This is a genomic window from Croceibacterium aestuarii, from assembly GCF_030657335.1.
Classification (GTDB): Bacteria; Pseudomonadota; Alphaproteobacteria; order Sphingomonadales; family Sphingomonadaceae; genus Croceibacterium_B; species Croceibacterium_B aestuarii.
Map to the genome: position 1 here is coordinate 3,058,367 of NZ_CP131039.1, position 113,628 is coordinate 3,171,994.

Annotated in this window: 99 protein-coding genes and 2 tRNA genes (2 of these 101 only partly in view); 57 read left to right on the top strand and 44 right to left on the bottom strand. The window is 65.5% G+C overall.

Annotated features, from left to right (window positions below; all coding sequences use genetic code 11):
* Together Q7I88_RS15160 and Q7I88_RS15165 are read right to left on the bottom strand one after the other, a co-directional pair.
* Positions 1 to 661: the 5' portion of an amidohydrolase family protein gene (locus tag Q7I88_RS15160; protein WP_305096741.1), read on the bottom strand. Its footprint begins 377 nt before the window's first position; the window shows 661 of its 1,038 coding nt (coding positions 1-661); its start codon is at positions 659 to 661; the stop codon falls past the left edge of the window.
* 98 nt (positions 662 to 759) lie between these two features.
* Positions 760 to 1,635: a hypothetical protein gene (locus tag Q7I88_RS15165; protein ID WP_305096742.1), complete on the bottom strand. Its 876-nt coding sequence runs from the start codon at positions 1,633 to 1,635 to the stop codon at positions 760 to 762.
* A 424-nt stretch (positions 1,636 to 2,059) separates the two neighbouring features.
* Between Q7I88_RS15165 and Q7I88_RS15170 the strand changes: the two genes are divergently transcribed.
* The 7 genes from Q7I88_RS15170 to Q7I88_RS15200 all read left to right on the top strand — a co-directional run bounded on the left by Q7I88_RS15170 (position 2,060) and on the right by Q7I88_RS15200 (position 9,643).
* Positions 2,060 to 2,563, top strand: coding sequence for a hypothetical protein (locus Q7I88_RS15170; protein WP_305096743.1), 504 nt, complete (start codon positions 2,060 to 2,062; stop codon positions 2,561 to 2,563).
* 10 nt (positions 2,564 to 2,573) lie between these two features.
* A complete protein-coding gene (locus Q7I88_RS15175; RefSeq protein WP_305096744.1) occupies positions 2,574 to 3,560 on the top strand; it encodes a helix-turn-helix domain-containing protein in 987 nt (328 codons plus the stop codon).
* Between the two features lie 153 nt (positions 3,561 to 3,713).
* Complete coding sequence (locus Q7I88_RS15180; RefSeq protein WP_305096745.1) at positions 3,714 to 5,558, top strand: PEP-utilizing enzyme; 1,845 nt, start codon at positions 3,714 to 3,716, stop codon at positions 5,556 to 5,558.
* A gap of 4 nt (positions 5,559 to 5,562) precedes the next feature.
* The gene (locus Q7I88_RS15185; protein WP_305096746.1) at positions 5,563 to 6,600 is read left to right on the top strand and encodes a PEP/pyruvate-binding domain-containing protein; all 1,038 of its coding nucleotides are present in this window, start codon (positions 5,563 to 5,565) and stop codon (positions 6,598 to 6,600) included.
* Positions 6,597 to 7,067: an acetyl-CoA carboxylase biotin carboxyl carrier protein gene (accB, locus tag Q7I88_RS15190; protein ID WP_305096747.1), complete on the top strand. Its 471-nt coding sequence runs from the start codon at positions 6,597 to 6,599 to the stop codon at positions 7,065 to 7,067. The genes Q7I88_RS15185 and accB overlap by 4 nt, the downstream gene beginning before the upstream one ends.
* 119 nt (positions 7,068 to 7,186) lie before the next feature.
* Positions 7,187 to 8,647, top strand: coding sequence for a hydroxymethylglutaryl-CoA lyase-like TIM-barrel protein (locus Q7I88_RS15195; RefSeq protein WP_305096748.1), 1,461 nt, complete (start codon positions 7,187 to 7,189; stop codon positions 8,645 to 8,647).
* Between the two features lie 156 nt (positions 8,648 to 8,803).
* A complete protein-coding gene (locus tag Q7I88_RS15200) occupies positions 8,804 to 9,643 on the top strand; it encodes an HAD-IIA family hydrolase (protein WP_305096749.1) in 840 nt (279 codons plus the stop codon).
* Here the strand turns inward: Q7I88_RS15200 and Q7I88_RS15205 are convergent.
* Positions 9,640 to 11,622, bottom strand: coding sequence for a glycoside hydrolase family 3 protein (locus Q7I88_RS15205; RefSeq protein ID WP_305096750.1), 1,983 nt, complete (start codon positions 11,620 to 11,622; stop codon positions 9,640 to 9,642). The genes Q7I88_RS15200 and Q7I88_RS15205 overlap by 4 nt on opposite strands.
* A 190-nt stretch (positions 11,623 to 11,812) precedes the next feature.
* Between Q7I88_RS15205 and Q7I88_RS15210 the strand changes: the two genes are divergently transcribed.
* From Q7I88_RS15210 to Q7I88_RS15230, 5 genes are all read left to right on the top strand, one after another.
* Positions 11,813 to 12,865 (top strand): LacI family DNA-binding transcriptional regulator, encoded by a 1,053-nt coding sequence (locus Q7I88_RS15210; RefSeq protein ID WP_305096751.1) that lies wholly within the window; start codon positions 11,813 to 11,815, stop codon positions 12,863 to 12,865.
* 9 nt (positions 12,866 to 12,874) lie between these two features.
* Positions 12,875 to 14,077, top strand: a complete 1,203-nt coding sequence (locus Q7I88_RS15215) for an MFS transporter (protein ID WP_305096752.1) — start codon at positions 12,875 to 12,877, stop codon at positions 14,075 to 14,077.
* A gap of 158 nt (positions 14,078 to 14,235) precedes the next feature.
* Entirely contained in the window at positions 14,236 to 16,350 is a 2,115-nt protein-coding gene (locus Q7I88_RS15220; RefSeq protein ID WP_305096753.1) for a nuclear transport factor 2 family protein, read from the top strand.
* A gap of 1 nt (position 16,351) precedes the next feature.
* A complete protein-coding gene (locus Q7I88_RS15225) occupies positions 16,352 to 17,077 on the top strand; it encodes a DUF8021 domain-containing protein (RefSeq protein ID WP_305096754.1) in 726 nt (241 codons plus the stop codon).
* Between the two features lie 39 nt (positions 17,078 to 17,116).
* Positions 17,117 to 17,899, top strand: coding sequence for an SDR family oxidoreductase (locus Q7I88_RS15230; RefSeq protein WP_305096755.1), 783 nt, complete (start codon positions 17,117 to 17,119; stop codon positions 17,897 to 17,899).
* 21 nt (positions 17,900 to 17,920) lie between these two features.
* On the opposite strand, the gene Q7I88_RS15235 is transcribed toward Q7I88_RS15230, so the two are convergent.
* The gene (locus Q7I88_RS15235; protein WP_305096756.1) at positions 17,921 to 18,322 is read right to left on the bottom strand and encodes a DUF1330 domain-containing protein; all 402 of its coding nucleotides are present in this window, start codon (positions 18,320 to 18,322) and stop codon (positions 17,921 to 17,923) included.
* Positions 18,323 to 18,334: 12 nt separating this feature from the next.
* Positions 18,335 to 19,234: a helix-turn-helix domain-containing protein gene (locus tag Q7I88_RS15240; protein ID WP_305096757.1), complete on the bottom strand. Its 900-nt coding sequence runs from the start codon at positions 19,232 to 19,234 to the stop codon at positions 18,335 to 18,337.
* Between the two features lie 292 nt (positions 19,235 to 19,526).
* Between Q7I88_RS15240 and Q7I88_RS15245 the strand changes: the two genes are divergently transcribed.
* Positions 19,527 to 20,453 carry a DUF6282 family protein gene (locus Q7I88_RS15245; protein WP_305096758.1) on the top strand — a complete coding sequence of 309 codons (927 nt, stop codon included), beginning with the start codon at positions 19,527 to 19,529 and terminating at the stop codon, positions 20,451 to 20,453.
* A 51-nt stretch (positions 20,454 to 20,504) separates the two neighbouring features.
* Positions 20,505 to 23,036: a TonB-dependent receptor gene (locus tag Q7I88_RS15250; RefSeq protein ID WP_305096759.1), complete on the top strand. Its 2,532-nt coding sequence runs from the start codon at positions 20,505 to 20,507 to the stop codon at positions 23,034 to 23,036.
* 103 nt (positions 23,037 to 23,139) lie between these two features.
* Here the strand turns inward: Q7I88_RS15250 and Q7I88_RS15255 are convergent, their stop codons facing one another.
* From Q7I88_RS15255 to Q7I88_RS15270, 4 genes are all read right to left on the bottom strand, one after another.
* A complete protein-coding gene (locus Q7I88_RS15255; RefSeq protein ID WP_305096760.1) occupies positions 23,140 to 23,703 on the bottom strand; it encodes a gamma carbonic anhydrase family protein in 564 nt (187 codons plus the stop codon).
* A gap of 7 nt (positions 23,704 to 23,710) precedes the next feature.
* The gene (locus Q7I88_RS15260) at positions 23,711 to 24,652 is read right to left on the bottom strand and encodes an amidohydrolase family protein (protein WP_305096761.1); all 942 of its coding nucleotides are present in this window, start codon (positions 24,650 to 24,652) and stop codon (positions 23,711 to 23,713) included.
* 315 nt (positions 24,653 to 24,967) lie between these two features.
* A complete protein-coding gene (locus Q7I88_RS15265; protein WP_305096762.1) occupies positions 24,968 to 25,927 on the bottom strand; it encodes an AraC-like ligand-binding domain-containing protein in 960 nt (319 codons plus the stop codon).
* A 136-nt stretch (positions 25,928 to 26,063) separates the two neighbouring features.
* The gene (locus Q7I88_RS15270; protein ID WP_305096763.1) at positions 26,064 to 27,365 is read right to left on the bottom strand and encodes an MFS transporter; all 1,302 of its coding nucleotides are present in this window, start codon (positions 27,363 to 27,365) and stop codon (positions 26,064 to 26,066) included.
* A 253-nt stretch (positions 27,366 to 27,618) separates the two neighbouring features.
* On the opposite strand from Q7I88_RS15270, the gene Q7I88_RS15275 reads away from it, so the two are divergent.
* The 4 genes from Q7I88_RS15275 to kce are packed head-to-tail and all read left to right on the top strand — an operon-like array spanning position 27,619 to position 31,670.
* Positions 27,619 to 28,773 (top strand): iron-containing alcohol dehydrogenase, encoded by a 1,155-nt coding sequence (locus Q7I88_RS15275; protein ID WP_305096764.1) that lies wholly within the window; start codon positions 27,619 to 27,621, stop codon positions 28,771 to 28,773.
* 34 nt (positions 28,774 to 28,807) lie between these two features.
* Positions 28,808 to 29,266: a nuclear transport factor 2 family protein gene (locus Q7I88_RS15280; RefSeq protein ID WP_305096765.1), complete on the top strand. Its 459-nt coding sequence runs from the start codon at positions 28,808 to 28,810 to the stop codon at positions 29,264 to 29,266.
* Positions 29,263 to 30,723 carry an NAD-dependent succinate-semialdehyde dehydrogenase gene (locus Q7I88_RS15285; RefSeq protein ID WP_305096766.1) on the top strand — a complete coding sequence of 487 codons (1,461 nt, stop codon included), beginning with the start codon at positions 29,263 to 29,265 and terminating at the stop codon, positions 30,721 to 30,723. The genes Q7I88_RS15280 and Q7I88_RS15285 overlap by 4 nt, the downstream gene beginning before the upstream one ends.
* An 11-nt stretch (positions 30,724 to 30,734) precedes the next feature.
* On the top strand, positions 30,735 to 31,670 hold the full coding sequence (kce, locus tag Q7I88_RS15290) for a 3,5-dioxohexanoate:acetyl-CoA acetone transferase (RefSeq protein ID WP_305096767.1): 936 nt from the start codon (positions 30,735 to 30,737) through the stop codon (positions 31,668 to 31,670).
* 83 nt (positions 31,671 to 31,753) lie between these two features.
* On the opposite strand, the gene Q7I88_RS15295 is transcribed toward kce, so the two are convergent.
* From Q7I88_RS15295 to Q7I88_RS15325, 7 genes are all read right to left on the bottom strand, one after another.
* On the bottom strand, positions 31,754 to 32,920 hold the full coding sequence (locus Q7I88_RS15295; protein ID WP_305096768.1) for a sialidase family protein: 1,167 nt from the start codon (positions 32,918 to 32,920) through the stop codon (positions 31,754 to 31,756).
* A gap of 40 nt (positions 32,921 to 32,960) precedes the next feature.
* The gene (locus Q7I88_RS15300) at positions 32,961 to 33,941 is read right to left on the bottom strand and encodes an amidohydrolase family protein (protein WP_305096769.1); all 981 of its coding nucleotides are present in this window, start codon (positions 33,939 to 33,941) and stop codon (positions 32,961 to 32,963) included.
* A 174-nt stretch (positions 33,942 to 34,115) separates the two neighbouring features.
* Positions 34,116 to 35,390, bottom strand: a complete 1,275-nt coding sequence (locus tag Q7I88_RS15305; protein ID WP_305096770.1) for a sialidase family protein — start codon at positions 35,388 to 35,390, stop codon at positions 34,116 to 34,118.
* A 183-nt stretch (positions 35,391 to 35,573) separates the two neighbouring features.
* Positions 35,574 to 36,386, bottom strand: a complete 813-nt coding sequence (locus Q7I88_RS15310) for a dienelactone hydrolase family protein (RefSeq protein WP_305096771.1) — start codon at positions 36,384 to 36,386, stop codon at positions 35,574 to 35,576.
* Between the two features lie 76 nt (positions 36,387 to 36,462).
* On the bottom strand, positions 36,463 to 37,722 hold the full coding sequence (locus Q7I88_RS15315; RefSeq protein ID WP_305096772.1) for a sialidase family protein: 1,260 nt from the start codon (positions 37,720 to 37,722) through the stop codon (positions 36,463 to 36,465).
* Positions 37,723 to 37,872: 150 nt separating this feature from the next.
* Positions 37,873 to 40,563 carry a TonB-dependent receptor gene (locus Q7I88_RS15320; protein ID WP_305096773.1) on the bottom strand — a complete coding sequence of 897 codons (2,691 nt, stop codon included), beginning with the start codon at positions 40,561 to 40,563 and terminating at the stop codon, positions 37,873 to 37,875.
* A gap of 469 nt (positions 40,564 to 41,032) precedes the next feature.
* Positions 41,033 to 42,025 (bottom strand): amidohydrolase family protein, encoded by a 993-nt coding sequence (locus tag Q7I88_RS15325; protein ID WP_305096774.1) that lies wholly within the window; start codon positions 42,023 to 42,025, stop codon positions 41,033 to 41,035.
* Positions 42,026 to 42,410: 385 nt separating this feature from the next.
* Here Q7I88_RS15325 and Q7I88_RS15330 point away from each other — a divergent pair, with 385 nt between their 5' ends.
* Complete coding sequence (locus Q7I88_RS15330) at positions 42,411 to 44,519, top strand: nuclear transport factor 2 family protein (protein WP_305096775.1); 2,109 nt, start codon at positions 42,411 to 42,413, stop codon at positions 44,517 to 44,519.
* A gap of 19 nt (positions 44,520 to 44,538) precedes the next feature.
* Here Q7I88_RS15330 and Q7I88_RS15335 read toward each other — a convergent pair whose 3' ends face one another.
* The 5 genes from Q7I88_RS15335 to Q7I88_RS15355 form a co-directional block, all read right to left on the bottom strand.
* Positions 44,539 to 45,441: a cupin domain-containing protein gene (locus Q7I88_RS15335; protein WP_305096776.1), complete on the bottom strand. Its 903-nt coding sequence runs from the start codon at positions 45,439 to 45,441 to the stop codon at positions 44,539 to 44,541.
* A gap of 185 nt (positions 45,442 to 45,626) precedes the next feature.
* The gene (locus Q7I88_RS15340; protein ID WP_305096777.1) at positions 45,627 to 46,382 is read right to left on the bottom strand and encodes an HpcH/HpaI aldolase family protein; all 756 of its coding nucleotides are present in this window, start codon (positions 46,380 to 46,382) and stop codon (positions 45,627 to 45,629) included.
* Positions 46,383 to 46,384: 2 nt separating this feature from the next.
* A complete protein-coding gene (locus tag Q7I88_RS15345) occupies positions 46,385 to 47,359 on the bottom strand; it encodes an alpha/beta hydrolase (RefSeq protein ID WP_305096778.1) in 975 nt (324 codons plus the stop codon).
* Positions 47,360 to 47,586: 227 nt separating this feature from the next.
* Positions 47,587 to 48,363, bottom strand: a complete 777-nt coding sequence (locus tag Q7I88_RS15350) for an IclR family transcriptional regulator (protein WP_305096779.1) — start codon at positions 48,361 to 48,363, stop codon at positions 47,587 to 47,589.
* A 199-nt stretch (positions 48,364 to 48,562) separates the two neighbouring features.
* Positions 48,563 to 48,654, bottom strand: a tRNA-Ser gene (locus tag Q7I88_RS15355).
* 212 nt (positions 48,655 to 48,866) lie between these two features.
* Here Q7I88_RS15355 and Q7I88_RS15360 point away from each other — a divergent pair.
* The 4 genes from Q7I88_RS15360 to Q7I88_RS15375 all read left to right on the top strand — a co-directional run bounded on the left by Q7I88_RS15360 (position 48,867) and on the right by Q7I88_RS15375 (position 51,924).
* Positions 48,867 to 49,649, top strand: a complete 783-nt coding sequence (locus Q7I88_RS15360; protein WP_305098627.1) for an EipA family protein — start codon at positions 48,867 to 48,869, stop codon at positions 49,647 to 49,649.
* A 78-nt stretch (positions 49,650 to 49,727) separates the two neighbouring features.
* The gene (locus Q7I88_RS15365) at positions 49,728 to 50,906 is read left to right on the top strand and encodes an amino acid aminotransferase (RefSeq protein ID WP_305096780.1); all 1,179 of its coding nucleotides are present in this window, start codon (positions 49,728 to 49,730) and stop codon (positions 50,904 to 50,906) included.
* Between the two features lie 2 nt (positions 50,907 to 50,908).
* Positions 50,909 to 51,454: a GNAT family N-acetyltransferase gene (locus Q7I88_RS15370; protein ID WP_305096781.1), complete on the top strand. Its 546-nt coding sequence runs from the start codon at positions 50,909 to 50,911 to the stop codon at positions 51,452 to 51,454.
* 11 nt (positions 51,455 to 51,465) lie between these two features.
* Positions 51,466 to 51,924, top strand: coding sequence for an RES family NAD+ phosphorylase (locus Q7I88_RS15375; RefSeq protein WP_305096782.1), 459 nt, complete (start codon positions 51,466 to 51,468; stop codon positions 51,922 to 51,924).
* On the opposite strand, the gene Q7I88_RS15380 is transcribed toward Q7I88_RS15375, so the two are convergent.
* Positions 51,892 to 52,458 (bottom strand): sterol desaturase family protein, encoded by a 567-nt coding sequence (locus Q7I88_RS15380; RefSeq protein ID WP_305096783.1) that lies wholly within the window; start codon positions 52,456 to 52,458, stop codon positions 51,892 to 51,894. The genes Q7I88_RS15375 and Q7I88_RS15380 overlap by 33 nt on opposite strands.
* 78 nt (positions 52,459 to 52,536) lie before the next feature.
* Here Q7I88_RS15380 and leuC point away from each other — a divergent pair, with 78 nt between their 5' ends.
* The 7 genes from leuC (at position 52,537) to Q7I88_RS15415 (ending at position 58,859) form a co-directional block, all read left to right on the top strand.
* Entirely contained in the window at positions 52,537 to 53,967 is a 1,431-nt protein-coding gene (gene leuC / locus Q7I88_RS15385) for a 3-isopropylmalate dehydratase large subunit (RefSeq protein ID WP_305096784.1), read from the top strand.
* The gene (locus Q7I88_RS15390) at positions 53,964 to 54,362 is read left to right on the top strand and encodes a GFA family protein (protein ID WP_305096785.1); all 399 of its coding nucleotides are present in this window, start codon (positions 53,964 to 53,966) and stop codon (positions 54,360 to 54,362) included. Before leuC ends, Q7I88_RS15390 begins: the two co-directional genes overlap by 4 nt.
* Positions 54,363 to 54,476: 114 nt before the next feature.
* Complete coding sequence (locus Q7I88_RS15395) at positions 54,477 to 55,019, top strand: hypothetical protein (protein WP_305096786.1); 543 nt, start codon at positions 54,477 to 54,479, stop codon at positions 55,017 to 55,019.
* Positions 55,020 to 55,021: 2 nt separating this feature from the next.
* Entirely contained in the window at positions 55,022 to 55,891 is an 870-nt protein-coding gene (locus tag Q7I88_RS15400) for an SDR family NAD(P)-dependent oxidoreductase (RefSeq protein ID WP_305096787.1), read from the top strand.
* A 138-nt stretch (positions 55,892 to 56,029) separates the two neighbouring features.
* Positions 56,030 to 56,980, top strand: a complete 951-nt coding sequence (locus Q7I88_RS15405) for an SDR family oxidoreductase (protein ID WP_305096788.1) — start codon at positions 56,030 to 56,032, stop codon at positions 56,978 to 56,980.
* Positions 56,981 to 57,043: 63 nt separating this feature from the next.
* Positions 57,044 to 58,384 carry an MFS transporter gene (locus Q7I88_RS15410; RefSeq protein ID WP_305096789.1) on the top strand — a complete coding sequence of 447 codons (1,341 nt, stop codon included), beginning with the start codon at positions 57,044 to 57,046 and terminating at the stop codon, positions 58,382 to 58,384.
* Positions 58,385 to 58,559: 175 nt separating this feature from the next.
* On the top strand, positions 58,560 to 58,859 hold the full coding sequence (locus Q7I88_RS15415) for a hypothetical protein (RefSeq protein ID WP_305096790.1): 300 nt from the start codon (positions 58,560 to 58,562) through the stop codon (positions 58,857 to 58,859).
* Here the strand turns inward: Q7I88_RS15415 and Q7I88_RS15420 are convergent.
* Positions 58,856 to 59,323 (bottom strand): GAF domain-containing protein, encoded by a 468-nt coding sequence (locus Q7I88_RS15420; RefSeq protein WP_305096791.1) that lies wholly within the window; start codon positions 59,321 to 59,323, stop codon positions 58,856 to 58,858. The two genes, Q7I88_RS15415 and Q7I88_RS15420, sit on opposite strands and share 4 nt — an antisense overlap.
* Before the next feature lie 251 nt (positions 59,324 to 59,574).
* Here Q7I88_RS15420 and Q7I88_RS15425 point away from each other — a divergent pair, with 251 nt between their 5' ends.
* Complete coding sequence (locus tag Q7I88_RS15425; protein WP_305096792.1) at positions 59,575 to 60,390, top strand: helix-turn-helix transcriptional regulator; 816 nt, start codon at positions 59,575 to 59,577, stop codon at positions 60,388 to 60,390.
* An 80-nt stretch (positions 60,391 to 60,470) separates the two neighbouring features.
* On the opposite strand, the gene Q7I88_RS15430 is transcribed toward Q7I88_RS15425, so the two are convergent.
* On the bottom strand, positions 60,471 to 61,148 hold the full coding sequence (locus Q7I88_RS15430; protein ID WP_305096793.1) for a GcrA family cell cycle regulator: 678 nt from the start codon (positions 61,146 to 61,148) through the stop codon (positions 60,471 to 60,473).
* Between the two features lie 84 nt (positions 61,149 to 61,232).
* Between Q7I88_RS15430 and Q7I88_RS15435 the strand changes: the two genes are divergently transcribed.
* A complete protein-coding gene (locus tag Q7I88_RS15435; protein WP_439648349.1) occupies positions 61,233 to 62,135 on the top strand; it encodes an ABC transporter permease in 903 nt (300 codons plus the stop codon).
* Positions 62,136 to 62,142: 7 nt separating this feature from the next.
* Here Q7I88_RS15435 and hspQ read toward each other — a convergent pair whose 3' ends face one another.
* Complete coding sequence (gene hspQ / locus Q7I88_RS15440) at positions 62,143 to 62,523, bottom strand: heat shock protein HspQ (protein ID WP_305096794.1); 381 nt, start codon at positions 62,521 to 62,523, stop codon at positions 62,143 to 62,145.
* A 194-nt stretch (positions 62,524 to 62,717) separates the two neighbouring features.
* Here hspQ and Q7I88_RS15445 point away from each other — a divergent pair.
* The 6 genes from Q7I88_RS15445 to Q7I88_RS15470 all read left to right on the top strand — a co-directional run bounded on the left by Q7I88_RS15445 (position 62,718) and on the right by Q7I88_RS15470 (position 66,718).
* Positions 62,718 to 62,807: transfer RNA gene (locus tag Q7I88_RS15445), tRNA-Ser, on the top strand.
* 162 nt (positions 62,808 to 62,969) lie between these two features.
* Positions 62,970 to 63,329 carry an ArsR/SmtB family transcription factor gene (locus Q7I88_RS15450; RefSeq protein WP_305096795.1) on the top strand — a complete coding sequence of 120 codons (360 nt, stop codon included), beginning with the start codon at positions 62,970 to 62,972 and terminating at the stop codon, positions 63,327 to 63,329.
* Positions 63,330 to 63,419: 90 nt separating this feature from the next.
* A complete protein-coding gene (locus tag Q7I88_RS15455) occupies positions 63,420 to 64,832 on the top strand; it encodes a cytochrome ubiquinol oxidase subunit I (protein WP_305096796.1) in 1,413 nt (470 codons plus the stop codon).
* Positions 64,829 to 65,830: a cytochrome d ubiquinol oxidase subunit II gene (gene cydB, locus Q7I88_RS15460; protein ID WP_305096797.1), complete on the top strand. Its 1,002-nt coding sequence runs from the start codon at positions 64,829 to 64,831 to the stop codon at positions 65,828 to 65,830. Before Q7I88_RS15455 ends, cydB begins: the two co-directional genes overlap by 4 nt.
* Positions 65,830 to 65,958 (top strand): DUF2474 domain-containing protein, encoded by a 129-nt coding sequence (locus Q7I88_RS15465; protein WP_305096798.1) that lies wholly within the window; start codon positions 65,830 to 65,832, stop codon positions 65,956 to 65,958. Before cydB ends, Q7I88_RS15465 begins: the two co-directional genes overlap by 1 nt.
* Positions 65,959 to 66,043: 85 nt before the next feature.
* Complete coding sequence (locus Q7I88_RS15470; protein WP_305096799.1) at positions 66,044 to 66,718, top strand: response regulator transcription factor; 675 nt, start codon at positions 66,044 to 66,046, stop codon at positions 66,716 to 66,718.
* 240 nt (positions 66,719 to 66,958) lie between these two features.
* Here the strand turns inward: Q7I88_RS15470 and Q7I88_RS15475 are convergent, their stop codons facing one another.
* On the bottom strand, positions 66,959 to 69,670 hold the full coding sequence (locus Q7I88_RS15475) for a TonB-dependent receptor domain-containing protein (protein WP_305096800.1): 2,712 nt from the start codon (positions 69,668 to 69,670) through the stop codon (positions 66,959 to 66,961).
* 78 nt (positions 69,671 to 69,748) lie between these two features.
* The gene (locus Q7I88_RS15480) at positions 69,749 to 71,377 is read right to left on the bottom strand and encodes a beta-helix domain-containing protein (protein WP_305096801.1); all 1,629 of its coding nucleotides are present in this window, start codon (positions 71,375 to 71,377) and stop codon (positions 69,749 to 69,751) included.
* Positions 71,378 to 71,629: 252 nt separating this feature from the next.
* On the opposite strand from Q7I88_RS15480, the gene Q7I88_RS15485 reads away from it, so the two are divergent.
* The 9 genes from Q7I88_RS15485 (at position 71,630) to virB11 (ending at position 79,791) form a co-directional block, all read left to right on the top strand.
* Positions 71,630 to 71,995 carry a hypothetical protein gene (locus Q7I88_RS15485; RefSeq protein WP_305096802.1) on the top strand — a complete coding sequence of 122 codons (366 nt, stop codon included), beginning with the start codon at positions 71,630 to 71,632 and terminating at the stop codon, positions 71,993 to 71,995.
* 137 nt (positions 71,996 to 72,132) lie between these two features.
* Positions 72,133 to 72,750 (top strand): lytic transglycosylase domain-containing protein, encoded by a 618-nt coding sequence (locus Q7I88_RS15490; protein ID WP_305096803.1) that lies wholly within the window; start codon positions 72,133 to 72,135, stop codon positions 72,748 to 72,750.
* A 1-nt stretch (position 72,751) separates the two neighbouring features.
* Entirely contained in the window at positions 72,752 to 73,048 is a 297-nt protein-coding gene (locus Q7I88_RS15495; protein ID WP_305096804.1) for a TrbC/VirB2 family protein, read from the top strand.
* A gap of 5 nt (positions 73,049 to 73,053) precedes the next feature.
* The gene (locus Q7I88_RS15500) at positions 73,054 to 73,335 is read left to right on the top strand and encodes a VirB3 family type IV secretion system protein (RefSeq protein ID WP_305096805.1); all 282 of its coding nucleotides are present in this window, start codon (positions 73,054 to 73,056) and stop codon (positions 73,333 to 73,335) included.
* A 19-nt stretch (positions 73,336 to 73,354) separates the two neighbouring features.
* Positions 73,355 to 75,778, top strand: a complete 2,424-nt coding sequence (locus Q7I88_RS15505) for a VirB4 family type IV secretion/conjugal transfer ATPase (RefSeq protein ID WP_305096806.1) — start codon at positions 73,355 to 73,357, stop codon at positions 75,776 to 75,778.
* Positions 75,775 to 76,929, top strand: a complete 1,155-nt coding sequence (locus Q7I88_RS15510) for a TrbL/VirB6 family protein (protein ID WP_305096807.1) — start codon at positions 75,775 to 75,777, stop codon at positions 76,927 to 76,929. Before Q7I88_RS15505 ends, Q7I88_RS15510 begins: the two co-directional genes overlap by 4 nt.
* On the top strand, positions 76,926 to 77,702 hold the full coding sequence (locus tag Q7I88_RS15515) for a TrbG/VirB9 family P-type conjugative transfer protein (RefSeq protein WP_305096808.1): 777 nt from the start codon (positions 76,926 to 76,928) through the stop codon (positions 77,700 to 77,702). The genes Q7I88_RS15510 and Q7I88_RS15515 overlap by 4 nt, the downstream gene beginning before the upstream one ends.
* Entirely contained in the window at positions 77,699 to 78,787 is a 1,089-nt protein-coding gene (locus tag Q7I88_RS15520) for a TrbI/VirB10 family protein (RefSeq protein WP_305096809.1), read from the top strand. Before Q7I88_RS15515 ends, Q7I88_RS15520 begins: the two co-directional genes overlap by 4 nt.
* A gap of 8 nt (positions 78,788 to 78,795) precedes the next feature.
* Positions 78,796 to 79,791, top strand: a complete 996-nt coding sequence (gene virB11, locus Q7I88_RS15525; RefSeq protein WP_305096810.1) for a P-type DNA transfer ATPase VirB11 — start codon at positions 78,796 to 78,798, stop codon at positions 79,789 to 79,791.
* Between the two features lie 18 nt (positions 79,792 to 79,809).
* On the opposite strand, the gene Q7I88_RS15530 is transcribed toward virB11, so the two are convergent.
* From Q7I88_RS15530 to Q7I88_RS15560, 7 genes are all read right to left on the bottom strand, one after another.
* Entirely contained in the window at positions 79,810 to 80,073 is a 264-nt protein-coding gene (locus Q7I88_RS15530) for a hypothetical protein (RefSeq protein ID WP_305096811.1), read from the bottom strand.
* Between the two features lie 75 nt (positions 80,074 to 80,148).
* Positions 80,149 to 81,678 (bottom strand): Ppx/GppA family phosphatase, encoded by a 1,530-nt coding sequence (locus tag Q7I88_RS15535; protein ID WP_305096812.1) that lies wholly within the window; start codon positions 81,676 to 81,678, stop codon positions 80,149 to 80,151.
* The gene (locus Q7I88_RS15540; protein WP_305098629.1) at positions 81,675 to 83,852 is read right to left on the bottom strand and encodes an RNA degradosome polyphosphate kinase; all 2,178 of its coding nucleotides are present in this window, start codon (positions 83,850 to 83,852) and stop codon (positions 81,675 to 81,677) included. Before Q7I88_RS15540 ends, Q7I88_RS15535 begins: the two co-directional genes overlap by 4 nt.
* A gap of 61 nt (positions 83,853 to 83,913) precedes the next feature.
* Positions 83,914 to 85,614 (bottom strand): bifunctional metallophosphatase/5'-nucleotidase, encoded by a 1,701-nt coding sequence (locus Q7I88_RS15545; protein WP_305096813.1) that lies wholly within the window; start codon positions 85,612 to 85,614, stop codon positions 83,914 to 83,916.
* A 91-nt stretch (positions 85,615 to 85,705) separates the two neighbouring features.
* Positions 85,706 to 89,161 carry a TonB-dependent receptor gene (locus Q7I88_RS15550; RefSeq protein WP_305096814.1) on the bottom strand — a complete coding sequence of 1,152 codons (3,456 nt, stop codon included), beginning with the start codon at positions 89,159 to 89,161 and terminating at the stop codon, positions 85,706 to 85,708.
* Positions 89,162 to 89,430: 269 nt separating this feature from the next.
* On the bottom strand, positions 89,431 to 90,354 hold the full coding sequence (locus Q7I88_RS15555; protein ID WP_305096815.1) for an isopenicillin N synthase family dioxygenase: 924 nt from the start codon (positions 90,352 to 90,354) through the stop codon (positions 89,431 to 89,433).
* 11 nt (positions 90,355 to 90,365) lie between these two features.
* Positions 90,366 to 91,682 carry a NupC/NupG family nucleoside CNT transporter gene (locus tag Q7I88_RS15560; RefSeq protein ID WP_305096816.1) on the bottom strand — a complete coding sequence of 439 codons (1,317 nt, stop codon included), beginning with the start codon at positions 91,680 to 91,682 and terminating at the stop codon, positions 90,366 to 90,368.
* 119 nt (positions 91,683 to 91,801) lie between these two features.
* Between Q7I88_RS15560 and Q7I88_RS15565 the strand changes: the two genes are divergently transcribed.
* Positions 91,802 to 92,476, top strand: coding sequence for a queuosine precursor transporter (locus Q7I88_RS15565; protein WP_305096817.1), 675 nt, complete (start codon positions 91,802 to 91,804; stop codon positions 92,474 to 92,476).
* Here the strand turns inward: Q7I88_RS15565 and Q7I88_RS15570 are convergent.
* The 9 genes from Q7I88_RS15570 to Q7I88_RS15610 form a co-directional block, all read right to left on the bottom strand.
* Entirely contained in the window at positions 92,466 to 93,488 is a 1,023-nt protein-coding gene (locus Q7I88_RS15570; protein ID WP_305096818.1) for an SMP-30/gluconolactonase/LRE family protein, read from the bottom strand. The genes Q7I88_RS15565 and Q7I88_RS15570 overlap by 11 nt on opposite strands.
* A 12-nt stretch (positions 93,489 to 93,500) precedes the next feature.
* Positions 93,501 to 94,295, bottom strand: coding sequence for a hypothetical protein (locus tag Q7I88_RS15575; protein WP_305096819.1), 795 nt, complete (start codon positions 94,293 to 94,295; stop codon positions 93,501 to 93,503).
* Positions 94,296 to 94,306: 11 nt separating this feature from the next.
* On the bottom strand, positions 94,307 to 95,077 hold the full coding sequence (locus tag Q7I88_RS15580) for a hypothetical protein (protein ID WP_305096820.1): 771 nt from the start codon (positions 95,075 to 95,077) through the stop codon (positions 94,307 to 94,309).
* Entirely contained in the window at positions 95,074 to 95,448 is a 375-nt protein-coding gene (locus Q7I88_RS15585; RefSeq protein WP_305096821.1) for a DUF6152 family protein, read from the bottom strand. Before Q7I88_RS15585 ends, Q7I88_RS15580 begins: the two co-directional genes overlap by 4 nt.
* Positions 95,449 to 95,573: 125 nt before the next feature.
* Positions 95,574 to 97,682 (bottom strand): PQQ-dependent dehydrogenase, methanol/ethanol family, encoded by a 2,109-nt coding sequence (locus tag Q7I88_RS15590; RefSeq protein WP_305096822.1) that lies wholly within the window; start codon positions 97,680 to 97,682, stop codon positions 95,574 to 95,576.
* Between the two features lie 5 nt (positions 97,683 to 97,687).
* The gene (locus Q7I88_RS15595) at positions 97,688 to 98,449 is read right to left on the bottom strand and encodes a nuclear transport factor 2 family protein (RefSeq protein WP_305096823.1); all 762 of its coding nucleotides are present in this window, start codon (positions 98,447 to 98,449) and stop codon (positions 97,688 to 97,690) included.
* Between the two features lie 98 nt (positions 98,450 to 98,547).
* Positions 98,548 to 99,219, bottom strand: coding sequence for a nuclear transport factor 2 family protein (locus Q7I88_RS15600; RefSeq protein ID WP_305096824.1), 672 nt, complete (start codon positions 99,217 to 99,219; stop codon positions 98,548 to 98,550).
* A gap of 53 nt (positions 99,220 to 99,272) precedes the next feature.
* Positions 99,273 to 99,977, bottom strand: a complete 705-nt coding sequence (locus tag Q7I88_RS15605) for a nuclear transport factor 2 family protein (protein WP_305096825.1) — start codon at positions 99,975 to 99,977, stop codon at positions 99,273 to 99,275.
* Positions 99,974 to 100,903: an SMP-30/gluconolactonase/LRE family protein gene (locus Q7I88_RS15610; RefSeq protein WP_305096826.1), complete on the bottom strand. Its 930-nt coding sequence runs from the start codon at positions 100,901 to 100,903 to the stop codon at positions 99,974 to 99,976. The genes Q7I88_RS15605 and Q7I88_RS15610 overlap by 4 nt, the downstream gene beginning before the upstream one ends.
* A gap of 327 nt (positions 100,904 to 101,230) precedes the next feature.
* Here Q7I88_RS15610 and Q7I88_RS15615 point away from each other — a divergent pair, with 327 nt between their 5' ends.
* Positions 101,231 to 103,240: a PQQ-dependent dehydrogenase, methanol/ethanol family gene (locus Q7I88_RS15615; protein ID WP_305096827.1), complete on the top strand. Its 2,010-nt coding sequence runs from the start codon at positions 101,231 to 101,233 to the stop codon at positions 103,238 to 103,240.
* A gap of 112 nt (positions 103,241 to 103,352) precedes the next feature.
* Positions 103,353 to 105,125, top strand: a complete 1,773-nt coding sequence (locus Q7I88_RS15620; protein WP_305096828.1) for a DUF8021 domain-containing protein — start codon at positions 103,353 to 103,355, stop codon at positions 105,123 to 105,125.
* A 1-nt stretch (position 105,126) separates the two neighbouring features.
* Here Q7I88_RS15620 and Q7I88_RS15625 read toward each other — a convergent pair whose 3' ends face one another.
* The gene (locus Q7I88_RS15625; RefSeq protein WP_305096829.1) at positions 105,127 to 105,984 is read right to left on the bottom strand and encodes a diacylglycerol/lipid kinase family protein; all 858 of its coding nucleotides are present in this window, start codon (positions 105,982 to 105,984) and stop codon (positions 105,127 to 105,129) included.
* A 111-nt stretch (positions 105,985 to 106,095) separates the two neighbouring features.
* Here Q7I88_RS15625 and Q7I88_RS15630 point away from each other — a divergent pair, with 111 nt between their 5' ends.
* From Q7I88_RS15630 to Q7I88_RS15660, 7 genes are all read left to right on the top strand, one after another.
* On the top strand, positions 106,096 to 108,168 hold the full coding sequence (locus Q7I88_RS15630; RefSeq protein ID WP_305096830.1) for a chemotaxis protein CheA: 2,073 nt from the start codon (positions 106,096 to 106,098) through the stop codon (positions 108,166 to 108,168).
* Between the two features lie 3 nt (positions 108,169 to 108,171).
* On the top strand, positions 108,172 to 108,621 hold the full coding sequence (locus Q7I88_RS15635) for a chemotaxis protein CheW (protein ID WP_305096831.1): 450 nt from the start codon (positions 108,172 to 108,174) through the stop codon (positions 108,619 to 108,621).
* Positions 108,622 to 108,677: 56 nt separating this feature from the next.
* Positions 108,678 to 109,043, top strand: a complete 366-nt coding sequence (locus Q7I88_RS15640) for a response regulator (protein WP_305096832.1) — start codon at positions 108,678 to 108,680, stop codon at positions 109,041 to 109,043.
* 10 nt (positions 109,044 to 109,053) lie between these two features.
* Entirely contained in the window at positions 109,054 to 110,160 is a 1,107-nt protein-coding gene (cheB, locus tag Q7I88_RS15645) for a chemotaxis-specific protein-glutamate methyltransferase CheB (protein WP_305096833.1), read from the top strand.
* Positions 110,157 to 111,014 carry a CheR family methyltransferase gene (locus tag Q7I88_RS15650; protein WP_305096834.1) on the top strand — a complete coding sequence of 286 codons (858 nt, stop codon included), beginning with the start codon at positions 110,157 to 110,159 and terminating at the stop codon, positions 111,012 to 111,014. Before cheB ends, Q7I88_RS15650 begins: the two co-directional genes overlap by 4 nt.
* Before the next feature lie 82 nt (positions 111,015 to 111,096).
* Positions 111,097 to 112,614 (top strand): putative bifunctional diguanylate cyclase/phosphodiesterase, encoded by a 1,518-nt coding sequence (locus Q7I88_RS15655; protein WP_305096835.1) that lies wholly within the window; start codon positions 111,097 to 111,099, stop codon positions 112,612 to 112,614.
* Positions 112,592 to 113,628 carry the 5' portion of a methyl-accepting chemotaxis protein gene (locus tag Q7I88_RS15660; RefSeq protein ID WP_305096836.1) on the top strand. It continues 304 nt past the right edge of the window, so the window shows 1,037 of its 1,341 coding nt (coding positions 1-1,037); the start codon lies at positions 112,592 to 112,594; its stop codon lies off the right edge, out of view. Before Q7I88_RS15655 ends, Q7I88_RS15660 begins: the two co-directional genes overlap by 23 nt.

Consider the following 113,628-nt stretch of genomic DNA (forward strand, 5'->3'; position numbering starts at 1 on the left):
CGCCTGCCATCATCCGCACTGCATGGGTGCCGACTTCCATGCCGTAGCCCCACATCGCCGAGTCCATGCCGTAGTCCTGCAGCGGACCCTTGAAGCCATAGGACGCGGCGCGCGGGTGGATGTAGATGCAGCGGCCCAGCGCCTCGGCGGCTTCCAGGATCGGCCAGAACTTCGGATCGTCGAGGTACTCGTCGTAGGTGTGGCTGTTGATCATGAAGCCGTTGAGCCCGAGCTCGTTTACCGCCCGCTCCATCTCCCTGGCCGCACGCTTGGGGCTGTGCGGGGCGAAGCTGGCGAGACCGGCGAAGCGAGTCGGGTACTTGCGGCACAGGGCGGCGAGCCGGTCGTTCGCAACGATCGCCAGCTCCATTGCGGTATCGGCATCGAACATCTGCACGCCGGGAGCCGTGAGCGCCATCAGGTGCATGTCGACGCCCAGCTCGTCCATTTGCCTGAGCCGGGCCTGCTCGGCGTCGAGCAACCCGTCGAGGAAGTTGACCCCGGCATACTGCGCGCCGCCGCCTTCCTGGTCGTAGATGCCCTTGACCAGCAGCTTGTCGAGGCTCTGCGAAGGGCCGTTGGAGACTTTCTTGAGCTCGGCGGCGACCTCGGGAATCGTCCAGGCTTCCTCAGTGGCGATCAGGCGGACTTTTCCGGACATCGACGCTCTCTCCGTGCTTTTTGACTTCGTCCCAAAGCTAGCCAGCCCCGCGCGCCGAGACCAGCGCCGATTGCGCCTGGCCCCCCGGAGCACGCGCGTCAATTCGAATCGATCTGGATGAAACTGGCTACCGGCCGCCCATTGGCGTCGAGCGCTGCGCTGTAGATGTCTCTGACCACAGACGCGCAAATTCTCTCTCGCCAGCCATCGTCGACATAGCCGGCTTGGACGACACATTGAGTTGGCTTGCCGTCGGCGTCGATCATCAGCCGAACGGGGACCATCATGCCGTCGCGGGAAACTATCTCGGTGGCCTTTTTGCGGCGGCGCTCGGCCCACCCGGGAAAATCGCTGGTAGGCTCGGGGGTGAGGATTTTCCGGCCTTCCCCGGCCGCGACGATCTGTACCGGGCGCGATAGCGATCGGTGGGCGACCGGATCGAAACCCCAGCTGGCGACCAGATCATCGATACAGCGATGCATGGCTGCGAACGGAGCTGCCATGCTTCCCGTTTCAAGCCTGATGGGCTGGAAGTTGCGAAAATCCAGTGTGACCGATTCCACGCTGCCTTCGAACGCCTCGACGGTCTGTCCTGCCATGGGCCGGAATCCAAGTCTGAACGATACTGCGCTCTTCCCCTCGAATGTGCCCGCTCGCAGGAGGAAGCGCTCGCGCTCGCCCGGATCGGGTGAATAGCCCACCCTAAGCTCGGTGATCGGCACGGCGCGCGATACCGGGACCAGCCCACCAACCAACGTCACCCGGTAGTTGAAGCTTGGCCCGTAGGCGTCGATCTCCAACCGGATTGCATCTTCGCCATCGCCGAACTGCCGGATAAGGCTGCAGCGCTCGTCGGCAAAATCGAGCCTCCATTGCGACGTTGGTTGGAGGACGAGCGGCATCTGGTCGACAGCGCTTGCCGGACTGGCTGCCAAAAGCACGACGATCAACGCGGCAAACGCGGATCGTTTCATGACATTCTCCCTCAGGTTGGGAGAAGATAACCCAACATATTCGTCAGACAAACACCATTGGTTTATATGATCATAGACGTGAAGCCGTCTTATTCGTAATGTGATAGCGAGCCGAGCCAGAGCACGAAGTCGGGACCATTACTGGCTGGTCGCAATCACCTCGCGTGTCCGAACAGCGTCCTCGAGCGATTTCACCCCAACGATGACGTAAGCGATCCGGCAATCCATGCTCACGCTCCCTTCGTCCGGGAAGTACGGCAGCGCGACTCGACGCGCTATTGCGAGAACGGCAACTTATATCGCGGACGCGCCAAATGGTGCGTAGGCGGTGCCGGCGACGGGAACCTTTCGCCGGCGCCCCGCGCGGATTTGTCGCGGAGGGTCTCTTCCGGTATCGATGGACCGGGACATGAGGAGGGAGCAGATGAAGTTACGCTACATTTCTGCCGCGTTGGCGGTGATTTCCACAGCGGCGGCGGGTCAGGTGCCGGGCTGGAACTATTACGAGCCCGGCGACGGCACAATCCAGGCCGTCGTGGTGGCGGCAGACGGCGCGCAGTTCATCCTCAAGTGCGACAAGCCGGGCAAGCGCGAGGTCGTCGGGATCGTGGCCAACACCGCCCAGCTTGCCCGCCCATTGCCCGACGGACAATTTGAAACTCAGCCAGTCGCCGTGCGTTTAGACGGCGGCGCGCCGTACGACGATCGCTGGCGCTTCAATGACCGCTTCGCGATGGCGCTCAACAAGGGCAACGAACGCTCGCTCGACCGGTTGCTTATCAAGCTGGTCGACGCAGACACGATGGAGCTGCGCCTCAAGCCGAGCAAGCAGCCCATGACGGTCCTGACCTTCGATCACCTCGCCGGGGCGCGCGAAGCGATCGAGCGGGTCTTCAACAGTTGCAAGGACGAGGTGCCTTTCGATTGAGCGGGAGCGAATGGCCAGGCCTCTCCCGTCACCCGAAGACTCCAGTTGGAGCAGCGCCGGACTCGGCAAGCGTGAGGCGCTGCGCGAATGGCGCGATTGGGCGGCGAGCACGATCGCGCCGATCGAGGTGCAGGTGTTCGACCAGGACAGCTTCGCCGCGCGCTGGGTCAGCCACGGCATCGGCCAGCTGCGCCTGCTCCACCTCCACGCCCCCGCGCAGCGGGTGACGCACACCGGCGCCGACGGGACAAGCGGCCGCGCCGCCCCATCGATACAGCTGGTCTACGCCCGGCGCGGCAGCCTCAGGACGCAGATGGCCGGCAAACGCTTCACCGTCGAGCCAGGGCAGTTCGTGCTGCTCGACAACACCCGCTTCTACCAGATGGAGATGGACGGCGAGCACGAAGCGGTCGACCTGATGATGCCGCAAGGCTGGCTCGAGAAGTACCTGCCCGATCCCGAGGAGCTGCTGGCCCGCCCGTTCGACAGTTCGCGTGGCTGGGGCGCCCCGCTCGGGGCGTTGCTCGAGGCCATGCTCGGCAACCTCGACGAGGCGCCCCTGCCGCGCTCGCTCATCGCCGAACAGGTCGGGCATCTGCTTGGCCTCGCCACGGGCTTCCCCGACCCGCCCGCCAGCTCACGTGCGGGCAGCCGACACCGCGGCCAGCTGGCGCGTGAAATCCTGCGCCGGATCGAAAGCGATTACGCCGAGCCGAACCTCTCGCCCGAGGCGGTGGCCGACAAGCTTGGCATATCGAAGCGCTACTTGCAGACGCTGCTCGCGGGCAGCGGGACCAGCTTCGTGCAAGAACTCAACGCCACCCGGCTCGATCGGGCGAGCGACCTGCTGGCCGATCCGCGGGCCGCCGGCCTGCCGGTATCCGAAATCGCCTGGCGCTGCGGCTTCCTCGACGCCGGCTATTTCACCCGCCTGTTTCGCAAGCGTTTCGGCATTACCCCGCGCGCCTGGCGCGCCGGCCACGCGCCGCAGAGCTGACGAAGAACAAGACAAAACAACCCGCGCATTTGTCCTGTTCGACTTGCGCACGAATCCTTGCGGGCGCGCCCCGCATGGGCTTACTCTCAGCTTCGAGGAAACCCTGACAGACGCCGATACGGCGCGCGGGCCCCATCTGAGAGGTTGCCGACCATGAGCCAAGACAAGTCCTTCCCCCTGCCCAGCTCGATCAAGGTCGTGCCCGGGACAGAGGCCGCGCAGGCCGCATACCCATACTACACCCAGTTCGTGCCCGAAGACGACGAGAAGTTCTGGTTCTACAACTCGATGCACTTTCCCGAACCGATGCATCACTTCGACATGATCACGGCGGAAGCGGCCTATGTCGCGCTGGGCGCGTTCAACACCCGGGTCCACGTGCTGCCGACCGCCAAGGGCATCGACCACCGGGTCATCAACGGCCGCGTCTACATCGGCGGCATCGCGGTGACCGACCCGGACGAGATCGAGGAACGGGTCGGCGAGTTCCAGAACCGTGCGTTCTACTACTACGAGAACTGGGAGGACCTCTACGCCCAGTGGAAAGACAAGATGAAGGCGCTGATCGCCGACGCGCAGGCGTTGCCGACCCCCTCGCTGCCCAAGTACGAACCGCTCGAGACGACCCACACCGGCAAGGGCATCGCCGCCAACCACGCGCTGCTCGACATCTACCAGAAGCAGATCGAAGGGTACCACCGGATGTGGCACCACCACTTCGAGTTCCTGCTGCTCGGCTACGGCGCGTACATGACCTTCTTCGATTTCTGCAAGAAGGCCTTCCCGGAGATAAGCGACCAGGCGATCAGCCGCATGGTCGCAGGGATGGAAGCCGAAATCTTCCGGCCCGACGAAGAAGTGAAGCGCCTCGCCCGCCGCGCAGTCGAGCTGGGCGTCGACGCGCATTTCATCGACGATGCCGACATCGACAAGGTCCTCGCCGATCTCGACGAACTGGGCGAGAAAGGACGGTCCTGGCTGGCGGAGCTCGAGACCAGCCGCAACCCGTGGTTCAACGTCAGCAGTGGCGACGGGTTCTACCATTACCATCGCAGCTGGAACGACGACCTTAGCCTGCCGTTCGCGGCCTTCCCGGGTTATATTGAGAAGATCAAGGCGGGCGTGGACCTCGAACGCCCGACGGCGCAGCTGATCGAGGAGCGTGAGCAGCTCGTCGCCGATTACCGCGAGCTGCTCGACACCGACGAGGACAAGGCGACCTACGACCAGCTGATCGGCCTCGCTCACCGCGTGTTCCCTTATGTCGAGGGGCACAAGTTCTACTGCGAGCACTGGTACACCAACCTGTTCTTCAACAAGATTCGCGAATTCGGCGCCCTGCTGGCCGAACACGGATTCTTCGGCCCCGAGGGCAAGGAAGACGACGTGTTCCACCTCAACCAGTACGAGCTGGAAAGCGCGATCATCGACCTGATGCTCGCTTGGGGCATCGGCGGGACCCCGCGCGGCCCCGCCCACTGGCCGGCGCTCGTCGCCCAGCGCAAGGCGGCGATCGAGGAATGGGGCAAGCACGGCTGCCCCCCGGCGCTCGGCAACGTGCCCGACGCGATCGACGATCCGGCGATCGTCATGCTGTGGGGCATCACCCGCGAAAACCTCGATGCCTGGCTCGAGGACGAAACCGAGAATGAAAAGGAGCTCAAGGGCTTCGCGGCGTGCTCGGGCGTGGTCGAAGGCACGGCACGGGTGGTCAAATCGGTCGCCGAAATGGGCCGCATCCAGCAGGGCGATATCCTGGTTTGCCAGGTCACCAACCCGACGTGGTCGCCGATTTTCCAGAAGATCGGCGCGGCCGTGTCCGACATAGGCGGTTCCATGAGCCACATGGCCATCGTCGCGCGCGAATACGGCCTGCCCGCCGTAGTCGGCACCGGCAAGGCGACAACGCTGATCAAGGACGGCCAGCGGATCCGCGTCGACGGTGGCCGCGGGACCGTGACCATCCTCGACGACGAACCGGTGCTGGAGGACGCGTGATCCGATGAGCGATGCGGTTGCCTGGTTCAGGGACGTCGGCATTGTCGACCGCCCGACGGTGGGCGGCAAGGGCGGCTCGCTCGGTGAGCTGACCCAGTTCGGGATCGCGGTACCGCCCGGGTTTGTCGTCACCACATCGGCGTTCGAGACTTTCCTCGAAGCGCTCGAGGCACGCGAACCGGTTCGCGCCAAGGTCGAGGCGCTCGACCCCAATGACATGGGGGCGGCCACGAAATTGTCGGAGGAACTGCGCCGCCGGGTAGTCGAGGAACCACTGCCGGCGGAGGTCGAGACGGCCATTCTCGCGGCGCATGGCGAACTCGGCGCCGGCGCGGTCGCCGTCCGCTCGAGCGCCACCACCGAAGATGCCGAGGACGCCAGCTTCGCCGGCCTGCAGGACACCTTCCTGTGGGTGCTGAGCGGCACAGACATGGTGCAGAAGGTGCGCGAGTGCTGGGGCAGCCTCTATTCAGTCGAAAGCATGACCTATCGCCGCAAGCAGGACTTCCCCGAAAGCAATGTCGCGATGGCGGTGGTCGTCCAGAGCATGGTCGATGCGCGCTGCGCCGGAGTGATGTTCACCCGCTCGCCGACCAGCGGCGACAAGTCGGTCATCACCATCGAGGGTGCGCCGGGCCTCGGCTCGGCGGTGGTCTCGGGCGAGGTCACCCCGGACCGCTGGGTTATGGGAAAGATTACCGGCGAGATCAGCGTGCGCGACATCTCCGACAAGCACGCCAAGCAGGTCATGGCCGAAGGCGGCGGCATCAGGGAAGTCGAGCTGGCGGGCGATGAACGCACCAAGCCGTGCCTGTCCGACGACGAGTTGCAGCAATTGCGCGAAGTGGGCCGCCGGATCGAGCGCCATTACGGCAAGCCGCAGGACATCGAGTGGGCCTTCGACAAGGACGGCAAGCTGATGATGCTGCAGAGCCGCCCCGAGACTGTGTGGGCGATGAAGGATGCATCGCGTCCGGTCGCCGAGCCGCAGGCCAACCCGCTCGCTCACGTCATGGGCATTTTCGGCGGGGGCAAGCGTTGAGCCTGACCGCTGCCGACATCGCCGAGATCGCCCGGCTGCTCGACGAATCTAAGTTCTCCAGCCTCAATCTCGAGATGGGCGGCTTCAAGCTGCGCATCCGCCGCGATGGCGGTGGCTGGGCCGGAGAACCTGCGTCGTTCGAGGAAACGCCTGAGCCCGAGCCCGCCCCCGCTCCCGAAGCGCCGGCTCCGGCCCTGTCGCAGGAAGCCGGCGCGGCCAGGGCCGGCGAGGTCGACGTACCGGCCCCGCTGCTCGGCAACTTCTATTCCTCGCCGCGCCCCGGCGACCCGCCGTTCGTCGAAGTCGGCGACACGGTCAACGAGGACACGACTATCGCCATCATCGAGGTGATGAAGCTGATGAACCCGATCCGGGCCGGGGTCTCCGGTACCGTCGTGGCGGTGCTCGCCGAAAACGGCAGCGCGGTCGAGGAAGGCCAGCCGCTTATCCGAGTGAAGGTGGGTTAGGATGAGCGCGAGGCGCCTCTCCACGTTCGTTCTGAGCCTGTCGAAGGGCGAGCCGGCTCAGCGGTTGCGCAGACGTGCTTCGACAAGCTCAGCACGAACGGTACTTGTGAGCGTGCATCGTGGCTGAGCTCCAGATCGTCGAAACTAGCTTGCGCGATGGCAACCAGTGCCTGTGGGGCGCGCTGGGCATCGATACCGCCAAGACGCTTACCATAGCTCCGGTGATGGAGCGCGCCGGCTATCGCGCGATCGACTTCACCACCAGCACGCACATGGGTGTGGCCGTCCGCTATAAGCAAGAGGACCCGTGGGAGCGGATTCGCGCCATGGCGCAGATCTGCAGGAACACACCCTTGCAGTTTCTCTCGACGGGCTTCCGCTTCATCGCCTGGGAGACCGCGAGCCCCGAGTTCATGGAATTGGCCTTTCGCACGCTGGCGGGCAATGGCATCCGCCGCTTCGCGCTGGCCGATCCCAACAACGATGCGGCATCGAACGTCGAGGTTGCAAAGCTGGTAAAGCGCGCGGGCGGCGAACAGGTCGTCGGCGCGCTGGTCTTCACGCTCAGCCCGATCCACGACGATGCGCATTATGCAGAGGCGGCGCGAATCATGGCGGCCAGCCCCGACATCGGATCGCTCTATATCAAGGACCCGGGCGGGCTGCTGTCGGCCAAGCGCGCGAGCACGCTGATCCCGGCAATCATGGCCGAAATCGGCGACAAGCCGCTCGAACTGCACAACCACTGCACCACCGGCCTCGCCGAGCCGGCCTGCCTCGAGGCCGCCGACCTCGGCGTGGCGGCGGTGCAGTGCGCCAGCGGCGGCGCCGCCGACGGGACCAGCAACCCGCCGATCACCCGGATGATCGCCAACCTCAAGGCGATGGGCCATAGTGTCGACATCGACGAGGAGGCCGCTCGCGAGGTGGCCGAATATTTTACCGCGCTAGCGGAAGCGGAAGGTCTGCCGATGGGCCGTCCGATGCACTTCGATGCGGCCTACCTGCGCCATCAGCTGCCCGGCGGCATGGTCGGCACGATGCGCCGCCATCTCGCCGACCACGGCGTGCCCGAGCTGGAAAGCAAGGTGATCGACGAGATGGGGCGCGTACGCGAGGAGCTCGGCTGGCCGATCGTGATGACCCCGTTCGCCCAGATGCTGCAAACCCAGGCCATGCTCAACGTCACCGGCAAGGAGCGCTACGGCGTGATCCCCGACGAGATCATCCGCTATGCGCTCGGCAGGTTCGGCCGGCCCAACGTGCCCATCGCTGACGAGGTGATGGACCGGATCATGGCCAATCCGCGCACCAAGGAGCTCGAGGCCGAACCCGGCATGGCCGAACTTTCGGACCTCAGGAAACGGATCGGCAGCAATCTTTCCGACGAGGAATTCCTGCTGCGCGCGACGATGCCGGCGAACCTCGTCGATGCGATGCGGAAAGCCGGCCCGGCGCCGCGCGAATACGATCCCTCAACCGTGGCGGTGATGAACCTCATGCGCGACGTCCTCAAGCGCTCCGATATCGACGGAATTGCAATCGAGAAGGACGAGTTCAAACTGGAACTCGAAGCGTGAACCGTTCAGGCCGATTTTTCCCGTCAACGTGACCCTGAACTTTTTCCAGGGTCTATTTCTCCACCCGCACCGTCGTTGCGGAGCGAAGGATGGATGCTGAAACAAGTTCAGCATGACGGGTAAAGGGAAGGCACCTCCCAGAAAGCGAGCATATCCTTGAATTCCAACCGCTCCCCTGTCCCGCCCAAGGGCTTCATGTTCGACCTCGACGGCACGCTGATCCTCAGCGACCGCAAGCTCGGCGGATATACCGTCATCCCGGGCGCCGCAGAAACGCTCGCCGCCCTCGACGAGCGCGGCGTCCCGTGGATCGCGATGACCAACGGCAGCGCCTATCCGGCATCGGTTCAAGGCCCGAAGCTGCGCGCCGTCGGTCTGCCGATCCCCGACGAGCGTCTCTTCACGCCAAATTCGGTCGCCGCCCGAGCCACGGTGGAGCGTGGCTACGAGCGCGTTCTCGTTCTCGGCACATCGGGGGTGTCCGATGCGCTCGAACAGCTTGGCGTGCCATGCGTCGATCCCGCATCGGCCGATGCGCATTCGGCGGATGCGGTTTACGTGGCCTGGCATCCCGACTGCACGATGACCGATATCCACCTGGCCTGCGAGCGGGTACTCGAGGGAGCCGCCTTCCTGACGGCCTCCGACATCCCCTATTTCGCGGCACGGGACGGCCGCGCATTCGGATACAGCTGCGCGATCAACGGCGCAGTCGCGCGGATTACCGGAAGAGAGCCAGAGGCTTGCGGCAAACCCTCGGCGCTCGCGCTGCGTCTGGTTGCCGAACAGCTAGGCGTGGCGGAAAACGAGGTTGGCGTCGTGGGTGACGATGCCAAGGCAGAAATCGAGATGGCGCATTACGGCGGGGCCACCGGAATCGCCGTCACCAGCGGCTCGACCTCCCGCGATGAGTGGGAAGCCCAGACGGCTGACCGCAAGCCGGACCTGATCCTCGAGAATGTGGCCGACCTGCTGACGACCGGCTGGCTCGACTAGCGCACGATTCCGGCGCCGCGCGGGTAGAGCGGGTTCTTGCTGTCGTCAGGCGCCGCCGGGTCCTGCGCCTCGACCGCCGCCATCGAACGCGGGAGTTCGAATGGCAGGCGCCCCTTGGCGGTCGCCTTGCCGGTCAGCACGTCGAGCACCGCAGCGTCGCTCGCCCCGAAGTTGCCGAGGATCACGTCGGTGAGCGGCTCGACGCTGGTCAGCACCGCCGGGCGGTCGAGGAAGATCGCCAGCACCGTGGGAACATGTGCCTCGGCCTGCAGCAGTGCCTCGTAGGCTTCGTCGCCGGGCCGGAAGTCGAGCCGGCCCTCATGGTAAAGCCGGCCGAAGAAGTGATAGGGGTGCAGCAACTCCGAGGGCGTTTGTGCGCGGACGATGGCGACATCCGCCTGCGCCGGGTCGCCGACAACCGTCAGACCCGCGGCGCGAGCGGCGGCGGCGTCCATCCCGGAGAGCCAGACCCTTGCGCCGGGCTTGAGCGGCAGCACGCCCTTGTCCTTGAGGAGGACCTGCGCCTCGCGCTGGGTCCGCGCGGCGAGCGCAAAGTCCTCCGGAGTCCCCGCGGCGGCCTGCGCCCTGGCTGGATCGACATAGGGGTTCTCGAACAGCCCGAGGCGGAATTTGGGCAGCAGCACGCGGATGACCGATACATCGAGCCGGGCCTCGGACACTTCGCCCCCGACCACCGCGGCCAGCAACGGCCCCACATCGTCGGTCCCGCCGAACTGGTCGAGCCCGGCGGCAAGGCCCTTCACATAGCGTTGTCGCACCGTCAGGTCCTCGACGCCCCAGGCTGTAGAGATGTCCTGCGGGCGCTGCGGGGCTGCCGCAGTGGGCGCGCGGCAGCGCTCGTTGCAGTCGCGGGTAATCGCCCAGTCGGACAGCACGATGCCGTTGTAGCCGAACGTGCCGCGCAGCAGTCCGCCCAGCAGCTGCTCGCTGAAGCCCGGCCCCACTGGTTCGAGCGGCTGCCCGTCGAGCGTGGTGTCGGCCATGATCGGATAGGCCGGCATGACACCCGCGGTCTTCGCCGCCAATGCGCCGCGGAACGCTTCGATATGCAGGGGAAGGAATTTCCCCGGCCGGGCGAGACGGCCGTACCAGTTGTGCGCATCGAACCCCTCGGGCTCCGCGCCGTATCCGACCCAGTGCTTGACCACCGTCATCACCCCGTCGCGGGCAAGCCCGTCGTCACCGCCCTGGAAGCCGGCGACATAGGCCGCGCCGAGCCGGCTGGTGAGCGCGGCGTTGCTGCCGAATGTGCCGCTACCGCGAGCCCAGCGCGGCTCGGTCGCGAGATCGAGCTGCGGGGAGAGCGCCATGTGAATGCCCAGCGCACGGTACTCGCGCGCGGCGATGCGCCCGAAGCGGCGGACGAGCTCGGCGTCGCCTAGCGCGCCGAAGCCGAGCAGTTCGGCCCACTGGGTATTGCCCTTGGCCTCTGCCGAAGCGCCGAGCACGAACTGAAAATGATTGCGCGGATCGGTGCTCACGGTGACGGGGATGCCGAGCCGCGATCCTTCGCCCAGCTCCTGGACCGCGTTGTTCTGCGCCGCGAGGCCCGCGGGCGGGAGCGAGAGGCGGGTGATGAAGCTGGTGATGTGCTTGTCGTTAACGAGCGCGCCGAGCGCCTTCATGTCGTATGCCGCCGCCGCGCCGAGCTCGCCCTCCAGCCCCGGCAAGGTCGCGTGCATCAGCGTGCCGACCTTTTCCGCCACGGTCATGCGCGAGGCGAGATCGCGGGCCCGCGCCTGATCGTCGAGGCGCCAGTCCTCGTAGGGATCGAGTCGGCCGTTGGCGTCGAGATCGCGGAACCGAAATCCGTCGATGCGCAGTACGGGCTTAACCCGCGCCTCGATCGCGGGCTGCGGCGCCTGTGCGCCGACATTGGGTACGCATCCTTGCGTTAGAATGGCCGCAAGAGCCGCGCAGCCAAAGGCGGCGGACGAAACCCGGGTCTGCATGGTCATCGGCCTTTCCGGGAAGCACAATGACGCATGCCCCTGAGGAATCAACAGCGCTTCTTTCCGCGTGAGGTCGATGGCCCAGGCGCATCCTTTGACACTGTGAACGTTATCAAATACGAAAATTCCCAACGACGGAAAAGCGGATTGCATCCAGCGCCAGCAGAGATGCTTCCTTGGGAGGGCAACCACGTGAATGGCTAGGCGCAGGCAGGCTGTAACGATCAAGCATGTCGCTGCCGATGCGGGCGTGTCGTTGCAGACGGTCAGCCGCGTCATCAACGACGAGCCCAACGTCCGCCCGGAAATGAAGCAGCGGGTGCAGGCCTCGATCGACAAGCTCGGCTACGTCCCCTCGATCGCCGCGCAGCGAATGAGCGGCTCGCGCTCGTACCTGATCCTCGCCCTCAACGATCGCGAGCGAACCGTCGCCGACTGGCGCGCGCGCGCGGGCACCGATTGGGTCGACCAGATGCTTCTTGGCGGCATGCTCAAGTGCGCCGAGCACGGGTATCGCCTTCTCATAGAGCTGGTCGATACCCACAACGACCACGTCGAGCGCGAGCTGTCCGCGGCGCTGGCCGCGTTGCGGCCCGATGGCGTGATCCTGACGCAGCCGCATTCGGAAAACCCCCTGATCATCGGATTGCTCTCCAAACAGGGCATTCCGTTCGTGCGCATCGGCTCGCGCGGCAGCGGTGCGGGCATCGTGGTGCAGATGGACGACGAGCGGTCGGCGCGGCTCGCCACCGACCACCTGCTCGGCCGCGGTCACGAGCGGATCGGACTGATCGCCGGGCCGGAAGAGTACGGCGTGAGCGGCTGGCGCATCGACGGCTGGCGCGCGGCGATGGCCGAAGCGGGCGTCACGACCGCGGGCCTTCTGGCGCGAGGCGACTTCACCTTCGCGTCGGGCGAGAAGGCGGCGCGCGACCTGCTTGGCTCTCCCCGCCGCCCCACCGCCATCATCGCCAGCAACGACCAGATGGCCCTGGCCACGCTCAAAGTCGCGCGCGAACTCGGCCTTGACGTGCCCCGCGATCTTTCACTCATCAGCTTCGACAACACTCCGACGATACGCTTCACCCAACCCGGGCTGACCGCAATCGACCAGCCGATCGCCGAGACCGTATCGAAGGCCGTCGAACTGATCATCGCCGCGCAGCGGGGCGAGGACTTGCCCGAACAGCCCGTGATCGTGTCCGGCAGCCTCGTGGAACGCGGCTCGGTCTCGGCGCCAGCGGGGTGATCCGGCCCGATGCCCGCTGACCTGGCGACGCGAAACCAGTCGACCCGCTTCCTGCTGCTCTATGCCCTGGCGTGGGCCGGGGGCTCGGTTTCCTACGTTCCGTTCCTGTCCATCCTGTTGCCGGTTCGGGTCAGTGCGGTGGCCCCCGGGGCCAGCGTCGAGTGGCTGGCGCAGATCGCCTTCGTGGGCGCCGTGGCGGCCAGCCTCGGCAATATCGGTTTCGGATGGCTGAGCGACAAGACGGGCAGCCGCAGGGGACTGATCGTCGCCGGGGTGGCGATTTCCAGCACGCTGCTGGTGACCATGCCGATCACCCCGGACTATGGCCGGCTGCTGCTGCACATCGTCGCGTGGCAGCTGTCGCTCAACCTCATGCTCGCCCCGCTCGCCGCCTGGGCGGGGGACTGCATCCCGCACCATCAGAAGGGGGTCCTGGGCGGCCTGATCGCCTTCGCCCCGGCCATCGGCGCGATGTCGGGAGCCCTCGTGACCATGCCGGGTCTGGCGAGCGGCGACGGCAGGCTGTGGCTGGTCGCCGTCCTTGTCCCGCTGTGCGTGCTGCCGGCGGTGCTGATGGGCAAACCGCGTCCGTTCCCCGACCTGTTGCACAGCGGCGCCGCGGCCGTGCCGCTGCACCAAAAGCTCGCCCACCTCCTGCACTCCGCGGTCGGCAGAATGTGGATCGCGCGATTGCTGATCCAGATCGCCGAATCCGCACTGTTCGCCTATCTCTACGTCTGGCTGCGAACGCTCGACGAAAGTGTCGGCGACAACGACACAGCGCGCCTGTTCAGCATCGTTCTCGCCGGATCGGTTCCCATCGCGTTCCTTGCCGGGTACTGGTCGGATCGAAGCGGCCGCCCGGCCCGGCCGCTGGTCGTCGGGACGGCGCTCTCGGCCACCGGCCTGGTGGTCATGGGCCTTGCCGGTTCGGTGCCGGTCGCAGTCGCCGGATATTGCATCTTCGGACTAACCTCGACCGCGTTCCTTTCGCTCCATTCTGCGCAAACGCTTCGTTTCCTCTCGCGGCCGGAGCACCGAGGCCGCGATCTCGGGCTTTTCAACCTGACCAATACCGTGCCTTCGCTGGTCATGCCGTGGCTGGCCCTGGCCCTGGTACCAGTCTTCGGCTTCGGCGCGCTGTTCTTCCTTCTGGCCGGCTTCGCCGCCGCCTCGAGCATGCTGCTGCTTTCGCTATCGCGGCATGCCTGAAGGACGTTCCCACAAACCGATCGCGATCCGCTTGCCGGCGTCCTTTTGACTGAAGTGGCTCAATCATCGCCATTTCAGTGCCCCGCGCAGAGGTTCGCCCTTGCCTCTCACCGGACCGCCACACATGCTGCGCGCCAAACGCCTTGGGAGCGATCGAGATGCCTCGGATTAGCAACCTCCGCCTCGCCGCGGTTCTTTTCGTCGTCCTGACGCCGTGTGCGCCAATCCAGGCCCAGGCGCCAACACCCGCCCAGCTCGACGCAACGGCGCGCGATGTGACCCGGCTTGAATCGCTGCGAGCGGTCAAGGACTTGCAACGCAGCTACGCGCAATACGCCCAGTTCGGCCTGTGGAACGACATGGCCGACCTGTTTTCGCCGCACGGCAAGATCGTTTGGGGGGACGAGGTCGTCGAGGGCCGCAGCGCGATTGCCAGGTGGATCGCCGCCCATGGCGGGCCGGCGTCCGATCCGGGCGCGCTCAACACCGAACTGATCGACGATCCGCTGGTGAACCTGTCGGTCGATGGCCAGTCGGCCAAGGGACGCTGGCGCGGCCTCGCCTTGCGCGGCGACGGCAAGGGCCGTGCATGGATGGAAGGCGGACTGTACGAAAACGAATACGTGCTCGAAGGCGGTCGCTGGAAGATCGCCACCCTGCACTACTACCCGCAATACGAAGGCGATTACCGAACTGGCTGGAGCAATGTCGGGCAGAAGAGCCTGCCGATCATCCCGTATCACTTTAGGGTAGACGAGACCGGCATTCCGGTACCCAACCCGCAAGGTCCGCCGCCGGCCAGCGGCGCCACAGTCATGGCGCTGTCGAACCGCGTTGCGAACCTCAATGACCAGGACGACATCCGCAACCTGCAGAACGCCTACGGCTACTACGTCGATATGCGCATGTGGGACGACGTGACCGACCTGTTCGCCGCGGACGGGATGATCGATATCGGCGGCAAGGTGTACAAGGGCAAGGCCGGGGTCCGCGAGGCGATGCAACAGATGGGGCCGCAAGGTCTCAGCCACGGCATCCTGAACGACCACCTGCCGTTCGACACCCTGGTAAGCGTCATGCCGGGCGGCCTCGAGGCCTTCACCCGCGGTACCGAATTGGCCATGATCGGCGACGCCGACGCCGGCACGTCGAGTTGGCAGGTGAACGTATTCCGCAACCGGTTCGTACGCGAGGATGGACTGTGGAAGATTCGCGAGATGCGGATCACACCGGTGATGGACGCCGATCACGGCACAGGCTGGGGCACCGGCGGCAGGCTGGGGGCCGTCAGGCCGCCCATGCCGGCGTGGCTGGGGCCCAATCCGGCCACGGGCAAGCCGGTCGCAACCGCCGGTTTCAAACTTGCGGACACGAAGGCGCTCAGCGGCCCCGCGCCCGAGGGTTCGCGTCCCGAGACTACCGACCTGTCGGACGTGCAGCGCCGGCTGCTGCGCTCGCTGGCATGGGACGGAACAGAGAACGTCTCGTCCGCCTACGGCAATTGCCTCGACGACTTCCAGTGGCCGTGCATGTCGGGGATCTTCGCGGAAAAGGGCAACAAGCAATCGCCGTTCGCGGGCTACTACTTCGGCCGCGACCGGATCGCGGGCGCCGCGACGGCGATGTACGGCAAGACGCCCGATCCTTCGACCGTGATGCGCGAAAGACTGGCGGTCCACTGGCGCATCGCGCCTGTGATCAACGTTTCGCACGACGGCCGTTCGGCGCTTCTCAGGACTTATCTCTTCCACCCGAACACCGGAAAATACGATGCATCGAGCGGCGAGCCCAACAAGCCCGGCTCGATCCAGACCGGGATGTATCCCAACGATCAGGTCGTGCTGGAAGACGGCATCTGGCGGCTGTGGACGCTGACCATCGACGAGCCTTACATGATGATGCCCGACTGGCAGGGCGGCTGGTCGGCAGCCAAGCCGCCCGCTCCCGGTGGCGGGATGCGCGCCAGCCCCTTGCTGCAACGCTATCCGCCCGACCTCCTGCTGACCGATCTGGGCCGACGCGAAGAAGGGTTTGCTGGGGGCACCGGCACCAAGATCGACTGGCCTGGCATCCTCCCGATGTGGTTCCACTATCGCAACCCGGTGAGCGGCCGGGAGCCGCCGCATTACTGGCCCGACTGTGTTCCCTGCGAAATCAGGCCGGAGGTCCGATTGACCAGCAACGGTTACCAGATGCCGCCAACCGGCCCCTCGGTCGACGGTGTGGAACTGACCCTTCCGGATCCGGCCGATGCACCGAAGGCGGTAAAGTAGAATGGGCCCGCACCACCTGGTCCGGCGCCTGAGCATCGCGCTGATCGCCGCGCTGGCCCTCGCCTCGACCCAGGCCAGCGCCGCTGACTGCGATCGCGCCTGCCTGTCGGGCATGCTGACACGCTATATCGACGCCCTCGTGGCGCACGATCCCTCGGCGCTCCCGCTGACAGCGAACGCGCGCTTTACCGAGGATTCGCACGAACTCCGGCTGGGCGAAGGACTGTGGCAGACCGTCACGCGCAAGGGCGACTTCCGGCACGACTACCTCGACACCTCGAAGCATGTGGCAGCGGCGCATGTCGAGCTATTCGAAGGCGCCGTTCCGGTGCTCTATTCGGTGCTGCTGCACATGGACGGCGAGCAGATTGCCGGCATCGAAACGCTGGTCCAGCGCGTCACGCCCGATTCCCGCTTCCAGCCGACCGAACTCGGCGCACCGATCCGGGGCATGAACGATCCTGTCCCTCCCGGAGAAAAGCAATCGCGCGCCGCGCTGATCGCCACCGCGCTGACTTATGCCGATGGCCTTCGGGTCGGCAATTTCACCGACGCTGGAACGGCGTTCGCCGAGCAAGCCTATCGGGTGGAGAACGGGGTGATCACCGCGTACGAAGCCTTCAAGATCTGGGGCGGGCAGATTCGCGCGATTAACGCCTTCTTTGCGACCCTGCCAATTTCGACCCCTCGTGCCTGGCCCTCTGCCGACCCCTTGCCGCAGCGCTGAATACCGGCGCTGAACCCGCCGATTTGACTGGAAACCCGGATGAATATGCTCGACCCGCTTTTTTCGCTGACCGGCAAGATTGCTCTCGTTACCGGCGGCGGCCGGGGTATCGGCGCGATGATCGCCCGCGGGCTCGTCGGGCGGGGTGTGAGAACGTATATCACCGGGCGCGACCCGGGCCAGATCGACGCGTTCGCGCAAGAGCTGGCCGGTCCGGGCGGTGAGTGCATCGGCCTGGCGGCCGAACTCAGCGACCAAAGCGGCCCCGGGAAGCTCGCGGAGCAACTCGCCGAACGAGAGGAACGTCTTCACATACTGGTCAACAACGCGGGCGCGAACGCAGCCGGCAGCCTGGCCGCCATGACGGTGGAGGACTGGGACCTGGTCATGAACGTCAATGTTCGGGCGGCGTTCTTCCTCACCCAGCAATTGCTGCCGCAACTCCGGGCAGCGGCAAACGACGACGACCCTGCCCGGGTTATCAACGTCGGCTCGATCGGCGGGCTGCACATTCCCAATTGGGAGGCGCATGCCTACAACACTTCGAAGGCCGCGATCCATCACCTGACCCGGTCGCTATGCAAGGCGCTGGGCAGGGACCGCGTCACCGTCAACGCCATCGCGCCAGGGCCATTTCCGTCCGGACTGACCGACACGAGTTCCGATGCGGTGAAGAACAGCATTGCGACACACGTCCCGCTTGGCCGCCCGGGGACCGCCGAAGATGCCGAAGGCGCGGTGGTATTTCTCGCCTCGCGCGCCGGCGCTTATGTCAATGGAACGACCATTCCGCTCGACGGCGGCTATATCGCCGCACTCTGAGGGGAAAAAGAGACGGGCCGTTCACGGCTTGCTGGCCCTGGCATCCGCCGTACCCTCGATAATGAACAGCCGGCTGTCCGCCGAGGATTGCCGAAGCGGCGCTATCGCCTCGTACTCAGGCGAATATTCGAACACCTTGGCCTGTGCCAGGCTCGCAAATTCGATGATCATCACACGCTCGGCCGGCGGCGTGCCTTCGACGGCCACGGTCGTTCCGCCCCGGGTCAGGAATGTGCCGCCGTATTTCTGGATGATCGGGAAAGCGGCGGCGGCATATCGCCGATAGGCGGCGAGATCCTTCACCGTAATCTCGGCTACGACATAGGCCTTCGGCGGGGGCAGTGCAGCGGACGAAAGTGCGCCGGCGGCACAGGCTGCCAGCGCGGCGGCGCCCACGAGCGCGACGAAAGGCTTCGCATGCATCGATCGATCCCTTTAGGTCGCGGCTTCAAGAAACATCGGCGCAGCGGTTCGAGGCCCACTTCGCAGGCTGCCGATTGGCGCGGGTTGCGGGGCGAACGGTTCTGGTGAGGGACCCTCCAGCTGCGCCGAAATCTCCCGGGCCAAGCCGGTGAGCCCGGGTACATAGCGCTCCGCCGCCTGGCGCGGCGTCATGGCCGCAGAAATCCAGGTGAATCCCAAGGTGGCGAGAACGCTTCCGTTCTCGAAAACCGGCACCGCAATCGTCGACGAGCGCGGGTTGCACAACGGGTCTCGAAAGGCGTAGCCGCACTCGCGAACCCGAGCGATCATCGCGGAGACCGCTTCATCGTCCATCGGCGGCTCAACGCCCGATTGCTGGTTGCGTCGCAGGATCGACAGCAGAATTTCCTGCTCGTGGCGAGCGCTGTGGGCAAGATAAGCGCGCCCCATAGCGTGCGACAGCAGGCTCAGGCGTCGTTCGAGCGCGGCGTGTTCGAGCGACATCGCGGTGAACCTGATGGTGCAGGCGCGCACCACCATGGCATCGAGGTCGAACAGGGCCAGCGACAGCGGCCACCCCTCGCGCCGGGTGAATTCGATCATTGGGATTTCGGCCACCTCGACGATCCGCGGTTCATGATGAAAGCCGCTGGAAAGCGACTTGACGCTGCCGAGCAGCCGGTAGGCCCCGTACGTCGAAGACCGGGTGGCCAGGCCTTTCGCCTCGAGCGTACGCAAAAGCCGCACGAGCGAAGGCTTCGGCAAGCCGGTGTCGCAATGTAGGTCGTGGAGTGTCGAAAACGGACGCCGGTTGAGCGCCCGCAGGACATCGATCGCCCGTTCGACCGAGCGAATGCTGCCTCCCTTTTCGCTGTGAGTTTGCCGCTCCACTCCGACGTCCTCGAATCCCATTGAGTCGGCTCCGGAATCCTTGCTGTGCCTTGCACCTTCGAAAGCTCGGGCCGGTCGTTCCTTGCAATTCACCATAGGAAGTTTCCGCACAGCGGAATGGCCCAAAACGGCTCGCTGATCTGACCGAAAAGGATCGGTCGCGTTTGCCCGCCGGCTCCCGCCCAAAGCCCAGGCCCAACCCGCTGCGACGACGAGGATTTCGCCACGCGAAAAGCTGCGAAATCAGCCTTTCAGGCCGCCTCCGCCGGCCATAGACGTCGCCGCCACAAACACAGAACGGTGCGGAGCGGAGATGGTTGAGGGTAGCGCAGCGCTGACGGGCGGAGGCGACGTCGAAGCACGCGTGAACGCCTTGTTGGTGGGCGCGATCGACATGCACTGCCACAGCGGTCCTTCGGTCATGCCGCGGATGATCGATCACATCGAGGCGCTGCAAGAGGCGTCCGAAGCCGGAATGCGAGCGCTGCTGTTCAAGGACCATTTCTACTCGGCGACGCCCGTCACCGAGCTTCTCACTGCGCACTTCGGGCACCTGAAAGTCACGATGTTCTCCGGCGTGCCGCTCAACGACACGTCGGGTGGTCTCAATCCCTACGCGGTCGACCATGGCCTCAAGCTGGGAGCAAGGCTGGTCTGGATGCCGACGTTTTCGGCCGCCAACCACATCCGCCACAACCGCCACGGCCACTTGCTGCCGACCAGCCAGCCGATGAAGCGGCCGAAGATGCTCACCGTCGTGGACGAAGACGGGCGGATCAAAGACGAGGTCAAGGAAATCCTCGACCAGATCGCCGAGTTCGACGCGGTCCTGTCCGCCGGCCATCTGCACATCTCGGAAATCTGGCCACTGTTCGAAGAAGCCAAGTCCCGCGGCGTGGATCGGCGCCTCGTCCAGCATCCGACTTACACCATCGATGCGACATACGCGGATATCCGCGAACTGACCGATGGCGGCGCCTACATCGAGCATTCGCTTTGCATGTTCATCCCGGAATCGCGCTTCAACTACTATCCGAGCGACGAGCTGCGCGACGTCATCGACGCGGGGGGCACCGAGCGGACGATCCTCGGCTCGGATCTCGGTCAGATCGACAATCCGACTCCGGTCAGCGGCTTTCGTTCGGTCATCCGCCTGTGCATCGAGCTCGGCTTCGACGACGCGCAAATACGCCGCCTGGTCGGCGGCAACGCGGCTAGCCTTCTCGGACTGCCGTCATGAGCCGGTCGTCGCTCGAGAGAAATCAGAACATTCGAATGGGAGTTGCTTAAGATGAGGAAAATTGGGCAGAATCGCGTTTCCGTGCTGGCGCTCGCCGCGGCAGCCGCGGTGGCCACGCCGGCTCTGGCGCAGGATGCCGGAACGGGTGACGCGGCAAAGAACGCTACGGCGTCTCAGGATTCCGGGGGCATCGCCGACATCGTCGTGACCGCTACGCGCCAGTCCACCAATATGCAGGACACCCCGATCGCCATCACGGCGGTAACGGCCGAGGCCCTCGAGGAACGCGGCCTCAAGTCGGTTGCGGATCTCACTGCGGTGGTGCCGAACGCGGAATTCCGCCGCACTCACGGTGCCTTCGGTCCCGGAGTTTCGGCCTCGATCCGCGGCATCGGCGCAAGCGACACCAACATCGGTAACGATCCGGTGGTCGCCTACTACGTCGACGACATTTACTATCCGACGCTGCTGGGTTCCAACTTCGACTTGCTCGACATCGATCACGTCGAGGTCCTGCGCGGACCGCAGGGGACGCTGTTCGGGCGCAACTCGCTGGCAGGTGCGGTCAATATCGTCTCGAAGCAGCCGCGTTTCGACGAACGGTCCGGATATATCCAGATGACGGTCGGCAGCTATCATCGCACCGACGTTCGCGCGGGCTTCAACATCCCACTGGGCGAGAACCTCGCGCTGATGGCCTCGGGCGTTTACAAGAAGCGCCAGGGATACCAGCGCGTGCTCGACTTCGCCTGCGAGATGAACCGGCGCGGCACGCCCGGGTTGATCGGCGACATCCCGCCCTACGACCTCGCGAAGACCAGCAACCCCAAATTCTCACCCAAAGACTGCGTCATCGGCCATCTCGGCGGCGAGGACGTGCAAGCCGTGCGCGGCAGCCTCGCCTGGGAGCCGGCCAGCAACGTCAGACTGACGGTGACCGGCGAATACATTCGCGATACGTCGGAGAACCCTGCCGACACCACACTATCGCTGAATCCGGCGCTCAACACTCCGAACGAGAACGCCTCGTTCGCCTACTACAACGCCGCATACGATTCGCGCTTCATCACCGGCGACCCGTATTCGACCTACGAGACATACAACGATCCGATCGGCGCCGGTACGGTCATCCCAGGGCACAGCTATTACAACGGCATGTCGACCCACGGCGGCCATACGCTCGACCCCAGGGGCAACCTGACCAACTGGGGGTTCTCGGCAAAGCTGGTGGTCGGGCTCACCGACACGATCGACCTGACCGCCATCGCCGGATACCGCTCGCTCGACGAGACGCACGTCTACCAGAAGGACGGCACACCGCTTCAGACCGAGATGACCACCAACGTCGTCACCAATGACTATTTCACCGGGGAGCTACGTCTTTCGGGCAAGTCCGACTGGATCGATTGGGTCGTCGGCGCCTTCTACTTCGATGCCAGCGGGTTCCAGCACGCCGTCATCGACCAGCCGCGTACGGGCCTCATCCGCTATCTGAACAACAGCTTCGATCCGCTCAGCAAGGCGGTATACGCCAACGCGACGATCCGCCCGTTCGACAACGGCCTCAGCTTCACTGGCGGTCTGCGCTATTCGGACGACAAGAAGGTGGTTTCGCTTTCGAACCTGGTCGAAACCACGCCGAATCCCGGCGACATCGAATTCGCGGTCACGCCGCAGGCGAAAGTCGTGAGCTGGAAAGCGGGCGTGAACTACGAGGTCAGCTCGGACGTCCTGCTCTATGCATCGGCGGCGACGGGCTACACTCTACCGGGCTTCAACCCGCGGCCGCAGCAGCCCAGCCAGATCGCCCAGTTCGACGGCAACGAAGACATTGCCTACGAACTCGGTGCCAAGCTCGACCTGTTCGACCGGCGGCTGCGCCTCAATCTCGCAGGTTTCTATACCGACTTCAACAAGCGCCCGCAGGCGCTGGGCGGGCAGGAAATCCTGCTCGACGCCAACGGCAATCCCACGTCCGGCAACAGTGTCGTCATTCCGCTTCCCAATGGCCCCGACGGCTCGACCACCTGCCGGGCGCGCACCGCCGATGAAATCGCCAACAACGTGACCGGCTATTCGTGCATCATCCGCAATTACTACATAAACACGCCGGCCACGATCTGGGGCTTCGAAGCAGAAATGACCGCCGAACCGGTCGACGGGCTTCTGATCAACGGCGCGCTCGGCTATCACAAGTTCAGTTCGCCGGACATCGACAGCAGGGCGATCAACCCGCGCCAGGCCGAGCCGTTCTGGAGCGCCAACGCCGGGATCCAGTACCTCATCGAAGGCGCGCCGCTCGGCGGGACGATCACCCCGCGCGTGGACTGGAGCTACCAAGGCAGCACGGCGCCCAGCACGCGGACGACCAACTGGAACCAGCCGGGCTATTCGCTGGTCAACGCGCGGTTGACTTATGCCCTGCCCGACGATGGCTTCACCATCGCGGCGGGGGTGACGAACCTGTTCGACAAGATCCACTACGACAACTTCTTCATCCTGCAGGACTTCGGCCAATCGAACGTCCAGGGGCAGCCGGCCGCGCCGCGGCAGTGGTACCTGCAATTCGAGAAGAAGTTCTGAGCCTCCCGAGCGGCAGGCGACCGGGTCCGAAGGCCGATGGCTTTCGGACCCAATTCATTTCGGAAGCGATTTATGGTCGGGGCGAAGGCGCCCGCAACGGCAACTATTGTTCGAGGCCGGCCTCGATCAGGGACGCGCGGTGGCGACGGGCATTGTCGACGTAATGCTGCGTCTGCTTTGCCATGCCCGCGAGTTCTTCGTGACGGAGTTCGCGCCGGAATACCGCCGGCCGACCCGCCCATAGCTGCGCTGCGGGGATAGCCTTGCCCGGCGTGAGCATGGCCCCGGCGGCCAGCATGGCCCCGCTTCCCAGCCGGCTCGCATCCATGACGATGGCGCCCATGCCCACGAACGCGCGATCCTCGACAACGCAGCCGTGCAGGATGGCCATGTGGCCCACCAGGACATCGTCGCCGATTACCGTCGGAAGGCCTTCGGCGCCCGGCCGCGGACCTTCGACGTGCACGATGGTACCGTCCTGCAGGTTCGAGCGTGCGCCGATGACGATGCTGTTGATGTCGCCGCGCAGAACGCAATTGTACCAGATGCTGGCTTCGGGTCCGATCTCGACGTCGCCGATGATCCGGGCACCAGGAGCGACAAACGCGCTCGCGTGGATGCGCGGAGTCTTGCCATCGAACGGGAGGATAGTGAGGCGACCGCTCATCGCCAAATCACGCGGCTGCGGTCGTCACACTGTCGAGGCGATAGATGCGCGCCGCGTTGTCGTGCAGAAACTTGCAGCTCTCGACTTCCGACAGCTCGCCGGCCGCTTCGCGCGCCATGGCGACCTTGGTGGCGTAATCCCACAACATGCTCTGCCCTACGTCCGAGCCCCAGACGAGTCGGTCTGGACCAAACACGTCCACCATCCGGCGGATTAGCCCCGCCGCGGGAACCCCGGCCTTTACCAGCCGCTCCATGTTGATCTCGGTGATTTTGAAATAGACGTTCGGCACGTCGGCGAAGATCGCGATGGTCCCCTCGATGCCATAGTCCGGCGGCGGCGGCATGGTCACGGTTTCACCTGCCTGCTCACGCAGGGCGACCTCGTACTGTGACATGCCATAGGGCATTGCGCCGTGGTCGAGGATGATCGCCAGCTCCGGGAACTTGCCCGCGATTAGCTTGATCAGCGGGAGGACATAGGACAGCTGGTTGTCGAACACGATGATCGTCATCGGCGTGCCCAGCTCGGCGCATGCCTGCCATATTTTCATGGCCGTGGGCGAACTCATCCATCCGGTGTCAAGGATCCAGGGGCGACTGTTGGCCATGCGGAACCCGGCGACGCCGTCGTTCCGCACCATCCGGCGATAGGTGTCCGGCGTTGCCGGGTCCTGCGTATCCAGGATCACTATCGGATGAAACCTGCCGGGGAACCGGCGTGCCGAATCGAGGATGTAGCTGTTGTCGTAGCCGTAGACGTGGCCGCGCTGGACCAGGCAGGCATGGTCGACACCGTGCAGGTCCATCAGGGCCAACAGGGCTTCGGCCGTCACCGTGAAGGCCGGCCGCTCCGGAACCGGGAGGTCAGGTGTGAACGGGCGGGCGCGATAGGTTTCCCAATCGTCGGCTATCAGATGAGCGTGCGTGTCGAGTAGATTGGCCGACATGCCTCCACTGTTCCTCCCATTCCAGGGCGTTTCCGCCCCGGCTCCAAACCGACATACTCGCACACCGGTCCAAGGCGTTACTCGGTCAACGAGCGGGTCCCCCGGAGGCAATATTCGAACCAGCGATCATGGCCCTGAGCCCGATTACGGTGTCCGAGAGTACAATGACTTGCCTGCCAAGGCCGGATAACTTGCCTGCCGGCCACGCCGTAATTGCGCCTCCGGACAGCGGCCGGAATCCCGCGAATCCGAGCCGCCCAATAGAGATCACACTGTGTCGAACCCCGCCTCGACAGACGGGGTGTTAGGCGTCGCCTAGGCCGCTTTGGCCAGCCGCATGCGGCGGTATTCGCGCGGCGGCATGCCGTACTTCTCATGGAAGGTGCGCGTGAAATGGGCGGCGCTGTTGAACCCCCAGGAAAAAGCGATCTCGGTCAGCGTGTGCACACCCCATGACGGATTGGCCATCTGACGAGCGCACTCCTCGAGCCGACGGCGCAGGATGTAGGCGCTCATCTTCTCGCCGCCCGGCGCGAACACGGTCCGCAGATAGCGCGGGGAAATCCTCAGTCCCGCGGAGATCGAGGCCGGCGAGAGCTCGGGATCGCGCAAGTTGTCCTCGATGAACTGGATCACGTCCTTGCGCCGCTGCCAGGCGATGGCAGAGGCTTCTTCGACCGTTTCGACGCCGATTGTGTAGGACATCGCGATCATCTCGAGCAGGTAGCGTGCGACCCGATCCTCGTATCCGCCATCGATTTCTCCGCCGATGCCGCTGCTCAGTTCCCGCACCATCGCCGCGGCCGCGCTGGTCACGCCGGTTGCCCGGCCCAGCCGCCGACCGCAGAATTGCTCGGGAGTGGGCAGATAGGTCCGCAAGACTTCACCCGGCACGCGAACCATCACCGTGACCGAGTGGTCGTCCGTCAAAAAGTAATGCGGCAGCCCGGTATCGCAGAGCACGAAATCGCCGGCCTCGAGCTGGGACTCGCGGCCGTTGTGACAGAACGTGCTCGCGCCCTCTGCCTGAAGCAGGAAATTGAAGAGCCGAGGGGAATTGCGGGCGATGTGAATGTGTTTGCGCTCGACGCTGCAGCGATCGAGCGACAGCCGCGCGAGCTTCACGGGACCGAACTGTCCGATCCTCAGCTCCGCGTCGAACCTGTTGGTGTCGCCCGGCGTGAACTCGCACTGACTCATCTTGGTCGCATAGATTTCACCCCAGGCAGCCGCGCGACCAGCCACGGGCATCCCCTGCGTCGACAATAGTTCCATGCTCTCTGCTCTCCCGAGATCCCGTTCTGCGCCGGGTATCCATCGCTCTCCCAATGGAGGAAAGTTCGCATGCTAATAGGCGGGAGTCAAGTTTTTCGAAACAGTGTTTCGTTTTTGAGCGGGGGCGTGGTTCCCCTCAACCCGCTGGCGGAACGGCTCGCTCCGGCTGAGGCCGGAATGCGGGATCGCCCAAGCCCTCCAGTTCCTTGCCCACGGTTTCAGGCAGCAGGATTGTCGCGATGACGAGGATTGCAACCCCCGAGATGGCCAGGACCAGCATTGCCAGGCTCAGCGTCATCGACATCGCCACCAGCGGCACGGCCATGATGAACAGGGCGCTTCCCGCCCGTCCGAAATTGTAGGCGAAAGCCTGCCCCGTGCCGCGCAATTCCGTCGGGAACAGCTCGGTGAAGTACGGTCCGAAGCTGGCGTACATGCCGAACTGGAAAAAGCCATAGACGAAGCCGGCAAGGCCGAGAGCATAGACCGAGCTGCCGAGCGGGGCGAACAGGTAGATCGTCGCGGTGATTACGAAGCCCGCGCCGAACAGGCGGAAGACGTTACGCCGGCCCATCGCGTCGCTGACATAGGCGTTGCTCAGGAAGCCGAAGAAGCCACCCGCGCTGTTGAACATGACCAGCACGCCGGCAGTGGCGATGGGCAAGCCGCGTTCGAGGTTGAGAAACGAAGTGACGTAATTGCTGATCGAATAGGCCGCGCCCTGCACGCCGAGCGAAAGGATCGAAGCGAGAATGGTGATCTTGAGGACCGAAGGTCTGAAGATGGCCGCCATGCTCAGGCGCGTGCCGTTCTCCTTGGCCTGCGCCGCAGCCTTCTTGTAGACCTCGGAATCGTCCGATCCCCGGCGGACGAAGAAGATCAGCGCGGCCGGCAGGATCCCGCTCCAGAAGACGATGCGCCAGCCGATGTCGGGATCGAACGCGGCCGCCACCGGGCCGGCGAGCAATGCGGCGAGTGCCGAGCCGATCGCCGCGCCGCTGTGCACGGTGCCGAGCGCCTTGCCGCGGTCCTTGGGCATGATGACTTCACCCAGCAGCACCGCCCCGACCGCCCATTCGGCGCCGAAGCCGAGGCCCTGCAACGTCCGCGCGACCAGCAGTTGCTGGTAGTCCTGAGCGAAACCGCTGATGAAGGAAAAGACCGAGAACCACAGGATCGTCAGCTGCAGGATCCGCGCGCGGCCATAGCGATCGCACAGCCAGCCGCCGATCCAGCCTCCCAGGGCCGCCGCAAAATAGTTGACGCTGGCGATGAATCCCGCCTGCGCCAGCGTCATCCCGAGCGCGGCGACGAGCACCGGGATGAGGTAGGAATAGACCACCCCGTCGGCCATATCCATCGCCCAGCCGGCACTGCAGGTCCAGAAGATGCGGCGGGTTTTCTTGTCCGCGTCGCGGTACCAGGTGAACATCGCCATATGCGCTTGAAACCTCTCCGACTTAAGCCGTCCTCTGCCCCTCGACTGGGCGGGAATTCTTCCAGACGAAGCGCGCAGACAAGCGCGGCCCGTCCACGGTCCTTCGCCGCAAGCTAGGCTTTGGGCAAGCGACGGCTTGACCGGCGCGGCGCGGCGAGTTGCCGCGGCGGCCAAACGCGCGCAACCGTTCGAGCCGCCTGGGGCAAGACGGCAGACCGGTCTTGCGGGGAATGGAACCGACGAGGAGCGAGGCGTGGCAGATCCCCAGAAATTGATGTTGCACAACGTCCGGACTGTCCGGCTGGGCCAGGGCGTGGCCGACGACTGCGCTGCGGACCTGACGGCCGCGGGCTGTCTCCGGACTCTGCTCATTACCGGCGCGCCGATCCGCGCTCTGTGCAACGGACCGGTGCGCGCGCTGGAGGCAGCCGGCTGCGCGGTTGAGGTCCTCGAGGCGAGCGAGGGCGAACCCACGCTGGCCGACCTCGCCGCCGCGCTCGACGTTGCGCGTCGTTTCGAGGCCGACGGGGTCATTGGCCTCGGCGGCGGCAGCGCGATGGATGTGGCCAAGCTCGTCGCGGCCCTGATAGACGGCGAACAGGACTTCGCGGAAGTCGTCGGCACCGATCTCTTAAATCCGCGGAAAGTGCCGCTCGCATGCATTCCGACAACCGCCGGAACCGGCAGCGAGGTAACCCCGATCGCGATCGTCGAGGATACCGGGGCGCAGCTGAAGAAGGGCGTCGTCAGCCCGCACCTGGTGCCTGATTTCGCGTACCTGGACCCCGAGTTGACGCGGTCGATGCCGCGCGGAGTGACCGCAGCGACGGGCATCGACGCGCTGACCCACTGCATCGAATCCTACGCCAACCGGTTCGCGCATCCGGTGGTCGACCAGTGGGCGCTCGAGGGCATCCGTCTGGTGGGGCGCTATCTTGAGCGCGCCTGCGCCGATGGCGGAGACATGGAGGCGCGCGCCGGGATGCTGCGCGCGAGCCATCTGGGCGGACAGTGCCTGGGGCCGGTCAACACCGCCGCGGTGCATGCCCTCGCCTACCCGCTTGGCGGCGAGTTCCACATCGCCCACGGCGTCGCCAATTCGCTGCTGTTGCCGCACGTTTTGCGCTTCAATCTCGAAGCCGCGCCCGGCCGCTATGCGGATATTGCGGAAGCTCTGGGGACCGGACGCCGGGCCGACGACACCGCGACCGCCCTCGCCGGGGTCGAGCGGATCGAGCGGTTATCCGAAGCGGTCGGCATCGAGCGGCATCTCGCGGCATTCGGCATCAGCCACAACGTGATCCCGCACATGGCCGCCGCGGCGATGACCGTGCAGCGACTGCTCGTACGCAATCCGCGCGAAGTGACCGAGGCCGATGCCCAGGCGATCTACCAGGCCGCGCTTTGACAAGACACCGTTTTACCAGGAGAAACAATCGCCCATGGCCGACGCAGACCTGCTCCAGCTAAATGCCGAACTGGCGCTTCAGCTGGCCGATTACTGGCACGAGATCGACTTCAACGGGGGCCGCGAGGCTTCCGGTTATTACACCGAAGACGCGGAGTTCCATGGCCAGTTCGCCAGCTATATCGGCGTGGCCAAGATCCAGCAGTTCTACGACTGGCGCCGCGACCGCGGCGACCGTCTGTCGGTGCACAGCTTCACCAACTTTCGCGCCCGCTTCACCGGCGCCGACAGCGCCGAGGCGACCAACTTCCTGTTCCTATACGCTCGCGACGGGGTCAGGCCGCAGCCGAGTCATGAGCCGGTGACGATCAGTCTGGCGACGGACCGCTACGTGCGGCGCGACGGGCGCTGGCTGTGCACCTATCGCCGCTTCGAACACCTGTTCGAAAGCGATGTTCCGGTCACCAACCCCAAGCTGGACGAGGACAAGTGAGCAACAGGCAACGCGGCGCGCTCGACAACACCGACCTGCTGATTGCGAAGAACCTGATCGGCGGCAAATGGATCGGCGGCAATCGCGCGCCGATAGCGGTCGACGATCCCTTCACGCTCGACGATTTCGCCGAAGTCCCCAACCTGGGCGAGGACGAGGCCAGGCAAGCGGTCGCGGCGGCCGCAGAGGCCTTCCCGGCCTGGGCGGCGAAGACCGCCCGCGAACGCGGCGCAATCCTGCGCAGGTGGTTCGAGCTGCTGGTGGCCAATCGCGACGACATCGCCCGGCTGATCACCCGCGAGAACGGCAAGACCTTCACGGAGGCGCAGGGCGAATTCGACTACGGCGCCGGGTTCATGGAATTCTACGCCGACGAAGCGACCCGCGCGCTGGGCGAGACGATCCCCGCCCCCGTGCCCGGCCGGCGGCTCTACGCCGAGCGCGAGCCGATTGGGGTCGCCGCGGCGATCACCCCGTGGAACTTCCCGCTCGCGATGCTCACGCGCAAGGTCGGCCCGGCGCTGGCGGCCGGCTGCACGATGATCGCCAAGCCCGCCAGCGCGACGCCGCTGACCGCGCTGGCCTTCGCTCGGCTGGGCGAAGAAGCGGGCGTACCCGCCGGCGTGTTCAACATCCTCACGGGCTCGGCACGCGAGATCGGCGGGGTGCTCACCGCATCGCCGATCGTGCGCAAGCTTTCCTTCACCGGGTCGACCGAAATCGGCGTCCAGCTCTACCGCGAATCCGCCGCGACGATGAAGAAGCTCGGGCTCGAGCTCGGCGGCAACGCCCCCTTGCTGGTGTTCGACGATGCCGATCTCGAGGTCGCGGTCGAGGCGGCGATGGTCGCCAAGTTCAGGAACGGCGGGCAAAGCTGCATCGCCGCCAACCGCATCTATGTGCAGGACGGCATCCGCGACCGGTTCGTGGAGGCCTTCGGCGCGAGGGTTTCCGGCATGAAGGCGGGCGACGGGTTCGACCCTGCCAGCGACATCGGCCCCCTGATCGACGATGCCGGCAAGGCCAAGGTCGCCGAGCACCGCGATGACGCGTTGGAGCGCGGCGCGAGGCTGGTCGCCGGAGGAACCGAGGCAGCCGGGCGCCTGTTCGCCCCCACCCTGCTCGCCGATGTCCCTGCCGATGCCCAGCTGGCCCACGAAGAGACCTTCGGCCCGCTTGCCGGGGTGATCGGCTTCGCGACGGTTGAAGAGGCCCTGCGTCTGGCCAACGCAACCGAATTCGGCCTCGCCGCCTACATGTGCAGCGAGGACCCGAAGACCATCGCGAGGGTTTCGCGCGGTCTCGAAAGCGGCATGGTCGGAATCAACACCGGGCTGATCTCGACCCCGCACGCCCCGTTCGGCGGCGTGAAGATGAGCGGTCTCGGCAAGGAAGGGTCGCACCACGGGCTCGCCGAATACCTGAGCATCAAATATCTCTGCAAGGCAGGGCTCTAGGGAGCGACGCGATGCGCAAATCCAGCAAGGTCATCATCACCTGCGCACCGACGGGATCGATCCACACCCCGTCGATGTCCCCGCACCTGCCGGTCACGCCGGACCAGATCGCCGAAGCGGCGCTGGGTGCGGCCGAGGCCGGCGCGGCGGTGCTGCACCTCCACGCGCGCAATCCCGCCGACGGCAGCCCGAGCCCACGCGGGGAAGACTTCATGGCCTTCCTCCCGCGCATCAAGCAGAGCACCGATGCGGTGATCAATATTTCGACCGGCGGCAGCGCAACGATGTCGCTCGATGCCCGGCTCGAAGGCGCGCATGCTGCGCAGCCCGAGGTGTGCAGCCTGAACATGGGGCCGCTGATCTTCGACTTCTCCGCCGCCGGGAAACGCGTCGAGACCTGGCAGCACGAATGGGAGCGCGAGTACGTCGAGAGCAGCCGCGGCCGCATCATGTACAACGATAACGCTTTCATCGAGCTGATCATGGTCGAGGTCGGCCACGCTTACGGCACCCGGTTCGAGTTCGAGTGCTACGACGTCGGCCACCTCTATACCCTCGCCCATTTCGCCGACCGCGGCCTGGTCGAGCCGCCCTTCCTGATCCAGGCGGTGATCGGCATCCTCGGCGGCATCGGGCCCGACCCGCGCAACCTGGCGCACATGGTCACCATCGCCGACAGCCTCTTCGGCGACGACTATTTCCTCTCGGCCTTCGCCGCCGGCCGCCACCAGATGGACTTCTGTACCCAGTCGGTGCTGCTCGGCGGCCACGCCCGGGTCGGGCTGGAAGACAGCCTGTTCATCGGCAAGGGACAGCTCGCGGCGAGCAACGCCGAACAGGTCACGCGCATCCGCCAGATCGTCGAAGCGCTCGGCCGCGAAGTGGCCACCCCGGCCGAGGCGCGGGAGATGCTCGGCCTCAAGGGCGGCGACCGGGTAGGCTTTTGACGACCGCATAAGATCACGGCCGGGCTCCGCGAGGATACCCGGTCTATCAGGAGGTGGCGGAATCCGGTTTCCCGAACCAAGGGTTAGTCGATCGTGAAAATGCTACGCTGGACGTGCCGTACCCCGCCGTTGGCCTGGATCGGATCGTCCTTGCTGTTGAAGTAGTACAGCGTCCCTACCGTGTTGCCGCCAACCAGCCATGAGTTGGGATAGCCGAGGTCCCAGCTGCCGCCATCGTCGCGCACGATTATTTCCGGCCCCCAGGTCTTGCCGCCGTCCTCGCTCACCGTCGCGCGGATGCCCGATGGCATCAGGCGATAGCCGTAGATCGAGACGATCCGGCCGTCCGGCATGATCACGAGGTTTCCAGGTGCGCCGTAATCGTTGACTCGACTGAGGAAGCCCCAAGTCTCGCCGCCGTCGTCGGAATGGAACACTTCGGACCACATGACCCCGGTGGGATCGCGCTGACAACGAGTGATGCACAGGATACGGCCGTTGGGCAGCAAGTAACCGCGCGGGTAGAACCAGCGGTGGCCGACGAAAGCCACCGACGGGTCTTCGTAATTGCCGTCGGTGTTGCCGAACGGGTCTTCGTACGGCGTCACGTAGGACATGAAGTGGAATTCACGCCCCTGGTTGGTGCTGCCGTAGACCAGCGGATGGCGATGGGTGTTGTCCTTGTCGACCGCAAACATGAACACCAGCAAGCGACCGTCGGGACGGACCAGCGTCGACTGAATCCCGGTCATCGAAGGGATGCCTTCGAGCGGGACGAGGATTGTCGGACCCCAGGTCTTGCCGCCGTCGCGCGACAGACGTGCGGTGCCCTGCGTGCCCGAAGTCGCAAATCCGCCCAAGCTGCCGCTCGAAACCAGCACGTTCTTGTCGAGATAGTTGACCGGTTCGGCAAACTTCGTCGGCATCTCTTCGCGCTTCATCCCGCGCCCTTCGCCGCCGGGGCCGGCCATCATGTCGTATTGCGGCCCTACCCAGGTCAGCCCGCGGTCGTTTGAACGCATCGTGACCGTCCGCGGATTGCTGCTGTTGGCGCCGAGAACGTCGTGCCGGATCTTCGAGCCGTCGTCGTAGACCACGTTGCGGGTGGCGAAATTGGCGATCAGCGTGCCCGCCCCGTTTTCCCAGAACCCACTGGTGAAGGGCCAAGAGCAGAATTCGTCGTCGCGGCGATAGACCACGGCGTGATCGACCTGTTTCGGGCGCCGGGGTGGTGCGAATACTATCGGCACGGGAGGGCTCCTGCGAAAGGCGTGACGGCGGATTTAGCGGCTAGCTGCTTCCGCGGCCGCCCGGCACGAATATCCGGTTGGCCGTATCGTGGAATAACGATTTCTGTTGTGCTTCGCCGAGGCCCGAAGCGGAATCGAGTGCGTACTGGACCCAGCCGAACATGCTACCGGGCGTGTTACCCACGTCGCTGCCCCAAACCATCTTGTCGGCGCTGAAGGTCTTGACCATGTATTCGAGGAAAGGTTTGGGATCGACGGCCTGTTGGTGGAACTGTTCGATCAGCAGCGTGGTGTACTTGTAATAGACGTTGGGGATCTGCGCGAGCGCAATGTGCTGAGGTGTGAGGCCTTGAGTCGCCGGCAACGCCTTGGGCTGCGGGAAGCCGATGTGATCGAGCACAATGTTCACGTTGGGATATCGCTTCGCGAACTCCCCGACGGTCGCCATGGTGGGCGCCATGTTGCCGCCGATCGGCATGAGCACGACCACCAGCCCGAGCGCGTTCGCGGCTTCCCAATTCTTTGCGGCGGCGTCGCTCAGGAAATTAAATGTGCCGGCCTTATCGGGCGTGCCAGTCCAGCGAACGCCGGCAATCCTGTTCTCCCGGGCGAACTTCGCCAGCTGCGCCGGTCCCTCGCCTGACACCGGGTCAGTAATCACCACCGGGATAATGCGGTCGGGATGTTCCCTGGCAATGTCGAGCAGGTAGCTGTTATCAGTCTGGTAGGTGCTGTTGTACTGCACCCCGCAGCCTTTCTCGATTCCGCACTCGTCCCAGAACGCGAAGATCTCCTTTGGTGTCTGGGGATAGCGCATGGCCTTGGCCACCATCACTTCCGGACCGTAACGGCTGCGTGTGGCGTGGAAGGGGTATTTGTCGACGTCGTTGGTGTAGAAATGCGCGTGCGTGTCGAACAGCTTGAACGATGGGTTGATGACATGCGCGAAGGCGGCCTTCGGCAGCAAGACCATCCCGGTTGCGGCGATACCCGACCCGATGAGCGTACGGCGGTCAATCATGCTGAAACCTCTCCCAAAGATCATTTTTCGGCCCCCTCCGAACGGATTGGCCGCAAGATTCCTCCACCTTCGTATCCCACGTTGAACTCGGCAACTTGATTGCATCGGCGCTGCAAACGTACCGAGCGGTGAGCGCGCAAGATCACCATGCCCTCGAGCGCAGCCGCCGCTCAGTCAGTCGATCGAGAAGAAGCTTCGGGCGATGAACCGCACGCCGCCGGCGCCCCAAGGCGGCCAGGCTTCGGTCTTGACCTGTATCGGGTCATCCTTGGTGTTGTAGTAATACACAACGCCGACCCTTCCCGGAGAGACCTCCCAGGCGCGCGGGTACCCAATATCCCAGCTGCCGGCATCATTTCGAACGATAATCTCCGGGCTCCAGCTCCTTCCGCCGTCCTTGCTGACGACGGCGCGTATGCCCGGCGGGTCCATCCGGCGGCCGTAGACAAGCACCAGACGGCCATCGCTCATGAGGACCGGTGCGCTCGGTGCGCCGAAGTCGGTCGCACGCGAGAGAAACCGCCAGGTGCCGCCGCCATCGTCGCTCGAGTAGATTTCGGTCCACTGCGCAGCCGACCAGTCGCGATCACGCCGCAGGACACACAGCAACCGCCCATCGGGCAGCGCGACGCCGCGTGGATACATGAAGGGCGGGCCGCCGTTGCGATCCGGGGCGATGGAGGCCAGGAAATGGAAGTCGGTCCCGTCTTCCGTGCTGCAGTAAACAAGTGGACCATTCGAGCCCGGCGCGCCCTGGAAGCCGGCGGTGCTTCCGGTCATGAACAGGAGACAGCGGCCGTCTGCGCGGATTGTCGCTGAATCGTACGCGGCAAGCGAGGCCAAGTTGTCCATCGGCAGCATAGCGGAGCGCGACCAGGTGCTGCCGGCGTCCTTGGATATCCGAATGAACGAATGCCGTTCCGGCGCTTCGGTCACGGTCTTGAGGTCCTCGTAGAAGTCCCTCACCAGCGGATCGTTCTGCATGTAGAGGTAATTGAAATTGGTCACGAGCACGTTCGGGTCGGTGAAATCGACTGGCCCTACCTCGCTGAGCGGCCCCGGCCGGCCATCGATGCCGATCCGCGGCACCATCACGTCGTTGTTCGGCCGGTGCGGCTCGACACTCGTGACCTCCCAGGTCCGGCCGTTGTCGTGCGAGCGGACGGTCGCCCCCCGGCGCCCCCCCGGACTGTTGGTGACCAGGAACGTGTGATTGAGCAGGTCGGGATGGCCCGCGGCGGCGGCGGCATAATCGACTGTCGCCAGCGAGAAATTGCAGATGAGCCCCTTCCCCGGCGTTTCCCAAAAGCCGCGCGTATAGGGGTGGCTCGCGAACTCGTGCACGTTGCGATAGACGACCGCGTTGTCGATGTCCTTCGCCCAGCGCGCGGGCCCGAACTTGCGGATCAGCGGCGCGGCCTGTGCGCGAACCGCGGTGGACAGCAGCACCAGGCCTGCCGCGGAACCGCCCACTAGGGCACGACGTCGTGAAATTCCCGAAGCCGGACTCGCGGCAGTGACCTCGTTACGCGGGCTATGGTTGAACACTTTCATTGCCTCCCGTGGAATTCTTCGACCTGCCGCCGTTGGTGGGCAACCTGAGGCCGCCATTCCGCCCCGAACGATTTGCCATCACTTCAAGGACGACCGCAGCAACGCCAGCATCGCGGCCCAGGCCTGGTCGGCGGACGCGGCATCGTATGCCGGATTGTCGCTCACGCCGAAGCCGTGGTTGCCAGCGGCTACCACGACGGTGCCCTTGAGCCCGGCGTCGGCAAAGGCCTTTTCCAGGTCGGTCTTGTCGCCCGGCTCGCGCTCGAAGGCATTCTTACCCATCACGACATAGTAAGCCGCCTTGCTCTGGTTGACGAAGAGATGCGGGCTGTTGGGGCGAGCAGTTGCGACCGCGAGCGGGTGAATCGCCGCAACCGCCCCGATCCGGCCCGGCACTGCGCGGGCGGCGATGAAGGCATAGGCGGCGCCGATGTCGTAGCCGACCACGCCCAACTTGGCAGACTTGTCGACCTGCGGAACGCCGTCGAGGTAAGCGACATAGGCCTTCGAATCCTCGATCACTGCAGCGTCAGTCGCCGCCCCGCGCCATTGCTTGCTGCGGGTAGGATAATCGAGAGTGCTCGCGGCCGTGCCGTCGAGCGCAACGCTGCGGTAAAATGCGTTCGGGACTAAAACCACATATCCGTCACCGGCGAGCTTGCGGCCGAGATCGGCGATCGCGGGCCGCAGGCCGCCGAGATCGCTGAACAGGATGACGCCGGGGGCTCTTCCCTTCGCCGGGGTGAATAGCAAGGCGTCGGCCGCGCCCTCGGCCGTCGTGACAGTGACGTGCCGTTCGCCCGCGGCTGCACTTCCGGCAGGGACCGTGGCGCAGGCGGCGACCATCATCCCGAACATAGCCGTTAGCGCGGCGAATGCCCGTCGCGTCATTGTTCCTCTTAGTCCCACCATGACCGTGTTCACTTTCATGTTTGCAAGTTCGCCAAGGCGGCAACCCGTCTGTCGGTCAGTCGATCGAGAAGATGCTGCGTTGCACGTGCCGCACGCCGCCGTTGACCTGAATTTTGTCGTCCTTGCTGTTGAAATAGTAGATTGTGCAGATCCGGCCGTCGTCCATTTCCCAGGCATTGGGATAGCCGAGATCCCAGCTTCCGCCGTCATCGCGGACGATCAGTTCGGGGCCCCACGTCGCGCCATCGTCCTCGCTTACCTTGGCGCGGATGCCCGACGGCATCAGGCGATAGCCGTAGACCATGACCAGCCGCCCATCCTTCTTCACGACAAGGCTGCCTGGTGCGCCGAAGTCGTTGACGCGCGATAGGAACGACCAGGTGCGGCCGCCGTCGTCGCTCTTGTAGACCTCGGTCCACATGACGCCCTCCGGGCCGCGCTGGCTGCGCAGGACGCAGAGCATCCGTCCGTTGGGCAGCAAATAGCCGCGGGGATAGAACCAGTGCTGGCCCGCGAACGCGAGCGGCGGCTTCCAGTCGCCGGCAGTGTTTCCGAACGTGTCAACCTTGGGAGTCACGAACGACAGGAAGTGGAAATCGAGTCCGCGAGGAGGCAGTGCGAACACGCAAGGGTGACGATCGAAGCCGTTGATCACCTCGATAAGCCAGATTAGCGCCGTGCCGTCCGGCCGGATCAGAACGGAGTTCATGCCCGAAGCCGAATGCAACCCGTCGAGCGGAACTTCGAACGGCGGGCTCCAGGTGTGCCCGCGGTCCTTCGAAACCCGCACATTCGTCTTCGAGGTGGGCGCCGCGAAAGCCGTCGCATTGTTGGCGATGAGAACGTTTTCGTCGAGATAGTCGATTGGCTGCAGATCGCCCAGGTTCTTGGCATTGGCCATGCTCTTATCGATCCGCCCGAAGATGTTATTCTCCGGCCCGGTCCAGGTGCGGCCATAGTCCTTTGAGCGGAACGATAGCATCTTGGTGACGCCGCCTTGGCTGCCCAGCTTGTTGTGGGCGATCGCCTGCGCATTGGGATAAGTAGTAGTCGTGGAGCGGATCTGTTGGAGAATCTCACCGTCACCCATGTTCCAGTAGCCCATCACGTGAGGCCAACCGGCGAACTCATCGTCTTTGCGATAAACGACTTTGTGCTCGACGCCGACGAGCCTGCGCGGTGCGGCGTATATCTCGATCGGGCCGCCCCGCCCGCCGGCCCGGGCTGATGATGCGAATATCATCAAACTCACGGCGGCGCCGCCCATCAGCGAAGTGCGGCGCGTGATGCGAGCGATCGGGAAATTGCTAGCCATGTGCACACTCGACTTTCCGCTTGTCGCTCCGCTGGGCCCCCCCGAAACTATTCCCGGCATTCCCCCAGTTTATGACTATCCACCGCCTGGGCGAGGAGTTGGAGCCTGGCCCCACCACGCCCCGGGAGGGGCGCGATGGGGCCGTAGCCATCAGAAGCGCTTACTGAAGCTGAGATACCAGGAGCGCGGCTCACCCGGCTGACCGAGGTCTACTGAGAGCCCGAGGCGGGTGAAGATGGTCCGCTGGATGAAGTACTGCTTGTCAAAGAGGTTGGTGACGCCAGCCGCAACCTCGTATTCGTCCCGGTCATTTTCGTATGTAAGACGGGCATTGAAAACCGAATGAGCGGGCTCGTCGAACTCAGGGTAGTTGGTGCTATAGGCGATCTTACCCGTCCAGAACCAGTCGAGACGCGGGGTTAAGGTACCGGTAAGGGCCGGGACTTCGAACTTGTACTGGACACCTCCGTTCAGCGTCCAGTCCGGGAAGGTAAGAGGGCGGCCGAGAGTCCCGCCTCGATCGGTGTAGCCGACGGAGAAGTTGGCCACGAGATAATCGATCGGCTCGAGCGTCGCCTCGAGTTCGAAGCCCTTGATCGGATCTCCTCCCGAGACCGGATAGTTCCACGAACGGCCGATGCACTCGATACCGACGGAGGTGCCGTTCGGCGCGCCGTCGGTTGCGGCGTTGTAAGGCCGGCAGTTGGTGAACTTGCCCTCCCATGCCGTATCCGCCGGGCCATCCGGAATAAGAGTTTCCAGGCCGGGTTTGATGACCAGCGCCGTCGAACTCGGATCGTAGCGCGGCTCGCGTCCGCTAAAGGAGCCGTTGCGCATGGAATACGCCATCCAGAACGCATCACCGTTCAAACGCAACCGGCGGTCGAACAAGTCGGCCTTGAAGCCGATCTCGTAGCTCGTCAGCGCAGTCGGATACTGTTGCTCGATCTGACCAGCCTGGAAAATGCGGGTATTGAACCCCGGAAGACGATAGCCGGTCGATGCCGAGCCGTAGACCATGATCTTGTCGGTGATTTTGTAATCCGCGCCGAGCTTCCAGTCCCATCGGGTGTTCTTGATGGGCAACTGGAAATAGGTGCTGCTGCTTGACGGCGTAAAGACAGTTGATCCTGGCGCGGAAGCATCGAACTGCGCGGTGTAATCGACGAATTTTTTGTCGGTTGAGCGCCGAATGCCGCCGTTAAAGCTCAGGCCCTCGGCGAAGCCGAAGAGCTCATATGGTCGGAGGGTGACGTTGAGATAGCCGGCTTTGGCCTTTGGATAATAGAACACGTCGTGGAACTGTTGCGTGCCGGCGGCTGTATTTTGCGGTTGCCCTCGCTCGGTGGCCTTGCCGTCATAATAGAACAGGCCGGCAGTCCAGTCGACCCAGCCGTGCTGGCCGGTAAGGCGGAGTTCTCCGGTCCAATAGTGCATGTCGTCTTCGTGGTAGATATAAGCGTCCACCAACGGCGTACCATCGTAGTTTGCGCCGAACTGAGTGCTAATCCGGCGCATTCCGACGATCGCCAGCGCCTCGATTTCGTCGGTAATCCCGACCCGAAGCTTGCCGTTTAGGCCCCAGTTCTCCACGGGAACGCGGCGACCCCAGCAGTTGCCGCCGCGGAAAATTGAGCCGTTGTAATAGCCATTGCCGGGGATCGTATATCCGTTCGGAAGCGGATCGCAGTTTGTCTCGTAAGTAGAGTAAATGCTATCGGTTAGGAAGCGTTGATCGAAGCGGAAAGGCGTTCCCGGAACGGAGTAGTGGTCGAACAGTGTGATGAGGTTTTTGTTCACCCCTGGGCCGGAATCGACGATGACGCCGGTGTAGTCTCCATAGGGCGCACCACGTGAATCGAGCCCGCGCAGGTGACCCGCCGTCAGCTGCATGTTGATGTCGGTGACCTTATCCGCCGCGCCTTCGTTATTGGCGTACGAATAGTCTCCCGACACGTTGAGCTCGATGTTGCTCGCCGGTTCCCAGCGCATTGTGGCCCGCGCCGCGCGGACATCCTCTCCGCCAGCGTGATCCATCACGCAGCTCTTAGGCTGCTGCACACCGCCGGCAAAGCTGGTTTTCGAGCTCGCATAGGGGAAGGTGCCCGCCAGCTCCGGAGTGCCATTCAGGTGCATCTGGCAGCTGAAATCGAGTATCTTCATGTAACCCTGCTGCCGCTTGGACACCATCGACAGGTTGACCGCCAGGTTCTCGGAAATGGGTAGATTGACACCGGCGCGAAGGTCGAGGCGGTTTCGCGATCCTACTTTCATGTCGACGTAGGCCGACAGGTCGTCGAAGCTGGCCTTCTTCGACACCATGTTGACCGCACCCGATATTGCGTTGCGTCCGAACAGCGTTCCCTGCGGACCGCGCAGCACCTCGACGTGATCGAGATCGAGCAGATCGAAGTTCGAGCCGAAGACGAATGGGTAGTAAATGTCGTCGATGTAGTAGGCGACCGCGGGCTCTTGCGAGAATTGCGTATCGACAAGACCGATGCCGCGAATTGTCACGGAAACGCCCGCACCGTAAATGGCACCGGATTTCTGGAACGTCGCGTTGGGAACAATCGAACCCAGATCGGCGAAGGTCTTGACCTGGCGGTCTTCAAGCGCGTCAGCGGTCACCGCGGTAATTGCGATCGGCACGTCTTGGACGTTTGTAACGACCTTGGTCGCCGTGACCAGGATTTCCCCGTTAGCGCGTTCGGACGGGGCTGCCTTTTCGCTCTGCGATGCGGCCGCGTCCTCTTTCGCATTTTGATCCTGCGCGGACGCGGGCTGCGCGATAACAAGAGCAAGAACTGAGCACGTGGCGAATGCCAGGACCTTTTTCATGGTTATCCTACCCCCAAGGTTCATATTGAATTGCCAAGCTGGGTATGACCGGGCCGAATGCGCGGCTTGACTGCTTAGGCCCAAGAACTTGTTTTATTTTCGCGCGGTCATTCGGCTTTGAATCACAACAACGATCCGGCGCTACGAAGGCCAATGGGGCCTATAAGGGATTGTATTGCAGTGTTAATTTTCTGCATGCCCGCTGCTGCTGAAGAAAATCGTCTTCGAGTGATCCGTGGGTCGCGGCGGCCGAGAAAAGCTTCCGAGCCGCAGGGATCAGATTCCAAAGTTGTCGAGACGCGCCGGTGCTCGCAATGGATCAACACGGCTCACCAATCCGGCGTTTTTTTCGCGTTCAGTGCGGCACGAGGGTCAGCAAACGAACTACTAGGGCTGAGGGCTTGCTTCGAATTGTCGAGCTCACTCGAAGGGGAAGCTCGGCGAGCAAAGCTTCCATGCGGTCTTCGTCTTAATAGAGCTTGCGCGTACCGCCCGGCACGAAGCACCGGAAAGGTGTATCGAAGAAGAACGCCTTGCGGTCGGCGTACGTCCAGTGTGCGGTGGCGTCGATTGCCTGTTGAAGCATCGCGTAATGCTCATCCATCGTCCCTGGCGTATTGCCCATGTCGGACCCCCACATCATGCGATCGGCTCCGTAGAGGTCCTTCACATAATCGAAGAACTCCTCGAGCTTGACCCCGGCGGGCTCGAGCTGGTTCTTAATGTGAAAGCTGGTCAGCTTCCAATAGAGGTTGCGGTGCGGCCTGACCGCCAAGTGGTTCGGTGTAAGACCGAAGGTGGACGGCGAACTCTTGGGAGTCGGATAGCCCAGGTGATCGAGCTCGATCCTCACATTGGGATAGCGGATCGCGAACTCATGGACTCGACCCATAGCGCGGTTCAGATCGCCGCCGACAAGCATCAGGACGGCAACGATACCCAGCTCGTCGATCGCATTCCAGGCCGGCAGGGCGGCATCCGTGAAGAACTCGAATTCGCCGTTGATCGGTGAACCAAAAAGCCGAACCCCGGCAATGCTGTTCTCCTTCGCCATCTTGCGTAGCCTGTCGGGAGTCGTCGGGTCCGTCCCGTGAAGAATCACCACCGGAAGGACGCGGCCCGGGTCGGATTTGCATACATCGAGCAAGTAGCTGTTATCGGTGTTGTAGACGGTGTTGTACTGCACGCCACACCCCATCAGGATACCGGCGTTGTCCCAGTACTTGGTGACGACGTCGTGTGTCATGGGGGTGTTTAAGACCTTTTCCTTCGCCGCTGGTGAAATGTCCGGCTTCGTCGGGTAATGTGCAATGTCATTGGTGTAAAAGTGCGCGTGGGTGTCGAAGATCGGAAAGGGCGCCTTCACCTTTGCCGATTGCGCCCGCGCCGAGAATGGCATGGCAGCGAGGGTAGAGAGGGCGATGGCCCCTTTCACCAACGAGCGGCGGTCAACCATGGCCATTCTTTCTCCACCGATTGTGCCGGTTGAACGACCGGTACCGGAATTCATTTCTTGTCGGTGGAGACTGCACCTTTTTTGCAGCTTCCGAAATGACCAAAAGGGCTCCATTTCTTGAAGCGTATCGCACCGAAGAGCACGATTTCGCGCCGTGTGGTCGCTCACCCACGTCGGCCAAGTGGCCTTCGCAATTTGCGCCGTATCCTTGACTGAGATGGCGCAAATTGTTGCCGTTCGGTGCGAGGCGCGGCGGATGCTTGCCTCCCTCGAAGTCCCCCATCATGCTCGGGCGCCGGTTCGATCGACGATAACTGGCAGAAGGCGGAAGCTCACGGCCCGGCGCTGATCCGCATTTTCGCCGCCGAACCGGGGGTCGGAGGAGAAGGCCATGCCAAGAATAAGCACGATCGCCCTAGGGGCCGCGATCCTCGTGTCGGCGGTTCCGGCCCATGCGGATCGCCCGCTCGACGAGCTGGCGCGGCAAGTCGAGCGCGCCGAGGGGCTGCGGGCGGCCAAGGAGCTGCAGCGCGATTACGCGCAATATGCACAGGCGGGACTGTGGGACGAGATCGGCGCGCTGTTCGCGGCAGACGGCAAATTCATCTTCGAAGCGCCGAACGGCCCGGTCGAGGCGCACAGCGGTCCGGCGGCGATCGCCCAGTTCCTGCGCGACCGCTATGGCGGAGGGCACGACGGGCTTACCGCACCCGACCTGTCGACCATGCTGATCGAAAATCCCGTCGCCAACCTCGCGGCCGACGGCAAGAGCAGCAAGGTCCGCTGGGACGTGTTGGTATTCTACGGCCATGGCGATGCGGCAATGATCGAGGGCGGGATCTTCGAAAACGACTACACGCTCGATCGCGGGACGTGGAAGATCCGCACCGCGCACTATTATCCGCAATACAGCGGCCCTTACGACAAGGGCTGGACCAATTGGGGCGGCGGCGATCTGCCCATCGTCCCCCATCACTTCGATGTGCGGACTTCCGGCATCCCCATCCCCCCCGCAGTCGGCGCAGCCCCGCGCACCCGGGCGAGCCTGGCGCAGTTGCAGACGCGGATCGACCGCCTGAACGACGAGGATCGCATCCGCAGTCTGCAGTCTGCCTACGGTTTCTACCAGGACCGCAAGATGTGGGACGACGTGGTCGACCTGTTCGCCGACGATGGCGTGGTCGAGATCGGCGGCCAGGGCATTTGGCATGGCAAGGCTGGAGTGCGGCGCTGGCTGCAGACGATGGGCCCCGTCGGCCTGAGCCACGGCCAGCTGAACGACCGGGTCCAGTTCGACACCACGGTGAAGATCGCCCCGGGCGGCAACGAGGCCTGGGCACGGGGCATCGAGCTTGGCATGCTCGGCGAGGCCGATCAGGTGAAGGGCTGGTGGGAAGTCGCCGTCTTCGCCAACCGCTACGTCCGCGAGAACGGCGTGTGGAAGCTGCGCGAGCTGCGCCGCTTCCCGCTGATGAAGACCGACGTGTTCGAGGGCTGGGGGAAGAGCCGCATCGTCGATCCGGCGCCGGCCGGCAAGCTCGGGCCCGACGCCCCGCTGCCGGCCGCGGAGCAAGCCCCCGCCGACCTGGCGCTGCCGGCGTTCCTCTCGCCCAACCCGGTGACAGGACGGGCGGTCACCGCCGCTGGAAGCGCCCGGCTGGTCGCCATCCGTCCGCTGACCGGCGCCATCGCTGCCGTCTCGCCAAAGCCCGCCACGCTGGCGGAAGCCCGTCGCCGTCTCGCCCGCTCGACGGCCTGGGACGGCATCCAGAACGTCTCCTCGGCCTATGGCTACTTCCTCGACGATTCGATGCCCCAGGGGTTCGGCGGGGTCATCGCCGCCAAGGGCTTCAAGATGTCGCCCTTCTCCGGCTTCTACATCACGCGCGAGCGAGTGCTGAAAGCGCGCGTCAGCGGCGAGCCGCCGACGACCCGGCCGGGTATTTCCTACCATTGGCTCGTCCAGCCGGTGGTGCAGATTTCCGACGACGGACGATCCGCCAAGGGCCGCTTCCGCCTGTTTCAGCCGAGGACCGGCAAGGACGTCGGCAAGGCGGGCGCGTTCTACGGCGCCTCGTTCTGGGGCGGCATGTATCACGACCGCTACGTCCTCGAGGACGGCGTCTGGCGGATCTGGGAGCTGACCCTCGACGAGCCCTATATCACCCCGGTCGCCTGGACCGACGGCGTCTGGGCCAAGTCCAAGGACCCCGACCCGAACCTGCCCAAGCGGACCTTCAAAGGCGGCAACTTCCCCCCGGACGTACCGCTTACCGAGCTCGGAAAGCGCGAAGAGCATTTCGCCGGAGGGCCTGGCAAGACCCTTCAGTGGCCTTCGATCATGCCGATGTGGTTCAGCTACACCAACCCGGTGACCGGCCGCGTGCCCGAACTCTATCAGCCGGGCTGCGTGCCCTGCTCCGTCCGGCCCGATCTGGCGCTCGACAAGAACGGCTATCAGGAGCCGCCGGACGCGCCGCAGGCGAACACGGCGCCCTGACAGGCGGGACGGGAGCCGGTTACTTGCGCGGGTAGTCGGCTGCGTTGAGCACCCAGCCGGGCATGTCGGAAAAGTCTTCGCGCGGCGGCGAGAAGATATCGACCAGCACGTTGCTATGGCTATCCGACGGCGCCGAGGTGTGGATCACCTTGGGCGGGATCACGCAGACCGAAGGCGAAGCGCAGCGTTCGTGCTCGTCGTCGCGCCAATCGTGCTGATTGGCAGTCCACGGCCAGCGCAGATGGTGCATGTACCAGCCCTCGAGCGCCAGCGAGCATTGCTCGAAGTCGTCGTGATGGTGCGGCGAGAGCTTGGTCACGTCGCGCGGCCCTTGCGCGGGAAAGACATTGACCATGAAGGTGGTGCACCGAAAAATCTTGCCGAACCGCCCCTCCTGGTCGGGCACGTCGAGGCTGTAGCTGCGGATCTTCCAGCCGCCGACCGGATCGGGCCACGGCTCGAACGCCGGGACTTGCGGGTGCGGACCGGCGTAGCGATCGCCGTTGTCGGCTTTGGCGGCGATATCGGCATTCTGCGTGGTTATCAGCCGCACGATCCGTCCGCCCGTCCTGCAGGTCACGCGGCTGTCGCCCGGCGGTATCATGGTGATGGTATAGCCGGGCACTTCGGCGGTCTCGCCGTTCGCCTCGACCGTCGCCGCCATGTCCGCTTCGTGCAGCAGCAGGACATATTCGTCGAGCTGGCCTCGGCGTTCGAACACCGCGCCAGGCTCGACTTCGGAATAGCAAACGACGAAGTTCTGTCCGCGGGTGTACCAGTTGCGCTGGCCGTCCCCGGTTTCCTTTGGCGGTTCGGCATAGAATCGGCCGTAACTCGAGGCGGCGAAAGCGGAGGGCGGCCCGCCGTCCGCCGCTGCGGTTGATAGGCGAGAGCGTGGATCGTCGGCTTCGTACATGGTCATTCCTCCTGGTCGCGCGCGCCGCAAGCCGGGGCGAGACAGGCGGGGCAGCGTTGAAACGTTCCCCGACGTGCCCCCACATCGTCCCGGCGCTAGGTCTGCGAACGAGGCCGGGCAACCCGATTTCGCCTCGCGCGCCGCAAGGGAAAAAAACGGGCTCCGCCAAGGGCAAGTCGAACCGCTGCCGCTCAGGGCTGCAGGGCGGCGGCGGCCGCCTCGGCGACGGCCTTGCCAAACATGGTGGTGTCATTGCTGAGCATAACCAGCGAAAATCCCATGTCGAGATGCGCGCGCGCCTCCTGGGGGGTGCCGACAGCCACCCCCGAAAGGACGCCCGCATCCCGTGTCGCCGCTAATACGCTGGCGGTGAGCGTCTTGACCGCGGGATCGCTCGGCGGTTTCCCGCTCGACAGGAACAAGTCGCCGTGACCGATGAAGATCCCGCCGACGTCCTCCAGCGCAGCAAAGTCCGCCGCGCGCTCGAGCGAAGCCCAGTCTTCGAGCTGGAGCATCCGCAGCGCCGCATTCCCACGCTCGATGTAATCGCTCGTCGGCGCGAGGCCCCAGCGGCCGGCGCGCGACGTCGCACCCAGGCCCCGCTCGCCCTGCGGTGCGAAGACCATCCGCCGCGTGATCGCCGCGGCCGTAGCGAGATCGTCGATCCGCGGCACGAGCAGCCCGTCGGCCCCGCCGTCGAGCAGCGGCTGGATCGTCGTCCCCAGGTGGTCGGGCAGGCGCACCAGCGCGACCATGCCCATCGCCTGCGCACAGAACACAAGCTCGACCGCCCGGTCGAGCGAATGCGGTGCATGTTCCATGTCGACGACGATGAAATCGAACCCGGCATGGCCGAGCAGCTGCACGGTTTCGAAAGACGGGATCTTGACCCAGGTGCCGAGCAGTCCCCGCCCCTTCGCCTTCACTTTGCCGGCGACGCTCGACACGGTCAGAACCCGTTCTTCTCGAGCCAGGCGAACAGCAGTTTGGCCACTTCATCGTTGTTCATGTCGGCGAACGGGATGTGCGAGTTGCCGTGCAGACCGGCGTCGGTCAACCGCATGATCTCGACGTGGCCGCCGCGATCGTTGACCGCCTTGGCGAACTTCTGGCTGAGCGCAAAGAAATTGGCCCAACCCGGTGAATCGTCGATGTGGTCACCCCAGACGAGCTGGATCGGAATCTGGGTCAGCCGCGCGAATTCGGCTTCTGACACGTAGACCGGCCCGAACGGCCCCTCCTTGATCTTGGGCTCCATCGTGTCGGGGAAGACGTAGCCGGGGTTCTCGTAGGCGACGATGCCCTTCACGTTGTTGCTCTTGAGCCTGGTCAAAAGCGCGCGGAAGCCTCCGGCCGAATTCGTCAGCAGCACCGCCGGGCCGATCCGGTCCATCGCCTTGCCGGCGGCATCGGTCTCGAGCTGGGCGTTGGCGACCTTGTCGAACTCGTCGTAGCGCGCACGGTTGGCTTGTTCGAGCGCGTCGGGATCGCCGGTCGGGAATTGCTCGCCGGGATAGAACTGGCCGAACTTGGGACCGAAGCGCCAGGCGCCGAAGTTGCCCTGGTCGCGCCCGACCTGCGCCTTGTATGTATAGTCCTCGCAGCCCCAGTTGGCGCGGCCGACGCGCGGACCGTCCCAGACGTATGTCGGATATCCGGCGCGCAGCAGCTTCATCTGGTAGCCTTCGCCCCCGTCCCAGCGGCGCTGCCAGACGGCTGCGCTCGAGCTGTGCCACAGGAACAGCGCGGTCGGCTTGGCCTTCACCGGGATTTCGAATTCGACGTGACCGTGGTCGCACGAAAGCGTCGATTTGCCGGGCTCGCCGATCACCTTGCCGCCGGCCTCGAACGAACCCTGGCGGGCAATCGCCACCGCTCCATTGGGAAGCGCCGCACCCCCGGCTGTAGTGCACCCGGCAGTCATGGCAATCCCTGCCGACAACAGCGCTCGCCAGATAAAGACCCGGCTCCGGGTCAGCCTATTCTCATGCATGGTTTTGCAGTCCTTTCCGACTTGCGGCTTACCTGAGCGAAAGCGCTGCGGGCGGTCTTGCCCCAAAGGGCTGTATGTCCTTCTCACGCGCCCCGATCGGCGCCCCCCTGGGCAAGCTTCTCGAACGCAAGGAGCGTGAGGAACGGCCATCCGCGTCCTCAGAGCGCCAGCCTGGCCGAAATCTCTGCGGCCGCTTCGCGCATCGCCGTGATGAGCCCGGCCGGTGGATCGGGGGGAATGAACTGGATCGAATCCATCGCCGAGACCATTGCCACCAGGTCGCCCCTATGATCGTAGACCGGAGAGCTGACGGCGTTGATCCCAAGCACGACCTGTTGCGGGGCATCGGCCCAGCCGCGCGCCGCGACTGTGGCCAGCTCCTGCCGCAAGTCTGCGGGATCGGTGATGGTATACTGGGTGAAGCGGACCAGCTTTCCGGCCGGCAGCGTGCCCTGCTTCTTCAGCCGGTCGGCGAGGATCAGCTTGCCCGCGGCGGTGGAGTGCAGCGGCAGCGGCTCGCCCAGCTTGACGGTAATGCCGACCAGCGCCTTGCCCGGCAGGCTTTCGACGATCGACGCGCTGTCCCCATAGACCAGCGACAGGTTGAACGAATGATCGAACTCTTCGTGCAGGCCCTGCATCACCGGCCGCGCGAGCTCGATCACGCCGTCTTCCGCCGACTGACCGATCACCCGTGCCAGCGCCAGCAGCTTGGGTCCGCGCGCATAGCGGTCGCTGCCGTCGCGCTGCACCGCGTAGCCCATCGCTAGCAGCGTCCGCAGGTGGCGATAGGCGCGCGGCTTGGTCATGTCGGTTTCGCGGGCGATCTCGGTCACGCCCACTTCGTCGCGGCTGGCGAGCAACTCGAGGATGCGTACCGCCACCCGCGCAGTCTGCACACCTTCGTCGGCTTTGGCTGGCTTTGCTATCGACATCACCCCCACGGCATGTGCGCCTTCTCGCGCACTGATCCAGTTCCTCGATGGCGCAGCGGCGCCCCGCACCGAACACAGACAGCGCAGTACGCTACGCTGCGAAACAGTGTTTCAAAAACGAGAGCATGTAAAGGCAGACACGCTGCGCAAGGGCGCGGGCCTCAATTCCCCCACATGAACAAATCAAGGGCGAAATTGGTGGCGGAGACGGAGGGATTCGAACCCTCGATACCCGTTACCAGGTATGGTTCCTTAGCAGGGAACTGGTTTCAGCCACTCACCCACGTCTCCGGACCCTAGCGGCGAAGGGGGGCCTATAGCGAGGGGTCTTGCGGGCTTCAAGGGCGCTGCCGGCGCCCAGGCAAAATACCTGTTCGGCCGCGATCGGGACTCGGTTCGCCGCAAAACCGATTCGCCTTGCCGCGCGTTCATTGCCGCTTCAGCGCGGGTGGCTTCTTCTTTGCCGCGAAAACGTCCGCCTGGACGGGATGGGAATGCAAATGATGACGATTATCGCCGCCTCACGCCGCTGCCTTCTGGCCGCCAGCCTCGCGCTTGCCGCATTCGGCACGGCCCCTGCCGCCGCCCAGTCGATCGAGCAGGTCGATCCCAACGACTACGCCGCCATCGACGCCGACCTCGATCAGCCGCAGGACACGCCGAGCCCTGCCGAGCCCGCGCGCGACCTGCCGCCCGAAGCCGATCCTGCCATTCAGCCCGCCCCGGCCGAGCCGGGCACCTCTGTGACGGGCTATGCCGCATCGCAGCCCGTGTCCGCGCCGTCCCCCGCTTCGGCGACGTCGGAGACCTACCACGAAGACGACCTGATCGGCGCAGCCGAGGGCGTGTTCGGCAAGGGCGCCGAAGGCGTCGCGCGAATGATCGAGGACCTGCTCAAGAAGCAAGGCGAACCCAACGGCTATATCGTCGGCCGCGAAGCCGGCGCGGCGGTCGGCCTCGGCGTGCGGTACGGTTCGGGCACGCTCTATCACAAGATCGAGGGCCAGATGCCGGTTTACTGGACCGGCCCCTCGCTCGGTTTCGACCTCGGCGCCAACGCCTCCAACACCTTCGTGCTGGTCTACAACCTCTACGACACCGACGAGCTGTACGAGCGCTATCCGGCCGGCGAAGGCGACGCCTATCTGGTGGGCGGGCTGACCGCGAGCTATCTCAGGAAGGGCGACGTCGTGCTGATCCCGATCCGCATGGGTGCGGGCGTGCGGCTGGGAATCAACGCCGGTTACATGAAGTTCTCGAGAAAGCAGCGCTGGCTGCCTTTCTGAGGACACAGCAAAACTAGCGTCGCAAAACCCGCCTTCGCGCTTGCGAAGAGCAGTCGCCGGCGGCAAAGCGGCGCCGCCATGCTCGACAGACTCGACCAACAGCCGCCCGACGCGCTCCTCGCGCTGATCAAGCTCCACGACGCCGACCCCCGGCCCGACAAGATCGACCTCGGCGTGGGCGTCTATCGCACCGGCCAGGGCGAGACCCCGGTGTTCGGCGCGATCAAGGCGGCAGAGCGCAAGCTGGTCGACGAGCAGCCGTCGAAATCCTATCTCGGGCCGGAAGGCGACATGGGCTTCGTCCATGCGCTGATGCCCTATATCTTTGACGGGACCGATCCTTCGCTCGGCGGCCGGATCGAGGGAATGCAGACCCCCGGCGGCACCGGCGCCGTGCGCCTGGCGCTGGCCCTGGCCAAGGCTTGCGGCGTCACGCGCATCCTCATGGGCGTGCCGAGCTGGCCCAACCACGCGCAGATCGTCAAGGACCTCGGCCTCGAACTGGTGACCTTCGCCCATTCCACCGCCGACGGCGCCGCCGACCTCGATGCGCTCAAGGCGGCGCTGGCCGACGCGCGCGAGGGCGATGCGGTGCTGCTGCACGGCTGCTGCCACAACCCGACCGGGATCGACTACACCCCCGGGCAATGGGACGAGATCGCAACGCTGCTCGCTGACAGCCCCGCCCTCCCGGTTCTCGACCTCGCCTACCAGGGCCTCGGCCACGGAATGGACGAGGACGCCTACGGCGTGCGCCGGGTCATTTCCGCAGTGCCGGAAGCGCTCGTCGCCTACAGCTGCGACAAGAACTTCGGGCTCTACCGCGACCGCGTGGGCGCGCTCTACGCGATGACGCAGGACGCCGAGAGCCTGAACCGCGTGCTGTCGAACGGCCACGCGCTGGCCCGCGCCGCTTGGTCGATGCCCCCCGACCACGGCGCCGCCGCAGTGCGCCTGATCCTCGAAGACGAGACGCTCACCGCCCAGTGGCAGGACGAGCTCGACCAAATGCGCACCCGCATACGCCAGGTCCGCGACCGGCTCGGCGCCGCCGGCAAAGTCGGCTCGGTCGACCTGGGCCCGCTGGCGCAGCAGAACGGCATGTTCGCCGTGCTCCCGCTCGACAAGGATCAAATCGCCGAGCTGCGCAGCGAGCATGGCATCTACATGGCCGGATCGGGCCGCATCAACGTCGCCGGGCTGACGATGGACAACATCGACAAGTTCGTTTCCGCCGTGCGCGCGGTGGCCAGCTGACGATGGACCGGCAGCCGGTCCTCGAAGGGGAGCGGCTCTTGCTCAGGCCGCTGGTCCCGAGCGACTGGGACGCGCTCTATGCCGTCGCCAGCGATCCACAGATCTGGGCGGGTCATCCGATGCACGACCGCTGGCAGGAACCGGTGTTCCGCGCCTTCTTCGCCGATGCGCTCGACAAGGGCGGGGCGCTCGCGGTGATCGAGAAGGGCACTGGCGAAATGGTCGGCTCGAGCCGCTTCCAGGGCTACGATCCGGCGGGCGGCGGCACGGTCGAAATCGGCTGGACCTTCCTCGCCCGCCGTCTGTGGGGCAGCGGGGCCAATGCCGAAATGAAGCGGCTGATGCTCAAACACGCCCTGAAATGCGTCGACGTCGTCACCTTTCGCGTCGTCGAGGACAACGTCATCAGCCGCAAGGCGATGGAGCACATCGGCGGGCGCCTGACCGACCGGATCGACATGACCGACACGCCGAACGGCCCGGTCGCCCACGTCATCTACGAGATTTCCCGCCAGGACTTTGCCCAAGGGCCCCTGGCGGCGGCATGACGCGGGAGGGGATGACCCGCGTCGTCCCTCTCGCGCCATTCAGCGGACCGGTCTGGCGCATCCTGCCCGCGGCGCAGGCCGACTGTCCCCAGGCTGCGGCGAAGGCCCCCGAAGGCCGGTTTCACCACTCGGGCCAGCTCGCCGCCTATGCCTCGCTGAGCGCGGAGGGCGCGAGCGTCGCCGTCCGGCGCTATCTCTCCGACGGAGCCCAACGGGTCCTTGTCCCGATGTGGCTGGAAGCGGCCGCGGTGGCCGACATCCGCGGCAATGCTGCGGCCTCGATCGTATGGCAGGATCTGCATGCAGCCGGCGCCCCCTCCCCCACGTGGGAGTTTTCCGATGCCGCACGACTCGCGGGGGCGCAGGCGATGCTCTATTCGTCCCGCTCGCGACCGGACTTGTCGCACGTCGTCGTCTTCGCGACCGAGTGCTTGCGCCTAGCCGGCCCGATCTCCGAGATTTCGTCCTGACGGCACGAGCTCGGCAGCACCGGGCACGCTATCCCGCAGCCGCGTCTGCCCCGTTGCCGCCTGGCGCTTGAGGTCAGCCTTGAGCGCCGCCGGATCGCGCACGAAGACGAAGCCGAAGCTGACCCCGCCCTCGCGGCTGACGGTGGCGTGGTGCAGCTTGTGCGCCTGCACCAGCCGCCGCGCATAGCCACGCTTGGGCACCCAGCGGAAATAGCGCTGGTGGACGAGACCGTCGTGCACCAGCGTGTAGATCACGCCGTAGAACAGCACGCCAAGACCGATCCATGTGCCCGGCCACCAGGCGCCCGCCCCCATCACCAGCGGGCTGCCGATGGCGAAGAACGCAATCGAAACGGCGGCACCGACAAGGCCGAACAGGTCGTTCTTCTCCAGCAGCTTGTCGTGCGGTTCGTGGTGGTCGCGGTGCCAGCCCCAGCCGAAACCGTGCATCACGTACTTGTGGCTGCTCCACGCGACCGCCTCCATCGCCAAAGCGGTGGCGAGGACGATCAGGACGGGGGCGAGCCAGGACATGCTCGCTAAATAAGGGCTTTGGCCGCGCAAAGACAGCCCCCGCTTGCCTTGCCACGGCAGGGGGGCCATTTCTTGCCCATGTCAAGCCGCCCCCGCACCTTGTACGAAAAGATCTGGGACGCCCACGTCATCGAGACGCGTGACGACGGCACCTGCCTCATCTTCATCGACCGCCACCTCGTCCACGAAGTGACCAGCCCGCAGGCCTTCGAAGGGCTCAGGATGAACGGCCGCAAGGTCCGCCGGCCCGAGCTGACGCTCGCCGTGCCCGACCACAACCTGCCGACCACCGCGCGGATCGACGCCGAGGGCAACCGCGTGCCGATCGCCGACCCGGAAAGCCGCGGCCAGCTCGAAGCGCTCGAACGCAACGCGCCGGCCTTCGGGGTGCGTTACTTCGGCGCCACGGCCAGGGAACAGGGCATCGTCCACGTCGTCGGACCCGAGCAGGGTTTCTCGCTGCCGGGCACGACCATCGTCTGCGGCGACAGCCACACCGCCGCGCACGGCGGCATGGGCGCGCTCGCCTTCGGGATCGGCACGAGCGAGGTCGAGCACGTGCTGGCGACGCAGACGCTGCTGCTGCGCAAGTCCAAGACCATGCAGGTCGTGGTCGAGGGCGAGCTCGGCCCGGGCATCACCTCGAAAGACCTGATCCTGCACATCATCGGCACGATCGGCACCGCCGGCGGCACCGGCCACGTGATCGAATACCGCGGCAAGGTGTTCGAGGAGATGAGCATCGAGAGCCGCCTGACGGTGTGCAACATGTCCATCGAGGGTGGCGCCCGCGCCGGCCTGATCGCGCCCGACGAGACGACCTTCGCTTACCTCAAGGGCCGCCCGCTGGCGCCGAAGGCCGAGGAATGGGACGCGGCCGTCGCCTACTGGCGCACGCTGCATTCCGACGAGGGCGCGGAATTCGACAAGACCGTCACGATCAACGCTGCAGAGGTCGAGCCGACCGTGACCTGGGGCACCAGCCCGGAGGACACCGTCGCCATCGGCGGCGTCGTGCCCGACCCGGCAAGCTTCGCCGACGCCGGCAAGCAGCAGGCGGCCCGGGCCAGCCTCGCCTACATGGACCTCAAGCCCGGCCAGCGGATGGACGAGGTCGAGGTGCAGAACGTATTCATCGGTTCGTGCACCAATAGCCGGATCGAGGACCTGCGCGCCGCCGCCGAAGTGCTCAAGGGGCGCAAGAAGGCTTCGGGCGTGAAGTGGGCCATCGTCGTGCCCGGGTCGGGCCTGGTGAAGGCGCAGGCCGAGGCCGAGGGGCTCGACAAGGTTTTCATCGAGGCCGGGCTCGAGTGGCGCGAGCCGGGCTGTTCGGCCTGTCTCGGCATGAACCCCGACAAGGTTCCGGCGGGCGAACGCTGCGCCTCGACCAGCAACCGCAATTTCGTCGGCCGCCAGGGCCCGGGCGCACGCACCCACCTCGTCAGCCCGGCGATGGCGGCGGCGGCGGCGGTCACCGGCAGGCTAACCGACGTCAGGGAGCTTGCGTGAAAGGCTTCTGCCTGTGCGGCGCGGTGACCGTCACCGTGCCGGGCAGGCCCGAATACATGAACTCGTGCGACTGCACTGCGTGCTTCAAGCTCGGCTCGCTGACCGGCTACTATCCTCCCGACGACGTGACCATCGAGGGCGAGACCGAAACCTTCGTCCGCTCCGACATCCCGGCCTGGATCAGGTTCGTCTTCTGCCCCAGGTGCAGCGCCAACGTCGGCTGGACATCGATCGAACCGCTCGACCGGATGGGCGTGAGCATGCGCCTGTTCGATCCCGCCGAGCTGGTCGGCGTGCCGATCCGCTTCCCCAACGGCCGCGATGCAACCGCCGACGGCGACTGGCCGCCGCCGCGGCGCGATGAAGTACCGTTCACGCGCGAGGGGCCGTTTTAGAGCCAGTCAGGCGCGACCAATCAACCTCGGTCGTGGCAGGCAGTGGAGTGGATGGCCGCGCCCGCCGCCGAAAACCTATGTCCTACACGCGCCAAACCTGCTTCATCCTGCCGGATGACCCGCAGCACCCCGCAAACCCCGCCGCCGCGCCGCCGAGTGCCGGCCTTCGTCCCCGTCCCATTGCGCGCCCGGCGCGACGGCTGGACGCCCCTCAGGCAGGCCGAGTTTCTCGGGCATTTGGCGGAGACCCGCTCGGTCGCCGAGGCGGCGCGGCGGGTGAACATGGCACGGGAAACCGCTTATCGGCTGCGCAAGCTGCCCGGAGCGGAGAGCTTCAACGCGGCGTGGGACGCGGCGATGGGGCTGCGCGAAAGCCGGACGATCTCTTCGCGGAAGGTCACAGGCTACGAGTTGTGGCACCGCGCTTATCACGGCACGCTCAAGCCCATCGTGCGCGGCGGGCGCTACATCGGAACACGCGTTAAAACAGATACTTGCGCCTTGCTGCGGGTGATCGAAAGTCCCTACCTTGCCGCACCCGACCCCGCCGTAAGGTCACGGAAAAACTTTGCCGATCCGTGGTCCATGTCCGCCTGGCCCGACGAATCGTTTACCTCGTCCGCCGCCTCTGCCAGACATAGTCAAGAAGAGGAGTAGCGATGCCGATAACCAGTTTCGAAGGAAAGATCGCCTTCATCACCGGCGGCGCCAGCGGAATCGGCCTCGGCATCGCCAAGGTGCTGGTCGAGCGCGGCGCGCAGGTCGTGCTGGCCGACCTCAGGCAAGACCACATCGACGATGCGCTGGCCGAATTCGCCGGCGGCGGGCGCTCCAATGCGGTCAGCGCGCTGCAGCTCGACGTGACGAGCCGCGAGAAGTACCGCGAGGCGGCGCAGAAGATGCTCGACGATTTCGGCGGCATCGACATCCTGGTCAACAACGCCGGCGTCGGGCCGGAAGGCCCCATCCTCGAGGCAACCTACGCCGACTACGACTTCGGTTTCGGGGTCAACGTCGGAGGGGTGATCAACGGCTTCGTCGAGTTCCTGCCACAGATGATCGCGCACGGCCGCGGCGGGCATATCGTCTCGACCGCGAGCCTTGCCGCCGAAGTCGTCATGCCGAGCCACATGGCGATCTACGCCGCCAGCAAGGCCGCCGTGTGCCATTACTGCGAGAGCGTGAAGGCGGAGCTGGCGACCAAGGACATCGGGGTCTCGATCCTGCTGCCCGGCCCGGTGAAGAGCAGGATCCACGAGACCCAGCAGAACCGCCCCGAGCACCTGCGCGCTGGCAGCGGCTATGTCGCCAGCGAGGCCAAGCTGCAGCGCCGGATCGTCGGCGACAACTGGATGGAGCCGGAGGACGCCGGGCGACTGGTGGCCGACGGCATCCTCGCCAACCAGACCTACATCGTCACCCACGGCTTCTACAAGGATGCCATGCGGGCACGCTGCGAAGCGGTCCTGGGCGCGACACCGGACACGAAGGAAGAAGCGCCCGACTTCGGGCAGTTCAGGGATGAATAGTCCTCCCCGGCACGGGGAGGGAAACCATGTGAAACATGGTGGAGGGGGACTGCCCCATGCGCCGCGCCAGGAGGAGAATCCCCTCCCCCACGCCGCTGCGCGTCGCGGTCCCCCTCCCCATTCTGGGGAGGAATTCCAATGCAGGATCTGACGGGCAAAGTCGCCTTCATCACCGGCGGTGCCAGCGGCATCGGCCTTGGCATGGCGCGCGCGTTTCTCGACGAGGGGATGAAGGTCAGCCTTGCCGACTGGAGCGACGATCACATCGCCAAGGCGAAGGAACAGCTCGCCGGCAACAACGCGGTGCATTTCGTCAAGGCCAACGTGGCCGATCGCGACAGCTTACGCGCCGCTGTCGATGAGACGCTCGAGGCGTTCGGCAAGATCCACGTGCTGTGCAACAACGCCGGGGTTAACGGCGGCGGCACCGCGGCAAGCCCCGACTTCGACGATTTCGACCGGGCGATGGCGGTCAACCTCGGCGGGGTGGTCAACGGCACCAAGATCGTCGTGCCGATCATCCGCGAACAGGGCGAAGGCGGCCACGTGGTCAACACCAGCTCGATGGCCGGCGTCGTCCCCCTGCCCGGCCTCGCCGCCTATTCGACCGCCAAGTACGCCGTGCGCGGCTTTTCCGAAAGCCTGCGCATCCAGCTCGCCGAGAAGGGTATCGGCGTCTCGTGCCTATTCCCCGGCGCAACCCGCACCGCGCTCGTGCCGCTGCCCGAGGACGATCCCGAGCACATCAAGGAAGAAGGCGCACCGCAGTTCCTGAAGGACCTGTGGGACGCGATGCGCGCGGCGATCGATCCCTACGACACCGGCAAGGCAGTGGTCGAGGCGATCAAGGAGAACCGCTTCTACATCTTCACCAACAACGAATTCCTCGAAGAGGTGAAGGAGCGCCACCGCGAGATCGAGACCGCCTTCCCGCAGGAAAAGGCGCCACCCGGACGGCTCAAATTCGAAGGCATGCGCTGGGAGATGACCCGCAACCTGATGGCCCCCGGAAACCGTCCCGTACCGACCGAGAACAAGGAGGACATGGCGCTCGACCTCGGCTCGAAGTCACCCGCCGGCGGACAATGATTGCAAGTCGCTGGTCTTTTTGAGTCCGGCAAGCAATGATGGCGACGGGATAGGGAGAATCCGATGGCCACCACCTTCAGCGCAGCGATCTCGCGCCAGCAGCTCAAGACTTTTTCGATCCTGACGTTCGCGATCTGCATGCTGGTGCTCGTCGCCGACGGGATGGACGCGCAGCTGCTCGGCATTGTCGCGCCGGTGGTGATCGACGAGTTCGGTGTCGACCGCGGAACCTTCGGCATCGCCATGAGCTCGGCGCTGGTCGGCTTCGGGCTTGGCTCGTGGGGCGGCGGCTGGCTGGGCGACATGGTCGGGCGGCGCTGGTCGCTGGCCCTCGCCTCACTGGTCTTCGCGCTCGGCACGGTGGGCGCGAGCACGTCCGACGACGTCTGGATCATGGCGGCCTGGCGGCTGGTCAGCGGGCTCGGGTTCGGCTCTGCCTATGCCAACGCCATCGCGCTCGCAGGCGAGTGGTTACCCGACAAATGGCGCTCGGTCGGGGTCACCACCCTCTCGGTCGGCACACCCGCCGGGGGCCTCGTGGTCGCCTCGCTCGCCCCGACGCTGCTCGACGCCTACGGCTGGCGCGGAACCTTCGTCGCGGTGGGTATCGCAACGCTGATCGTCGTGGTGCTGATCGTCGCCATCTTGCGCGACAGCCCCTCGTTCCTGCTCGCGCGGGGCAAACCCGATGCCGCCCGAATCGCGGCGCGAAAGGTCCTCGACCAGGATGTCGAGTTCGTGACCGAACGACACATGACCGACACCGAGGCCGGCGCGATCGGCGTGCTCGATGCCAGCAACTTCCGCCTCAACCTGGGGATCGGTATCGCCTTTGCGGCGGCCACGATGGTTGCCTACGGAATGCTCAACTGGGGCACGACCTTCCTCACCGCCAAGGGCATGACGCTCGATGCCGCCTCCTACACCGTGGCGGTCGGCGGGATCACCTCGATGATCGCCTCGATCGCCGTCGGCCTGGTGATCCAGCGGCTCGGCTCGCGCCGGGTCGTCGCCGCGCTGAGCGGCAGCCTGTTCGTCACTCTGGTGGTCTTCACGGTCGTTCTCGAAAGGCTCTCCGGGCCCCCCAGCGCCTCCGAGCAAACGCTGGTTATCGTGCTCTACGGTCTTTCGGCTGCACTGTTCAGCGGCGCCATCGCCAGCTTCTACGCGCTGATGACTCACGGCTATCCCGCCTCGTGTCGCTCGGCCGGGATCGGTTTCGGCATCTTCGTCGGCCGGGTCGGCGCGATAGCCGCCACCGGGCTCGGGGGCTGGCTGATCGACCTGGGGGGCGGCAGTCTGCTGCCCTTCTTCGCCGTGCTTTGCGTCGGCGCCCTGCTGATATCGGCCGCGGCCATCATCAACGACCGCCACGTACCGCCGGCGGTCGCCGCAAAGGAATAGGAATCCGGCGGACCGGACCTCGCAAGGGCGGCGCCTCGGACGGGTCCAGCGCTGCAGCGGATCGGCCGTCGAGCCGATCTGAAACTAGTATTCGCGCCGCCCCAAAATTAGGATTTTGTTAACCATTTTACCTGACGTTGCTGTTTGCGCAGCAGAGCGCGGGATTTTCTTAGCAATGGACGAGCTGGGGCAAGTTGCCGGTGTGTCGGCCAGGCAGGTCGAACACGTGGCCCGCCGGTTGTTGAACAGCTGGCCGGACACCGTCGACCTGCGCCCGTCGGACCTGGAAATGGACGAGATCCACCGCGCTTTCCTGCAACTGATGACAGGGCTCCAGGACCGCGGCTGGATGATGTACGAAGCGCTTCTTGTGGGCGCCGGCCCAGAGCCGCGGGTGCTGGACGCTGTGCTCACTGCCAAGGGCCGGGTCGCGCTCGGCGGGCTCGACCGATCGCCGTCCGGCGCGGCAGGCTAGATTGGCCTGGCGCGCTGACCGGCGGGCTCTGCCGGCGGCTCGATAACGTCCCGCACCAGCCGCGCGAAGAGCTTCAGGGTTTCCAGCGCGTCGTCTCCCAGCTCGCGCTCGCGAGCGTCAAGGGCCGCCAGGGTTCCATATACCGCACCGTCGCTGGTCCGCAGCGGAACTCCGGCATAGAATGGGAGCCCTAGATCGCCGGCGGCGACGGGATCCGCCAAAAGGTGCGCGTCGTCGCCAGCGACCGCAGCGCCGGGCCAGACGCCGTCGTCGGGGCCGGCCACCGCTGCCATCCGCTCCGCGCCCGGGCGCTGCTCGCCGGGAATGCTGATGACCGCGGCCTGACAGCCCATGGCGCGGCGAACCAGCTCGGCGAGCGTCCCGAGAGCACGGGCGCGCCGCGCCGCAGGCGATTCCGGGGCCGCCAGAGTCGCGGTCTTCTCGGCTTGGTTGTCCCGGCTCACTTTGCTCGGCGTCCATCTATTTGCTTGGCCAAGTCTGGCCTCGGTGCCGCGGATATATCTGCGAGCGGTTAACGGAGCTTTTACATAGATTCGCGCGGCGCGCATGTCCCGCAGCTGCGTGACAGGCAATTCCTCGGCCGCTCTCGTAAGAAAGTCACCGCACCTCCCGCCGGGCGCGTTCGAGCGCGTTTGCCGGCGCGAGGGCTTGCGTGCCCGGCGTAGGAGTGGCACGAGTTCCGAAACGACAGAGAATGCAGGGTTTTTCGCCCGGAGTCCGGGCGTCGGGCCGGAAGTACGCCATGTCGGAGAAGCAGCAAGATTTCAGTAGCCTGCTGAGCAAGATCGCTACGTCGCAGGATGTTGCGGCTCTGCGCGACGCCACTGTCGCCGTGGTTTCCTATCTCGGCATCGCCAAGGGCTATTTCGTGACTCCGCCCAAAGCCGACCCGCGCGCCGGCCGGATTGTCGTCACTCTGGACCTTCCCGCTACCTGGACCCGCCATTATCGCGGCTGTCTGTACAGTTTCGATCCCGTGCCGGCCCTGGCGATGGCACGTGCGGGACCGTTCGTCTGGCCCGAGGATATCGATCCGGACGTGTGGAGCGAGCGCGATCGACGCTTTCTAAAACTGGCAGGCCGCTATGGTCTCGGCCGCGGCATTGGCACCGTGTGCTATGGGCCCCACGGTCGCTGCGGGTTCCTGGGGCTGATCCTCGCACCGGACGCGCCGCGGCCCGACGAGCAGGTACTGTTGCGGATCAATTCGATGGGCCAAATCGCGTTCCAGCACTATTGCAGCCTGGTCAGGAGCGACGACTCCGTCGTCGCGCTTTCGCGGCGCGAACTCGAAGTTTTGCAGCTGATGAGTATCGGCAAGAGCAACGGCGTGATCGCCGAGGTCCTGTCGATCGCCCCCTCGTCGGTCGATGTCTACGTTCGGCGCATCTTCGCCAAGCTGGGCGTGTCAGACCGCACCACCGCCTCGACCAAGGCCCTTGCCCTCGGGCTCATCGTCTCGTGGGACCACCAACGCCTGATGCGCGAGGCAGCCGCGCGGCGGCTCTAGGCGCGGTGCGCCCATAACGCTGCTGCGGCGGGACCGAGACCATCGAAGAGTGCGGGAATCTCGGTCCGGACAAAAGAGCCTTAGCGGACGCGCGGGCCACCGAAAGGCAGCGGCGGCGGGGGACGCCGGGCGCCACGCGGCAGCTGCGCCTGATAGGCCCGGCCGCAATGCTCAACGCAATAGGGGAACCCGGGGTTCACCTTCACGCCGCAGAAATGAAAGTCGGCCTCGCCGGGGTGACCCATGGGCCAGCGGCAAACGCGGTCGTTGAGATCGAGCAGACTGGTCTTGTCGGCGATCTCGGGGCTCGGCTTCGCCGGCACGAGCCGGCGGGGCGGAGCCGGCGGGATCGGCGCCTGCTGGTCTCCGGGCCCCTGGCGCAGGAAGCCGCCGGGGCCGACGGAAACGATCTTCGGCATGCCCTGCGACGGGTTGGGGACCGGCTGGCTCGGGCTCGCCACGGCCGGGGAATCGCCGGATTCGGGCGCGGGCCGTGGCGCAGGAGCCGGGGCGGCCGCTGGCGCCTTCGGCCGCGGCTTGGCGGCGACCTTGGCCTGTGCTGCGGCCTTGCCCGCCTTCGGGGCCGGCTTCTCGTTGGGCTTGACCGGCGAGGGACGCGACTTGAGGCCGAGGCGGTGCGCCTTGCCGATGACCGCGTTGCGCGACACACCGCCCAGCTCGTCGGCTATCTGGCTGGCGGTCGCCCCGCCCTCCCACATCTTGGTCAGCTTGGCGATGCGTTCGTCAGTCCAGCTCATCGTACGTCGTTACCTTTTTCAAATTCGTGTCGCGCAGCCGCGTTGCGCTTGCCAGCACGCGGCGCTGCCGATAGTCGGCGCCCCATGGCCGATCAAGCCCAACCCGTCGTGACTGCCGCTGCCGAACCGCGTTCCGGCCCGGCGCAGACCAACGAGAAGATGCGGAAGCGGTTTCCGCCCAAGGGGCAGCCCGTGATCCATGGTTTCAACCGGATCGGGCTGTGGAGTCTATATATGAAGGAGGTGCGCCGGTTTCTCAAGGTGCACACCCAGACGATTTGGGCGCCGGCGGTCACAACCCTGCTGTTCCTGGTCATTTTCACCGTCGCCATGGGGCGCGGCAACCGCCTGGTGCTCGGCGTGCCTTTCGCCACCTTCGTCGCTCCGGGCCTGATCATGATGGGCATGATGCAGAACGCTTTCGCCAACTCGAGCTTCTCGCTGCTCGCCGGCAAGATCCAGGGCACGATCATCGACCTCTTGATGCCGCCGCTGTCGAATGCCGAGCTCATGATCGGCATTGTCGGCGCCGCGATCACGCGCGCCTTCATGGTCGGCGGCGCGCTGGCCCTGGCGATGTGGCTCTGGCCGGGCGTGCACATGCAGGCGGCTCACCCGTGGGCGATTGCCTGGTTCGCGCTGATGGGCGCAACGTTCCTTTCGCTGCTCGGCCTCGTCGCCAGCTTGTGGGCCGAAAAGTTCGACCACAACGCAGCGGTGACCAACTTCGTGGTCGCTCCGCTCTCGCTGCTGTCGGGCACGTTCTACGTCATCAGCAACCTCTCGCCGCTGTTTCAGGCGATCAGCCGGGCCAATCCGTTCTTCTACATCATTTCGGGCTTTCGCTTCGGCTTCCTCGGCCAGAGCGACATCGGCAACACCAATCACGCGGTGATCGGCGCCGCGCTGGGCCTAGGGGTGCTCAATCTGGCGTTCGGCTGGGGCGCCTATCGCCTGCTCAAGAGCGGCTGGAAGCTGAAGAGCTGACCGCGCCCTAGTGCGTGAGGCTGCGGCGCAGGCGGTAACGCCCGTCCGCAAAGTCTTCGAACAGCTCGTGCACGCTGGGGTGATCGACCGGCCCGCCCTCGCTGTCGCCGAGCAGGTTCTGCTGGCTGACGTAGGCGACGTAGGAACTGTCCTCGTTTTCGGCGAGCAGGTGGTAGAACGGCTGGTCGCGGCGCGGGCGCATGTCCTGCGGGATCGCCTCGTACCAGTCCTCGCTGTTGGCGAAGACCGGGTCGATGTCGAACACCACGCCGCGAAAATCGTACAGGCGATGCTTGACGATGTCACCGATACCGAAGCGGGCGTGCGAGGCGGCCGGAGCGTCGATGCGACGCCCTGCCTGCGGAGAATAGAACTGCGATCGGTCCATGAGACAGGGAATATAGAATGCCGCAGGTGCTAAACAAGCGCTGTCTCCCGGCTCATGCCCGGATATCTGGGCCGGCGACCGCCTGAAGTCCCGCGGAAAAAATGCTCGGAGCGGGCTTGGCAACCACGCACCCTTCGGCTAACCGCCGCGCTTTCCGGTCGACCAGGCGCCCCGATGCGCCGGAATCACCCCGCGGAGAGGTGGCAGAGAGGTCGAATGCGCCGCACTCGAAATGCGGTTTACGGGCAACCGTAACGTGGGTTCGAATCCCACCCTCTCCGCCATTTTCCCTCGATCAGCAGTGCGGCGGCCGAAGCCGTCCTGGGGCGCGGCACGGATTGCATAGCGTCGGCGCAGCCCCATATTGATCGGGCGAATGAACGCTTACGCCGCGTTTACCAAGCAAGTCTTTGCATTTGCGCTCGAAATCGGATTAGGGTGTCGCCATGAATTCGAACGCTGCCCCCGAAGCGCCCGCCCCCCTCGACGTGGTGTCGGAAGGCGACATTGCAGTCCTGCGCGAAAGCGCGCATCGGGCGTCCGGCCTTCTCAAGCAGCTGGCCAACGAACAGCGTTTGCTGATCATGTGCAAGCTGCTCGAAGGCGAGTGCTCGGTTTCCTTCCTCGCCGAACATATCGGCCTGGCGCAATCGGCGACTTCGCAGCACCTGGCTAAGTTGCGGGAATCCGGCCTTCTGGCGACCCGGCGCGATGCCCAGAGCATATATTACCGGATTGGCGACGAACACGCGGTCCGCGTGCTCAAGACCTTGTGCGAGATTTACGCCCCGCCCCCCACTGAGTGAAAGGCGAAGGCGCCGGTGTTGCACGTTCTGCAATATCCAATGACCACAAAACACTTGGGTCCGACCGCGTCGAAGGCCTAGAAAGCAGGGATGGGTTCCCTTCTCGACCCCCTATTCCTGGCAAGGGCGCAATTCGCGTTCACGGTCAGCTTTCACTTCATCTTCCCGTCCTTCTCGATCGGGCTGGCAAGCTTCCTGATGGTTCTCGAGGGCCTGTGGCTGAAAACCGGCAAGGCGCTCTACCTCGATCTGTTCCGCTTCTGGCTCAAGATCTTCGCCGTGGTCTTCGCCATGGGCGTCGTCTCGGGCATCGTCATGAGCTACCAGTTCGGCACCAACTGGGCGGTGTTTTCGGACAAGGCCGGTCCGGTGATCGGGCCGCTGATGGCCTACGAGGTGCTGACCGCCTTCTTCCTCGAGGCCGGCTTCCTCGGCGTGATGCTGTTCGGCATGAGCAAGGTCGGCAAGGGCCTGCACTTCGCCGCCACCTGCATGGTTGCGCTGGGCACCTTCGTCTCGGCGTTCTGGATCCTCTCGGTCAACTCCTGGATGCAGACCCCGACCGGCTTCGAGATGGGCGCCAATGGCCAGTTCCTGCCCGGCCCAAGCTGGTGGGCGATCGTGTTCAACCCGAGTTTTCCCTACCGACTCGTCCACACCGTGCTCGCCGCCTACCTGACCACCGCCTTCGCGGTCGGGGGGGTCGGGGCCTGGCACCTGCTCAGGGACCGCACCAACGCCCACGCCCGCACGATGTTCTCCATGGCGATGTGGATGGCCGCTCTGGTCACGCCGCTGCAGATACTCGCCGGCGACCAGCACGGCCTCAACACGCTCGCGCACCAGCCGGCCAAGATCATGGCGATGGAAGGGCATTACCAGAGCCACCCCGACGGTGCGCCGCTGATCCTGTTCGGCATTCCCGACAGCAAGGAGCAGACGGTGCACTTCGCGCTCGAGGTCCCCAAGGCCTCTTCGCTGATCCTCAAGCACGATCCCAATGCCCCGCTGGCCGGGCTGGACACCGTGCCGCGCGAGGATCAGCCGCCGATCGGCGTGGTCTTCTGGTCTTTCCGCGTGATGGTCGGGATAGGGTTCGCCATGCTCGGGCTCGGCCTGTGGAGCATTGTCGCGCGCTGGCGCGGCAAGCTCTATGACTGGTCGCCGCTGCACCGCACCGCGCTGCTGCTGTCGCCTGCGGGCTTCGTGGCCGTGATCGCCGGGTGGGTGACCACCGAGGTCGGGCGCCAGCCGTGGACCATCTACGGCCTGCTCAGAACCGCCGATTCCGCCAGCCCGCTCGGAGCGCCGGCGGTCGGCGCCTCGCTGCTCGCCTTCATCGTCATTTACTTCGCGGTGTTCGGCGTCGGCATCTGGTACCTGCTGCGCCTGGCGGCTCAGCCCCCGCACAGCGGCGAAGCCGGCCCCGCTCAGCAGCCGCCCGCGCCCATCCGCACCGCCGGCATCGTTCCGGGCCCGGCCGAGATGAAGGACGGATCATGAGCATCGACCTGACCGTGATCTGGGCCTTCATCATCGCCTTCGCGGTGTTCGCCTACGTGGTGATGGACGGCTTCGACCTCGGCATCGGCATCCTCTTTCCGACGGTCACGGTGGGGCATGGCCGCAACCGGGCGATGAATGCGATCGCGCCGGTCTGGGACGGCAACGAGACCTGGCTGGTGCTCGGCGGGGGCGGGCTTCTCGCCGCGTTCCCGCTCGCTTACGCGGTGGTTCTGCCGGCGACCTACCCGCTGATCGTCGCCATGCTGCTGGGCCTCGTATTCCGCGGCGTAGCGTTCGAATTCCGCTGGCGCGATCCCGGCCACCGGCCCTTCTGGGACATGGCCTTCTTCGGCGGGTCGCTGGTCGCGGCGATGGCCCAGGGCATGATCCTCGGTGCGCTGCTGCAGGGGATCAAGGTTGCGAACCGCGCCTACGCCGGCAGCTGGTGGGACTGGCTGACGCCCTATACTCTTCTGACCGGGCTCGGGACCGTTGCCGGTTACGCGTTGCTCGGCGCCTGCTGGATGATCTGGAAGCTAGCGGGCGACGTGCAGGAGCACGCCTATCGCCTGGCCACGCGCGCTGCCGCGGCGACGCTCGCGCTGATGGCCGCGGTCTCGGCCTACAATCTCGTGCTGCTCGATCAGTACCGCGCGCGCTGGCTGGAAATGCCCAATTTGTTGTTCGCCAGTCAGGTGCCGCTGCTCACGGCGATCGTCGCCTTCGCGCTGTTTTGGTCGCTGAAGAAGCGCAAGGAACTCGCACCCTTCCTCCTCGCGCTGGCGCTGTTCCTGCTCGGCATGGCCGGCCTGGGGGTGACGATCTGGCCCAACGTCGTGCCTCCCGGCATCTCGATCTGGGACGCCGCCGCCCCGCCTCGCAGCCAAGTCTTCATGCTCGTCGGCGTCGCCGTGACGCTGCCCTTGATCATCGGCTATACCGGCTGGGCCTATTGGGTCTTCCGCGGCAAGGTCGGTAGCGAAGGATACCACTGATGGCTGCGGGCGCGGAATCGCAGAGGCCGCTGTGGCGGCGGCTGGCCTGGATGGCGGCGATCTGGGCGGCCAGCGTGGCGGTGCTCGGGGCCGTTGCCTGGCTTCTCAGGCTGGTCCTCGCGCCCTAGTTTGGCCTGACAAAGAAAACCTCCAAGGAGTCACAAACAAGTCATATCGGCACCGCACAAGGCCCCGAGATAGGGGCTGACCGGCATGAACCTCGTCTTGATTTTCGGAACCTCCGAGGAGGTCGAATCCTTCGAGGACTTCGAACTCAACGATTCTAAATTCGTCTTCAAGTACCTGCCGCCCGAGGGGCCGTCGACGCTGATCGAGGGAGCCTGCTGGATCTTCGTCGACTGGATGTTGCCCGAACTTTCGGGCCTGGAAATGTGCCACCGGCTGCGCGCGGACCCGCGGACCAAGGACGCGCACATCACGATGGTTCTCGAGCTCGAAGACGCCGAGGATCGCCGCCGCGCGCTGCGCGCCGGGGCGGACGACTACATGCTCCAGCCGGCCAGCCGGCAAGCGATGCTCGACCGGATTCTCGCCCACAATCCGGTCGCCGGCTTTCGCGCCGCCCCAGAGGTGATCGAAGCCGGCAAGTTGAAGATCATGCCGGCTGCCGAGCGCGCCTGCTGGGGCGACCAACTGCTGACCTTGAGTCCCAATGAATTCCGCCTGTTGCGCTTCATCGCCGAAAACCCCAACCGGGTGCTGTCGCGCAAGGAGCTTATATCGGCACTCGGCAAGTCGGGCGACCCCGATTACCTGCGCACCGTCGACGTCTGGATCAAGCGCCTGCGCTCCGCATTGCGCAAGGCCGGCGCGGGGCAGATTCTGCGCACGGTGACCAACAAGGGCTACGTGCTCGACATCATCTGAATTGGCGCCAATCGGACAAATACGCCGATCTACCGCAGACGCTTCGTGCTCGAACGGGTCGAACACCCGCCTGCCCTGATCCGGCTTTCACCGCCCTGCGAAGGTTCGTGGCGCGCTCCGCTGTCGCGCCGGTCCGGCTAGACGCGGCGGGACTGCGCGGGAAAGGAAAATCCTGCCCATGGGCAACGTCAGGTCAGTCGACCTGCTGCGATCTTCGGCCCCTTCCCGCGCGTCATTGCCTCAAAGAGTCGCCGACAGGGTCAGGCCGTAGGTCCGCCCGACGTCGTAGGTGTTGACCTCGAGCCGATTTGCCCCCGATTGCTGGTACTCGACATGCGCGGTGCCGAGGATGTTGCGCACTTCGCCTTTCACCTCGAAGGCGTGCCCGCCGAGGGTGAAGCCCTCGCGCAGAACGAAGTCCAGCTGTACGCCGGGCTTCTCGTAGATATCTGGCTGCGGCGGCGTCCCGATCAGCCCGCGGCTGATGACCCGCTTGCTGGCGTAGCTGATGAGGAACGTCTGCTGCGAGAGCCGATCTTCGTTTTCCAGCCCGAGTTGCAGGTTGGCGACGTGATCGGACTGCCCGGTCAGCGGCACGCCGTCGGTGAAGTAGTCCGTCGCGATCGTCGAGGAAGCGCCGTAGAACTGCACCGTGTCGTTGGCGCCGACCTTCAGCTTCGATTTGGTGTAGGTATAATTTCCGGCGATCAGAAAACGCCGGAAGCCGCTGCCGATGTCGCCGACGTCGAAGTACTTCTGCAGGTCGATCTCGCCGCCATACAGTTCCGCCTTGGGCGCATTCGCGTAGGAGGTGAGGAAGTCGAGCCCGGTGACGAAGGCCTCGATGGGATGATCGATCCGCTTGTAGAAGCCGGCCACCGAGGCTCTCTCGTCGCGCCCGAAGTAGGCCTCGAAGCGGGCTTCGCCGTTGTAGAGCTGGCTGTCCGTCAGCAGCGGGTTGCCGCGGTAGGCACGGCTGGTTTCCGGATCGTAGTACGGCTGGTTGATGAGTTCGCGGAACTGCGGACGGGCGATCGTCTTCGAGGCGCTGAGACGCACCTGCATGCCGGGCTGGATCTCGTAAGTGAGTGTCGCCGCCGGTAGCCAGTAAGTGCGCTTGAGCGAGGTCGTCGCGGCGCTCGACCCTGGAACGGTGAACACCTGCACCGGCGAAACGGTTTCGGTCGCGTCCTCGTAACGCACGCCAATGTCGAGGTTGAGCGCATCGGTCAGCTGCAGGTCGGCCTTGCCGTAACCGGCCCAGTTGTCGAGCTCCGCGGCGAACGAGGGATTGCCCTCGTCGGTCTCGATCATCGTCACGCCAATCGGCGTGGTCGGACCGTTGCCGGTGGGGGTGGCGGTCAGCGCATTGATCAACAGGTCGGGCCGCAGCAACCCGATGGCGGAAATCACGTTGGCATCGCCGAGATAGGTATTCGGCGCCAGGAACAGGAAGTCGCGGCGCGTGCTGATGCGCTTCGTGTTGGCATAAGCCCCGCCGACCGTGACTTTGTAACCCGTGGCAATTTCGTAGGACAGGTCGAGCCCGCCCGACCACAGATCCTCGTTGAGATCGGAGAAGGTCGCCCCGCCGTCGCCCCCGTTGCCGTTGTTGAGCCGGTTGACGAAATACTGACCGAACGGATCGACCGTGCCGTTGCTACGAACGTATTCGAAGAACAGTTCGTAGGGCGCCTTGCGCTTGGAATTGGCATAACCGCCGCGTGCGTCGATCTCGAGGTCGGGCGTGAGCTTGAACTCCCCGACCAGTTGGCTGTCGAACAGCTGCCGTTCGTACCAGCCGGTGCGCTGCTGGAGGAAGTCGGCCGCGCTCTGGTGACGCTGTCCGAGCCCGATCCGTGCCTGCTTGTCGGTGTCGTGGATATAGAGGTTGGTCCAGCGAATCTTGCTGTCGGCGAATTCGTAGCCGAGCCCAAACAGACCGTTGGCGACGATTCGGTTGTCGGTCACGGTCGTCCTGAAGTCGGTCTCCAGCTGATCGAGCTGCGCGTTGAGCGACGATTGCTGCAACGGCTGCCGGGTGGACCACTTGTTGCTGTATCCGCCGCCGGCAATCACACCCAACGTGCCGGTGCCGAGGTCGAAGCTGGTGCCGGCGGAAAAGCTGCCGGAGAAATTCGCCGGAATGTGGTCGAAGTGCTGCACCACCGAATTGCGCCCGGTAACGATTTCCCGCGCGATCTGGGTCGTGTCGACCGTGCCGGAGCTCATCCGCTCGCCGCTGGCGAAAAACGCCGCCAGCGCGGGGGGCGTATCGCGGTTGCCGTTGTCGTATCCCGTCCAGTCGGTGCTGCTGCCATAGTAGGTCAGCCCGGCGTGTCCGGTCGTGATCGTGTCGAGCGACGTGCCCGCGCTGATGGTGAGGAAGGTTTCGTCGGGTGTCGCCTTTGTCGTGAGGTTGATCACGCCGCCGCCGAATTCGCCCGGGAAGTTCACCGAATAGCTCTTCTGGACCAGCGACGAGGCAATGACGCCGGTTGGAAAGAGGTCGAGCGGAACGACGCGCTTGAGCGGTTCAGGGCTCGGCAGGGGGGAGCCGTTGAGCAGTGCGAGCGAATAGCGATCGCCGAGGCCGCGGACGTAGACGAAGCCGTTGCCGACCACGCTGAGGCCGGTGACCCGGCCCAGCGCCCCGGCGATGTCACCTTCGCCGGTCCGGGCGATTTCGGTGGCCGAGAGGACCGAGACGACCTGGTTCGAAGCCTGCTCGACATTGCGCGTGGCGTGTCCGGTAACGATGATCTCGCCGCCGCCGGGAACGGAGACTTCGACCGATTGCTGACCTGCGTCGTCGGGCTCGGAATTCGCAGTCGCGTCTCCCGGCGTCTCGGTCGCATCTGGCGACGTGGTGTCCTGCGCGAACGCGACGCTTGGCGCGGTGAGTGCGGATGTGAGCAGCAAAGCGCCTGCCAGACGCAACATGGTGGACATCGGAATTCCCTCATTAAACGATGCGTGGACGGGGGCAGCCAGTGTCCGGCTGCCCCCGCGAACGTGCCGGGCGGCCGATCAGGTGGTCGGCAGCGAGGTACAGGCCGAACCGCCGCCGAGCGGCGCGTACGAGCTGTTGCAGGTCCATCCGGAGTACCAGGACGTGTTGCCGCTGTAGGCGGCGCCGATGTGGGTCGGGGTCGTGAAGAACGTCGACAGCGGGGCGAAGTTGTAGGTCGCCGCGTCGGTGACCGCGACCCCGTCCTCGTTCGCGCCGTTCACGAACAGCGAGGTAAGGGTGGAGGTCAGGCTGTCGTTATTGTTGTTCGAGCCCGATCCGAACGCCGTCGCAACGTTGGCCGCAGTAAAGCTGCCGGTGCCGATGTATTTCGTCGAATTGCAGGTCAGCACGACCGAAAAGGCCTTAAGCGTTGCCGGCGTCGTGCCCGAACCGTTCATGCGGATGCATTCGTTGTTCGGGGCGTAGATCACGCCGTCGACCAGCGTGGTGTCGGAATTGCCGCGGAACATGGTTGCAGCGAGGTCGCCGGAACCGTCGTTCTGCGCACTCGCCTGCGGCTGGACGGCGGTGAAGTTCGCCACCACAAGGCGCGTGCGGGGGGTGTCGTCCTCCTTGCCGTTGCTGTCGATTTCCATGAACGTGTCGCCCTGGCCAGGACGCTGCAGCAGCAACGCGTGCTGGACCCGCAGCCGCGCGCCGGCGTCGACGTCGAGGCTGTCGTCGTCCGCACCGGTGACGATGTAGTGCGACATGCCGAGGTCGCCGCCGAAGGTCTCGCTGCCGTCGTCCGAGCTGTTGTGCGACTGGAGGTAATCGATCACCGTGCCGCTGCCTACGCCTTCGTTGGTGAGCGACTGGAGTTCCTTGTCCGCGCTGAGCACGAAGCCCGAATAGCGAATCTGGACGTACTTGATGACGCCCGAATTGTCGTTGTCGTCGTTACCGCCGAAGATCGCCTTGTCGACCGCGCCTTCGGTGTCGCGCTCGCAGGTGCCGGAGGCAACCGAACCATAGTTGCAGTCGGTGATCTTGCCCCGGCCAAGCAGGACGACACCGCCCCACTGACCGATCGAGTTGTCCGAGTTGAGGCCGCCCACGTTGTCCTTGCTGGTGAAGACGATCGGGGCCGTCGCCGTGCCTTCGGCCATGATCTTGTTGCCGCGATTGACCGCGAGCCACGACTGCCCGGTGTTGCCGAACAGGATCACGCCCGGCGCTATCGTCAGCGTAACATTGGTGTCCTTGGTCAGCGGCGTCGAGCAGCCGACGGTGGTCGAGGTGTATGGGGCGCCCGTGGTCGGAGCGCTGAAGCCGCCGTCGCAGCCGACGTCGACGCGGCCGTTCAGCGAATAGAGCAGCCCGGCAACCTTCGGTAGCGTGGAGGAAACCTTCATGGTGCGCGGAAGTTCGCAGACGCGGTAGGTGCCGGTCGGGCCGCTGATCGTGCCCTTATCGGTCAGACCCTGCGGATCGGCGATCGTCGGGCAGGTGCCGGCCGGAGTCACCGTGGCCGGACCTGTCGGAGTGGGGGTGGGCGAAGGCGTAGGCGTGCTGATGTTCACGGTGACGCCGGACGAATTCCCCGGGGAAGCGACGTCGTCGGGCCCACAGGCGGAAAGCGCGAGCAGGCTGCAGCCGAGTACGAGCGAGCGGTTGAAGTATTTCACAGCAGAAAGTCCCCTCATGGCGTGAGAATCGAAGGCGGCAGAAATGACCGTCTCGACTCGCCGCTAGGGCCGCGAGGTGACAGGAATCTTGCAAGATTTCCGTTTTGCTACAGTTCCCTAATTATGTTCGAGATGTGACAGTTGTGACATCGCGCCGCGAATGTTCGGCCGAATGTTACAGTTCGGTGACAATATTTCATTTTTGTTGCGGTCGGGGTGCGAGCGAGCCAGACAGGATGACAAGAACCAGAAATTTTGGGAGATTATCAAATGCCGATTGCCATGATCCTGGCCTCTGCACTGGTCGTCCAGGCCCCCGCCACCAACGAGAACGTCGTCGAAGTGGCGTATCCGGAGATGCGCGCTGGCCGTTCAGCGGCCGCCATCGACAAGATCCAGCACGCCGACGCGCGCAACGCGGACCATCCCGCACGCCTTATCAACCTGGGCATAGCCTACGCGCGCGAAGGAAATACCGACCGGGCGCGAGCCATGTTCGAGGCCGCAGCCAGCACCGACCGCTATCGTCTGGAAACGGCGAGCGGCAGTTGGGTGGATTCGCGCACGCTCGCGCGCGAGGCGCTTGCCATGCTCGACAGAGGAGCCTTCGACTCGCCGCGCTTCGCCTCGCGCTAGAACCAAAAACCGGAATTGATCGGGCGGGCGCCCGTGCCTCGGCACGGTCGCCCGCACTCGCATGCGCAGCTCTGCCGCGCTGTCTCCGTCTTGTCATCAGAAGGTCTTAGCAGCGTCCGGCGGAGGGCAATTTGCCAGTGCGTCGATTCGTTGTTCCATTATCCTTTCTGGTCGCCGCTGCGCCGACGCTGGCGCATGCCGACGTTCTCGAGATCGGTAGCTCGGGCGCGGCGTGGATTTCGGGCGGCCCGACCGCGGAAATTGCGCCAACGGACGCCGCCCATGCAAGCCTTCCTGACGTTACCGGCCTCGACGTACCCGAAGAGGCGGTTGCCTCGCCGCTCGACAGCAGCGCCGCCCTGCCCCCGAAGTATCGAGTCGCCGTGCGGCAGCTCGCCGCCCGCTTCGACCTCAGCCCGGCGCTGATCGAAGCGCTCGTCTGGCAGGAGAGCCGCTGGCACGAAGCGGCGCAGTCGCCGGTCGGCGCGCGCGGCCTCGCCCAGCTCATGCCCGCGACCGCGCGCGAGATGGGCGTCGATGCCGACGATCCGCTCGCCAACCTCGAGGGCGGCGCGCGTTACCTGCGCCAGCAGCTCGACCGCTTCGGCGGCGATATCGAAAAGGCGCTCGCCGCCTACAACGCCGGGCCCGGCCGCGTCGAGCGGGCCGGCGGCGTCCCCCGCATTCGCGAAACCCAGACGTACGTAGCTGCCATCATGGGGCGGCTGTCGGACCATTCCCGGAGTGATAACTGAGATGCGTACCATTTCCAGCCTTGTCGCCGCCCTGGCGCTCCTCCTCCCGGCCGCAGCCCAAGCGCGGTCGACCGATCCGCAAGGTTCGGGCCCGATCGTCAACGCGCTCACATGGATGCAGGGCACTCTGCTCGGCAACGTCGCCACGGCGGTCGCGGTCATGGCCGTCGCAGCTGTCGGCTTCATGATGTTAACCGGCCGGCTCAACTGGCGCTTCGGTGCGACGGTGATCGTCGGTTGCTTCGTGCTGTTCGGCGCCGCCTCGATCGTGTCCGGCATCCAGACCGCGGCGGGCTGAGGCACATGGAACTCGTCCGCCACCCGGTCCACCGCGCGCTCACACGGCCGCAGATGTTCGCCGGGGTGACCTACAACTTCTTCATCATCAACGCCGCGGTCACGACCGAGCTGTTCCTGATCACGGGCAGCTTCCTGGCCCTGATCGGCGCGCTGGCGATGCACCTGGTGGGCTATTTTGCCTGCCTGCGCGAACCGCGCGTGTTCGACCTGTGGATCACCAAGGTCAGCAAGTGCCCGCGCGTCAAGAACTGGCAGCGCTGGGGCTGCAACAGCTACGCCGCCTAACGCGGAAAAGGACCGTGAAATGAGCAAACCGTGGCTCGGAGCCGCCGCCTGGAGCAAGAAGGAAGCCCGCGCTGGCGACCGCCTTCCGTACCTGCGCCTGGTCGATGCCAACACCGTGCTGCTGCGCGATGGTTCGCTGATGACCGCGCTGCAGGTTCCCGGGCTGCTGTTCGAAACCGAAGACACGATGGCGCTCAACGCCCATGCCGCCACGCGCGAGGTCATGCTGCGCTCGACCCTCGATGCGCGCTTCGTGCTCTATCACCACGTCGTCCGCCGCCGGGTGAGCGTCTCGCTCGAAGCCAGCTTCGACGATCCGCTATCGGCGCATATCGACCAGCGCTGGCGCGACAAGCTCGACTCCGGCTCGCTGTTCGTTAACGACCAGTTCCTGACCCTCGTACGCCGTCCGGCGCGCGGCAAGGCGGGGTTGGCCGAAAAGGCCGCGCGCATGTGGCGCCGCAAGGGGCGCGAGGAACTCGAGGCCGATCCGCGCGAACTGCGCTCGCTCAAGGCCGCGGCCCAGGCGCTGACCGCCTCGCTCGGCGATTACGGCGCGCAGGTGCTGGGCGACTACACGGGGCCGAGCGGCGCGACCAACAACGAAGTCCTCGAGCTGCTGAGCGCGCTCTACAACGGCGAGATGCGCCCGGTGCGGCGCCCGTCGGACGAGACCGACATCGGCCAGATGCTGCCGTATCGCCGCGCCAGCTTCGGTCTCGACGCGATGGAGCTGCGCGGCTCGGGCGGGTCGGATTTCGCCGCCATCCTCAGCCTCAAGGACTATCCCGAGGCAACCAGCCCGGGCCTGCTCGACGCGCTGCTGCGGCTGCCGTGCGAAATGGTCGTCTCCGAAAGCTTTGCCCCGTACGACCGCCAGGTCGCTCGCGAACGCATCGACCTTTCGCTGCGCCGCCTGCGCTCGGCCGACGAGGAAGCGGTCGCCGAACGCGGCGACATGGCCTCGGCTCGTGACGCACTGGGTTCCGGCTCGGTTGTTTTCGGCGACCATCACCTGACCGTGCTCGTGCGCGAGCGCAGCCTCGACCGGCTCGACGACGCCGCCGCCGCCTGCTCTGCCGCGCTGGCCGACACCGGCGCCATTGCCGTGCGCGAGGACACCAACTTCGAACCGGCGTTCTGGGGCCAGTTTCCCGGCAATGAGCAATACCTCGTGCGCCGGGCGATGATTTCGAGCGCCAACATGGCAAGCTTCGGATCGCTCCACGGTTTCGCGCTCGGCAGGGCCGAGGGCAATCACTGGGGCGATGCGGTGACGCTGCTCGAAACCACCAGCGCCACGCCCTTCTTTTTCAATTTTCATCACGGCGACCTGGGCAACTTTTCGGTCATCGGTCCATCGGGCTCGGGCAAGACCGTGGTGATGAATTTCCTCGCCGCGCAGGCGCAGAAATTCAGCCCTCGTACGATCCTTTTCGACAAGGATCGCGGCGCCGAACTGTTCGTTCGGGGCATCGGCGGGCGCTACGACCGGATCCACGCCGGCGAACCTGCCGGCTTCAACCCGCTCGCGCTGCCCGACAACGCCACCAACCGCGCCTTCCTGCGCGACTGGTTCGCGGTACTCCTCAAGGCCGAGGGGCCGGAAGAGTTCTCGACAATCGCTGCTGCGGTCGATGCCGCCTATGCCAACGATGCCGGGCTGCGCCGTCTGCGCCATTTCCGCGAGCTGCTGTCCGGCTCGCGCCGCCCCCAGGCCGGCGATCTCGCCGACCGCCTCGGTCCCTGGATCGAAAACGGCGAGCACGCCTGGCTGTTCGACAACGTGGCCGACCGACTCGACCTCTCGGCACGGGTGCTGGGGTTCGACATGACCGCGCTCCTCGACAGTCCGCGCCTGCGTACCCCGGTGATGATGTACCTGTTCCACCGGATCGAGGAGCGGCTCGACGGCGAGCCGACGATGATCCTGGTCGACGAGGGCTGGAAGGCGCTCGACGACGAGGTCTTCGCCGCGCGCATTCGCGACTGGCTCAAGACCTTGCGCAAGCGCAACGCGCTGGTCGGCTTCGCCACCCAGTCCGCGCGCGACGCGCTCGACAGCCGCATCGCCACCGCGCTGGTCGAGCAGACCGCGACGATGATCTTCATGCCCAACGCCAAGGCCCGCGCAGAGGACTATTGCGACGGCTTTGGTCTCACCGAACACGAACTGGCGCTGATCCGCAGCCTGCCGGCGCACAGCCGGGCCTTCCTCGTGCGCCAGCCCGACGCCTCGGTAGTCGTCAGGCTCGATCTGTCGGGGGCACCCGAAGTCCTGACTATCCTTTCCGGCCGCGAATCGACCGTGCGCCGTCTCGATCTGCTGCGCGAAGCGGTCGGCGACGAGCCCGCGGCCTGGTATCCCCCACTCACCGGCCGCGCCTGGCCCGGCGAGCCGCAGGAAGACGAAGACGAATTCTCGATGGCGGCCGCCGAATGAGCGCCGCAGCTTGCCAGCAAGCGGTCGAGCAGGTCGGCAGCGGCATCGCCGCCAGCCTGCAGGGCGTGGACTGCGCCGCCAGCGGCATGGCGCAAGCGGCCTTTTCGCGCCTGTTCGGCACTGGCGGATCGCTGGTCCCGGCGCTGACCATCCTGCTGACGCTCTACGTCGCGCTGTTCGCCTTTGCACTGATCACCGGCCGCAGCCGCGTCGGCGTGTCCTCGCTCACCCCGCGTATCGTCACGCTGGGTCTCGTCCTGACCTTTGCGACCAGCTGGATCGCTTACCAGAGCGTCGTCTGGAACCTCGCCACCGGCGCTCCGAACGAGATCGCCGCGCTTCTCACCGGCACGCCGGGCAATGCGACGATGGTCTTCGCGCAGAACATCGACGTGGTGTTCCAAGCCCTGATCGAAGCTTCGGGTGAAGGTTCGCCGGATTCGGCCTTCTCGCCGCCTGGACTGCTGTGGCTCGGCGGCACCCTGTTCCTGCTCGCCACGGTGGGGCTGCTGGCAACGACCCGCATCGCTCTCGCCATCCTCCTCGCCATCGGGCCCGTCTTCGTGGTCTTCGCACTCTTTCCCGGCACCCGCGGCCTGTTCGTCGGCTGGCTCAAGGGGGTGGTGATGCTGGCGCTTGCCCCGCTGTTCGCGGTCCTCGGCGGATCGCTGATGCTCGAACTCTCGGTCCCGGTCCTCTCGGCGCTTGTCGCGACGCCCGGGCAGATCGACGCCCAGGCGGCCATGGCCTTTTTCATGATCGCCGCGGTCCACACCGCGCTGATGGTCATGACGCTCAAGGTTGCCGGGACGATGGTCGCCGGCTGGAACGTCTTCGGCATGGCCGGAAGCACTCGCCAAGAAAGCACTTCGTCGACCGGTGCGGTGGACCGCGCGATGCCCGCGTATGCTCCTCAGCCGACCGGGTTCGCGGTGGATCAGGCGCGCGGCGCTTCGCCTTCGCGCGAGATTCGCCTCGCGGCCCCGGCGCCGCTCGCCGCCAACGATGCCGGCGCAGTCGGCAACCGCCGTGAGGTCGGCATTTCCGCCGCCACCGGGCAACCCGCGGGCACCAGTTCGATTTCGCGCGTGGCCGGTGTCGGAAGCCGCTTTCGCAGCCCGCCCGCGCGCAAGACGGAGAAAATGAAATGAGCCGCCTGTTGCCCGCTATCGCCGCCGTTGCCCTCGTCGGGCTGGCCGCGCCGCTGCATGCCGAGGACCCGCGTCTCGTCAGTCGGCTCTTCGACGAGACCCAGGTCGTTCGGGTCGAGGGCAAGGCCAACGTTCAGACGACCATCAAGTTCGGCGACGACGAACTGATCGAAAACGTCGCCGTCGGCGATTCGCAGGCCTGGCAGGTCACCCCGAACAAGCGCGCCAATCTGCTGTTCGTCAAACCGCTCGCCGACCGCGCCGCGACCAACATGACCGTCATCACCAACGAACACACCTACCTGTTCGACCTGGTGGCGAACCCCAGGAACGAAAGCCCCCTTTACGTCCTTTCGTTCACCTATCCGCAAACGGTCGCCCCCGCACCCAAACGCCTTGCCCCGGCCGAAGGACCCAACGCGGTCGAACTGGCTGCCGCCCACGAGCCGCAATCGATCGTCGACCCCGCCGAACTCAACTTCGCCTGGAACAAGAGCGGTGACAGAAACCTGCTGCCGGCGCGCATTTATGACGACGGCTCCGCGACGTTTCTTGCCTGGCCCGCCGGCGATCCCGTCCCGGCGATCCTGATCAAGGACAAGGCCGGCACCGAAGGCCCGGTCAACTATGCCGTTCGCGGCGACGTCATCGTCATCGAAGGCGTGCCCGAGGAGCTGATTCTGCGCTCGGGCAAGGACATGGCGATACTGCAGAACAATGGCCCAGCCCGGCCTTCCCCGGCGCTGGCCCGGCTCGATGAGGTCAAGCAATGAAATTGGCGATGCGACTGGCGGACAGATCCGCCCTCAAGGCCGAGAACGACCGCGACCCGCGCGAGGGCGAGAGCGCCGAGGTCATCGACCTTGCCAGCCGAACGGCCTATCCTACCGTCACCCAGCGCAAGGGCAAATCCGATGCCATGGGCATGGTGGCCGGCGTGGCGATCGTCGCTGTGCTCGGCATGGCGACTCTGTGGGGCATGAACTCGGCCCGGATCGAAGACCAGCGGCCGCAACCCGCACGCCAGGCCTCCCCCGCCGTGCTGCCCGCTGCCGCTCCCCAACAGCCGGCAACGGACGTCGTGCCCGCCCCCGCCCCTGCTCAGCTGGCCGATCCGGCCCCGGCGCCGGTACTGGCGAACCCGCCCGCGACCGCAGTCGGCCCGGCGGCCAATCCCTACAACACGCCCACGGTCGTGTTCGATGCAAGCTCCCTGCCGCCACCTGCCCCCGGCGCCGAGGGCGGTCCTGCCACCGGCAACGCTGCCAACGATTTCGCGAGCAAGATCGGCGGCGTCGGCGGAGCGCCGGCCCAAGCACGCAGCGATGTCGATCCCAAGACCACCGTAACGCAGGGAACGATGATCCCGGCGATTCTCGAAACCGCGATCAACACCGACGTACCTGGCTTCGCCCGCGCTGTGGTCAGCCAGGACGTGCGCAGTTTCGACGGCAGCCGCGTCCTTGTGCCGCGCTCGAGCCGCTTGATCGGACAATACCAGTCGGGCCTGCAGGGCGGCCAGAAGCGTGCCTACGTCATCTGGACGCGGCTGATCCGGCCCGACGGCGTCTCGGTCAACCTCGCCTCACCGGCCACCGGGTTCGACGGTTCGACCGGCCTCGAAGGCAAGGTCAACAGCCACTTCTTCAAGCGGTTCGGCTCCTCGATTCTGCTTTCGGTGATTGGCGGGCTCGCCACCGGCGGGGCGTCGGTGGTGCTTGGCGGCGGAAGCAACGCGGCGAGTACGGCGCTGCAGCAGGACGGCCAGATCGCCCCTACGGTGCGAGTGCGACAGGGCGAGCCGATCCGCGTGTTCACCGCACGCGACCTCGATTTCAGCCGCGTGCCGCGCATCTGAGGCGGGTCATGACAGCAGAAGTCCACCGACTGGAAACGACCGAAGGCGCGATGGCCGGCAGCGCCTATCTCGACGCCTATCTGGCGCCGTTCCGCCAATGGCTCGGCCGCGATAGCGTGACGGAAATCCTGGTCAATCGCCCGGCCGAAGTCTGGATCGAGGACAGCAATGCCCCGGGGATGCAGCGCATCGAGGCGCCGGCAATCGACGACAAGCTGATCCAGCGTCTGGCCGAGCAGGTTGCGCGCGTCAGCCACCAGGGCATCAACCGCGAGCATCCCCTGCTCGGCGCGACGCTGCCCGATGGCGCCCGCATTCAGTTCTGCGGCCCCCCGGCCACCCGGCGGCACTGGTCCATGGCTATCCGCCGGCACCGCCGTCTGGATCTGCCGCTCGATGCTTACGACACCGGTCCGCTGGCGCCCTACGTCGAACCCGAGCTGCCCGATCCTGCCGCCCACCCTGTTGCCTTCCTGCGGGGCGCGATCGCGGCACGCAAGACGATCCTGATTTCCGGCGGCACGAGCACCGGCAAAACCACGTTCCTGAACGCGATGCTGGGCGAAATTCCGGCCGGCGAGCGCGTCGTGCTGGTCGAAGACACCCCCGAGTTGCGACTCCCCGGCGCCAACGGCGTCGGTCTCGTCGCAGTCAAGGGCGAGCTCGGCGAAGCCAAGATTACGGCCAACGAATTGCTTCAGGCCGCGCTGAGGCTGCGGCCCGATCGCATCGTTCTGGGCGAATTGCGCGGCGCCGAAAGCGTCAGCTTCCTGCGAGCGATCAACACCGGCCACCCCGGCAGCTTCTCGACCATACACGCGAACAGTTTGCGCGGCGCGCTCGAGCAGCTCTCGCTCATGGTCATGCAGACCGGCATCGGCCTGAGCCGCGCGGACACGATCGAATACGCCTCTTCGGTGATCGACGTAATCGTGCAGCTCGGGCGCAGCGAAGGTCGCCGAACGATCACCGCGATTGCCCGCACCGCCGAGTTGCTCGGCTGATGACCCGCTAAAGGACGCTCAGCCCTTCTTTTTCTTCTTCTTGGCCTGTCCCGGGATCTTGGCGAGCTTGCCGCTGCGCGCCGTCTTGCCTTTTTTCGCCGACTTCTTCTTGGCCTTGGCTAACACGGCTTCGGCCAGACGCACGACTTCTCCCACCCGCGGGCGGATCGAGCGATCGAGCACGGCTTGTGCAAGCTGGACTTCGGTCATCGTCGAAGTGTCCGGTCGCGCTCCGACCGCAGCCGCGGCGTCCGTTTCAATTTGCCCGTCGGGTTCCGCCATTATCAATCCCTGCCGCCAATCTGGCGCGCGGTATCGCCCGAGGCCGGTCGGACGGTAAAGGCAATGCGCCACTCGTCACATCAGTGTCAAATTCGCCCTCATCGGCAAGCGCTTGTCGACCCGGATTTCTGCGCTCATGCCGAGCCACCCGGCGAGTGTTTCGAGATCGACACGAACCGCTTCGCCGAGCAATTCGACCCCGGCAGCGTCGAGATCGAGCACCAGCGTCTCGCTTTCGACCGACAGCGAACTGCTCGCCAGAGATATGCGCGAACCTCCACCGAGACGTCGACAGAGCCTGATCGCAAGGCCCCAGCCGAGCGCTTCATGCAGGAGCCTTTCGTCCGCCAGCGCGAGCAGCTCCGACGGCAGCGCCGGCTTGTCGCAGGCACCGACGAGCGCCGCCGCCAACCGTGCGCGGCCCGGCATGTCGATACCAATCCAGCGCTTCTCCAATGCCCAGTCGAGTGCATGGCGAAGGCGGATGTTAGGTTCCAGCCTTGCGGCAGCCTGCGCGAGCAGGGTCGCTGCCAGCCGCAACCGCTCGCTCTTTGCGCCGTCGCCATTGGCTACCGGCGCGGTCCACCCGGCAATCATTGCCGCGCGCGAGATCGAGGCGCCGTGCGGCGCGGTGAAGTGGGCCACTCCTGCCAGCAGCGGGTCCTGCCGCCGAGCCAGCGCGGGGAGGCGCTGGTAGAGAATTCCTTCGCGCAGGCCCCAGGAGGAGAACACGAGTTCGGTGGGTGCCAGTTCCACCAACATCACGCGCATCAGCGCGGCGGCGTCGGGCAAGGCCACTGCGCGCAGGCTCGAAATTCCGCTTACCTCGCGCAGACTTTCTGGATCTGTGCGAACCAGCCTCTTGGCGATGCGGTCGGCTTCCTCGACCGGAAGCTGCAGGCCATGCGGATCGGTCAGCGGGTGCCCGCTCTTGAGCATCGCGTACTTGGCGAAAGCGCGCCAGGTTCCGCCAACCATGTATAGCGGACCCGGATGCGCCGCTGCCCAGCCGGCTTTGGCAAATGCCCGGTGGACCGTGCGCTTGAACGATGCCGAACCCTTCTTGCGGAGCGATCCGAGGCGCAGGGTGCCGATCGACAGGCTCTGGCCGTCATGATCCTGGCCGTTTTCGACCGAAATGAGTTCGAGGCTGCCGCCACCGAGGTCGGCGACGACGCCGTGCGCATGGGGAAAAGCGGCAATGACACCGGTGGCGGAGGCGCGCGCCTCTTCGTCGCCGCTCAGCAGCCTGACATCGAGCCCGAGCTTGCGCACATTCTCGAGGAACCTTTCGCCGTTTTTGGCATCGCGCACCGCGGCGGTAGCGACTACGTCGACTTGCTGCACGCCGAGATCTGTGACCAGCGCACGAAAGCGCCGCAGCCCGGCGAGCGCGAGCTCGGCCGCCTTGTCCGGAATCAGCCCGCTCTCGCCGATGTCGCGTCCCAGCTTGGCCACGACTTTCTCGTTGAGGAACGTGTTCGGGGCCCGCGGCGGGCCGCAATAGATGACCAGACGTACAGTGTTGGAACCGATATCGATGACCGCCCGGTCAGGGCGGGCTCCGTCGGCGTCGAGCGAACCCGAAGGCCACGGGGAGCTCACAGCGCGCGCCCCCGCTTGAGGGTCAGTGTCGGAACGCTGGCGTCATCGAGCGCGGTGCCGCGGCCGGACAGGCTGGGATTGTTCATGAAATAGGCATGAAGGTTGAAGCCCGGTTCTCCCGCTGCGGGCTGAATGCGGCAATAGCTCCCGTCGGGCAGCAGCCGCCAGCTTTGCTCGTTGTCGAGCAGGTTGGCGAGCAGGACCTGGTTGAGCACCTGATCGTGCACCGTGCGGTTGCGCAGCGGGACCAGAGCCTCGACCCGCCGGTCGAGATTGCGCGACATCGCGTCTGCGGAGGAAATGAACAACTTTGCGCGTGCGCTCGGCAGGTTGTAGCCGTTGGCGAAGGCCCAGATGCGGCTGTGCTCGAGAAAGCGGCCGATGATCGACTTGACCCGGATGTTGTCCGACAGCCCCGGCACGCCAGGGCGCAAGCAGCAATTGCCGCGGATCACCAAATCGATCTGCACGCCCGCCTGGCTGGCGAGATAGAGCCGGTCGATTATCCCTTTTTCGGTGATCGCGTTGAGCTTGGCCCAGATGGCCGCAGGGCGCCCGCCTAGTGCGTTCTCGGTCTCGCGGTCGATCAGTTCGTAAAGGCGCTCGCGCAGGTCGATGGGCGAAATGGCGATCAGTTCGGTGTGCGGCGGCTCGACATACCCGGTGACGAAATTGAACAGGCGCGCGGCATCTCTTCCCAGGCGCGGATCGGCAGTGAAGAAGCTGAGATCGGTATAAATCTTGGTGGTCACCGGGTGGTAGTTGCCGGTGCCGAAGTGGCAATATGTGCGATAGCCGCCGCGATCGCCGATGTCTTCCTCGCGCCGAACGACCATCGAGACCTTGGCATGCGTCTTCCAGTCGACGAAGCCATAGATCACCTGGATTCCGGCGCGTTCGAGCTGGGCCGCCCAGTGCAGGTTCTGTTCCTCGTCGAAGCGGGCCTTAAGCTCGACGACGGCAGTCACCGACTTGCCCGCGTCGGCAGCCTCGATCAGCGCATTGATGACCGGCGATTGGTTGCCCGCGCGATAGAGCGTCTGCTTGATCGAAACCACCGCCGGGTCGGCGGCGGCCTGGCGCAGGAAATCGACGACCACCTCGAAACTCTCGTAGGGGTGATGGATGACGATGTCTTTGGCCCGGATCGCGGCGAAGCAATCTCCGTCGTGTTCCAGAACCCGCTCGGGATAGCGCGGCGTGTAGGGGGCGAACTTGAGATCGGGCCGTTCGAGCGCGTCGACAATTCCCGACAAGCCGCCAATGCCGAGCATTCCTTCGGTCTTGGTGATCAGCGCCTCTTCGAGGCCGAGTTGTTCGCGCAGCAAGGCCTCGGCGACCCGGTCGAAGTCGCCATCGAGTTCGAGCAGGATCACTCGGCCGCGCCGACGGCGCTGTATTGCAGTGCGGAAGTAGCGGACGAGGTCTTCGGCTTCTTCCTCGATCTCGATGTCGCTGTCGCGCAGCACCCGGAACACGCCGCTGCCTTCGACCCTGAAGCCGGGAAACATCAGGTGGGCATGGCGGCAGATGACGCTCTCGAGCGGGATGAATGTCTGCTCCTCGCCGGGCAGGCGAACAAAGCGTGGCATCCCCGGCGGGACCAGCACCATTTCGACCAGCGAGGCGTTGTCCGCCTTGCGCGTCAGCTTGAACAGCACGCCCATGCCCATGTTGGCGACGAACGGGAACGGATGCGCCGGATCGATCGCCTGCGGGGTCAGGACGCGGCTGATCTGGTCTTCGAAATACTTGCGTAGATCGCGCCGGGCGTCGGCCTTGAGCGCGGTGCCGTCGGTGATCTGGACTCCTTCCGCGGCGAGCTTCCGGCGCAGGTCTGCCAGGATGTCCTGCTGGCCGGCCTCGAGATCGCGGACGCGTCGGCGGATCTCGACGAGTTGCTGCGACGGGGCCTGGCCATCGATCGAGAACGCCTCGATTCCGCGCTGGACCTGGCCGAGAAGGCCGGCAACGCGGATCATCAGGAACTCGTCCAGGTTGCTGCCCGAAATCGACAGGAAGCGGAGCCGTTCGAGCAGGGGATAATTGGGATTGCGGGCTTCGGCGAGAACCCGCTCGTTGAAGGCCAGCCAGCTCAATTCGCGATTGAAATAGCGATCGGCGGAGCGAGCGGCTGCTCCGCCGGATTGGTCCCGGCCCTTGGGGTTGCTCATTTCCATCGCGTGACGGTTCTGGGCTTCGCCGAGATATGTGACAAGTCGATTACAAGGCCCGCTAGGGGGTGAGGTTTTCTACGCGCGCATCGCGCGGTGCGTTGGGGCCGTCGGCGAGGTAGGCGGCAAGCGCATCGAGGTCGCTGACTCCACCGGCAACCGGCTTGGCCCGGGCGAGAAAGTCGAATCCGTCGCCGCCGCCGGAAATGAAACTGTTGGCCGCCACGCGGTACTTCTCCTCCGGGTCGATCGGCCTGCCGTCCAGTGTCGCGCTGACGAGGCGCGAGCCCGCCGGGCGCGAAACGTCGAAGGCGTAGTGCAGGTTGCCCGAGGGGATCAGCAGGGCCTTCTGCGGCTCGATATCGCTTCGCGCCAGCGCGGTCTCGAGCCCACGGACCAGGTCGGCCCCGCTCAGTTCGAGCACCCCCAGCGTGTTGCCGAACGGCTGCAAGGCAAAGATCTGACCATAGGTTACCGCCCCGTCGGGCCCAGGTTCGAAGGCCGTGCGGACGCCGCCACGGTTCATCAGCGCGAATTGCGCACCGCCTTGCGCCGGGTCCTTCGCGGCCGCGTACTGGGCATCGGCCACGAGGTAGTCGATCGGGCGGTAGAAGGCCCCGGGGGGCGGCGTCAGCGAGCCTTGGATCGTGCCGACCACGCGCCCCGCCTCCGAGGCGCTGCTGGCGACGTAACGCTGGACGATGGCGGCAACGTCGGCCTGCTCGCCGGCTGCGCCGTCTATCGGCACGTTCCGCGCGCTCATCGCGAGGATCGTGTCGCTGGCGGGATCGACCGATAGCTCGATGTCGGTGACGAAGTAGCCGTATTTGCCGGCGGAAGTGACGAGCCGTTTGCTGCCATCGCTGGCCGGGATTTCACAAGCATAGGCCTTGTGCGTGTGGCCGGAGACGACGAGCCTGATCTGCGGGTCGAGCCGACCGAGCAGCGGCAGAAGCGCACCGTCGAGGTCGGGGCAGCCGGTTTCGTTGTAGATCGGGGCAGGGTCGAGACCCTGGTGAATCAGCAGGACTATCGCATCCACGCCCTGCCCGCGCAGCCGGGCGGCCTCGGCGTTGGCCGTGTCGGCCTCGTCGGCGAAGCGATAACCTTTCGTCCCGGCGGGCGATACGAGCAACTCCGTGCCCTTGAGGGTCATGCCGATGAAGCCGATTTTCACGTCGCCGACCTGGCGGACGCTCGAGGCCGGGAAGATCGGTGTGCGGGCATCGTCGAGCACGTTGGCGGCAAGATAGGTGAAGCGCGCGCCCTCGAAGGGCTTGTCGATCTGACACGGCTTGAGCCTGCCGACGGGCGCACCGCCGTTGCAGCCGCCTTGCTGCATACGCTTGAGCTCGGCCGTGCCCTTGTCGAACTCGTGGTTGCCCACAGCGGCGACGGCCAGCCCCATGCGGTTGAGCGCCATGATCGAGGGCTCGTCGAGATAGAGCGCCGATGACAACTGGCTCGCACCGATCAGGTCACCCGCAGCCACCGTGATCGTCGCCGGATGGCCTGAGCGCAGGGCCTGGAGTCCGGCGCCCAGGCGTGCGGCCCCACCGAGCGAGTCCGTCGTAAGCTGACCGGCAGCAGTGCGGTATTCCTCCGAGCCGGGCGGTACCTCGAGGCTGCCGTGGAAATCGTTGAACGCGAGAATCTGGACTTGCTCGGGCGGAGCGGCCGTGGGCAGCGTGGCGCAGCCTGCAAGCGCGAGGACCGCAGCGAGCAGCCCGCCCCTGCGCAGAGCCGACAACAATACACCCATGCAACCCTCCCGCAATTCTCGCGAGAAAGGGGACAGCAGCACCTTGCGGTACCACTATCCCCTCTCGAAAACTCACAGCATTCGCTGCGTATTAGAAGTCGTAGCTGACGCCAACCTTAAGCCGCCAGACCGACGAGGTGACGTTGATGAACTGATCGCCCTCGAATGTGTCGCGCGGCGATGTCGTCCCAAAGTTGTAGCCGACGATGTAGCGTCCGGCGCTGTCGATGCCCTTGGCCTCGATGTTGAGGTCCTGGTAACCGGTGTAGCTACGCCGGTGCTGGATGTTCCAGCTGCTGTCGAGGAGGTTCAGGAAGTTGTCCATCGAGGCGAACAGTTTGAGCTTGTCGCGCTTGACCCCGAACAGGCTCATCGGTCCCGGGATTTCCTGCGAGAACGACAGGTCCATGTCGAAGTACCAGTCGTTGGTGCAGGTGTTTCGCGCGATCGTCTTGCCGGCATAGTCCTTGGCGCACTTGAAGGTGCTGGTGAAGTCATAGAGCGCCGCGACAGCCGCCGGGTCCGAGCTCGGCGAGAGGTTCGGATCGTTGATCCCGGTCGGGATGTAGAGCAGCGCGTTGCCGCTTCCCGAAGCGCCGTCGTTGAACACGCCATAGCTATCCGCCCAGGTCAGGCTGTAGGGCCGACCGGACCGGGCTACGAAGGTCATGTTGAGACGAGTCTTCAGGTCGTCGAAGAATTCCTCGGCGAAGCTGGCGTTGAACGTTACGTTGTTCGTGCTGGCGTAGACCGAGCGCGCCGCGGCGATATCCTGCCGGTCGAACGCGGCGACGGTGTCGTAGTTGGAGGTCGCGGTGGAATTGCCCAGCGTCCGCCGGTCCTGCGCGTCGGTATAGGCATAGCCCAGCGACATGAAGACCGATCCACCGTCGGTGAAGAGGCCGCCCTGGAATTGCTTAGACAGGAAGATCGAGGCGACCTGGGTGTTGTAGCCCTTGGAATTGGTCAGCATGATCTCGTCGTCGCGGCCGATCCGGTTGAAGCAGGCCGCCGTCACGTTGTCCCACTTGATCGGGTAGGTGCTGACAAGCGTTGCGTTGCAACCCGCTGCGTCGGGGTCGGTCGGGTCGATGGCGGCGTAGATCGGACGCCCGTCGATGGTATAGCCGCCGAGGCCCTTGGTGATGTTGGGGGTCTGCGACAGGTCGACCACGTTGAACGGGTCGATGTAGTGGCTGTAGATGTAGTCGAGGTTGAGGTGCCAGCCGCTGAAGAAGCCGCTCGGCGCGAAGTCGAGGTCGGATTCGAAGCCCACGTTGGCGCGAAGCACCTTGGCCCATTCGATGTCCGGATCGATCGACTGGGTGTCGGCAAGACCCGCAGCGCCCTGCGCTTGGCCTGCGGTTACGATGCAGCCGGGTATGCCGCCGAACGAACCGCCCGAGAGGACGTTGATCGGGCCGGCCGGACAGCCCGGGTCGGACGTCGCACCTTGACCATAGGCCTGGCCGTTGTTTTGGAACGCATTGCCGAACCACACCAGCGGATCGCCGCCGGTGAACATGCCGAGTCCGAGCCGCAGCTGCGAGCGGCTGAAGATGCTGAAGTCGTCGGCATCGTAGGTCAGCGCGAAACGCGGCAGAACGATCGGCGGCAGTGCACTGAAGCCGGTCTCGTTGCTGATGCCGTAGCGGGCCATGAAGTTCGGGTTGGCTTCCGGATGGCCGCCGTCGATCCAATTGACCCGCGCGCCAAGGGTCGTGCTCACCTGCGGGCTCATCTGCCACTCGTCCTGCGCAAAGATCGAGTAGACGGTGCGCGTGAAGCTCGCCGCGGCGCTGTTGACGTCGCCGGTGGACGAAAAGTTGCCCCAGGCTCCGGCCGAATCCCCGCTGTTGATGCTCGAGGCATAGCCGGTCGTCTCGTCGCCGTTCGACAGAATGCCGTTCTGCAAATCGCTGATCGAGTTGAAGACCAGCGTGCCGGTGGCATTGGGAACGAACAGGTTGAAAATCTTCACCCGATTGAAATCTGCGCCGAACTTCAGGTTGTGGTCGCCGAAGTTGTACCGCGCGATCACGCTGCCCTGGTCGACCCAGGTCCGCAGATCGTTCGCCGAACGATACTGACCGGGGCCGGCCTCGACGGCGCCATAGCCGCTCGCTGTGGTGGTGCCGACGATGATGCGCGGGATCGGATTGTCGCTCTGCGCTTCACCCCCGCCCACGGGATCCTGGAGATCCTGGACCTTCGAGTGCGAGTAGCGAATCTCGGTCGAGAAGTCTTCGGTCCAGTTCGAATAGAGGCGCCCGGAAAAGTATTCCGACTTGGTCCCGCTGTTGTAGAAATTGTTGCGGCCGGTGACGGTCGACCCGTTGCCGCTGTTGAAATAATCGTCTTCCTTGATGCTGTTTTCGTCGAGGTGCTGGTAGGTCAGCTCGAGCCGGTGATCGTCGGTAATGTTGATGTCGCTGCGAACGAAATAGCGGTCGCTGGTATACGGCAGGTTGGTCACCAGCGGGCCGGTGTCGATACCGTACACGGTCGAAAGAATATCCGAGATCTGGTTGAACTGGTCGAGCGTCACCCCGCCGGAGGTGTTGGGATAGCCCGCCCCGTCGGGACCGTTGTCGAAGCCGTATCCGGTCTCCTCGTGCGAGTAGGCGCCGAAGAGGAAGACCCGGTCCTTGATCACCGGACCGCCAAGCGAGGCGCCCCAGTGCTTTTCGGACTGCACCGGCGCAACCGCCAGGCCGTCGACGCTATCGCCGCGCATGCCGTTGTCAGCGTATTCGAAGAACGCACTGCCGTGATAATCGTTGGTGCCCGACTTGGTGATGACGTTGATCGCGCAGCCCGTAAATTGGTCGTACTCGACATCGAAGGGCGCGAACTGCACCTGCACTTCGCGGACCGCGTCGTAGGGAATGGGCGTCGAGCTGCGCGAAGCGTAGCCGGTGCCGTTGAGACCGTAGATGTCTCCCTGGCTGATGCCGTCGACGGTGAAAGCGTTGGTGCGGTTGTTGCCGCCGAGACAGGAGATGTGATCCTGGCCGTCCCCGCCTGTGCTCGTATCCTCGCGGTCGAGGCTGACGCGCGGGTCGATGCGGATGACGTCGCGAATATCGCGGTTGAAGCTCGGCGCGGTCTCGAGAACCTCTCCGGCAAAGCTGGTGCCCGGGCCCACCGCAAGCTGCGCCAGCTGCACGCGCGCGCCGGTCACCACGATCTCGCCGGCGCCGCCGGACAGGGCGAAGGTCAGGGTCGTATTGCCCTGCAGCGTGGTCGTGACGTCACCCACGGTCTGGCCTTCATAACCGCTCGCGTTGGCGCTGATCGTGTAGGGGCCGCCCGAGACGAGATTGGCGGCGCGGAAATTGCCGTCGGCGCCCGTGACCAAGGTGCGCGCGGTGCCGGTGCGGGTGTCGGTCACGACCACCGTCGCCCCCTGGATCGGATTGCCGTTCTCGTCCGTGACGGTTCCGCTAATCCCGGTGGTAATCTGCTGGGCCTGCGCGGCCTGGGGGAGAACGATGGCGGCAGAAAGCGACGCCAGACTGGCGGCGAGAAGATACTTCATTTTCATGACTAGGGAGCCCCTGAGCGACTGAATTGGACCAAGCAAAAGCCAAAGCGCGGCGAACGACGTGCCTTGTCAGGTCCCCTCCTTAACGCGTTCAATTTGACGGTTAAGTGACAGTTTCGCCGTCGCTCACGGGACGGTCATATTGTGTCCTCAAGCATGCATTTCTGCGCACTTTTTGCCAGTCGCGCTTCGGTTGAACTCAACAAAAGTTTTACAAATCGGCGACAGCCGGGGACTCTTTTTGCTGCACTGCGGCATTTTGGCAACGCTTACGCGAGGCCGATTTCGCGCAGGCGCTGCTGCAGGAAGTCGTGAGCCGTGATTGGAGGCGGCGGCGAGTCGCCTTCGCGGACGAAGGCCGGCAGCGGCTTGATCACGAAATCGGGCCGGAAGTGAAGGAAGAACGGCATCGAGTATCGCGAGCGCCGCGCGGCCTCGCCCGCCGGGTTGACCACGCGGTGGGTGGTCGAGCGCAGGTGCGAATTGGTCAGCCGGTCGAGCATGTCGCCCACGTTTACCACCAGCGCACCTTCCGGCACGTCGATCGCCAGCCATTCCCCCGATTTCGTCAGGAGTTCGAGACCGGCTTCCTCGGCGCCGAGCAGCAAGGTGATGGTGTTGATGTCGCCATGCGCGGCGGCTCGAACTGCGCCTTCCGGTGCCTCTTCGGGCAGCGGCGGGTAATGCAGCAGGCGCATGACCGAATTGCCGTCCTTCACGGTCGGCACGAAGTAGTCTTCGGCCAGCCCCAGGTGCAGAGCGATCGCCCGCAGGATCCGGTCGCCGGTCTTCTCGAAGGCCGCGTAGACTTCCTCCATCGTCGTCTTGAAGCCCGGGAGCTCGCGCGGCCAGACATTGGGCGCCATCGCGGCGGCCAATTCGTGGCCCTCGGGCAGGCTGCGGCCGATGTGCCAGAACTCCTTGAGATCGTGGACCTTGGCGTCCTTGGCGATCTCCTTGCCGAACGGCGTGTAGCCGCGCGCCCCGCCGCCGCCGGGGACGTCGTAGCTTCGCTTCACCTCTTCCGGAAGGTCGAACAGCGCCTTCTGCATTTCCTCGACCCGCTCGATGAGCTCGTCCGGAATGCCGTGGTTGCGGATCACCGCGAAGCCGAATTCTGAAAACGAGCGCCCGAGTTCGTCGGCCAGCTCTTTGAGCGGCCGGGTGAGGTCGACGAGGGCAATGTTGTCCATGGTAAGCGAACCTAGCTTGCGAGAAAGAGGCCGGCGAGCGCGGCGCTCATCAGGTTGGCGAGCGAACCCGCGGCGAGCGCCCTGAGGCCGAGCTTGGCTATCATCGGGCGTTGGTTGGGCGCGAGCCCCCCGGTCACCGCCATCTGGATGGCGATCGAGGAGAAGTTGGCGAAGCCGCATAGCGCGAAGGTGATGATCGCCCGGCTGCGATCGCTCAGCACTCCGGGCTCAAGAGCGCCGAGGTCGATGAAGGCGACGAATTCGTTGAGCACGATTTTGGTGCCGAACAGCCCGCCGGCAACCTGCGCTTCGCCCCACGGAATCCCGAGGAGATACATGACCGGCGCGAACAGCGTGCCGAGAATGCCCTGGAAGGAGAGGTCCGGATAGCCGAACAGCCCGCCGGCCCAGCCGAGCAGCCCGTTGGCCAGCGCAACCAGCGCAACAAATGCGAGAACCATGGCCCCGACCGCCACGGCGAGCTTGACCCCGGTCTGCGCGCCCTGGGCGGCAGCCTCGATGATATTGGCCGGCCGGTCGTCCTGGGCCATGGCGCGCGCCACCTCGACTTCGTGCGACAGGTGCCCTTCGGTGATGTTCGCCGGGCCTTCCGAACTGATGCGGCTTTTCGGCAAGGCGATATCCTCGTCGACCTGGGCGACCTTTTCCGGATCGGGCATGATGATCTTGGCCATCAGGATGCCTCCCGGCGCGGACATCACCGCGGCAGCGAGCAGGAACGGCAGGTAATCGCGCCCGAGCAGTCCGGCGTAGGCGGCGAGGATCGTACCCGCCACTCCCGCCATGCCGACCGCCATCAGCGCGAATAGCTGCGAAGGCGCCAGCGCAGCAAGGTAGGGCCGCACGACCAGCGGGCTTTCCGACTGCCCGACGAAGATATTGGCGGCTGCACCGAGCGATTCGACCCGGCTGATCCCGGTAACCCAACCGATGGCCCCGCCCACCCAGCGCACCACGCGCTGCATCACGCCTAGGTAGTAGAGGATCGACACCAGTGAGGCGAAGAAGATGATCACCGGCAAGGCGCCAAGCGCGAAGCTGCCCGACAGCGGGTTGTCGGCACTGGCCCCGAAAAGAAACTCGGTTCCGGTGGTCGCGTAGCCGAGAAGTGCGGAAACGCCGTTCGAGGCGCTCTGGATTCCCGCCTTGCCCCAAGGGGTCCACAAGACCAGAAAAGCGATGACAGCCTGCAGGAGGAAAGAGGCCCCGACGACGCGCAGGCGAATGCGCTTGCGGTCCGTCGAGAGCAGGTAGGCAATGGCGAGAATGGCGACAATCCCGGCGAGATTGATGATCTTCGGCGCCATTGGTTTCCTTCGATACGAACCGCTCGCCCGACCCTTGCCCCCGCCACCCGGCCGAGGTCAAAGGCAAAGATGTGGATGGCCCACTTTTCTTATTGGCCGTGAAACAATAGCAACCCGGCATGCAAGAAGCCTCGACCCCCGCCGCCGCGATTCCCGCGCCCCTGTTCGCCCTGTCGCTGCTTTACGGCGGCATGACCTGCATCGCCGGGGTGCTCGGGTCCAAGCAGGTGGCTCTGGGGCCGCTGGCGGTCGAGGCGGGCATACTGCCGTTCCTGCTGCTGGTGGCGATTTCGAGTTCGGTCGCGCGGCTTTATGGTCGCGCCACCGCGAACCGGCTGGTCCGGTTCGGCTTCATCCCGCTCATCACGGCCATCGCGCTGACCTGGCTCGTCCTCCAGTTGCCGACCGATCCGGGGATGTACGAGCCCGCCAAAGCGGCCTTTCCGATCGTCCTCGGACAGGGAATCCGGCTGATGATCGCCGGGATCATCGCCTACGGCGTGTCGATGACGCTCAACGTGTTCATCTTCTCGCGCCTCGCAGCGAAGGCCAGGCGGCTGACGTTGGTGGCAGGCGCCGTTGCCGCGGTGATCAGCCAGGTGATCGACACGCTCATTTTCATCACCGTTTCGTTCTATGGAGAGCGGCCAATCGGCGGACTGATCGCCGGACAGGCGCTGGCCAAAGTCGTGTTGTCGCTCGTCCTCGTGCCATTGCTGATCGCACTGATCGTGGGCCTGGCGCGGCGCTTCGGAGCTCCCGAAGCGCCGGCAGCCGACTCGGCTACTTCCTGACGCCGGGCGTCAACAGGTCAATGGCGTAGATCGTCGCGGCGATGTTGCGAATGCCCTGCGGCGTCGCCCAGTTCTCTCCGGTCGGAGTGGTCGCGCCGAGCGTCCCGGCATAGAGCGTCTTGCCCGAAGGCCCGCCGATCGCGACCGTGATGGCACGGCGCGGGACGGGGATCGCGCCAAGCTGCTTGCCCGATTTGTCGAACACCACGATGCCCTGACCCGTGGTGACGTAGAGCCGTCCCGCCGCGTCGACCGTCATTCCGTCACCGCCGAAGCTGCCTTCGGGCTCGCCGGCAATGGTGGCGAAAGTGCGCTTGTTGGAAAGCGATCCGTTGGCAGCGACATCGAACGCCATGATCTCGGTGCGGTTGGTGACGTAAAGCGTCTTGCCGTCAGGGCTCAGCACCAGGCCGTTGGTGAACACACCGCCCTGCGCGGGATTGCCCGCGGGAACGATCGTGTCGACGGTTCCATCGGCCTTGGCGTGGAACAGGCCGCCCTGGGTGTAATAGGCGCCCCCATGATTGTCGGCCGCTAGGTCGTTGATGCGGCCGAGCGTGCTGCCGTCGGCGAACTTGTCGGCTACGGTCTTTCGCTCGGGCGAGAGCTGCACGATCTTCGAAAGGATGGTGCACTTCGGGCCCAGACCGAGACCGGGATCGGTGCACGAGCGGTCGGCAGCGAAAATCCTGCCCGAAGAATCGAACGTGACCGAGCCCGCTCCGGCGACGAAGGGGTACTCGACCCACCACTTGCCGTCGGGCCAGACCTTGATGATCGAGTTGCTCTGTTCCTGCGCGAACAACAGCGAGCCGTCCTTGGCGGCGGCCATGCCGTCGACTATCATCGGGCCTTCCCAGAAGGTTTTCCACTTGCTTCCGGCCGAAACCACGCCGGGGATCGCGCTTACCGTGACCGGAGCCTCGGGACCGGGCTGGCTCTGCGCCGCGGCGGGCGCGGTCATGGCCAGCGCCAGGCAGGCCAGGCCTGCGGACAAAATTTTCTCGCGCATATTCTCTCTCCCCTAATCCTGCGGCGGCTCGATGGTGTTGTTCACGCCGTCACTGCCGGTGCGGTCGTTGGTCCAGTCGACCTGTATCATGCGGTCGAACCCCGTATCGCGCGCCCAGACGATGTTCGAGACCCACGGCTTTTGGAGCGTGACCGGATCGGTAATCGTCATCGTCGCGCGCAGGTTGTCGCCATCCAGCCAGATGCGCTCGACGTAATGCGCCTCTTCGCTGAGCGGCGGCGCGCCCTGGAAATAGTCATTGGGATTGGTCACCATGATCGTGTCGATGACAAGCGTGTCGCCTTCCCAGTGGCCGATCGAATTGCCGGTTGTGGTCGGCCACAGGTCCTCGGCAGGGGGATGGTCTCGCCCGTCGGTATAGATGTGCCGCGTCTCGTTATAGGCGTTGATGATCAGCACTTCCTCGGGGGTGATGAGGACCTGGAACGGCGTCGCCGCGGTCATCATCGTTGGGAAACTCCAGCCCTGCCCCTTGCGCGCGTTCATCGTCTTGGCGTTTTCCGCCACGCGTCGGCGGCCTTCCTCGTTCCACGGAATACCCGGGGCCCAGACGCCGAGCGAGTCGGTGGGGGGGATTTTCGCGGCCTCCTGCCCGAAATTCGTGCGAATGCCGCTGATGGGGATATCCAGCTGATCGACCGGGACCCAGTAGCCGGGCCAGTAGGGCAGCTTGTCGAACGCCGCGGTGCGCGATTGCGCGGGCGCATCCTCGGCCCCGGCGGGCGCCGCCGCCAGCAGGGAGGCGGCGAGCAGCGCCCCCGAAAATACCCTCGCCAGTCCCCCCATGCGCGTTCCCTCTAGTCCTTGGGCGGTTCGATCGTGCCCACGCCATCGCTGTAGTCGGTGCGATCGTTGGAGAAATCCATCTGGATCATACGGTCGAACGATGTTTCGCGCACGTAGTTGATGGTGCGGTGCCACGGTTCGGTCAGCGTGGTCGGATCCTCGATCGTCATGGTCATGCGCAGCTTGTCGCCGACCATCTCCAGGGTCTCGTGATACTTCGCGTCGTCGGAAAGCGTCAGCGCGCTGTGGAAGTACACCACCGGGCTCTGCACCCCGATCGTATCGACCACCAGCGTATCGCCTTCCCAATGCCCGATCGAGGTGCCCCACACGGTCGGCCACATGTCTTCCGGGGCCGGGAAGTCGCGCCCGTCGGTGTAGATATGGCGCGTCTCGCCATAGGCGTTGACGATCAGCGTCTCCTCGGGCGTGATCATGACCTGGAACGGCGTCGCCGCGTCCATCATCATCGGATAGCCCCAACCGAGCGCACCGCGACGGCCGCGCGTCTTGGCATCCTCGGCCTGGCGCCGCTTGCCTTCCTCGTTCCACGGCGCGTCGTTGCCGTTGAGCCGCTGGAGCGGGGGCAGCGACGGGTCGCGGGGCGGGGCCACGCCGGTGATGGTCGTTCCGTCGAACTGTTCGCTGACCCAGTAGCCCGGCCAATACGGCAGCTTCGCGAATGCGGCGACGCGCGCGTCGTTCGAAGCGTCTTCGGCATGCGCCGTACCGACAAGCGACAATGCGGCCACAGCGATTGCGGCAGCCAGCCTGCGCATCATTTGTTGGTCCCGATCGCCTTGCCGTCGGGCGTGGTCACGTCCATCACCACTCCGCCCGGCTGGCCGTTGCGCAGCGGGTGGTATGTGATTGCGATGTCCATGCCCGCCTTGAGCGTGGCCGGGCGCCAGCCGCGCGCATAGAGGTACATCGGCGCGCCCATTTCCATCGAGTATTCGACGTCCTTGCCCGAACCGTCCTTCGACACGAGTTGGATGTACGAGTGCGGATTGGTCCACTGGAACTTCCTCACCTTGCCGGTGATCGTCACTTCCTTGCTCATGTCGAACATACCGAAGCTGTGGTGCGCGTCTGCGGCGGTCGCCGCCAATGTCGCGCCCATCAATGCCAAGCCGGCCATAATCTTACGCATAAAATCCTGCTCCCCGCCGTATACGGCTGCGCCCACTCTGGCATCTCGCAGCGAACGTGTCATCCGGCTTATGTTGATTTCGTCCGCCTTTTTTGCCGAGTGCAAATGACCCTGCCGTGAATGGCCTAGTCGCGCCCCCAGTCTTCGTTGGCGCGGGCGATCAGGTAATCGTGGATCGCCTCAGCCTGCTCGGGCGAGAGGATGTCGGAGAAGTTGGCCATGCCTTTTTCAAGGTAGAGGCCCTTGAGCACGATATCGTCGAACTTGGCGTGGGTTTCCGGCGTCATGTGGCGCAGGTCCTTGACCCCGCCGATGGCGTTCTGGCCGTGGCATACCGCGCAGGTTTCGGCGAACAGCTGCGCGCCCTGCGTGATTTGCGCCTCGGTGCCGCGCACCGGCGGCGGGTTGGGGATCGGATCGGCCTTGGCGAGCGGCGGCAATTGCTTCGCCCCGCCCAGCTTGAACACCAGCAACCGCGCCGGAGCGCGCGGCAGCTCGATCCCGGCGCCGCGCTCGATCTGCGCCGCACCGCCGCCCCATCCGGCGTTGATCGCGACGTATTGCACGCCGTCGAGCATATAGGTGATCCCGCCGGCCACCGGGGCGCTCTGCGTCGGATATTCCCACAGCACTTTGCCGGTTTTGGCGTTAAAGGCGGCGAAGGTCTGCTTGGTGGTGCCCTCGAACACGAGATCGCTGGCGGTGACGAAGACGCCGCCGTTGCCGTGGCGCGGCAGCTCGACCTTCCATGCCGCTTCCTGCTTTACCGGGTCCCAGGCGGTGAGCCAGGTCTTCTCGATCTTGCCCGCCTGCTTCATCAGTTCGGCGCGCTTCTTGCCGGCCTCGCCGGTAAAACCGCCCCAGCCGCTGTTCGAACGGAACGGCTGCGGCTTCCAGCCGGGCTGCAGGGCATAGACGAACTCGGACTGGTAGGCGGGGAAGTAGGCCAGCTTAGTGCGCGGGCTGTAGGCCATTGGGAACCAGTTGTGGCCCCCGCCAGGCCCCGGCGCGACGAGCACCGGGTCCGTGCCGTAGCGAACCTTGTCGCTGGTCTTCGGGCGCCCTTTTGCGTCGAAGCCTTCATTCCAGTTCTGGAACACGTGGTTCTTCGCGCTGATGAACTCGCCGGTCTTGCGGTCGAGCACGTAGAAAAAGCCGTTCTTCGGCGCCTGCATCAGCACTTTGCGTGGGCGACCGTCGATGGTCAGGTCAGCGCTGATCATCGACTGGGTGCAGGTCCAGTCCCACTCCTCGCCCGGGTTCATCTGGTAGTGCCAGGCGTAAGTCCCGTCCTTGCCGTGGAGCGCGACGATCGAGCAAGTGAACAGGTTGTCGCCTTCGTTGTTCGAACGGTAGAAGCGCGAGTGCGGGCTCGAATTGCCGGTGCCGACGTAGACCAGGTCGAGCGCGGGGTCGTAGGCGAACGAGTCCCACGGATTGGCTCCGCCGCCGAGCTGGCGCCACAGGCCGGTGTCGGCCCAGGTCTTGCGCATCATCGCCATGACCGCGTCGGAGGCCTCACCGTCGAGCTTGTCCTCGGGATTGGGGGTGAGGAAGAACTTCCACAGTTTCTGGCCGGTCTCGGCATCGAAGGCGGCGACGAACCCGCGCGCGCCGAGATCGCCGCCGGATTCGCCAATCACGACCTTGCCCGCGAACACCCGCGGCGCACCGGTGATCGAGTAGGCATATTGACTGTCCTCAGGGAACGCACGCGTCGTCCACACGGGCTTGCCGCTGTCCTTGTCGAGCGCGATCAGCCGCCCGTCGAGCGTGGCAATGATGACCTTGCCATTCCACAGCGCGAGGCCGCGGGCGACCGGCTCGCAGCAGGCGTAGCGGCCGTATTCGCGCGGGGTCTTGGGATCGTAGGTCCACAGCTTGGCGCCGGTCTTTGCATCGTAGGCGGTGGTGATGTTCCACGCGAGCGTGTTGTAGAGCACGCCGTCGGCATAGAGCGGCGTCGCCTCGACGCCGCGATAGGTGTCCAGATCGTCGTACCAGGCGAGCCCGAGCTGGCTGACGTTGGACGCATCGATCTGCGTCAGTCGGCTATAGCGCTGCGCGGTGTAGTCGTGCCCGCCCATCAGCCATTCGCCGACCGGCGGATTGGCCAGCGGATCCGAAGAGGCGGCGGCGACGCTCGCCGATTCCGGTCCCTCGATATCGGCCCCACATCCGGCGAGCGTCAGCAACAGGGCGCCGGCAATGGCGAAGGGGATGCGGAACTTCATGCGGCTCAATCCTTCGGGGGTTCTGCGATCGGCTGGGTCCCGTCGGCCAGCTGGCCGATCTTGAGGGACTGTTGTTCCTCCGCCGTCCCGGGCGGGCGGTGGTAGGCTCCGGCCGGCTGGGTTCCGGGTCTGAACGGTTCGCCGGTCACCGGGTTGGGATAGTGGAACGGGATGATCCAGTAAGCCGGATAGGTCAGGTAGACCGTGGTCGGCGGCAGATCGGGTGCGGGCTCGAACTTGTCGGGCCAGGTGTTGTTGAGCGCATCGTGACCCCAGCCTTTCCAGCTGGTGTACATCGTGAAAGGCCCGCTCTCGCGGCTGAACTTCCACACGCCGCCTTCCTTGCGGAACTCGTCCTCGTAGAGCGGCAGGCCCCAGCCGCCGTTGCTCATCACGAAAGCGCGGCTGCGCACCCACGCCGTCTTGCCGTCGGGCGAGACGTCGACGATCGGCTGGAACTGCATGTGGTTGACCAGTAGCCCCTCGTGCGCGCCGTCGGGGCCGAAGGCGGTCTGCATGTATTCGAGCACGCGCTTCTTGCCCAGAAACAGCCCCTTGCCGCCGATCTCGAGCGTCGCGTCATCGGCGAACAACTCGCTGAGCTGAGTCCACTGGCCCTTGTCGACGAAGTAGCCGTAGGCGCGCTGGACTTTCTCGACCTGATTCATGTCCTCGAGCCGGGTGATGCGGGCTTCGAGCTCGTCGAGCTTCTGCTCGGCGCTCTTGTCCTGCGCGAGGGCGGGCGCGGGGGAAAGCAGGTTTCCCAAGAAAAAGGCAACCAGACCCGTTCGGGCCGAGCTTGTCGAAGCACGCGCCCGCCCTTCGACAGGCTCAGGGCGAACGGAGGTGGAAATCTTTCGAGACATCACTTCCTCCCCACCACGTCGTCCGCCGGTTGCGGGATGTTTTTCAATGACTTGCCAGTCACCGGGTGGACGTAATCGAATGGCGGGATGTAGGCGCCGGGGTACGAGCGGTAGACCTCGGTCGGCGGCCGGTCGGGCGGAAACAGTGCGCTCTGGCCTTCCATCGGAATCGCCGATTTGGTCCAGCCGAGGTCGTAGTCCGTCAGTGCGGTCATGTAGAAATGCAGCTTGGATATTTTCCAGACCCCGCCCTGCTTGACGTACTCGTTCTCGTAAAGCCCAACGCCCCACTGCCCGTTGGCGCCCGGCTCAGCGAGCATGACCATGCCCTGCCAGCGCGCCTTGGCGGTCCGGCCGTCGGGGGCAACGGTGATGACTGCCTGCAGCTGCATGTGGTTGTTGAGGTGTGCCGGGGCGAGGCCATGGGGCCCGAACAGCAGCAGCGCGCTGCGGATGCGGTCCTGGCCGACATAGACTCCGCGCTGGCCGTATTCGAAGGTGCCGTCCTTGCTGAACAGGTCGGCCACCTCGTTCCACAGGCCCTTGTCGAAGTAGTATCCGTAATCGGCCTGCAGGGTCTCGATCGCGACCTGGTCCTCGAGCCGTTCGACCCGCTGGCGATAGTCGGCGAGGCGCTGCTCGGCCGTTTGCGCGTGAGCACAAGGCGACACAAAGAGGCCAGAAAGCGACAGAAGCGCCGCCGAGATGCACGAAGGAGCACGCATCACCGCACCTCCCGCACGGGCTTTCCGGTCACCGGGTTCGGCGCCCGAAACCGCGGCACCTGGACCGCAGGATAGGGCTGGTAGATCGAAGTCGGCGGCCGGTCGGGCGGGAAGTCGATGCTCGCCTGGCTGCGCGCGAGCCCCTCGCCGGGTTTGAGCCGCGCCCAGCCCTTTTCGTAGGGCGCGACGAAATTGACGTAGAGGTGCAGCGACCGGATGCGCCAGATTCCGTCGGCGCCCTTTTCGTAGGAGTTCTCGTAGATCCCGTCGCGCCATTCGGCGTGCTGCTTGTACTGGCCGAGCATCCCCAGATCCCGCCAGCGCGCCACCGCGCTGCGGCCGTCGTCGGCGACGACGATGGCCGGCTGCAGCGTGACCCATTCGTTGAGCTGCCCGTAGATCAGCCCTTCCTGCCCGCCGTGGAGGCGGCGCAGGTATTCCTCGATCCGGTCCCTGCCGACATAGACGCCGTCGATGCCGATCTCGATCGAGCCGTCGTCGGCGAACAGGTCGGCCGCATCGCCCCACAGCCCGCGGTCGACGTAGTAGCCGAAGGCGCGCTGCAGCTTCTTGACCGCGCGGTGGCCTTCGAGCTTTTCGACCCGCAGCGTCAGCGCGGCGATTTCCGCATCGGTGCGCGCGTCGGCGAGCGCGGGGGCGGGAGCGGCGAGCGCCAGCGCGGCGAGGACGGCGAGGCCCCTCATTTCGCCACCGGCAGCGGGAAGGCGCGGATCACGAATGGATCGGGGCTCTGGTCCTTGAGCTTGGGGTCGAACAGGTAGCCGATCTTGCCCTCCACGACATAGGCGGTGCGTCCCACCACCGTCACGCCGACCGGCCCGTTGAGCCCGGTGGCGACGTCGGTGACCTTGACGCTGTCGCCGGCGATGTCGAGCACCGCGACCCGGCCGCTGGTCCCCTCGCCCTGGATGAACCGGCTGCCGCCCAAGGGCCGCAGCCCGTCGGGGCCGCCCAGCGCGACCGGCACCGCGAGTGTCGTGAGCCCGGCGTAGGTGCCGTCGGCCTTGCGCTCGACCCGCTGGAGGAGGTTCTTGCGCACGTTGTTGATGTAGAGCGTGCCGTCCTCGGCGAAGGCGAGGCCGTCGATCCCCACGAGCGCCTCGTCCTTGGCGAACAGCTCCAGCTCGTTGGCATTGGGCGGCAAGACGAAGATGCGCCCCCCGCTGGTGTCGCTGACCCAGAGCGTGCCGTCGGCGGCAATGGCGATGTCGTTGCACGCCGCGGGGCCCTCGCCCGGAAAATCGAATCGCGCGCTTTGCAGCGCCGAGCTCAAGTCGAAGGCCAGAAGCGACGACGGCCCCTTCTCGCCGGCGAAGAGGTTGGGATTGTTGCAGGTCCACAGGAGCCGCCGCTTGTCGTCGGCCATGACGCCGAACAGCGAGGTGAGCGAGTTGTTCGGGCCCGGCACGACCCACGGCTCCGCCGTCCCGGCCCCGGCGAGGGTGCGGTAGATCGTCCCGCCGTTGCTCGAGTTGTAGAGATTGCCACGGGCATCGTGGGTGATGCTTTCCGGAAAGACCCGGCTGCCCGAAATCGTCACGTCGCGCGCATCGGGGCCGACGTTCCAGTTCACGCACCCCGGCAAGGCCAGCGCCGCCGCCAGAATCAAGGCCGTTCGTTTGCGGATTGCCCGTCTCCCTCTCCCCAGTGCCGGGCATGATAAGTCGGCCGGCCGCGAGACGAAAGGCGGTAAGCGATTTATTTGTCGCGCTAAGCAAATCTCTCCGGCGTTTCGCCTTCACAAGTCGTGTCCGGTCCGCCAAAGTCGGGGCTGGCTCTGCAACGGGCGGGAGGGATACCGATGAATTTCGCGACTTGGCGACGGGCGTTTCTCGCCCCCGCCCTGCTGGTCCTGGCAAGTTGTCAACCAGGGTCCGGACTGCGCACCGCAGGCCCCGCCGTCACAGACGGTCCAACCGTTGCCAATTCACAGACCATGCGTTCGCTCGGTGCCCCCGCCAACGCCGGCGACTGGCTGAGCTACAGCCGCGGGTGGGACGAGCAGCGGCACAGCCCGCTCGCGCAGATCAACGAGGGCAACGTCGGCCAGCTTGGCCTCGCCTGGTACGACGACCTCGGCACGTTCCGCGGCGTGCAGGCGAGCCCGCTGGAAATCGACGGCGTGCTCTACGACGAGAGCATCTTCAACGTCGTCACCGCCTACGACGCGACCAACGGCACCAAGCTGTGGACCTACGATCCCAAGGTCGATTCCAAGTGGGCCCGCCTCGCCTGCTGCGGCCCCTCGGCGCGCGGCATCGCCGCTTGGCACGGCAAGATCTACATCGGCGCGCTCGACGGCCGGGTCATCGCCATCGACCGGAAGGACGGCCACGAGGTGTGGTCGACCCACACCTTCGACGAGACCAAGGCACCCTACTCCATCACCGGCGCGCCGCGCGTCTATGACGGCAAGGTGGTGATCGGCAACGGCGGCGCCGATTACGGCAGCCGCGGCTTCGTGATCGCGCTCGACGCCGAAACCGGCAAGAAGGCGTGGAAGTTCTACATCGTCCCCGGCAATCCGGCGGACGGCCCCGATCACGAGGCGAGCGACGATGCGCTGGCGAAAGCGCTGCCGACCTGGAGCGGCAAGTTCTGGGAAGCCGGCGGCGGCGGCAATGCGTGGGACAGCTTCGCCTACGATCCCGATACCAGGACGGTCATAGTCGGCACCGGCAACGGCTCCCCGCACATGTGGCACTTCCGCAGCCAGGGCAAAGGCGACAACCTGTTCCTGTGCTCGATGCTCGCGCTCGACGTCGATACCGGCAAGTACAAGTGGCACTACCAGATGGTGCCCGAGGAGGACTGGGACTTCACCTGCACCCAGCCGATCGTGCTGGCCGACATCCCGATCGACGGAAAAGTGCGCAAGGTGGCGATGCAGGCGCCGAAGAACGGCTTCTTCTACGTCGTCGACCGCACCAACGGGCAGCTGATCAGCGCCAGGAGCTACGTCTCGGTCAACACCTGGGCGAGCCGCATCGACATGGCGACGGGGCGCCCGGTGCTGCAGCCGGGCGCGCACAACACCACCACGCCGCACCTTATGAGCCCGAGCTGGCTGGCGGCGCACACCTGGCACCCGATGAGCTACGACCCAAAGACCGGCCTGGTCTATTTCAGCGCGCAGGAACAAGGCTCGATCTACGCCCGGGCCGAGGACGGCAAGTACCACTACACGCCGGGACCGGGCCGCTCGAACTCGGGGCAGGACTTCGGCAGCCAGCCGGAACTGCGCAGGAAGCTGCAGGAACAGGCCACCGCGGCCGAGAAGGGTTATCTGCTCGCCTGGGACCCGAAGACCCAGACCGAGGCCTGGCGGGTGCCCTACGACCATCCCGGCTCGGGCGGCGTGCTGACCACCGCCAGCGGACTGCTGGTGCAGGGCACGATCGACAAGACGCTGGCGATCTACCGCGACAGCGACGGCAAGAAGCTGTGGGAAATGAACATCGACCAGGCGCCCGTCGCCGGACCGATCACCTACATGGTCGACGGCGTGCAATATATCGCCATCAACGCCGGCTGGGGCGGGTCGCCGGTCTACAACCTCGGCCCCTTCCAGACCTCGACCGCGCGGCTGCTGGTGTTCAAGCTGGGGGGCACGGCCAAGCTGCCACCGATGACCGCCGTCGATACGTCGATCCCCGCCCCGCCCCCGCTCCGCGCGAGCGAGGCGCAGATCGCCGAGGGGCGCGAGCTCTACGGGGAGAACTGCAGCCGCTGCCACGGCAACAACGCCATCGGCGGGGTTCGCGACTTGCGCTTCATGGCTGCCGACACGCATGCCCAGTTCAAGGATATCGTGCTTGGCGGGATCCTTTCGATCAACGGCATGGACAGTTTCGAGGGCCAGCTCAGCGAAAGCCAGGTCGAGGCGATCCACGCCTTCCTGATCGCGCGCGGCAACGAGGACTATCGCGACGCCACGGCGAAATAGCCGCTGTGCCGCCCCGGACGTGTTCGGGAGGCGTGCTCGAGGCGCCTGGCGCGAAGGAAGCCTGGTCCGGAATACGTCCGGGATGACGATTTGTGTTTGGGAAGGGAACTGAATGCGCTCGCTACTGGCATCTCTGGCCGCAATGGCGGCCATCGCCGTTTCGGCACCCGCGCTCGCCCAGGCCGCCGGCGAGGACAGTGCGGTCGTCGCGCCCAAGTGCGACCGGGCCTGCCTGCTCGGCGCGCTGGCCCGGCACATGGACGCCTTGCGCAAGGGCGACATCAGCCTCGTGCCGCTGGCGACGAATGCGAGGGTCGTGGAGAACGACGTGGCGATCCCCGCCGGCACCGGCCTGTGGCGCACGGTCACCGGAGTCGATGCGACCGGCCTCGAGGCGGCCGATCCGCTGACCGGCAACGCGGCGTGGTTCGGCTCGGTCAAGGAGAACGGCGAACCGGCGATCTATGCCGTGCGCATCCACGTCACCCCGGCCGGGCTGATCGACGAGATCGAGAGCGTCGTCCATCGCAAGACCGCCCTGCCCGCCCCGTTCGGCGACGTTACCAAGATGACGCACGACGACGAGTTCAATCAGATCCTGCGAGCCGAACAGCGCCGGCCGCGCGAGCGGATGCTGGCGATTGCCGACGGCTATTTCAGCACCGTCGAGCTCAATGACGGGCAGGTGCTGACGCATTTCTCCGACGATTGCGGCCGGCTCGAGAACGGCATCTCGACCACCGCCCCGCCTCCCGGCGGCGGGGGCGGGAACGCAGCGGCGATCATGGCGGGATGCGAGAAACAGTTCAAACTCGGCCTCTACAAGATCAACAAGCGCATTCGCCGCGACTTCTTCATCATCGACGAGGAGCGCGGGGTTGCCGTCGGGCGCGGTTTCTTCGACCACGCCAACGAGTTCGACCATTATCTTCTGACCAACGGCCGCGAGATGAAGACCGCGCTCAAGTGGCCCAACTCGATCACCCTACTCGAGGCCTTCCGCATCCGCGACGGCCAGATCGCACGGATCGAGGCGGTGTTCACTTACGTGCCCTACTTCATGCACAACCCGTTCTGGGGCGCGGATTCTTCGCCGCCCGCGTACCCTGCCCAGCCTGACGAGTGCGGCAACGCCTGTCTCGACAAGCTGGCGCGCGGCGTGATCGGGGCGATGAAGGACAACCGGTGGCGCAGCGTGAACTGGGCGCCGCAGGTCGGCTATGCCGAGAACAGCGTCGGCATCCGGGTCGGCGAAGGCATCTGGGCGACCGTCACCGCGACCGACAACCAGCCCCTCGTCATCGCCGACGAGAAAACCGGCAAGGCGGTGTGGATCGGCAAGATCGAGGAGCACGGCCAGGCCGCCTGGGGCGCCTTCACCGTCACTTCCGACGGCAACAGCGTCGGCGGGATCGACGCGCTGATCCGGCGCAAGGAATACGGCGCCCCCTATGCCGAGCCCGCCGATGGGGCGATGCCGCAGTTCGCCGTGCTCCCGGCCGCGCGCCGCACCGACCGCGAGACGATGCGCCAAGGCGCGATGGCGATGCTCGACGCAGGCGCCGCCAACCTCGCAATGGCACCCGACGTCGTCGCCGCAAACTGCGCGGCCACGGTCAACGGCCAGCCGGCCGGGCAGTGCGGCTCGGTATTCGGCAGTGGGGCCTTCGACGGGCTCGAGCGGGTCCGCGACATCGAGGTGCTGGCCGCGGACGAGGCGCGCGGGCTGATCGCCATACGCACGTTCGAGGATCGCCCGGCGATTGGCCAAGGCTACCCGCGCACCTTCCAGATCCTCGAACTGATGCGCTTCGATGCCGGCAAAGTGGTCGAAGTGCGCTCGTTCCTGTCGGAATTGCCCTACGGCATGCAGCCGCACGGCTAGGTCAGGCGAACTCTATCGTTGCTTCGCTGGTTCTGGCGCTGAGCGGCAGACGCGCGACGATGTCGCCATCGGCCTGCACCTCGACGTGCGCCGGGCCGTCGATCGCCACTTCGCGCGCACAGAAGCTGCGATTGCCGCGCCGCGCCCCCGGGTCGCGCCGCATGACCAGATCCCACAGGAAGGCGAGGTAGTCGCGCCGCCGCGCCGTCCCGAGCGTGACCACGTGGAGCATTTCGTCGGTCAACCGCGCCCCGGGCGCGAAACTGAACGGCCCGGCGAAGAAGCGTCCCTTGGCGATGTAGACCGCCTCGCACTCGGCGACCTGGCCGTTCGCCGTAACGGTCAGGCGTTCGCGCGGCCAGCGGTGCAGCACCTGCAGCATGGCGATGGCGTATGCGAAGCGGCCGAAGCGCTTCTTGAGCGCGGGAGAATAGCCGCGCACCGCCGCGCATTCCGGCCCGGCGCTGGCGCAGCACAGAAAGAGCTCGTCGCCGAGGGCAGCGGTGAAGTGCCTGCGCCGCTCGCCCTGCCCGAGGAACCGCGCTGCAAAGCGCTCGGCATGCGGATCGTACCCCGCTTCGCGCGCCAGGAGGTTGATCGTGCCGAGCGGATAATGCGCGAGCGGCGCGTGATACCCGCCCGCCAGCATGGCCCGCACGACATGGCGCACGGTGCCGTCGCCGCCGGCGACGCACAGGTGGGTCGCGCGCCGGTCGATAACGGGCGGATGAAGCGCCGAGGCTTCGCTCTCGATCACGTCGGCACCCGCTGCCGCGAAGGCGCGCGCCAGGGCAGCCACGCGGTGCGGCGCGTAAGTCCCCGAATGCGGGTTGGAGAAGAGCTGGACGACCGCGGGCATCGGCACCCCCTAGCAGCGGTTGCTTGCCGAAAGATGCACGGCGGACTGCGCTTGCTAACCACCGCTTAACCATCCCGCGCCATAACCGCCCGCGAGCAAGGGGCGAGTTGCATGGACGATCTGCTGGCAGACTTCATTGCCGAGGCGCGCGACATGATGGAAGCGCTGTCGGGCGAGATCGTCGCGTGGGAGAGCGATCCCGCCGACAAGGAACGCCTCGACGCCATCTTCCGCTTCGTCCACACCGTGAAGGGCAACTGCGGCTTCTTCGACTTTCCGCGCCTCGAAAAGCTCAGCCATGCTGCAGAGGATGCGCTGGCCGATTGCCGCGCCGGCCGCCGCAAGGCCGACCCGGCCCTGGTCTCCGCCGTGCTCGCCGTGATCGACCGCATCGCCGAGATGGTCGACGCCATCGGCGAGGGCGCCGAGTTTCCGGGCGACGACGACCAGGCGCTGATTGCCGCGCTGGCCGAAGGCGCCGACGCCGCTGCGCCCGAAACCGGTGCCGATGGCGCCGGTGCTTCGGCCAAGTCCAAGCGCCAGACCGTCGCGCCGCGCACCATCCGTCTTCCGGTCGATCTGCTCGACCGCGTCATGGGCGGGGTGTCGGACATGGCGGTGGCGCGCAACGACCTCGCTCGCCGCCTCGCCCAGGCCGAAGGCGAGACCGGCCTCGAAGCGCCGTTCAATCGCCTCTCCGCAATCCTCGTCGATCTCAGCGAGGCGATCACCCGCATCCGCATGCAGCGGATCGACACATTGTTCGCCGGATTTCCGCGCATGGTCCGCGATCTCAGCCACGAGCTCGGCAAGCAGGTCATGGTCGAGGTCGAGAGCGGCGACGTCGAAATCGACCGCGAGATGATCGAGGTGGTGCGCGACCCGATGGTCCACATCATTCGCAACGCCATCGACCACGGCATCGAGACGCCCGCAAAGCGCCTCGCCGCGGGCAAGCGCGAGATCGGCTCGCTGACCATCACTGCGCGCCAGACCGGCAGCGAAATCCGCATCGGCATCGTCGACGACGGGCAGGGCATCGACGGCGAGAAGCTGGTCGCCAAGGCGATCGCCGCCGGGCTGATAACAGCCGAGGAGGCGCACGCGCTGACCCCGCGCGAACGCAATATGCTGATCTGCCAGCCGGGGCTCTCCACCGCCAAGGAAGTCACCGCGGTTTCCGGCCGCGGCGTCGGGATGGATGTGGTGCGGGCCAATATCGAAAAGATCGGCGGTTCGCTGGTCATCGATTCCACGCCCGGTTCGGGCACGCGGATGATGCTCAACATCCCGCTGACGCTGTCGATCGTGCCTTCGCTGACCATCGGCATCGCCGGCCAGATCTTTGCGCTGCCGCGCTCCTACGTCGAGGAAATCGTCCGCAACTCCGCCGACGAGATGGACAGCAGCACGATGGGTGGGCGCAAGTTCATCACCCTGCGGGGCCAGCGGATACCCTGCGTCGGACTCGAGGACGTGCTCGGGCTCAAGTCGAGCTGCCCGGCGGAGGCTCGTCTCTACGTGCTCATCAAGCTCGTGGGGGGCGACGTGTTCGGTCTTGCGGTCGACGCCATCCACAACCACGAGGAGCTGGTGGTCAAGCCGATCGCCCCGGTGCTGATGGCCTGCGGCCTCTACGTCGGCACGACCCAGCTCGACGACGGCAGTCCGGTGCCGATGCTCGACATCGCTGGGGTCGCGCGCAGCGCGGGCATGATCAGCGAAGTCAAGGACCGCACGATCCGCACCGCCGGCCGCGAGGTCCGCGAGGAAGAGAAGGTTCTCCAGCCTGCGCTGCTGTTCGTCGGTTTCGATGGCGGCGAGCGCGCGATCGACATGGATTCGGTGCGCCGCATCGAGAAGCTCCCCGTCTCCTCCGTTCGGCGCGGGAATGACGGAACGGCGCAGATCGTCATCGACGGCAAAATCGTGCCGCTTCTCGGCGTCGCCGGGGACCTGCCCGAGGACACCGTGGCCATGTTCCGCATCGGCTCCGACGACCGCGAGATTGCCTATGCCTACGAGCGCATGATCGACCTGGTGGAATACGATCCGGACACGGTCGGCAGGCCCGACCGGCGCACCGGCAGCCGTCTCGCCCTGGTCGATGGCCGCCCGGTCGACCTGCTCGACGAGGCACGCCTGCTGGCCGACCCGGCGAGCTTCGTGACCGAAGGAGTCTGACCGATGGACCGTTCGCTCCTGCTGGTCCGCATCGCGGGCGAGATGGCCGCTCTCGAATCCGACCGAATCCAGTCGGTGGTCGAACTCGACAGCATCACCCCGGTGCCGCGATCGCCAGCGCATATCGTCGGTCTCGCCGCGCTGCGCAGCAAGGCGATGACCGTCATCGACTGCCGCTGTTCGCTCGAATTGCCGGAAGGCGATGAGGCCCAGGAGGAAGACGGCCTGGTTCTGGCCGTCGTCGTGGAGCTCGACGAACACCTTTATGCGCTGGTCGTCGACCGGGTCGAGGAAGTTGTCGCGCTCGAAGGCGAACCGGCCCCGCTCCGGGCCGATCTCCTGCCTGGCTGGTCCCGCGCGACTCTGGGCATGGTCGAGACCAGCGCCGGGCCCGCCCTGTTGCTCGATCCGGCACAGCTCGTCGCAGGTTCGGCCGCGCTGGAGGCGGCGTAAGCCAATATTTACCTCGTCGCGGTAGGCCGGTGTTCAAGAACAGAAGGTCTGAAGAAATGAAGAACTGCCTGATCGTCGATGATTCGCGGGTAATCCGCAAGGTGTCGCGCCACATCGTGGAGACGCTCGGCTTCGCCGTCGACGAGGCCGCCGACGGGCAGGAGGCTTTGGCCAAGTGCGACGTGAAGATGCCCGACGTGATCCTGCTCGACTGGAACATGCCGGTGATGAGCGGAATCGAATTCCTTTCGCGCCTGCGCGAACGCCCCGACGGCAAGACCCCCAAAGTCGTGTTCTGCACGACCGAGAACGATGTCGCGCATATCCGCGAAGCGATCGACGCCGGGGCCGACGAATACGTCATGAAGCCGTTCGATCACGATACGCTGCAGATCAAGCTGCAGCTGGTCGGCGCCGCCTGAGGCGGGCCTCGTGGGTATCGCGACGAACATAGGCCGGCCTGACGAGGGACCGGGTCTCGGACGTGGACGCGGCATTCGCGTTCTGGTGGTCGACGACTCGCTGATCGTGCGCTCGGCATTTTCACGGCTCGTCGAGCAGACGCAGGGTCTCGTGCTCGCCGGCGCGGTATCGACCGCGGAAGATGCGCTGCAGTTGCTCGCGAGCGAGCATGTCAACGTCATCCTGCTCGATCTCGAAATGCCCGGCATGGGAGGCCTGGGCGCCCTGCCCAAGATGATCCAGCGCGCCAGCGAAGCGAAAATCCTCGTCGTCTCGAGCCACGCCAAGGACGGAGCGGAAGCGACGGTCGAGGCGCTCAGCCTGGGTGCCGCAGACACTCTACAGAAACCGTCGAGCGGCGGGTTCGACCAGGCTTACCGCGAGGTCCTCGTCGGCAAGATTCTGGCGCTCGGCCGCAAGCCGCTACGCCGCGCGGCCACTGCAGCCACGACGCCGGAGACGCCCGTACCCGCGTTGCGCCCGGCCTCGCGCCAGCGTGCGCGGGTGCTCGCAATCGGCGCCTCGACCGGCGGCATTCACGCGCTCGGCCAGTTGTTCGGCGTGCTGCCGCGCGATCTCGGAATCCCGATACTCGTCACGCAGCACTTGCCGCACTCGTTCAACGAGGCTTTTCGCAACCAGTTGCAGGACGTCTCCGGATTGCCGGCGGTCGCCGCCGAGGACGGCCAGCCGCTGCTGCCGGGGCGCATCGCAGTAGCCCCCGGCGATGCCCATATGGTGGTGGTCGAAAGCGGTTCCGGACATGCCATCAAGCTCGACCGGCGGCCGGTGCCGAGCGGCTGCATGCCCTCGCTCGACCCGATGTTCGCCTCGCTCGCACTGACCCACGGTCCCGCGGCGCTGGGCGTGGTGCTGACGGGCATGGGCCGCGACGGCACCGACGGTGCGTTCGAGCTCGTCGAAGCGGGCGGAACGCTGCTGGTGCAGAACGAAGCCAGCTCGGCGGTGTGGGGGATGCCCGGTTCGATCGCCCGCGCCGGCCTTGCCGCGGCCATCCTCCATCCTTTCGACCTGGCCGCGCGCATCGCCGCGGCGGCGGGCGTGCAAACCGCATGATGGATCCCGATGACCTGGCCATCGGCATCATCGCCGGTCTGCTCGAGGCACGCACCGGTCAGCGTCTGACCGACGACCGCCGCTGGCGCATCGCCCCGGCGCTTTCCGGCCTGTTCCGCGAGCGCGGGATCGCGAGCAACCAGGACCTCGTCGTGCTGCTCACCCAGCCGGACGAAAGCTCGCTGGCGCAGGATGTGGTCGAAGCCCTGCTCAACAACGAAACCTACTTCTTTCGCGACCGCTCGGTGTTCGACTACATCGGCGAGACGCTCTTGCCGCGCTTGGCGAGCGAGCGCGCCAAGAGCAAGAAACTGACCATCTGGTCGGTTGGCTGCTCGAGCGGGCAGGAAACGCTTTCGCTGGCGATGATGTTCGCCGAACAGGGCAAGCGCTGGGACGGCTGGGAAATCGAGATTCTCGGTACCGACGTCTCGTCCAGCGTGCTCGAATTTGCCCGCGCCGCGACGTATTCCAATTTCCAGATCCAGCGCGGGCTCGGGGTGGCACAGATGTTGGCCTACTTTACCGAGACCGAGGACGGCTGGAAGGCGCAGTACCGCCTGCGCGACCGAGTCCGCTATGAGGTGCACAACCTGCTCCACCCGGCGCCCTTCCCCGGCCGGTTCGATCTCATCCTGTGCCGCAACGTCCTGCTCTACTTCGACAAACCGGTGCGTGAGCGCGCCTTCGCCCGACTTTCCGAAGCGCTCGCCGACGGAGGGCGGCTGGTGCTCGGCGGCGGCGAAACCGTGCTCGGCCGAAGCGGCTGGTTCGTGCCCGACGTGGAGCGCCAGGCGGTCTACAAGCACGGTCCGCTGGCCGGTCAGGGCTCGCCGCACGCCAGTGCCGCGTAAGACATAGTAAATGTTTGGTTTAACCTTCGGTAACCCTTTCCGCGTATCCGTGGAGCCAGGGGGGACTGGGGTGCAACTTGCCATGACCAAGCACGATTTGTCGCTGCGCTGGCTGGTTATCGGCTCGGCGGTGATGCTGAGCGCGATCGTCGCCGCGCTGATCGGCTATCTCGGGCGATATGGCGCTTTCGCCACGCCTGAATCGGTGCGCGCGCTGACCATTGCCTCGATTACCTACTGCGTTGCCGCCGCGCTGCTGGTGCGGATCGGGCTTGCAGGGATTTCCGAACTCGAACGGCTCGGCTTGACCGACAGCCTGAGCGGCGTCCCCAACCGGCGCGCGCTGCACCTCGACGTGGCGCGGAATGCCGGCGAGGAAGACGAAGTCGCCCTCGCACTGGTCGATCTCGACGGCTTCAAGGCGATCAACGACCAGTACGGCCATTTCGTCGGCGATACGCTGATCAAGCGCTGCTCGGAGCTTCTGCGCGAGATGTGCGGGGGCGAGGGACGCACCTATCGTCTCGGCGGCGACGAGTTTGCCGTCGTGGTGATCGGCCCGATTGCCGGCAACATTCTCGAGAGCACCTGCCGGCGCCTGCTGCAGCGGCTCGCTCAGCCGGTCGAGATCGACGATCGCAAGATCACCATCGGCGCGAGCATCGGCATGGCCCGCCGCTCCGGCGACGAAGGGATCACCTCATCCGAACTGCTGCGCCGCGCCGACGTCGCCATGTATGCCTCCAAGAGCGGCGGCAAGATGCGCTGCACCTGGTTCATCGAAGACTTCGATCGCTCGCGCGAGGAGGTCCGCAAGATCGAGGAAGACCTTCGGCGGGCGCTCGGCCGGCAGGAATTCCACATGGTCTATCAGCCGCTGGTCGATGCCACGGACGGCTCGATCGTCGCAGTCGAAGCCTTGCTGCGCTGGGATCGCGGATCGCGCGAACCGCTCGGCCCGAACATCTTCATCCCGATCGCCGAGGAAACCGGACTGATCAATCAGATCGGCCGCTGGGTGCTACGCCAGGCCTGCAAGGACGCGATGGCCTGGGACCTGATCAAGCTTTCGGTCAACGTCTCGCCGGCGCAGCTGCGCAATCCGGAGTTCCCGGTGCAGCTCGGCCAGATCCTCGAGGAAACCGGCTTTCCGCCCGAGCGGCTCGAGCTGGAAATCACCGAGACCTATCTCGTCGGCGACCCCCATGTCGCCGGCCGGGCGCTCGACATGATCCGCGGCTTCGGGGTCGGGGTCGCGCTCGACGATTTCGGTACGGGCTATGCCTCGATCGGCTTCCTGCGCAAGTTCCGCTTCGAAAAACTCAAGCTCGACCGCTCGCTGATCGTCGGCGCGGCGGACGACGATTCGAGCCGGGCGATGATGATTTCCTCGATCGCCGTAGCCCGGGCCATGAACATGGGCGTGACCGCCGAAGGCGTCGAAACCGACGCCCAGGCCACGCTCGCCCGCGCCGCCGGCTGCGACCAGATGCAAGGCTGGCTCTATTACAAGGCCGTGTCGGCAGACGAAGTCACACGCCTCCTCAACCTGGCTCATGCCGTCGGAGATGAACGCCATGGATATGTCGCAAACGCCTGAAATCCCCGTGCTGGACGAACTCGAACGCGACCGCGCCGAGCGGCGCGCCGCCGGACCGGCGGAGCACAAGCGCAGCCTGTTCGGCACCGCATCGATCGGCCAACGGACGCGCACCGTGCTCGCGGCCATGACCGTGCTCGCCGGCGGCAACGCCGCGCTGGCCCTGGCCGTATGGCTCGGCGCCGAGGGCGTACCCGGCTGGATATTCTCCATGCTCAGCGTGCTCACCTCCGGCATCGCCGCCACCGCCTATTTCACGCAGCGGCTGGTCAACGAGGACGTCGTACGGCCGCTGGTCAGCGCCAAGCGCAGCGCCGTCGCGCTTGCCGAAGGTCGCCACGACGTGGACATCGAAAACGTCCACCGCGACGACGAAATCGGCGATCTCGCCCGCGCCCTCGCGACGATCAAGAAAGCCGCCTTCAAGTTTCAGAAGCTGCGCGTGGAAAACGACGCCGAGCGAGCCAAGCACAGCGAAGCGCTCCGCGAACTGACCGACAAGTTCGACAAGACCGTCGGCGAGATCGTCGGCAGCGTGGCTTCGGCCTCGAGCGAACTTCAGGCCACCGCAACGGCCATGGCCGCCTGCGCCGAACAGTCGTCCAACCAGTCGGCCAAGGTCAGCCAGTCGCTGACCGAGGCGACCGCCGGGGTGACCGCGGCGGCCGCGGCGAGCGACGAGTTCGCCATGTCGATCGGTGAGATCAGCCGCCAGGCCTCCACCAGCGCCGAGCTGGCCCGCAAGGCCAGCACCGCGGCAGTCGATGCCGACAAGACCATCTCTGCGCTGACCGAAAGCGCGGCCGAGGTCGGCCAGATCGTCGAGCTCATCTCGACCATCGCCCAGCGCACCAACCTCCTGGCGCTCAACGCCTCGATCGAAGCCGCACGCGGCGGCGAAGCGGGCCGCGGGTTCGCGGTCGTCGCGTCCGAGGTCAAGGAGCTGGCGACGCGCACCGGCAAGGCAACCGAGCAGGTCGCGGCGCAGATCCGCGCCATCCAGGACACCACCGG

What these genes read in the sequence shown, in the direction of transcription:
- Q7I88_RS15165 (WP_305096742.1), bottom strand. Translation starts at nt 1,635, where the DNA reads ATGAAACGATCCGCGTTTGCCGCGTTGATCGTCGTGCTTTTGGCAGCC.
- Q7I88_RS15170 (WP_305096743.1), top strand. Translation starts at nt 2,060, where the DNA reads ATGAAGTTACGCTACATTTCTGCCGCGTTGGCGGTGATTTCCACAGCG.
- Q7I88_RS15175 (WP_305096744.1), top strand. Translation starts at nt 2,574, where the DNA reads ATGGCCAGGCCTCTCCCGTCACCCGAAGACTCCAGTTGGAGCAGCGCC.
- Q7I88_RS15180 (WP_305096745.1), top strand. Translation starts at nt 3,714, where the DNA reads ATGAGCCAAGACAAGTCCTTCCCCCTGCCCAGCTCGATCAAGGTCGTG.
- Q7I88_RS15185 (WP_305096746.1), top strand. Translation starts at nt 5,563, where the DNA reads ATGAGCGATGCGGTTGCCTGGTTCAGGGACGTCGGCATTGTCGACCGC.
- Q7I88_RS15205 (WP_305096750.1), bottom strand. Translation starts at nt 11,622, where the DNA reads ATGACCATGCAGACCCGGGTTTCGTCCGCCGCCTTTGGCTGCGCGGCT.
- Q7I88_RS15210 (WP_305096751.1), top strand. Translation starts at nt 11,813, where the DNA reads ATGGCTAGGCGCAGGCAGGCTGTAACGATCAAGCATGTCGCTGCCGAT.
- Q7I88_RS15215 (WP_305096752.1), top strand. Translation starts at nt 12,875, where the DNA reads ATGCCCGCTGACCTGGCGACGCGAAACCAGTCGACCCGCTTCCTGCTG.
- Q7I88_RS15220 (WP_305096753.1), top strand. Translation starts at nt 14,236, where the DNA reads ATGCCTCGGATTAGCAACCTCCGCCTCGCCGCGGTTCTTTTCGTCGTC.
- Q7I88_RS15225 (WP_305096754.1), top strand. Translation starts at nt 16,352, where the DNA reads ATGGGCCCGCACCACCTGGTCCGGCGCCTGAGCATCGCGCTGATCGCC.
- Q7I88_RS15230 (WP_305096755.1), top strand. Translation starts at nt 17,117, where the DNA reads ATGAATATGCTCGACCCGCTTTTTTCGCTGACCGGCAAGATTGCTCTC.
- Q7I88_RS15235 (WP_305096756.1), bottom strand. Translation starts at nt 18,322, where the DNA reads ATGCATGCGAAGCCTTTCGTCGCGCTCGTGGGCGCCGCCGCGCTGGCA.
- Q7I88_RS15240 (WP_305096757.1), bottom strand. Translation starts at nt 19,234, where the DNA reads ATGGGATTCGAGGACGTCGGAGTGGAGCGGCAAACTCACAGCGAAAAG.
- Q7I88_RS15245 (WP_305096758.1), top strand. Translation starts at nt 19,527, where the DNA reads ATGGTTGAGGGTAGCGCAGCGCTGACGGGCGGAGGCGACGTCGAAGCA.
- Q7I88_RS15250 (WP_305096759.1), top strand. Translation starts at nt 20,505, where the DNA reads ATGAGGAAAATTGGGCAGAATCGCGTTTCCGTGCTGGCGCTCGCCGCG.
- Q7I88_RS15255 (WP_305096760.1), bottom strand. Translation starts at nt 23,703, where the DNA reads ATGAGCGGTCGCCTCACTATCCTCCCGTTCGATGGCAAGACTCCGCGC.
- Q7I88_RS15260 (WP_305096761.1), bottom strand. Translation starts at nt 24,652, where the DNA reads ATGTCGGCCAATCTACTCGACACGCACGCTCATCTGATAGCCGACGAT.
- Q7I88_RS15265 (WP_305096762.1), bottom strand. Translation starts at nt 25,927, where the DNA reads ATGGAACTATTGTCGACGCAGGGGATGCCCGTGGCTGGTCGCGCGGCT.
- Q7I88_RS15270 (WP_305096763.1), bottom strand. Translation starts at nt 27,365, where the DNA reads ATGGCGATGTTCACCTGGTACCGCGACGCGGACAAGAAAACCCGCCGC.
- Q7I88_RS15280 (WP_305096765.1), top strand. Translation starts at nt 28,808, where the DNA reads ATGGCCGACGCAGACCTGCTCCAGCTAAATGCCGAACTGGCGCTTCAG.
- kce (WP_305096767.1), top strand. Translation starts at nt 30,735, where the DNA reads ATGCGCAAATCCAGCAAGGTCATCATCACCTGCGCACCGACGGGATCG.
- Q7I88_RS15300 (WP_305096769.1), bottom strand. Translation starts at nt 33,941, where the DNA reads ATGATTGACCGCCGTACGCTCATCGGGTCGGGTATCGCCGCAACCGGG.
- Q7I88_RS15310 (WP_305096771.1), bottom strand. Translation starts at nt 36,386, where the DNA reads ATGACGCGACGGGCATTCGCCGCGCTAACGGCTATGTTCGGGATGATG.
- Q7I88_RS15315 (WP_305096772.1), bottom strand. Translation starts at nt 37,722, where the DNA reads ATGGCTAGCAATTTCCCGATCGCTCGCATCACGCGCCGCACTTCGCTG.
- Q7I88_RS15320 (WP_305096773.1), bottom strand. Translation starts at nt 40,563, where the DNA reads ATGAAAAAGGTCCTGGCATTCGCCACGTGCTCAGTTCTTGCTCTTGTT.
- Q7I88_RS15325 (WP_305096774.1), bottom strand. Translation starts at nt 42,025, where the DNA reads ATGGCCATGGTTGACCGCCGCTCGTTGGTGAAAGGGGCCATCGCCCTC.
- Q7I88_RS15330 (WP_305096775.1), top strand. Translation starts at nt 42,411, where the DNA reads ATGCCAAGAATAAGCACGATCGCCCTAGGGGCCGCGATCCTCGTGTCG.
- Q7I88_RS15335 (WP_305096776.1), bottom strand. Translation starts at nt 45,441, where the DNA reads ATGACCATGTACGAAGCCGACGATCCACGCTCTCGCCTATCAACCGCA.
- Q7I88_RS15345 (WP_305096778.1), bottom strand. Translation starts at nt 47,359, where the DNA reads ATGACTGCCGGGTGCACTACAGCCGGGGGTGCGGCGCTTCCCAATGGA.
- Q7I88_RS15350 (WP_305096779.1), bottom strand. Translation starts at nt 48,363, where the DNA reads ATGTCGATAGCAAAGCCAGCCAAAGCCGACGAAGGTGTGCAGACTGCG.
- Q7I88_RS15360 (WP_305098627.1), top strand. Translation starts at nt 48,867, where the DNA reads ATGACGATTATCGCCGCCTCACGCCGCTGCCTTCTGGCCGCCAGCCTC.
- Q7I88_RS15365 (WP_305096780.1), top strand. Translation starts at nt 49,728, where the DNA reads ATGCTCGACAGACTCGACCAACAGCCGCCCGACGCGCTCCTCGCGCTG.
- Q7I88_RS15370 (WP_305096781.1), top strand. Translation starts at nt 50,909, where the DNA reads ATGGACCGGCAGCCGGTCCTCGAAGGGGAGCGGCTCTTGCTCAGGCCG.
- Q7I88_RS15375 (WP_305096782.1), top strand. Translation starts at nt 51,466, where the DNA reads ATGACCCGCGTCGTCCCTCTCGCGCCATTCAGCGGACCGGTCTGGCGC.
- Q7I88_RS15380 (WP_305096783.1), bottom strand. Translation starts at nt 52,458, where the DNA reads ATGTCCTGGCTCGCCCCCGTCCTGATCGTCCTCGCCACCGCTTTGGCG.
- leuC (WP_305096784.1), top strand. Translation starts at nt 52,537, where the DNA reads ATGTCAAGCCGCCCCCGCACCTTGTACGAAAAGATCTGGGACGCCCAC.
- Q7I88_RS15395 (WP_305096786.1), top strand. Translation starts at nt 54,477, where the DNA reads ATGACCCGCAGCACCCCGCAAACCCCGCCGCCGCGCCGCCGAGTGCCG.
- Q7I88_RS15400 (WP_305096787.1), top strand. Translation starts at nt 55,022, where the DNA reads ATGCCGATAACCAGTTTCGAAGGAAAGATCGCCTTCATCACCGGCGGC.
- Q7I88_RS15405 (WP_305096788.1), top strand. Translation starts at nt 56,030, where the DNA reads ATGCAGGATCTGACGGGCAAAGTCGCCTTCATCACCGGCGGTGCCAGC.
- Q7I88_RS15410 (WP_305096789.1), top strand. Translation starts at nt 57,044, where the DNA reads ATGGCCACCACCTTCAGCGCAGCGATCTCGCGCCAGCAGCTCAAGACT.
- Q7I88_RS15415 (WP_305096790.1), top strand. Translation starts at nt 58,560, where the DNA reads ATGGACGAGCTGGGGCAAGTTGCCGGTGTGTCGGCCAGGCAGGTCGAA.
- Q7I88_RS15425 (WP_305096792.1), top strand. Translation starts at nt 59,575, where the DNA reads ATGCAGGGTTTTTCGCCCGGAGTCCGGGCGTCGGGCCGGAAGTACGCC.
- Q7I88_RS15430 (WP_305096793.1), bottom strand. Translation starts at nt 61,148, where the DNA reads ATGAGCTGGACTGACGAACGCATCGCCAAGCTGACCAAGATGTGGGAG.
- Q7I88_RS15435 (WP_439648349.1), top strand. Translation starts at nt 61,233, where the DNA reads ATGGCCGATCAAGCCCAACCCGTCGTGACTGCCGCTGCCGAACCGCGT.
- hspQ (WP_305096794.1), bottom strand. Translation starts at nt 62,523, where the DNA reads ATGGACCGATCGCAGTTCTATTCTCCGCAGGCAGGGCGTCGCATCGAC.
- Q7I88_RS15450 (WP_305096795.1), top strand. Translation starts at nt 62,970, where the DNA reads ATGAATTCGAACGCTGCCCCCGAAGCGCCCGCCCCCCTCGACGTGGTG.
- Q7I88_RS15455 (WP_305096796.1), top strand. Translation starts at nt 63,420, where the DNA reads ATGGGTTCCCTTCTCGACCCCCTATTCCTGGCAAGGGCGCAATTCGCG.
- cydB (WP_305096797.1), top strand. Translation starts at nt 64,829, where the DNA reads ATGAGCATCGACCTGACCGTGATCTGGGCCTTCATCATCGCCTTCGCG.
- Q7I88_RS15465 (WP_305096798.1), top strand. Translation starts at nt 65,830, where the DNA reads ATGGCTGCGGGCGCGGAATCGCAGAGGCCGCTGTGGCGGCGGCTGGCC.
- Q7I88_RS15470 (WP_305096799.1), top strand. Translation starts at nt 66,044, where the DNA reads ATGAACCTCGTCTTGATTTTCGGAACCTCCGAGGAGGTCGAATCCTTC.
- Q7I88_RS15475 (WP_305096800.1), bottom strand. Translation starts at nt 69,670, where the DNA reads ATGTCCACCATGTTGCGTCTGGCAGGCGCTTTGCTGCTCACATCCGCA.
- Q7I88_RS15480 (WP_305096801.1), bottom strand. Translation starts at nt 71,377, where the DNA reads ATGAGGGGACTTTCTGCTGTGAAATACTTCAACCGCTCGCTCGTACTC.
- Q7I88_RS15485 (WP_305096802.1), top strand. Translation starts at nt 71,630, where the DNA reads ATGCCGATTGCCATGATCCTGGCCTCTGCACTGGTCGTCCAGGCCCCC.
- Q7I88_RS15495 (WP_305096804.1), top strand. Translation starts at nt 72,752, where the DNA reads ATGCGTACCATTTCCAGCCTTGTCGCCGCCCTGGCGCTCCTCCTCCCG.
- Q7I88_RS15500 (WP_305096805.1), top strand. Translation starts at nt 73,054, where the DNA reads ATGGAACTCGTCCGCCACCCGGTCCACCGCGCGCTCACACGGCCGCAG.
- Q7I88_RS15505 (WP_305096806.1), top strand. Translation starts at nt 73,355, where the DNA reads ATGAGCAAACCGTGGCTCGGAGCCGCCGCCTGGAGCAAGAAGGAAGCC.
- Q7I88_RS15510 (WP_305096807.1), top strand. Translation starts at nt 75,775, where the DNA reads ATGAGCGCCGCAGCTTGCCAGCAAGCGGTCGAGCAGGTCGGCAGCGGC.
- Q7I88_RS15515 (WP_305096808.1), top strand. Translation starts at nt 76,926, where the DNA reads ATGAGCCGCCTGTTGCCCGCTATCGCCGCCGTTGCCCTCGTCGGGCTG.
- Q7I88_RS15520 (WP_305096809.1), top strand. Translation starts at nt 77,699, where the DNA reads ATGAAATTGGCGATGCGACTGGCGGACAGATCCGCCCTCAAGGCCGAG.
- virB11 (WP_305096810.1), top strand. Translation starts at nt 78,796, where the DNA reads ATGACAGCAGAAGTCCACCGACTGGAAACGACCGAAGGCGCGATGGCC.
- Q7I88_RS15530 (WP_305096811.1), bottom strand. Translation starts at nt 80,073, where the DNA reads ATGGCGGAACCCGACGGGCAAATTGAAACGGACGCCGCGGCTGCGGTC.
- Q7I88_RS15540 (WP_305098629.1), bottom strand. Translation starts at nt 83,852, where the DNA reads ATGAGCAACCCCAAGGGCCGGGACCAATCCGGCGGAGCAGCCGCTCGC.
- Q7I88_RS15545 (WP_305096813.1), bottom strand. Translation starts at nt 85,614, where the DNA reads ATGGGTGTATTGTTGTCGGCTCTGCGCAGGGGCGGGCTGCTCGCTGCG.
- Q7I88_RS15550 (WP_305096814.1), bottom strand. Translation starts at nt 89,161, where the DNA reads ATGAAAATGAAGTATCTTCTCGCCGCCAGTCTGGCGTCGCTTTCTGCC.
- Q7I88_RS15555 (WP_305096815.1), bottom strand. Translation starts at nt 90,354, where the DNA reads ATGGACAACATTGCCCTCGTCGACCTCACCCGGCCGCTCAAAGAGCTG.
- Q7I88_RS15560 (WP_305096816.1), bottom strand. Translation starts at nt 91,682, where the DNA reads ATGGCGCCGAAGATCATCAATCTCGCCGGGATTGTCGCCATTCTCGCC.
- Q7I88_RS15565 (WP_305096817.1), top strand. Translation starts at nt 91,802, where the DNA reads ATGCAAGAAGCCTCGACCCCCGCCGCCGCGATTCCCGCGCCCCTGTTC.
- Q7I88_RS15570 (WP_305096818.1), bottom strand. Translation starts at nt 93,488, where the DNA reads ATGCGCGAGAAAATTTTGTCCGCAGGCCTGGCCTGCCTGGCGCTGGCC.
- Q7I88_RS15575 (WP_305096819.1), bottom strand. Translation starts at nt 94,295, where the DNA reads ATGGGGGGACTGGCGAGGGTATTTTCGGGGGCGCTGCTCGCCGCCTCC.
- Q7I88_RS15580 (WP_305096820.1), bottom strand. Translation starts at nt 95,077, where the DNA reads ATGATGCGCAGGCTGGCTGCCGCAATCGCTGTGGCCGCATTGTCGCTT.
- Q7I88_RS15585 (WP_305096821.1), bottom strand. Translation starts at nt 95,448, where the DNA reads ATGCGTAAGATTATGGCCGGCTTGGCATTGATGGGCGCGACATTGGCG.
- Q7I88_RS15590 (WP_305096822.1), bottom strand. Translation starts at nt 97,682, where the DNA reads ATGAAGTTCCGCATCCCCTTCGCCATTGCCGGCGCCCTGTTGCTGACG.
- Q7I88_RS15605 (WP_305096825.1), bottom strand. Translation starts at nt 99,977, where the DNA reads ATGAGGGGCCTCGCCGTCCTCGCCGCGCTGGCGCTCGCCGCTCCCGCC.
- Q7I88_RS15615 (WP_305096827.1), top strand. Translation starts at nt 101,231, where the DNA reads ATGCGTTCGCTCGGTGCCCCCGCCAACGCCGGCGACTGGCTGAGCTAC.
- Q7I88_RS15620 (WP_305096828.1), top strand. Translation starts at nt 103,353, where the DNA reads ATGCGCTCGCTACTGGCATCTCTGGCCGCAATGGCGGCCATCGCCGTT.
- Q7I88_RS15625 (WP_305096829.1), bottom strand. Translation starts at nt 105,984, where the DNA reads ATGCCCGCGGTCGTCCAGCTCTTCTCCAACCCGCATTCGGGGACTTAC.
- Q7I88_RS15630 (WP_305096830.1), top strand. Translation starts at nt 106,096, where the DNA reads ATGGACGATCTGCTGGCAGACTTCATTGCCGAGGCGCGCGACATGATG.
- Q7I88_RS15635 (WP_305096831.1), top strand. Translation starts at nt 108,172, where the DNA reads ATGGACCGTTCGCTCCTGCTGGTCCGCATCGCGGGCGAGATGGCCGCT.
- Q7I88_RS15640 (WP_305096832.1), top strand. Translation starts at nt 108,678, where the DNA reads ATGAAGAACTGCCTGATCGTCGATGATTCGCGGGTAATCCGCAAGGTG.
- Q7I88_RS15650 (WP_305096834.1), top strand. Translation starts at nt 110,157, where the DNA reads ATGATGGATCCCGATGACCTGGCCATCGGCATCATCGCCGGTCTGCTC.
- Q7I88_RS15655 (WP_305096835.1), top strand. Translation starts at nt 111,097, where the DNA reads ATGACCAAGCACGATTTGTCGCTGCGCTGGCTGGTTATCGGCTCGGCG.